General features: G+C 64.6%; 91 protein-coding genes, 2 tRNA genes and 2 pseudogenes (2 of these 95 only partly in view). 53 read left to right on the plus strand and 42 right to left on the minus strand.

Annotated features, from left to right (window positions below; genetic code table 11):
* Positions 1 to 70: the end of a VOC family protein gene (locus ACQ4WQ_RS19720; protein WP_436499358.1), read on the plus strand. It extends 281 nt beyond the left edge of the window; the window shows 70 of its 351 coding nt (coding positions 282-351); the start codon falls outside the window, past its left edge; its stop codon occupies positions 68 to 70.
* A 131-nt stretch (positions 71 to 201) separates the two neighbouring features.
* Positions 202 to 846: a uridine kinase gene (gene udk, locus ACQ4WQ_RS19725; protein ID WP_326459034.1), complete on the plus strand. Its 645-nt coding sequence runs from the start codon at positions 202 to 204 to the stop codon at positions 844 to 846.
* Between the two features lie 12 nt (positions 847 to 858).
* On the opposite strand, the gene ACQ4WQ_RS19730 is transcribed toward udk, so the two are convergent.
* The 11 genes from ACQ4WQ_RS19730 to ACQ4WQ_RS19780 all read right to left on the minus strand — a co-directional run bounded on the left by ACQ4WQ_RS19730 (position 859) and on the right by ACQ4WQ_RS19780 (position 18,691).
* Positions 859 to 2,028, minus strand: coding sequence for an HlyD family type I secretion periplasmic adaptor subunit (locus tag ACQ4WQ_RS19730; protein ID WP_436499360.1), 1,170 nt, complete (start codon positions 2,026 to 2,028; stop codon positions 859 to 861).
* Positions 2,025 to 4,169, minus strand: a complete 2,145-nt coding sequence (locus tag ACQ4WQ_RS19735; protein ID WP_436499362.1) for an ATP-binding cassette domain-containing protein — start codon at positions 4,167 to 4,169, stop codon at positions 2,025 to 2,027. Before ACQ4WQ_RS19735 ends, ACQ4WQ_RS19730 begins: the two co-directional genes overlap by 4 nt.
* A gap of 28 nt (positions 4,170 to 4,197) precedes the next feature.
* Positions 4,198 to 5,421: a TolC family protein gene (locus tag ACQ4WQ_RS19740; protein WP_436499364.1), complete on the minus strand. Its 1,224-nt coding sequence runs from the start codon at positions 5,419 to 5,421 to the stop codon at positions 4,198 to 4,200.
* Positions 5,422 to 5,600: 179 nt separating this feature from the next.
* Positions 5,601 to 12,728, minus strand: coding sequence for a hypothetical protein (locus ACQ4WQ_RS19745; protein WP_436499366.1), 7,128 nt, complete (start codon positions 12,726 to 12,728; stop codon positions 5,601 to 5,603).
* A gap of 762 nt (positions 12,729 to 13,490) precedes the next feature.
* Complete coding sequence (locus ACQ4WQ_RS19750; protein ID WP_436499368.1) at positions 13,491 to 14,492, minus strand: hypothetical protein; 1,002 nt, start codon at positions 14,490 to 14,492, stop codon at positions 13,491 to 13,493.
* The gene (locus tag ACQ4WQ_RS19755) at positions 14,489 to 15,361 is read right to left on the minus strand and encodes an ABC transporter ATP-binding protein (RefSeq protein ID WP_436499370.1); all 873 of its coding nucleotides are present in this window, start codon (positions 15,359 to 15,361) and stop codon (positions 14,489 to 14,491) included. The genes ACQ4WQ_RS19750 and ACQ4WQ_RS19755 overlap by 4 nt, the downstream gene beginning before the upstream one ends.
* A complete protein-coding gene (locus ACQ4WQ_RS19760; RefSeq protein ID WP_139091276.1) occupies positions 15,358 to 15,738 on the minus strand; it encodes a GntR family transcriptional regulator in 381 nt (126 codons plus the stop codon). The genes ACQ4WQ_RS19755 and ACQ4WQ_RS19760 overlap by 4 nt, the downstream gene beginning before the upstream one ends.
* A 130-nt stretch (positions 15,739 to 15,868) precedes the next feature.
* Positions 15,869 to 16,585 carry a DUF72 domain-containing protein gene (locus ACQ4WQ_RS19765; protein ID WP_436499372.1) on the minus strand — a complete coding sequence of 239 codons (717 nt, stop codon included), beginning with the start codon at positions 16,583 to 16,585 and terminating at the stop codon, positions 15,869 to 15,871.
* Between the two features lie 69 nt (positions 16,586 to 16,654).
* Complete coding sequence (locus ACQ4WQ_RS19770) at positions 16,655 to 17,410, minus strand: UDP-2,3-diacylglucosamine diphosphatase (RefSeq protein ID WP_326459042.1); 756 nt, start codon at positions 17,408 to 17,410, stop codon at positions 16,655 to 16,657.
* Positions 17,411 to 17,496: 86 nt separating this feature from the next.
* Positions 17,497 to 17,988, minus strand: coding sequence for a peptidylprolyl isomerase (locus ACQ4WQ_RS19775; RefSeq protein ID WP_092610294.1), 492 nt, complete (start codon positions 17,986 to 17,988; stop codon positions 17,497 to 17,499).
* Between the two features lie 73 nt (positions 17,989 to 18,061).
* Positions 18,062 to 18,691, minus strand: a complete 630-nt coding sequence (locus ACQ4WQ_RS19780; RefSeq protein WP_436499375.1) for a peptidylprolyl isomerase — start codon at positions 18,689 to 18,691, stop codon at positions 18,062 to 18,064.
* A 278-nt stretch (positions 18,692 to 18,969) separates the two neighbouring features.
* On the opposite strand from ACQ4WQ_RS19780, the gene cysS reads away from it, so the two are divergent.
* The 12 genes and pseudogenes from cysS to ACQ4WQ_RS19840 all read left to right on the plus strand — a co-directional run bounded on the left by cysS (position 18,970) and on the right by ACQ4WQ_RS19840 (position 33,151).
* Positions 18,970 to 20,367 carry a cysteine--tRNA ligase gene (gene cysS / locus ACQ4WQ_RS19785; protein WP_326459044.1) on the plus strand — a complete coding sequence of 466 codons (1,398 nt, stop codon included), beginning with the start codon at positions 18,970 to 18,972 and terminating at the stop codon, positions 20,365 to 20,367.
* On the plus strand, positions 20,367 to 21,080 hold the full coding sequence (locus tag ACQ4WQ_RS19790) for a DNA-3-methyladenine glycosylase family protein (protein ID WP_436499744.1): 714 nt from the start codon (positions 20,367 to 20,369) through the stop codon (positions 21,078 to 21,080). Before cysS ends, ACQ4WQ_RS19790 begins: the two co-directional genes overlap by 1 nt.
* Positions 21,081 to 21,134: 54 nt before the next feature.
* The gene (locus tag ACQ4WQ_RS19795) at positions 21,135 to 22,109 is read left to right on the plus strand and encodes an acetyl-CoA carboxylase carboxyltransferase subunit alpha (RefSeq protein WP_034756951.1); all 975 of its coding nucleotides are present in this window, start codon (positions 21,135 to 21,137) and stop codon (positions 22,107 to 22,109) included.
* Positions 22,110 to 22,253: 144 nt separating this feature from the next.
* A complete protein-coding gene (gene tilS / locus ACQ4WQ_RS19800; protein WP_436499377.1) occupies positions 22,254 to 23,672 on the plus strand; it encodes a tRNA lysidine(34) synthetase TilS in 1,419 nt (472 codons plus the stop codon).
* Between the two features lie 196 nt (positions 23,673 to 23,868).
* Positions 23,869 to 25,116 (plus strand): aspartate kinase, encoded by a 1,248-nt coding sequence (locus tag ACQ4WQ_RS19805; protein WP_070221317.1) that lies wholly within the window; start codon positions 23,869 to 23,871, stop codon positions 25,114 to 25,116.
* Between the two features lie 110 nt (positions 25,117 to 25,226).
* A tRNA-Ser gene (locus ACQ4WQ_RS19810) sits at positions 25,227 to 25,319 on the plus strand.
* A 352-nt stretch (positions 25,320 to 25,671) separates the two neighbouring features.
* Positions 25,672 to 27,717 carry a multicopper oxidase family protein gene (locus ACQ4WQ_RS19815; protein ID WP_436499380.1) on the plus strand — a complete coding sequence of 682 codons (2,046 nt, stop codon included), beginning with the start codon at positions 25,672 to 25,674 and terminating at the stop codon, positions 27,715 to 27,717.
* 76 nt (positions 27,718 to 27,793) lie between these two features.
* Entirely contained in the window at positions 27,794 to 29,494 is a 1,701-nt protein-coding gene (locus ACQ4WQ_RS19820) for a tyrosinase family protein (protein WP_436499382.1), read from the plus strand.
* On the plus strand, positions 29,491 to 29,850 hold the full coding sequence (locus ACQ4WQ_RS19825; protein ID WP_436499384.1) for a hypothetical protein: 360 nt from the start codon (positions 29,491 to 29,493) through the stop codon (positions 29,848 to 29,850). The genes ACQ4WQ_RS19820 and ACQ4WQ_RS19825 overlap by 4 nt, the downstream gene beginning before the upstream one ends.
* Before the next feature lie 47 nt (positions 29,851 to 29,897).
* Positions 29,898 to 32,045, plus strand: a complete 2,148-nt coding sequence (locus tag ACQ4WQ_RS19830) for a LodA/GoxA family CTQ-dependent oxidase (protein ID WP_436499386.1) — start codon at positions 29,898 to 29,900, stop codon at positions 32,043 to 32,045.
* Positions 32,045 to 32,986 (plus strand): annotated as a pseudogene (locus tag ACQ4WQ_RS19835) (NAD(P)/FAD-dependent oxidoreductase); the annotation flags it as partial. The gene ACQ4WQ_RS19830 and the pseudogene ACQ4WQ_RS19835, both read left to right, overlap by 1 nt.
* Positions 32,987 to 33,055: 69 nt before the next feature.
* Positions 33,056 to 33,151, plus strand: a tRNA-OTHER gene (locus tag ACQ4WQ_RS19840).
* A gap of 44 nt (positions 33,152 to 33,195) precedes the next feature.
* Here ACQ4WQ_RS19840 and ACQ4WQ_RS19845 read toward each other — a convergent pair.
* The 4 genes and pseudogenes from ACQ4WQ_RS19845 to tssK form a co-directional block, all read right to left on the minus strand.
* Positions 33,196 to 33,651: a hypothetical protein gene (locus ACQ4WQ_RS19845; RefSeq protein ID WP_436499388.1), complete on the minus strand. Its 456-nt coding sequence runs from the start codon at positions 33,649 to 33,651 to the stop codon at positions 33,196 to 33,198.
* 1,228 nt (positions 33,652 to 34,879) lie between these two features.
* A pseudogene (locus tag ACQ4WQ_RS19850) lies at positions 34,880 to 37,520 on the minus strand (type VI secretion system Vgr family protein); the annotation flags it as partial.
* Positions 37,520 to 38,302: a type IVB secretion system protein IcmH/DotU gene (gene icmH, locus ACQ4WQ_RS19855; RefSeq protein WP_326459055.1), complete on the minus strand. Its 783-nt coding sequence runs from the start codon at positions 38,300 to 38,302 to the stop codon at positions 37,520 to 37,522. The gene icmH and the pseudogene ACQ4WQ_RS19850, both read right to left, overlap by 1 nt.
* A gap of 9 nt (positions 38,303 to 38,311) precedes the next feature.
* On the minus strand, positions 38,312 to 39,658 hold the full coding sequence (gene tssK / locus ACQ4WQ_RS19860; protein WP_326459056.1) for a type VI secretion system baseplate subunit TssK: 1,347 nt from the start codon (positions 39,656 to 39,658) through the stop codon (positions 38,312 to 38,314).
* A 288-nt stretch (positions 39,659 to 39,946) separates the two neighbouring features.
* Between tssK and ACQ4WQ_RS19865 the strand changes: the two genes are divergently transcribed.
* The 8 genes from ACQ4WQ_RS19865 to tssH all read left to right on the plus strand — a co-directional run bounded on the left by ACQ4WQ_RS19865 (position 39,947) and on the right by tssH (position 49,335).
* Positions 39,947 to 40,522, plus strand: coding sequence for a hypothetical protein (locus tag ACQ4WQ_RS19865; RefSeq protein WP_326459057.1), 576 nt, complete (start codon positions 39,947 to 39,949; stop codon positions 40,520 to 40,522).
* A 73-nt stretch (positions 40,523 to 40,595) separates the two neighbouring features.
* On the plus strand, positions 40,596 to 41,105 hold the full coding sequence (gene tssB, locus ACQ4WQ_RS19870) for a type VI secretion system contractile sheath small subunit (RefSeq protein ID WP_436499391.1): 510 nt from the start codon (positions 40,596 to 40,598) through the stop codon (positions 41,103 to 41,105).
* 1 nt (position 41,106) lies between these two features.
* Complete coding sequence (tssC, locus tag ACQ4WQ_RS19875) at positions 41,107 to 42,591, plus strand: type VI secretion system contractile sheath large subunit (RefSeq protein ID WP_436499393.1); 1,485 nt, start codon at positions 41,107 to 41,109, stop codon at positions 42,589 to 42,591.
* 33 nt (positions 42,592 to 42,624) lie between these two features.
* Positions 42,625 to 43,116, plus strand: a complete 492-nt coding sequence (locus tag ACQ4WQ_RS19880; protein ID WP_035817450.1) for an Hcp family type VI secretion system effector — start codon at positions 42,625 to 42,627, stop codon at positions 43,114 to 43,116.
* A 115-nt stretch (positions 43,117 to 43,231) separates the two neighbouring features.
* The gene (gene tssE, locus ACQ4WQ_RS19885) at positions 43,232 to 43,723 is read left to right on the plus strand and encodes a type VI secretion system baseplate subunit TssE (protein ID WP_436499395.1); all 492 of its coding nucleotides are present in this window, start codon (positions 43,232 to 43,234) and stop codon (positions 43,721 to 43,723) included.
* A gap of 2 nt (positions 43,724 to 43,725) precedes the next feature.
* Positions 43,726 to 45,570, plus strand: coding sequence for a type VI secretion system baseplate subunit TssF (gene tssF, locus ACQ4WQ_RS19890; RefSeq protein ID WP_436499397.1), 1,845 nt, complete (start codon positions 43,726 to 43,728; stop codon positions 45,568 to 45,570).
* Positions 45,534 to 46,619, plus strand: a complete 1,086-nt coding sequence (tssG, locus tag ACQ4WQ_RS19895) for a type VI secretion system baseplate subunit TssG (protein ID WP_436499399.1) — start codon at positions 45,534 to 45,536, stop codon at positions 46,617 to 46,619. The genes tssF and tssG overlap by 37 nt, the downstream gene beginning before the upstream one ends.
* A 55-nt stretch (positions 46,620 to 46,674) precedes the next feature.
* Positions 46,675 to 49,335: a type VI secretion system ATPase TssH gene (tssH, locus tag ACQ4WQ_RS19900; protein ID WP_436499401.1), complete on the plus strand. Its 2,661-nt coding sequence runs from the start codon at positions 46,675 to 46,677 to the stop codon at positions 49,333 to 49,335.
* A gap of 27 nt (positions 49,336 to 49,362) precedes the next feature.
* Here the strand turns inward: tssH and tssA are convergent, their stop codons facing one another.
* Genes tssA through ACQ4WQ_RS19935 form a run of 7 tightly spaced genes read right to left on the minus strand, consistent with a single transcriptional unit; the run spans position 49,363 to position 58,686 of the window.
* Complete coding sequence (gene tssA / locus ACQ4WQ_RS19905; RefSeq protein WP_436499403.1) at positions 49,363 to 50,400, minus strand: type VI secretion system protein TssA; 1,038 nt, start codon at positions 50,398 to 50,400, stop codon at positions 49,363 to 49,365.
* 48 nt (positions 50,401 to 50,448) lie between these two features.
* On the minus strand, positions 50,449 to 51,261 hold the full coding sequence (locus ACQ4WQ_RS19910) for an OmpA family protein (protein WP_326459065.1): 813 nt from the start codon (positions 51,259 to 51,261) through the stop codon (positions 50,449 to 50,451).
* Between the two features lie 2 nt (positions 51,262 to 51,263).
* On the minus strand, positions 51,264 to 52,247 hold the full coding sequence (gene tagF, locus ACQ4WQ_RS19915; RefSeq protein WP_436499406.1) for a type VI secretion system-associated protein TagF: 984 nt from the start codon (positions 52,245 to 52,247) through the stop codon (positions 51,264 to 51,266).
* Complete coding sequence (tssM, locus tag ACQ4WQ_RS19920) at positions 52,244 to 56,041, minus strand: type VI secretion system membrane subunit TssM (RefSeq protein WP_436499746.1); 3,798 nt, start codon at positions 56,039 to 56,041, stop codon at positions 52,244 to 52,246. The genes tagF and tssM overlap by 4 nt, the downstream gene beginning before the upstream one ends.
* Positions 56,042 to 56,094: 53 nt before the next feature.
* Positions 56,095 to 57,531 (minus strand): hypothetical protein, encoded by a 1,437-nt coding sequence (locus tag ACQ4WQ_RS19925; protein WP_436499408.1) that lies wholly within the window; start codon positions 57,529 to 57,531, stop codon positions 56,095 to 56,097.
* Positions 57,532 to 57,562: 31 nt separating this feature from the next.
* Complete coding sequence (locus ACQ4WQ_RS19930) at positions 57,563 to 57,832, minus strand: PAAR domain-containing protein (RefSeq protein WP_436499410.1); 270 nt, start codon at positions 57,830 to 57,832, stop codon at positions 57,563 to 57,565.
* Positions 57,833 to 57,843: 11 nt separating this feature from the next.
* The gene (locus ACQ4WQ_RS19935) at positions 57,844 to 58,686 is read right to left on the minus strand and encodes a M15 family metallopeptidase (RefSeq protein WP_326459069.1); all 843 of its coding nucleotides are present in this window, start codon (positions 58,684 to 58,686) and stop codon (positions 57,844 to 57,846) included.
* A gap of 269 nt (positions 58,687 to 58,955) precedes the next feature.
* Here ACQ4WQ_RS19935 and ACQ4WQ_RS19940 point away from each other — a divergent pair, with 269 nt between their 5' ends.
* From ACQ4WQ_RS19940 to ACQ4WQ_RS19960, 5 genes are all read left to right on the plus strand, one after another.
* Entirely contained in the window at positions 58,956 to 59,696 is a 741-nt protein-coding gene (locus tag ACQ4WQ_RS19940; RefSeq protein WP_436499412.1) for a hypothetical protein, read from the plus strand.
* Positions 59,693 to 62,587, plus strand: coding sequence for a type VI secretion system Vgr family protein (locus tag ACQ4WQ_RS19945; RefSeq protein WP_436499414.1), 2,895 nt, complete (start codon positions 59,693 to 59,695; stop codon positions 62,585 to 62,587). The genes ACQ4WQ_RS19940 and ACQ4WQ_RS19945 overlap by 4 nt, the downstream gene beginning before the upstream one ends.
* Before the next feature lie 2 nt (positions 62,588 to 62,589).
* On the plus strand, positions 62,590 to 63,405 hold the full coding sequence (locus ACQ4WQ_RS19950; protein WP_436499416.1) for a DUF4123 domain-containing protein: 816 nt from the start codon (positions 62,590 to 62,592) through the stop codon (positions 63,403 to 63,405).
* Positions 63,406 to 63,452: 47 nt separating this feature from the next.
* Entirely contained in the window at positions 63,453 to 64,160 is a 708-nt protein-coding gene (locus ACQ4WQ_RS19955) for a DUF3304 domain-containing protein (protein ID WP_436499418.1), read from the plus strand.
* A gap of 851 nt (positions 64,161 to 65,011) precedes the next feature.
* On the plus strand, positions 65,012 to 66,301 hold the full coding sequence (locus ACQ4WQ_RS19960) for a T6SS phospholipase effector Tle1-like catalytic domain-containing protein (protein ID WP_436499748.1): 1,290 nt from the start codon (positions 65,012 to 65,014) through the stop codon (positions 66,299 to 66,301).
* A gap of 54 nt (positions 66,302 to 66,355) precedes the next feature.
* On the opposite strand, the gene ACQ4WQ_RS19965 is transcribed toward ACQ4WQ_RS19960, so the two are convergent.
* The 9 genes from ACQ4WQ_RS19965 to ACQ4WQ_RS20005 form a co-directional block, all read right to left on the minus strand.
* Positions 66,356 to 66,712: a hypothetical protein gene (locus tag ACQ4WQ_RS19965; RefSeq protein ID WP_436499420.1), complete on the minus strand. Its 357-nt coding sequence runs from the start codon at positions 66,710 to 66,712 to the stop codon at positions 66,356 to 66,358.
* A gap of 2 nt (positions 66,713 to 66,714) precedes the next feature.
* Entirely contained in the window at positions 66,715 to 67,632 is a 918-nt protein-coding gene (locus tag ACQ4WQ_RS19970) for a PoNe immunity protein domain-containing protein (protein WP_436499422.1), read from the minus strand.
* Between the two features lies 1 nt (position 67,633).
* A complete protein-coding gene (locus tag ACQ4WQ_RS19975) occupies positions 67,634 to 68,371 on the minus strand; it encodes a PoNe immunity protein domain-containing protein (RefSeq protein ID WP_436499424.1) in 738 nt (245 codons plus the stop codon).
* A 249-nt stretch (positions 68,372 to 68,620) separates the two neighbouring features.
* On the minus strand, positions 68,621 to 69,646 hold the full coding sequence (locus ACQ4WQ_RS19980; RefSeq protein ID WP_436499426.1) for a PoNe immunity protein domain-containing protein: 1,026 nt from the start codon (positions 69,644 to 69,646) through the stop codon (positions 68,621 to 68,623).
* Between the two features lie 128 nt (positions 69,647 to 69,774).
* Complete coding sequence (locus ACQ4WQ_RS19985) at positions 69,775 to 69,933, minus strand: hypothetical protein (RefSeq protein WP_436499428.1); 159 nt, start codon at positions 69,931 to 69,933, stop codon at positions 69,775 to 69,777.
* Positions 69,934 to 69,996: 63 nt separating this feature from the next.
* Positions 69,997 to 71,022, minus strand: coding sequence for a PoNe immunity protein domain-containing protein (locus tag ACQ4WQ_RS19990; RefSeq protein WP_436499429.1), 1,026 nt, complete (start codon positions 71,020 to 71,022; stop codon positions 69,997 to 69,999).
* A gap of 108 nt (positions 71,023 to 71,130) precedes the next feature.
* Positions 71,131 to 72,156: a PoNe immunity protein domain-containing protein gene (locus ACQ4WQ_RS19995; RefSeq protein ID WP_436499431.1), complete on the minus strand. Its 1,026-nt coding sequence runs from the start codon at positions 72,154 to 72,156 to the stop codon at positions 71,131 to 71,133.
* Positions 72,157 to 73,908 carry a hypothetical protein gene (locus ACQ4WQ_RS20000; protein WP_436499433.1) on the minus strand — a complete coding sequence of 584 codons (1,752 nt, stop codon included), beginning with the start codon at positions 73,906 to 73,908 and terminating at the stop codon, positions 72,157 to 72,159.
* Complete coding sequence (locus ACQ4WQ_RS20005; RefSeq protein WP_436499435.1) at positions 73,905 to 77,069, minus strand: type VI secretion system Vgr family protein; 3,165 nt, start codon at positions 77,067 to 77,069, stop codon at positions 73,905 to 73,907. Before ACQ4WQ_RS20005 ends, ACQ4WQ_RS20000 begins: the two co-directional genes overlap by 4 nt.
* Before the next feature lie 291 nt (positions 77,070 to 77,360).
* On the opposite strand from ACQ4WQ_RS20005, the gene ACQ4WQ_RS20010 reads away from it, so the two are divergent.
* The 7 genes from ACQ4WQ_RS20010 (at position 77,361) to ACQ4WQ_RS20040 (ending at position 82,512) form a co-directional block, all read left to right on the plus strand.
* On the plus strand, positions 77,361 to 77,963 hold the full coding sequence (locus tag ACQ4WQ_RS20010; protein WP_436499437.1) for a hypothetical protein: 603 nt from the start codon (positions 77,361 to 77,363) through the stop codon (positions 77,961 to 77,963).
* A 132-nt stretch (positions 77,964 to 78,095) separates the two neighbouring features.
* A complete protein-coding gene (locus tag ACQ4WQ_RS20015) occupies positions 78,096 to 78,794 on the plus strand; it encodes a DUF2325 domain-containing protein (protein WP_436499750.1) in 699 nt (232 codons plus the stop codon).
* 70 nt (positions 78,795 to 78,864) lie between these two features.
* On the plus strand, positions 78,865 to 79,695 hold the full coding sequence (locus tag ACQ4WQ_RS20020; RefSeq protein ID WP_436499439.1) for a TlpA family protein disulfide reductase: 831 nt from the start codon (positions 78,865 to 78,867) through the stop codon (positions 79,693 to 79,695).
* A 36-nt stretch (positions 79,696 to 79,731) separates the two neighbouring features.
* Positions 79,732 to 80,007, plus strand: a complete 276-nt coding sequence (locus ACQ4WQ_RS20025) for a metal/formaldehyde-sensitive transcriptional repressor (protein WP_086138316.1) — start codon at positions 79,732 to 79,734, stop codon at positions 80,005 to 80,007.
* Between the two features lie 10 nt (positions 80,008 to 80,017).
* The gene (dmeF, locus tag ACQ4WQ_RS20030; protein WP_436499441.1) at positions 80,018 to 80,989 is read left to right on the plus strand and encodes a CDF family Co(II)/Ni(II) efflux transporter DmeF; all 972 of its coding nucleotides are present in this window, start codon (positions 80,018 to 80,020) and stop codon (positions 80,987 to 80,989) included.
* A 91-nt stretch (positions 80,990 to 81,080) separates the two neighbouring features.
* Positions 81,081 to 81,422 carry a zinc ribbon domain-containing protein YjdM gene (locus tag ACQ4WQ_RS20035; RefSeq protein ID WP_070218308.1) on the plus strand — a complete coding sequence of 114 codons (342 nt, stop codon included), beginning with the start codon at positions 81,081 to 81,083 and terminating at the stop codon, positions 81,420 to 81,422.
* A gap of 64 nt (positions 81,423 to 81,486) precedes the next feature.
* Entirely contained in the window at positions 81,487 to 82,512 is a 1,026-nt protein-coding gene (locus ACQ4WQ_RS20040) for an RNA methyltransferase (protein ID WP_436499444.1), read from the plus strand.
* Positions 82,513 to 82,566: 54 nt separating this feature from the next.
* Here ACQ4WQ_RS20040 and ACQ4WQ_RS20045 read toward each other — a convergent pair whose 3' ends face one another.
* Positions 82,567 to 82,980: a hypothetical protein gene (locus ACQ4WQ_RS20045; RefSeq protein WP_436499446.1), complete on the minus strand. Its 414-nt coding sequence runs from the start codon at positions 82,978 to 82,980 to the stop codon at positions 82,567 to 82,569.
* 73 nt (positions 82,981 to 83,053) lie between these two features.
* A complete protein-coding gene (locus ACQ4WQ_RS20050) occupies positions 83,054 to 83,281 on the minus strand; it encodes a hypothetical protein (RefSeq protein WP_086138321.1) in 228 nt (75 codons plus the stop codon).
* Between the two features lie 126 nt (positions 83,282 to 83,407).
* On the opposite strand from ACQ4WQ_RS20050, the gene ACQ4WQ_RS20055 reads away from it, so the two are divergent.
* Positions 83,408 to 84,085: a phosphoribosylanthranilate isomerase gene (locus ACQ4WQ_RS20055; RefSeq protein ID WP_436499448.1), complete on the plus strand. Its 678-nt coding sequence runs from the start codon at positions 83,408 to 83,410 to the stop codon at positions 84,083 to 84,085.
* On the opposite strand, the gene ACQ4WQ_RS20060 is transcribed toward ACQ4WQ_RS20055, so the two are convergent.
* From ACQ4WQ_RS20060 to ACQ4WQ_RS20090, 7 genes are all read right to left on the minus strand, one after another.
* Positions 84,082 to 84,990: a LysR family transcriptional regulator gene (locus ACQ4WQ_RS20060; RefSeq protein WP_436499450.1), complete on the minus strand. Its 909-nt coding sequence runs from the start codon at positions 84,988 to 84,990 to the stop codon at positions 84,082 to 84,084. The genes ACQ4WQ_RS20055 and ACQ4WQ_RS20060 overlap by 4 nt on opposite strands.
* Before the next feature lie 199 nt (positions 84,991 to 85,189).
* Positions 85,190 to 85,705 carry a 4'-phosphopantetheinyl transferase family protein gene (locus ACQ4WQ_RS20065; protein ID WP_436499452.1) on the minus strand — a complete coding sequence of 172 codons (516 nt, stop codon included), beginning with the start codon at positions 85,703 to 85,705 and terminating at the stop codon, positions 85,190 to 85,192.
* A gap of 21 nt (positions 85,706 to 85,726) precedes the next feature.
* Positions 85,727 to 89,782, minus strand: a complete 4,056-nt coding sequence (locus tag ACQ4WQ_RS20070) for a Pls/PosA family non-ribosomal peptide synthetase (RefSeq protein ID WP_436499454.1) — start codon at positions 89,780 to 89,782, stop codon at positions 85,727 to 85,729.
* A 148-nt stretch (positions 89,783 to 89,930) separates the two neighbouring features.
* A complete protein-coding gene (locus ACQ4WQ_RS20075) occupies positions 89,931 to 90,635 on the minus strand; it encodes an anaerobic ribonucleoside-triphosphate reductase activating protein (RefSeq protein ID WP_436499456.1) in 705 nt (234 codons plus the stop codon).
* A complete protein-coding gene (nrdD, locus tag ACQ4WQ_RS20080) occupies positions 90,628 to 90,825 on the minus strand; it encodes an anaerobic ribonucleoside-triphosphate reductase (RefSeq protein ID WP_436499458.1) in 198 nt (65 codons plus the stop codon). The genes ACQ4WQ_RS20075 and nrdD overlap by 8 nt, the downstream gene beginning before the upstream one ends.
* Positions 90,822 to 92,570 (minus strand): ribonucleoside triphosphate reductase, encoded by a 1,749-nt coding sequence (locus ACQ4WQ_RS20085; RefSeq protein ID WP_436499460.1) that lies wholly within the window; start codon positions 92,568 to 92,570, stop codon positions 90,822 to 90,824. Before ACQ4WQ_RS20085 ends, nrdD begins: the two co-directional genes overlap by 4 nt.
* A 118-nt stretch (positions 92,571 to 92,688) precedes the next feature.
* Complete coding sequence (locus tag ACQ4WQ_RS20090; protein ID WP_436499462.1) at positions 92,689 to 93,105, minus strand: hypothetical protein; 417 nt, start codon at positions 93,103 to 93,105, stop codon at positions 92,689 to 92,691.
* Positions 93,106 to 93,266: 161 nt separating this feature from the next.
* On the opposite strand from ACQ4WQ_RS20090, the gene ubiU reads away from it, so the two are divergent.
* The 3 genes from ubiU to ubiT are packed head-to-tail and all read left to right on the plus strand — an operon-like array spanning position 93,267 to position 95,758.
* On the plus strand, positions 93,267 to 94,304 hold the full coding sequence (gene ubiU, locus ACQ4WQ_RS20095) for a ubiquinone anaerobic biosynthesis protein UbiU (RefSeq protein ID WP_414654798.1): 1,038 nt from the start codon (positions 93,267 to 93,269) through the stop codon (positions 94,302 to 94,304).
* Positions 94,305 to 94,313: 9 nt separating this feature from the next.
* Positions 94,314 to 95,210 (plus strand): ubiquinone anaerobic biosynthesis protein UbiV, encoded by an 897-nt coding sequence (ubiV, locus tag ACQ4WQ_RS20100; protein WP_436499464.1) that lies wholly within the window; start codon positions 94,314 to 94,316, stop codon positions 95,208 to 95,210.
* A 20-nt stretch (positions 95,211 to 95,230) separates the two neighbouring features.
* Complete coding sequence (gene ubiT / locus ACQ4WQ_RS20105) at positions 95,231 to 95,758, plus strand: ubiquinone anaerobic biosynthesis accessory factor UbiT (RefSeq protein WP_326459098.1); 528 nt, start codon at positions 95,231 to 95,233, stop codon at positions 95,756 to 95,758.
* A 25-nt stretch (positions 95,759 to 95,783) separates the two neighbouring features.
* Here ubiT and ACQ4WQ_RS20110 read toward each other — a convergent pair whose 3' ends face one another.
* Positions 95,784 to 96,047 carry a heavy-metal-associated domain-containing protein gene (locus tag ACQ4WQ_RS20110; protein ID WP_077402408.1) on the minus strand — a complete coding sequence of 88 codons (264 nt, stop codon included), beginning with the start codon at positions 96,045 to 96,047 and terminating at the stop codon, positions 95,784 to 95,786.
* Positions 96,048 to 96,296: 249 nt separating this feature from the next.
* Here ACQ4WQ_RS20110 and ACQ4WQ_RS20115 point away from each other — a divergent pair, with 249 nt between their 5' ends.
* From ACQ4WQ_RS20115 to ACQ4WQ_RS20185, 15 genes are all read left to right on the plus strand, one after another.
* Entirely contained in the window at positions 96,297 to 97,157 is an 861-nt protein-coding gene (locus tag ACQ4WQ_RS20115; RefSeq protein WP_436499467.1) for a substrate-binding periplasmic protein, read from the plus strand.
* 271 nt (positions 97,158 to 97,428) lie between these two features.
* Positions 97,429 to 99,111 carry an aspartate-alanine antiporter gene (aspT, locus tag ACQ4WQ_RS20120; RefSeq protein ID WP_436499469.1) on the plus strand — a complete coding sequence of 561 codons (1,683 nt, stop codon included), beginning with the start codon at positions 97,429 to 97,431 and terminating at the stop codon, positions 99,109 to 99,111.
* Between the two features lie 56 nt (positions 99,112 to 99,167).
* A complete protein-coding gene (gene aspT / locus ACQ4WQ_RS20125) occupies positions 99,168 to 100,856 on the plus strand; it encodes an aspartate-alanine antiporter (RefSeq protein ID WP_326459101.1) in 1,689 nt (562 codons plus the stop codon).
* 69 nt (positions 100,857 to 100,925) lie between these two features.
* Positions 100,926 to 102,536: a bifunctional aspartate transaminase/aspartate 4-decarboxylase gene (locus tag ACQ4WQ_RS20130; protein ID WP_326459102.1), complete on the plus strand. Its 1,611-nt coding sequence runs from the start codon at positions 100,926 to 100,928 to the stop codon at positions 102,534 to 102,536.
* A 177-nt stretch (positions 102,537 to 102,713) separates the two neighbouring features.
* Positions 102,714 to 104,123, plus strand: a complete 1,410-nt coding sequence (locus ACQ4WQ_RS20135; protein ID WP_436499471.1) for a TolC family protein — start codon at positions 102,714 to 102,716, stop codon at positions 104,121 to 104,123.
* 2 nt (positions 104,124 to 104,125) lie between these two features.
* Positions 104,126 to 105,100 (plus strand): HlyD family secretion protein, encoded by a 975-nt coding sequence (locus ACQ4WQ_RS20140; protein WP_326459104.1) that lies wholly within the window; start codon positions 104,126 to 104,128, stop codon positions 105,098 to 105,100.
* A gap of 6 nt (positions 105,101 to 105,106) precedes the next feature.
* Positions 105,107 to 106,288, plus strand: a complete 1,182-nt coding sequence (locus ACQ4WQ_RS20145; protein ID WP_436499473.1) for an ABC transporter permease — start codon at positions 105,107 to 105,109, stop codon at positions 106,286 to 106,288.
* Positions 106,285 to 107,436, plus strand: a complete 1,152-nt coding sequence (locus ACQ4WQ_RS20150) for an ABC transporter permease (protein WP_436499475.1) — start codon at positions 106,285 to 106,287, stop codon at positions 107,434 to 107,436. Before ACQ4WQ_RS20145 ends, ACQ4WQ_RS20150 begins: the two co-directional genes overlap by 4 nt.
* Positions 107,437 to 107,484: 48 nt before the next feature.
* Entirely contained in the window at positions 107,485 to 109,065 is a 1,581-nt protein-coding gene (locus ACQ4WQ_RS20155) for an AAA family ATPase (protein ID WP_070218287.1), read from the plus strand.
* 2 nt (positions 109,066 to 109,067) lie between these two features.
* The gene (locus ACQ4WQ_RS20160) at positions 109,068 to 109,535 is read left to right on the plus strand and encodes a hypothetical protein (protein WP_436499477.1); all 468 of its coding nucleotides are present in this window, start codon (positions 109,068 to 109,070) and stop codon (positions 109,533 to 109,535) included.
* Positions 109,536 to 109,544: 9 nt separating this feature from the next.
* Positions 109,545 to 110,516, plus strand: a complete 972-nt coding sequence (locus tag ACQ4WQ_RS20165; RefSeq protein ID WP_436499479.1) for a hypothetical protein — start codon at positions 109,545 to 109,547, stop codon at positions 110,514 to 110,516.
* Entirely contained in the window at positions 110,513 to 112,291 is a 1,779-nt protein-coding gene (locus tag ACQ4WQ_RS20170; protein WP_436499481.1) for a VWA domain-containing protein, read from the plus strand. Before ACQ4WQ_RS20165 ends, ACQ4WQ_RS20170 begins: the two co-directional genes overlap by 4 nt.
* A gap of 1 nt (position 112,292) precedes the next feature.
* Complete coding sequence (locus ACQ4WQ_RS20175; RefSeq protein ID WP_326459111.1) at positions 112,293 to 112,886, plus strand: hypothetical protein; 594 nt, start codon at positions 112,293 to 112,295, stop codon at positions 112,884 to 112,886.
* On the plus strand, positions 112,883 to 114,262 hold the full coding sequence (locus tag ACQ4WQ_RS20180) for a phenylacetate--CoA ligase family protein (RefSeq protein ID WP_436499483.1): 1,380 nt from the start codon (positions 112,883 to 112,885) through the stop codon (positions 114,260 to 114,262). Before ACQ4WQ_RS20175 ends, ACQ4WQ_RS20180 begins: the two co-directional genes overlap by 4 nt.
* Positions 114,259 to 115,302, plus strand: a complete 1,044-nt coding sequence (locus ACQ4WQ_RS20185; RefSeq protein WP_436499485.1) for an AAA family ATPase — start codon at positions 114,259 to 114,261, stop codon at positions 115,300 to 115,302. Before ACQ4WQ_RS20180 ends, ACQ4WQ_RS20185 begins: the two co-directional genes overlap by 4 nt.
* Here the strand turns inward: ACQ4WQ_RS20185 and ACQ4WQ_RS20190 are convergent.
* Positions 115,259 to 115,343 carry the 3' portion of a TetR/AcrR family transcriptional regulator gene (locus tag ACQ4WQ_RS20190; RefSeq protein WP_436499487.1) on the minus strand. Its footprint extends 494 nt past the window's final position, so the window shows 85 of its 579 coding nt (coding positions 495-579); the start codon falls outside the window, past its right edge; the stop codon is at positions 115,259 to 115,261. The genes ACQ4WQ_RS20185 and ACQ4WQ_RS20190 overlap by 44 nt on opposite strands.

Genomic DNA, 115,343 nt, shown 5'->3' on the forward strand with positions numbered 1-115,343 from the left:
CTGGGGCGTCAGGCGGTTTTTCGTGCGTGACCCCTTCGGCAAGCTCATCAATATTCTGTCGCACACGTAGGCGGGGTATCAACGGCAGCCGGCCGCAGGCATGCGCCCAGTGGCAAGTATCAGGCTGGCATCACGGAGCGGCGGGTTGCCGTGGATCAAGCGGTCCCTGTCGATCCGGCCCCGTTTCCGGTATCATTCGGCATGAATAATATTTCCTTCCAACCGTTTATCATTGGTGTCGCTGGCGGAAGCGGCAGTGGCAAGTCAACCGTATCACAGCAGGTGCTGGCGTCGTTCGGCGCCGACATGGTCTCGGTCGTGATGCAGGACGATTACTACTGCGACCAAACCCACCTCTCCCCCGAAGTCCGGCGTCAGCAGAATTACGACCATCCGCAGGCGTTCGAGTGGCCCTTGCTGGTGCAGCACATCCAGGCCTTGCGCAATGGCGAGGCGATCGAGATGCCGGAGTACGACTTCACGCTGCACAACCGCTCCAGCCGGACCATTCCCGTCAAGCCGGCGCCGGTGATCGTCATCGAAGGCTTGTTTGCCTTGTATGACGAAGACTTGCGCGACATGATGTCGCTGAAGATTTTTGTCGACACGGCCTCCGACGTGCGCTTCATCCGCCGCATGCAACGCGATATCACGGAACGCGGCCGTTCCGTGGAAAGCGTCATCGAGCAGTATCTGGAAACGGTACGCCCGATGCACAAGCAATTCATCGAGCCCACCAAGCGCAATGCCGATGTGATTTTGCCGCACGGCGCCAACGGTCCCGCGGTCGACATGATCACGGCCAAGGTGGCCAGCGTCATCGGCCGCCTGAAGCCTGCCCGCTAAAAGCAGGCTGCTTCAGCGCTCCCCCATCGATTCCGAGAACGTCTTGGTGATCGGTTTCGTCAGGTAGCGCAGCACCGTCTTGCGGCCCGTGTTGATTTCCACGGTGGCCGTCATGCCGGGCTGGATCAGGATCGGCTCGCCATTCTTGCCCATCAGGTTGCGCCCGCTGGTCTTGATCTGCACGCGGTAGTACGGCTGTTCGTTGCCCTTGTTATCCTCGCTCAGGGTGTCCGCGCTGATGTAGCTGACGGTGCCGCGCAGGCGGCCGTAGATGCCGTAGTCGTAGGCGTCGAGTTTCACGGCCGTGGGCAGGCCCGGCTTGATGAAGGCGATGTCGGCCGGTTTGACTTTCGCCTCGATGATCAGGTCATCGTCCGTCGGCACGATCTGCAGGATTTCCTCGCCCGGCTTGGCCACGCCGCCCAGGGTGGTGAGCCGCACGTTGCGCACGATGCCGTCCGTGGGCGCGTAAATGTCGGTCGAGCCCAGCTGCTCCTTGCGCTGCGTCACTGTCTGCAGCACGCCGGCCAGGTCTTCCTGGGCTTTCACCAGGTCCGTCTGGCTGTCTTGCAGGTATTTGTTGCGACGGTTGGTGATCTGCGCCTGGATATCGACCACCTGCCGCCGCAGTTTCAGCACTTCGGCGCGGCTCACGTCCCCCGTTTCCAGCAGCGGCAGATTCATTTCCAGCTCTTCCTTGATCAGCTTCATGGCGCTGTCCAGCGAACCCACTTCGGCCTGCACGGCGCCCTGGCGCTTGCTGAACAGGGCCAGCTGGTTGGCGCGAAATTCCGGAAACGCCTGCAGTTCGGGCGGGAACTTCGGCGCGCCGCCAAACACCTCGGCCTGCAGGCGCGCCACGGCCGCCTTCAGGCCGGCCGCCTTGGCCGTGCTTTCCAGGTAGCTCGTCTCGGCGCGCGTGCGGTCGAAACGGGCCAGCAATTCTCCCTTTTTCACGACGCTGCCTTCGTGCACGCGCAGTTCGGCCAGCACGCCGCCGTCGGCCACCTGGATGATCTGGTTGCGCGAGCTGGCGATCACCTGGCCGTTGGCGCGCGTGACCTGGTCCAGCTCCGCCCATGACGCCCAGGCGATGACACCCGCCAGCGCCGCCGTGCAGCTCCAGATCAGCACCCGGCCGCGCTTCGCTTCCTCTTTCGTTTCGATTTTGGCCAGTTTCATGCGACCGCTCCTTGCGGCGCGGGCGCGGCCACCGGCGCGGTTGCGGGGCTGGGCACGGCCTGCGGCTTGCCAGACAGCTTGGCCAGGACAACGTCGCGCGGGCCGTCGAGCAACGCCCGTCCCGCCTGCAGCACCACCAGGCGGTCCAGCAGGGGCAGCAGGGCGTTCTTGTGCGTGGTGGCGACCATGGTCACGCCTTCGGCGGCCAGTTCGCCCAATAGGCCCACGATGCGCGCTTCCGTTTTCGCATCCATGGCGCCCGTCGGTTCGTCGAGCAGCCAGATGCGGGGCTTGGCCAGCAGCAGGCGCGTGACGGCGATCAATTGCCGCTGGCCGCCCGAAACGCCCCGTCCGCCCTCGGTAATGGCCAGCGCCAGGCCCCGCGGCTGGCCCAGTATCAGCTCGATCAGGCCCGTGCGCCTGGCCGCCGCCAGGATCGCTTCCTCGCCCGGGTCGGCCAGTCCCAATAACAGGTTGTCGCGCAGGGTACCGCTGAACAGCCGCGTTTCCTGCGGCAGGTAGCCGACCATTTCGCGCACCACGGCCGGCGCCAGCAGGGCCATGTCGACGTCGCCCAGGTACACCTTGCCTTCGGCCGGCTGGTACAGGCCCGAGGCCAGTTTCAGCAGGGTGCTCTTGCCCGAGCCGATGGCGCCCACCAGGCCGACGCGTTCGCCGGGATGGATGGCCATGCTTTCCACTTCCAGCGCCACCTTTTGCGCGCCGCCATACGTAAAGCGGATGCGTTCGAAGCGCAAGCCCGTATCGAGGCTGCGCGGCGTGAGCGCGAACTGCGCGTTGTCCGCTTCGTTGGGCAGGCTGATGACCTGTTCCAGGCCGTCGATCGAGGCGCGCGCATGCGCCCACTGCACCATCACGGCGGGCAGCTGCACGATGGGCATCAGGGCGCGGTTGCTGATGATGGTGCACGCCATCAGCGCGCCCATGGTCATCTGGTTCTCGGCCACGAACCACGCGCCCATGGAGATCAGCGCCACGTTGGTCAGCTGCTGGAAGGCGGCCGTGATGTTTTGCGACAGGGCCGCATAGTCGCGGATATTCTGTTCCGCGTGGCTGCTCTCGGCCACCAGTTCGGCCCAGCGCGACTGCATCATCCATTCGGCGCTGCTGCCCTTGAGGGTTTCCACGCCGTCGACGGCTTCCACCAGCAGGCCCGCCTTGCGGTTGCTGGCGTTGAGGTTCTTGCGCGTGTGATTCTCGATGGCGCGCTGGAACATCAGGCCGCACACGAGGGCCAGCGGCAGGGCCACCAGCGGTACCACCACCAGCCAGCCGCCGATGATGGTGATCATGGCGAGGAAAATCAGTGCGAAGGGCACGTCCGTGAGCACGAACAGCGAAGTCGACGTGAGCACGCCGCGCACCATTTCAAAGCCTTTTACCTGCGCCGCCAGGGTGCCGACGGAAGCGGGGCGCGCCTCCATGCGGATGCCCAGCATGCGTTGGAAAAACCACTCGGACAATTCATGGTCGACGTCATTGCACGAGTGGTCGACGATGCGGCTGCGCACCTGCTTGAGGATGAATTCCAGGCCGATCGACAGGGCCACGCCCACCACCAGCACCCACAGGGTGCTGAAGCTCTGGTTCGGGATCACGCGGTCGTACACCTGCATGGAAAACAGCGAGGTGGCCATGGTCAGCAGGGTCACCAGCGCGGTGGCCAGCACGGCGTCGACAAACACGCTTTTCTTCAGCCACAGGGCGTTGCGCACCAGCCCCAGAGCGCCGGGGCGGGCGCCGCTTTTTTCGCTGCGGCGCGGCAGGCCCACGCAAGCCAGGCCGGCCAGCGATTCCAGCTGCAAGGCGCGGCCTTCGATGCCTTCGCCGCGCCAGGCGCCGTCGGCGCCGCGCGACTGCAGCAAGCCCCAGCCCGTGCTGGCGCTGTAGACGGCAAACGGCAGCTCGCCCGGCGTCGGCTCGTGCAGCGGGCGCGCCGCGCCCTCCAGCCCGGCCGCCTGCCAGATGGCGGTCAGGACCATGGCGGGCGCGCCGGTGTCATCGACGTCGTCGAGCTGGCGCTGCAGGTCGGCCAGGCGCGCGGCAGCCAGGTGCTGGCCCGTCAGGCGGGCGGCCCGGTCGATGAGTGTCAGCAAGCCGTGTTTGATGGAGGTATCCACGCTGTCTCCTGTGTGCATCATGTCGGTGTCAATTCGTGCGTGCCATGCCCGCCGGCGCCGTGCGGCCGGCCAGGGTGCCCGTTTGCGCGGCCAGGCGCAGGCTGGCGGCAATCGCCTGCGCGCGCGTGTCTTCCAGCGAAAACTGCGCCTGGGTTGCTTCGCGCACGGCGTTGAGCACATCGTTCCAGCTCTTGCGGCCGATCACGTACTGGCGCGCATACGATTCGAACACCTGCGTCGAGGTGGTGCTGGCCTCGCCCGCATTGCCCAGGCGCTGGCGGCTCGCCTCGGCCTCGTTCCAGTCCAGCGTGAAGCGCTCGCGCACGTCGCGCTCGGCCGCATCGTGCGCCGCGCGCGCGCCTTCGCGCCGGGCCACGGCGGCATCCACGCCGGCCTTGGCCGACAAGCCGGCGCCCGGCTGCGCCTGCAGCACCAGCATGGCGCGCGTGCGGTTGTCGGCGTTGATGCCGCCCGTGGGCTTTTCCATGCGCAGCACGACTTTCGGCATGTAGGCCGAGCGCTGCAGGGTGATCTCGGAATCGGCGGCCTGCGCCTCGAAATCGAGGCGGTGCAGGGTGGGGGAGTAGTCGATGGCCTGGCGCATGACCCGCTCCAGGCTGGCGTCGGGCAAGGGCTCGCCCACGCCGATGCCCGCGCCGGTGACCAGGCGCACGGGTTTGCCGGCCAGTTGCGACAGCTGCGCCAGCGCGTTTTCCTGCGCCTGGCGCGCATTCGACACGTCGTTGGCCGCCTGGTAGGCGCGCGATTCGGCCAGGCGCTGGTCCGTTTGCGAACTGACCGATTGCGCCACGCGGCGCTTGATCATGTCCAGCAGGCGCTGGTGCTCGGCCAGGCCCTCTTCGGCCGAGCGCATGCGGGCCGTCTGGCGCAGCGCCTCGGTGTAGGCGGCGATCACGCGCAGCGAGAGGGTCAGGCGTTCTTCCTCGATGGCCGCGCCGGCCGCGTCGACCCGGCTGCCGGCCGCATCGATGCCGGCGTCGATGCGCCCGCCGCTCCACAGCGGCTGCTCGATGCGCACCACGCCGCCCGTTTCACGCGACCCCGTGGGCACTTCGGCCGACAGGCTGGGGAAGCGCTGCCACTGCGCGCCATCGAGTTCGGCGCGCGCGGCCGCCTGCGCCGAGCGCTTACCCTGGACGGCGGGATGGCTTTGCAGCGCCTGCTGCAAGACCTGGTCGAAACTCCAGGCCGTGGCGCCCTGGGCGCCGGCGAAAGAGGATACCGATGCCATGGCCATCGCCGCCAGCAAGGCCGCACCATGAGGCAGTAAGAACAATGCTGGGAAACCGCGTAATCTCATCCCGTATTTTTCCGGCCCAAGGCCTGACGCATTTCAAGGTATGGGCGGGAGCGCGCTGCTGCACGTTCCCGCCGCCGTGCCAGGCGCGGCGCCTGGCGTGGTGCACGGCGTCAGACCACGAAGTTGGCCGCCGTCAGCTGCGTGATGTTCACGCCGCTGAGCAGCACCAGCGCCGTGTCGATGGCGTTGGCGTTGCTCAGGTCACTCGAGTGATACACCGTCACGGCGCCGCTGTTTTGCGCATCGGCGATGACGATGTAGCCCTGTCCCGACAGGACGCTGTCGTCGGCCGCGATGGCGCTGGCCGCCGCGCCGATCGACACGGACGTGCCGTCGAAGATGAACAGGTTGTTGTTGCTGAAGTCCGTGCCCACGTTGACGCCCACTGCCACCGACGCCGTCAGGTGGGCGATGGCCGACATGTCGATCACGTCGCCGCCGGCGGCCGGCAGGCCCGTGCTGAAGTCGGCCACCGTCAGCGGATTGTGCAGGGCGTTCTGGCTCAGCACGAACAGCTGGCTCGCGTCCGTCAGGTCGGCCTGGGCCTGGGCAGCCGCTGCCGCCGCGGCATCGGCGTTCGCCGTCACCGTCAGCGAGCTGGCGTCCGTCAGGTCCGCCTGCGCCTGCGCCTGCAGGGCGGCGGCCGCTGCCGCATCGGCTGCCAGGTGCAGGGCGTTGGCGTCCGTCAGGTCGGCTGTATGGGCCGCCGCCAGCGCCGCCGCCGCTGCCGCATCGGCAGCCTGCGTGAGCGCCACGGCATCGGTCTGGTCGGCCAGCGCCTGCACGGCGGCGGCGTGGGCGGCGTCCGCCGTCGCTACGACGGCCAGGGCATTGGCGTCGGTTTGCGCGGCGATGGCGTTCGCTTGCGCCAGGGCGACGTCGGCTGCCTGTGCGTCGGCCTGGGCCTGCGCCGCCGCCGCGTCATCGGCATATGCCGCGTTCGCGTTGGCATGCGCCTGCGCCGCTGCCGCCGCCGCGCTGGCGGCGGCGGCATCGTCGGCTTGCGCCGCTTGCAGGGCCAGCAGGGAAGCGGCCGCCTGTGCCTGTGCCACTGTCGCGGCCGCATCGGCCGCGTGGGCGGCCAGCGCGGCTGCCGCCGCATTGTTGGCGTTGAGGGTGGCGGCTGCCGCTGCCGCATCGTCGGCCTGTGCCGCCTGGGTGAGCGCCAGCGAGGCGGCGGCTTGCGCTGCCGCTGCCGCGGCTGCATTGTCGTCGTTCTGCGCTGCCGTGGCCGCTGCCAGTGCGCTGGCGGCCGTTGCCGCCGTGCTGGCGGCGAGGGCGTCGGCGGCGATGGCGGCCGTGTGCGCGGCGGTCGCGGCGGCGGCGTTGGCCGCGGCCTGATTGGCGGCCGTGTCGTCGGCCTGCGCCGCCTGGGCGGCGAGCAGTGCCGCTGCCGCTGCCGCCGCGCTGGCGGTGGCGGCGGCATCGGCCGCTGCCGCTGCCGTGGCAGCCGCTTGCGCCAGCGCCGCGTTGGCGGCGGCATCGGCTGCCGCCTGGTCGTCGGCGACGGCTGCGTTGTGCGCCGCCTGGGCGTTGGCGGCGTTCGCCGCTGCCAGCGCCGCCGCCGCGTCATCGGCCTGCGCCGCCTGCGTGGCTGCCAGGGTAATGGCTGCCGCGACGGCCGCTGCCGCTGCCGCTGCATCGGCGTCGTGCGCGTTTTGCGCCGCCAGCTGGGCGGCGGCTGCCGCGGCGGCGGCGGCGGCGACATTCGCATCGGCAGCCAGGGCCGCGTCCAGGGCCAGTTGCGCATTCGCTGCCGCCGTGGCGGCCGCTGCCGCCGTGGCGTCGTCGGCCTGGGCATTGAGGGTGGCGGCCATGGAAATGGCTGCTTGCGCCGCCGCCGCTGCCGCGGCGGCATCGGCGTTTTGCGCCGCGACGGCCGCCGTATGCGCGGCAGTCGCATTGGCTGCCGCGGTGGCAGCCGCCGCATCGTCGGCCTGGGCCGCCGCCAGCGCCGCATGGGCGGCCGCGGCATTGGCATTTGCCTGGGCCGCGGCATCGGCCGCACCCTGGGCGGTGAGGAGCAGGTTCAGTTTCAGCGTCCTGTCATTGTTGGCGTCCAGGGCGTTGGTATCGGCCGTCACGGCGGCGTTCAGGTTGAGGATTGCCGCGTTGAGCGCGGCATGCGCGTTGAGCGCTGCCGTATCGGCCAGTTGCGCCGCCAGGGTGGCGGCCGCCGAGAGGGCGGCCGTGTGCGCGGCATTGGCGGCGGCATCGTCGGCGGCCAGGGCGGCGCTGGCGGCGTTGAGCGCGTTGTTGGCCGCCGTGGCCAGGGCGGCCAGGCCGGCGTCGGCCACCAGCGCGGCGTCGGCAAGAACTTGCGCTGCCGCCGCGGCTGCCGCCGTGCTTGCCGCCGTGGCGTCGTCGGCCAGGGCGGCATTGGTGGCGGCGAGCGAGGCGCTGGCCGTCAATATGGCCGCGTTGAGCGCCGTCGTGGCGGTATTCAGGGCCGCTTGCGCGTTGGTCGCTGCCGTGCTGGCTGCTGCTGCGGCGTTGTCGTCTGCCAGAGCCTGGTTCAGTGCGGCCAGTGCGGCGGCTGCCGCTGCCGCTGTCGTGCCGACGGCGGCATCGGCCGCCTGGGCGGCTTGCGTGGCTGCCAGCGAGATGGACGCCGTGAGGGCGGCTGCCGCGGCGGCGATATCGTCCGCTTGCGCGTGCTGCGTGGCGGCGGCCGAGATGGCGGCCACGGCGGCGGCTGCGGCGGCAGCCGTATCGGCGGCGGTAGCGGCGACTGCGGCGGCCGTGGCATTGGTGGAGTTCAGCACGGCTGCCGCGGCGGCCGCATCGTCGGCCAGGGCCGCATTCAGGGCGGCCAGTGCGTTGGCCGCGATGGTGGCGGTGCTGGCGGCGGCATTGTCGGCCAGTTGCGCCGCCTGCGCGGCCGCTTGTGACGCAGTGGCGACGGTGGCCGCGGCGGCGGCCGCCAGATCGTCGGCGATGGCGGCGGCCGTGGCTGCGCTGGCCGTCACGGCGGTAGCGGCGGTGGCGGCCGCATTCGCGTCCGCCTGCAAGGCCGCATTCAGGGCGGCCAGGGCATTGGCTGCCGTTGCTGCCGTCGCGGCGGCAGCGGTATCTGCCGCCTGCGCCGCCTGGGCCGCCGCCAGCGAGGTGGCAGCCACGCCGGCGGCGGTGGCCGCCAGCGTGTCGTCCAGCTGCGCCGCCGTGGCTGCCGCTTGCGAAGTGAGGGCCAGGGTGGCGGCGGCGGTGGCGGCATTGTCGGCCGCGAGCGCATTGTTCAGCGCGGTCAGGGACGCTGCCGCCGTGGCTGCCGTCGAGGCGGCCGCCGCGTCATCGGCCTGCGCCGATTGCGCCGCGGCGAGCGACAAGGATGCCGTGGTGGCGGCGACGGTGGCGGCCAGCGCCGCCACCAGGTCGAGCGGATGGGCCTGCGAGTAAGCGGCCAGGGAAGCGGCATTCGCCGCGTCGTTGTTGGCGATGGTGGTGAGCGCCGCGGCATCCGTCAGGGCGGCCTTGGTGGCTGCCACGGTGGCGGCCGTGACGTCGAGCGTGTGGGCGGTGCCGAGAAGGACGGCGTCGGTGAGGCCGGCGACGGTGGCGGCGGCCGTGGCGGCCGTGGCATTCACGGTCGCGACCAGGCCCAGGGCGACGGCGTCCGTCAGGTTGGCCGTCGTTTGCGCGGCGGTGGCGGCGGCCGCGTCGACGGTCGCCGTCAGTCCCAGGGCGACGGCGTCGGTCAGCGCGGCGGTGGCCGCAGCCGTGTTGGCGGCGGCCGTGGCGGCCGTCGAGACGGTGCCCAGTGCAACCGCATCGGTCAGGTTGGCAACGGCGGCAGCGGCGCTGGCGGCCGTGTTGGCGGCCGTCGAAACGAGGCCCAGCGCCACGGCGTCGGTGAGGTTGGCCGTCGTTTGCGCCGTGGCAGCTGCTGCCGCATCGACCGTGGCGACCAGGCCCAATGCCGTGGCGTCGGTCAGCGCGGCGGTGGCGGCAGCCGCATTGGCGGCGGCGGTGGCCGTCGCAGAGAGCGTGCCCAGGGCCACGGCATCGGTCAGGTTGGCAACATTCGTTGCCGTATTGGCGGCCGCCGCGGCGGCCGTGGCGATCAGGCCCAGGGCGGAGGCATCGGTCAGGTTGGCCGTCGCTTGCAGGGTGGCGGCCAGGGCGGCGTCGGCGGTCGAGACCAAACCCAGCGCCGTGGCATCCGTCAGCGCCGCCAGGTTGGCGGCGGAGGTGGCGGCCAGCGCATCGGCGTTCGAAATGAGGCTCAGTGCGATGGCATCGGTCTGGCCAGCCGTCGTGATGGCTGCGGCGGCGGCCGCATCGGCGGTCGACGAGACCAGGCCCAGGGCCACGGCATCGGTCTGGTTGGCAACGAATTGTGCCGTCGCCAGCGCATTTTGCGCCAAGGTATTGGCTGCCGTCAAAGTGGTGACCGCCGTCTGTGCGGCAGTTGCGGCGGCGGCATCGGTCGTGGAGATGATGCCCAGCGCACCGGCGTCGGTCAGCGCTGCCGTGGCGGCGGCAGTCGCTGCGGCGGCCTGTGCCGCGGCAGCTGCGCTGACGGCCGAGATGTCGATCCCGCCCAGCAAGGCGGCTGTTTCCGCCGCCGAGACGGCAGCGGCCGCAGTGGCGATGAGCGCATTGGCATCGGTCAGGCCAGCGGTGACTTGCAAGCCGGCGGCCACCAGCGCATCGGCGGCGGAGATGCCGGCAAGGAGGGTGGCATCGGTCAGGCCGGCCGTGATATCGGCATTGTCGGCATCGAGCTGCAAGGCATTGACGGTCGCCGTCAGATCGATCACGCTGGTCTGGCCGGCCGTGACGCTGGCGGCCAGGGCGGCGAGGTTGGCCAGATTGAAGGCATTCAGGGCGACGTTGACATCCAGCAAGCTGGCTTGCGCATTGGCGGCGGCCGCATCCGCGTCCGCCTGGTCGGCAGCTTGCTGCAGGGCGACGACATCGGTCTGGTCGGCTACGGCCTGGGCATTCGCGGCATCGCTGGCGGCGGCCGCGTCGGCAGCGGCCAGGGCGGCCGCATCCGTCTGGTTGGCCGTCGTTTGCGCGGCCAGCGCGGCGGCGGCATCGGCGTCGGAAATCACTTGCAGGGCGGCGGCGTCCGTCAATGCCGCCTGTGCGGCGGCGGCGGCGGACGTGCTGGCGGCCGCATCTGCCGTGATTTGCAGGGCGTCCGCATCGCTCAGGCTGGCGGTGACGACGGCATTCGCCGCGGCGCTGACGGCAAGGGCTGCGGCGGCGTCGAGTGCGGCGGCATCGGTACTGGCGGCCAATGCGGCGGCGGCCGCCGCGGCGGCGTCGGCGTCGGAAATCAGGGCCAGTGCGGCCGCATCCGTCAAGCCGGCCTGGAGTTGTGCGGCATCCGACGCGGCAGTGGCGGCGTCGGCGATCAAGCCCAGGGTGGGCGCGTCCGTCATGTTCGCTTGCGTCTGCGCATTGGCGGCGTTCGTGGCGGCGGCATCGGCGGCCGCTTGCAGGGCGGCGGCGTCGGTGGCGTTGGCGATCGAGGCATCCCAGGCGGCCACGCCGGCAGCGGCGTCCGCTGCCATGCTCAAGGCGACGGCATCGGTCAGACCCGCTTGCGTATTGGCTGCGGCGGCCGCATTCGCGGCGGCGGTGGCGGCGATGCCCAGTGCCGCGGCGTCGCTGGCATTGGCGTTTGCCGCCGCATTCGCTGCCGCGGTGGCGGCGGCGTTCGATGCGGCAGCCAGGGCGGCGGCATCGGTGGCGGCGGCCAGAGTGGCTGCTGCGGCGGCGTTGGCGGCATCGGCATCCGAAATGAGGGCCAGTGCCGCGGCATCGCTCAGGCCGGCCTGGATGCCGGCCGCGATGGCGGCATTGGCGGCGGCGGTGGCCGCCAGGTCCAGCGCGGCGGCGTCCGTGGCATTGGCCAGTGCCGTGGCGGCAGCGGCAGCGGCGGCATCATTGGCCGAGATGACGGCCAGCGCCGCCGCATCGGTCAGCGCCGCCTGGGTGTTGGCTGCGTTGGCGACGACGTCGGTCGCATCGGCGATGGCTTGCAATGCCGGGGCGTTGGTCTGGTCCGCTTGCGTTTGTGCCGCATCGGCGGCGGCGTGCGCGGCGGCGGCGTTGGCGGCGGCCGTGGCGGCAGCCGCATCGTCATTCTGCGCCGACGTGGTGGCGGCTTGCGAGGCGGCCGCCGCAGCAGCGGCCGCGGCCGCGGCGCTGTCGTCATTTGTCGCTGCCGTGGCGGCCGCTTGTGCGCCGGGCACGACAGCGGCTGTGCTGGCCGCCAGCGCATCGTCGCTGGTGGCGCTATTGGCGGCGAGCAAGGCTGCTGCCGCGGCGGCGGCAGCTTGCGCCGCCAGCTGGTCGGCCTGGCTGGCCGCATTCGCGGCGGCCTGCGACGCTGCTGCCGTGGCTGCTGCCGCGGCGGCGGCGGCGTCATCGGCCAGGGCATTGGCGGCTGCGGCCGCGGCGGCGGCGGCGGCCAGCACGGCGGCGTCGGTCACGACGGTGGTGGTGGATTGATTCCCCGTGCCACCCTGTCCGCCGGTCGAGCCGCCCGTGCCCCCGGTACCGCCAGTACCTGTTCCTCCCGTTCCCGTGCCACCGGTGCCGCCGGTACCCGTGCCACCTGTTCCGCCCGTGCCTGTGCCTCCGGTGCCTCCCGTGCCGGTGCCTCCCGTGCCCGTGCCTCCGGTGCCTCCCGTGCCCGTGCCTCCGGTGCCTCCGGTTCCCGTACCGCCCGTGCCGGAACCGCCAGCCGCGGCGCCGCCGCCTCCGCCACCGCCAGCCGCGGCGGCGACCAGGCCAAGGCCGCCGAGCGCGCCCAGCACGCCAAGGCCGCCCAGTCCACCCGCAGCCCCCGCACCCGCGCCTGCGCCCGCCGATGCCCCGGCGACATCGACGACACTGCCGCTGGGGATGCCGGCGGCGCCCGCGCCTGTACCCGCAGCGCCTGCGGCGCCGCCATTGTTATCGCTTTGCGGCGTGCCGAGGTCGGTGCCGCCGGCCTGGCCGGCGGCCGCGCCACTGCCACCGGCGGCCAGGGCGGCAGCCACAGCGGCGGCCGTGCCCAGGGCGGCGGCATTGCCGTTCTCTGCGCTGCCCGTGACTTCCACGACATTTTCAGGCGGCATGGTCGCGCTGGCATCGGCCCCTTTGAGCAGTTCATCGTCGTCATACTGCTTGCGATCGCCGGTTTTCGGGTCGACGGCTTTTTTTGCGGGCGTCGGGATGATCTTGGCGCCAGCGCCTTCGGGATTGACGGGAACTTGGGCTGGGTTTGCGGTCGTGGCCATTTGAAAGTCTCCGGAAAAGGTTATGTATTCGTCGAATTTTCTAAAAATAATAAAAAATCAATAATGTGCTTCGATTCCTTGCTTGCTCCGGCGAGGCTTGGGCCGTGGTCGAACTTGGGTGTTTCCGATGTTGATAGTGGCAAGTAGAACATAATTGGAAAAAAAACGCTGAGTCAAAAGATCGCTACTTCAACAATATTAAAAATATCATTTCCATATTTGTTTTATGTGTCGCCGTTTTGTTGTGGCCTGTTGCGACGGTAACAGGCTTGTCCGGCCGGATGCACTGGCAGGGTGCGGCATTTTTACAAGGAATGCACTGGCTCCCACTCTGAGAATAGTTTCATTTTTGAAACTTTCAATTTCATTTTGATCATTTTCCATAACGCTATTCTGTCCAGCGCCACGCAGGGTAATTCTCACGGATTGTCACGAAATGACTTTTTTCGGCTGAATTTTCTGTCGTGCTGGCGTATTTCTGCGCCTTTTATCCAAAAAGCCATATTGCTATCGAATTGCTAGTTGTTGTTTTTTTGTCTGACGATTATCAAAGGTGATTGGTAATAAAATACGATAGGAATAATTATTTGTAATTTTTATATCGCATTAATGCTATCGAATAAATAGTCGTAATGTGGCGGGCAGGTTTTTTCATAATAACTATCAGTAAAGTAGTTATTATTTCAGGGGGCTTGTGTGGAATAAAATGAAAAACGCCCCGGCGGACGGGGCGTTTTTGATGGGCGCAATGATATTGCGCAGTCAGCCTTCCTCGCGCCAGCGGCGCAGGCGGATGGCGGCGTAAATCAGCGCCGCGCCTGCGGCCGCACCCAGCCAGACGGCCGGCAAGGCCAGGCTGGACCAGGAATTGCTGAACACGTCGACGCGCGTCATGTGCGATCCGCCCTCTGCCAGGGCGTGCATGTGCGGCAGCAGTCCCGGCTCGAACAGATACCAGCTGCCGGGGAGGGTGCCCAGCAGGGCGCGCCCGATGACGTTCATCTGTATCCAGTCGATACCGCTTTCCGTCTGCGTCAGCTTGCCGGCCCAGACGGCCAGGATGAGCAGCAGCAGCGGCACGCCGACAGCCCACAGGAAGACTTTCGACTTGGCCCAGCTCGATACCATCAGCAGCCAGCCGACCGTCGGCAAGGCCCACAGGCAATACACGGGCAGCAAGCCGAACACGCGCAGCGGTCCCAGGTACAGGCCGGGGGTGGCGAGCAGTTCGGCAAACACGTGGATGCCGTTGGCCGCCAGCACGCCGCTCAGGATCAGGACCAGAAGCAGCGAAGTCACGCTGGCGGCAGCGGCCACGATCAGCGGCGCGACCAGCAGGGCGATGGCCGCTTTCGACAGCACCGTCTGCGCATCCGAGATGGGCAGCGATTTCCAGAACAGCACGCTGCGGTCGCGGCGGTCGTCGTGCAGGGCGCTCAGGCAATAAAAGAACACGAGAAAGCCCAGTGCCAGGAACAGCGGCGCGGCCGCATAGATATAGTTGTTGGCGACGGCGTCGATGATTTCCGTGCGGCGCGGACCGAAGGTGCGGGTGTTGAAGACGGTGCTCCAGGACACTTCCTCGCCATTGACGATGAGCGCCGTGCGCATCTTGGTCTTGGCGATGGTGCCTATCGTCATCAGGGCGCCCAGCACGGTCATGACGATGCCGATCAGGGCGGGCGTCCACACCAGCATGCCCTTGTGTTCCCACAATTCACGCCGGATCAGCCATTGCATCTTGTTGGCAGGGGAAATACTCATTGGTACGATCCTTTCATGGTCGCGACAAACAGGTCAGCCAGGCTGGGTGTGCGGACTTCGCCCAGGGCGGTCAGCTGAGTGCGGGCGACGCCGTCGAACAGCATCACCGACTTGCCGAACACGCTGCGTTCGCTGATCGGCTGCAGGGCGCGCGCCGGATTGACGTGCTGCGGGCCCACCATCACCTCGATATAGCGCTCGCCCACTTCTTCCATGCTCGAGGCCAGCACGATCTTGCCGTCGCGAATGAACATCAGGTCGCTGAGGATGTGTTCCACTTCCTCGATCTGGTGCGTGGTGATGACGATGGTCTTGTTTTCATCGAAATAGTCTTCCAGCAAGTTCTGGTAGAACTGCTTGCGGTACAGGATATCGAGGCCCAGGGTCGGCTCGTCGAGCACCAGCAGTTTGGCGTCGATGGCCATCACCAGCGCCAGGTGCAACTGCACCACCATGCCTTTCGACATGGCCTTGACCTTCATCTTCGGCGCCAGCTTGGTGTGCGCCAGGTAGCGCTCGGCCTTGCTGCGGTCGAAACGTGGATGCACGCCAGCAATGAAATCGATGGCGTCGGCCACGCGCAGCCAGCCCGGCAGGATGGCCACGTCGGCGATGAAGCACACGTCGTCCATCAGCGCGTCGCGCTGCACGCGGGGATCGCGCCCCAGCACCGACAGCTCGCCATCGAAGCCCGTCAGGCCGAGGATGGCTTTCAGGGTGGTGGTCTTGCCCGAACCGTTCGGCCCGATCAAGCCGACGATGCGCCCCGGCGCGATATCGAAGCTGATGCCGTCGATGGCGACCTGCTTGCCATACTGCTTGCGCAAGCCGCGTGCGCTGATGACGCTGTCCTTGTTCAATGCATTCATGCGCTCTCTCCGTGTGCGCCACTGTCGCGGCTCGCCTGCAGTAGTTGCTCGAGGTTAAGGCCCAGTTGCGTGATGCGTTCCAGCATCGCCGGCCATTCTTCGCGCATGAAGCGCTCGCGTTCACTGGCCAGCAATTTGTCGCGGGCGCCTTCCAAGACATACATACCGAGTCCTCTGCGTTTTTCTACCAGGGCATCGTCGACCAGTTCCTGGTAGGCGCGCGAAACCGTGATGGGATTCAATTGATAATCGGCCGCCACCTGGCGCACCGAAGGCAGGGCGTCGCCGGACTGCAGCACGCCATCGAGCATCATGCCCACCACCCTGGCCTTGAGCTGGCGGTAGATGGGGCTATTGTCGTTCCATTCCGCGCTCATGGGATGCGCTCCCACAAGGGCGGGGCGGTGCGGCGCGTGAAAAATGCTGTAGGCATCAAAGCTCCGTGGTTTATTGGGTTGGTGTTGTAGTGAACTATAACACTAAGTCTCAAAAAATCAACACGTATTTTCAGGCCAGCCGCGCATGCAGGTCCAGCGCATTGAACAGGGCGGCGCCGGCCGCCGTGTTGTCGAAGATGCACCAGCTGCCCGCCTGCGCCGATGTGCGCAAGTCGGCGGCCAGCGCCGCCAGATAGTCGGCCGGGTAGTCCGAGTAATAAATCTTTGGGCTGCCGTGCAGGCGCAGGTAGGCCACGCTGGTCGTCGGCACGTGCGGCCCCGGCTGTCCCGCAGGCGGATCGGCCCGCACGCGCGTGATGCCTTGCATCGTCAATAGTTCGGTCGCGCCTGCCTCGAACCAGCTGGGGTGGCGCGCTTCGCAGGCGAGCATGCCGTCGAAGCGCTGGCGCAGCGCATGGAAAAATGCGCCGGCCACGTCGGCCTCGAAACGCAGGCTGGGCGGCAGCTGCACCAGCACGCAGCCCAGTTTGTTCCCCAGTTGCATGACTTCTCCCGCAAAACGGTCGAGTTCGGCCGCACCATCGCGCAAGCGCCGTTCGTGTGTGATGCTTCGCGGTAATTTCACGCTGAAGCGGAAATGCTCGGGCACGCTGGCGGCCCAGCGCGCGTAGGTTGACGGCTGGTGCGGGCGGTAGAATGAGCTGTTGATTTCCGCGCAGTCCAGCACCTGGGCATAGCGCTGCAGGTGGCTGCCATCGAGGGGAAAGCGGCTGGCGGCGGCGCTGGAGATGCTCCAGCCGGCCGTGCCGATGTAAACAGTATGCATGGCGCCATTACAGCAAGCCCAGGCGGGCGCGGCTATCGGACAAACGCCCGTGCGGCCGTCGGCGCAAGCCTAGTCGACGATCTCGCCGTTCAGGTCGTGGCGCGTGATGTTGCCGCGCGTATCGATGGCGATCCAGCCGCCACGCGGCTGTTGTGGCGGCGTCACGTCGCATTCCCAGTCGGGCAGGACATAGCGCAAGGTTTCGTCGACTTTATGCACGGCAGGGCGGTGCGTATGGCCGTGGATCATGACGGTGCTCGCGTGTTCGGCAAATACTTGCGCGACGGCATCGGGGGTGACATCCATGATGTCCATGGATTTTTCGCCATTGTGCTCGCGGCTGCTCTGACGCAAACCATCGATGATGGCCTTGCGCTGCGCCAGCGGCATGGACAGGAACTGTTTTTGCCAGGCGGGCTGGCGCACCATGGCGCGAAACTCCATGTAGCTGACGTCTTTCGTGCATTCGGCGTCGCCATGCAGCAAGACGATGCGGCGGCCTGCAATCGTGGCCACGTGCGGTTCGCTGAGCAGGGTGGCGCCGGCGGCGGCGGCAAAGCCGGAGCCGACAAGAAAGTCGCGGTTGCCGGCGATCCAGTAGACGTGCACGCCGGCATCGCTGACAGCGCGGATGGCGGCCGTCATGCGCGCATTGAACGGGTCTTCCAGGTCATCGTCGCCGGCCCAGTATTCGAACAGGTCGCCTAATAGATACAGCGCTTGCGCATATTGCGCATGGTGTTCCAGGAAAGAAAGAAACGCCGCACTGGTGCGCGGGTGCGAGCTCTGCAGATGCAGGTCGGAAATGAAGAGTGCGGCAGGCATTGTCATCGTTCAACGCTCCCAAAAAGTGATGTGACTGGAGAGGCGCCAACGCGGCAATGCCTGTGATTCATGATGCCTTAGCCGAATTAAACTGCTTCGACTTTTTCAATGATGACGTCGGTCACTGGCACGTCGGCGAACATGCCGGCGCGCGAGGTTTTCACGGCGCGGATGGCGTCGACGACTTCCTTGCCGTCGGTAACTTTACCGAACACGGCGTAACCCCAGCCGTCCTGGCCTGGATAGTCGAGGAAGCTGTTGTTCTTGATGTTGATGAAGAACTGGGCCGATGCCGAATGCGGGTCCGACGTGCGGGCCATGGCCAGGGTGTAGGTATCGTTTTTCAGGCCGTTCTTGGCTTCGTTTTCCACGGTGGTGTCGGCAGGCTTCTGTTTCATGCCTGGCTCGAAACCGCCGCCCTGGATCATGAAGCCGTCGATGACGCGGTGGAAAATCGTGTTGTCGTAGTGACCGGCTTTCATGTAGGCCAGGAAGTTGGCAACCGTTTTCGGCGCTTTCTCGGCGTCCAGTTCAGCGGTGATCTTGCCCAGATTGGTGGTGATGATGACGGAGGTCATGATGATCCTTAATAAATTGGATGAATAATTGATTCAGCGGCGCCAGGCTGGCCGGCGCCGCAAAAACGCTATTTTACAGTTTTGCGGGCGCTGTCTTGAGTAAAGTCGCCGATTCGATCACCACGGGGGTGACGGGCACGTTCTGGTGCGGTCCCTTGTCGGCAACGGGCACGGCCTTGATCTTGTCGACCACGTCCATGCCTTTGATGACTTTGCCGAACACCGTGTAGCCGAAACCGTCGCGGCCAGGGTAGTCGAGCGCGCCGTTGTCGCCCACGTTGATAAAGAATTGCGCGGTGGCCGAATGCGGGTCGCCCGTGCGCGCCATGGCGATGCTGTAGGTGACGTTTTGCAAGCCGTTCTGCGCTTCATTCTGGATCGGCGCCTTGGTGGCTTTCTGCTTCATGTTCTTGTCGAAGCCGCCGCCCTGTATCATGAAGCCGTCGATGACGCGGTGAAACACGGTACCCTTGTAATAACCGCTTTTGACATACTGCAAGAAATTGGCCACGCTTTTCGGCGCTTTTTCCTGATCCAGCTCCAGCACGATCTCGCCCATGCTGGTTTTCAGGGCCACGTGGGGCGTGGGGTCGAGGGCGGTTGCCGGTGCGGCCGCCACGACGGCGCTGCCCAGGGTCAGGCCGGCAAACAGGGTGCAAAAGCGGGCCAGGAAAGACAGGCGTTTCGATTTGGTTTCTTGCATGAAGGCGTCCTTGATCGTTATTTTTCTCTAAACTTGCTTTAATTGTAAAGAACTGAAAATTCGGTTGAACATCGTAAAAACCTGATTCATATCGGGCCAGTATGGTTTTTATCAATGTTATACTTGACCGCTAACGCCCCAATTCTAACAAACAAGAACAACAATATAGCGGGTCGACAGTTTTCGGCGCACACGGCAGTTCAGTGGCGCGGCACCCCCGGTGTCCGCGCCTGTCTGTCGTTTTGCCAGGCTGGCGGCCGCTTCACTTGCAAAGTACGATGAGCAATCTAAAGATTTACAACACCCTGGCTCGCGAGAAGCAGGTATTCGTCCCGATGGAAGCGGGCAAGGTACGCATGTACGTCTGCGGCATGACCATCTACGATTATTGCCATATCGGCCATGCGCGCATGATGATGGCCTTCGACGTCATCTACCGCTGGCTGAAAGCGTCCGGTTTCGACGTCACCTATGTGCGCAACATTACGGACATCGACGACAAGATCATCCGCCGCGCCGTGGAAAACGGCGAGACGATTTCCCAGCTGACGACGCGTTTCACCCAGTACATGGATGAAGACACGGCCGCGCTGGGCATCCTGACGCCCGACCACACGCCGCGCGCCACCGAATACGTGCCGCAGATGCTGCGCCTGATCGAGCAGCTCGAAGCGAAGGACCTGGCCTACCAGGGGGCCGACGGCGACGTCAATTACGCCGTGCGCAATTTCCCCCACTACGGCAAGCTGTCGGGCAAGTCGCTCGACGACCTGCGCGCGGGCGAGCGTGTCGACGTCAACACGGGCAAGCGCGATCCGCTCGACTTCGTGCTGTGGAAGTCGTCGAAGGAGTCCGAACCGGAAGAAGTCAAATGGGATTCGAAGTGGGGCAAAGGCCGCCCGGGCTGGCATATCGAGTGCTCGGCCATGTCCTGCGCCTTGCTCGGTGAACAATTCGACATCCACGGCGGCGGCGCGGACTTGCAATTTCCGCACCACGAAAACGAGATCGCCCAGTCCGAAGGCGCGTTCGGCCACACCAGCGTCAATTACTGGATCCACAATGGCTTCGTGCGCCTGGACAATGAAAAGATGTCCAAGTCGCTCGGCAATTTCTTCACCATCCGCGAAGTGCTGCAAAAGTTCGATGCCGAAGTGATCCGCTTCTTCATCCTGCGCGCGCACTACCGCAGCCCCCTGAATTACTCGGACGTGCACCTCGACGATGCGCGCCTGTCGCTGACGCGCCTGTACACGGCGCTGGCCGACGTGGCGGTGGAAGAGGGCGCGATCGACTGGAACGAAGCCCATGCCGTGCGCGTGCGCGAAGCGATGGACGACGATTTCAATACGCCGCTGGCCGTGGCTGCCCTGTTCGACCTGGCGACGGAAGTCAACAAGAGCAAGTCGCCCACCCTGGCGCGTCAATTGAAAGGCCTGGCGGGCGTGTTCGGCTTGCTGGAACGCACGCCGCAGCAATTCCTGCAAGCGACCGTCGGTGCTGCCGCCGGCGGCCAGGACGAGGCGGCCGGCATCGAAGCGGCCATCGCGGCGCGCAGTGCGGCGAAAAAGGCGCGCGACTTTGCCCAGTCCGACAAGATCCGCGCCGAATTGCTGGCGGCGGGCATCATTCTTGAAGACAAGCCTGACGGCTCGACCAACTGGCGCCGCGCATGATGGCGACGTCCAGGGAAAACGGGGAAGCGCCAGTACTAGCTGCGCAGGTGATCCAGGTGCCGCACTACTGGGAAGAGGCGAAGATCGAGCTGATGAAGCGCGACCGCATCATGAAAAAGCTCATCCCGCAATTTGGCGACCTGCACCTGGTCGGCCACAGCGACCCGTTTACCACCCTGGCCCGTTCGCTGGTGGGCCAGCAGATCACGCCCAAGGCGGCCGATGCTGCCTGGAAAAAGCTGCTGCTGGCTTGCCCGAAATGCACGCCTTCGCAAGTATTGAAGGCAGGCGCCGAGCAACTGTCCGCCTGCGGTTTGTCCAAACGCAAGACCGAATACATCCTCGACCTGGCCGACCATTTCAAGGCCAAGCGCGTGCACGCGAGCCAGTGGGACCAGATGGATGACGAAGCCGTCATCGCCGAACTGGTGCAGATCCGCGGCATCGGCCGCTGGACAGCCGAGATGTTTCTGATATTTAATCTGCTCCGGCCGAATGTCTTGCCGCTCGACGACCCTGGTCTGATCCAGGGTATCAGCGTCAATTACTTCTCCGGCGAACCCGTTTCCCGCAGCGATGCGCGCGAAGTTTCCGCCAATTGGGAACCGTGGCGCACCGTGGCGACGTGGTATCTGTGGCGCAGTCTCGACCCTGCAGCCGCCCCTGCCGAACCCGATGCAGCCCCCGGCGCACCAGCCGGTACGGTAAAATAAACATAGATGACGCCGCGCGCCCTGGCGCCGTGGCCGGTAAAACCTGGAGGTACAATGACTAAAACGACTTTCCTCAATTTTGAACAGCCGATCGCGGAACTCGATTCCAAGATCGAAGAGTTGCGCTTCGTGCAAGACGATTCGGCCGTCGACATCTCGGAAGAGATCGACCGCCTGGCCAAGAAGAGCCAGCAGCTGACCAAGGATATCTACGCCAAGCTGACGCCATGGCAAGTGGCGCAGATCGCGCGCCACCCGCAACGCCCCTACACCATGGATTACGTGAATGAAATCTTTACCGATTTCCACGAATTGCATGGCGACCGCAGCTACGCGGACGATCTGTCCGTCGTCGGCGGCCTGGCCCGCTTCAACGGCCAGCCCTGCATGGTCATCGGCCACCAGAAGGGCCGTGACACGAAAGAGCGCGCCATGCGCAATTTCGGCATGCCGAAACCGGAAGGCTACCGCAAGGCCATGCGCCTGATGAAAGTGGCTGAAAAGTTCAACCTGCCCATCTTCACCTTCGTCGACACGCCAGGCGCCTTCCCCGGCATCGACGCGGAAGAGCGCGGCCAGTCGGAAGCCATCGGCCACAACCTGTACGTGATGGCCGAACTGAAAGTGCCGCTGATCGCCACCATCATCGGTGAAGGCGGTTCCGGCGGCGCGCTGGCCATCGCCGTGGGCGATGCCGTGCTGATGCTGCAATACTCGACCTATGCCGTGATTTCGCCGGAAGGCTGCGCCTCGATCCTGTGGAAGAGCGCCGAGCGCGCCTCCGACGCGGCCGAAGCGCTGGGCCTGACCGCCCACCGCCTGAAAGCCATGGGCCTGATCGACAAGATCATCAACGAACCGCTGGGCGGCGCCCACCGCGATCCGAAACAGATGGCGACCTTGCTCAAACGTGCGCTGGCCGACACCCTGCGCCAGTTCCATGGCATGAAAACCAAGGACTTGCTGGCCGCGCGCCATGAAAAACTGCTGAGCTACGGCAAGTTCAAGGAAACCACGCCGAGCGAGTAAGCCGGCGCAGGTCGGCGTAGGTCGGCTTGGCGCAGCGTAAGCCGACAAGACGTAAGCCGACAAGACAGTAAAACACCAGGGACAGTCCGCTAAACGACACCATCCGTTTAGCCGCCTGTCCCTCTTTGCATTCCCGGAGTCCGAATGAAAAAGCAACAAACCGCCACCGTGCCCGACATCTTCGCCCGCGCGCTGGACGCCTGCGCACCTGCACCCGGCAGCACCGTCGGCATCGCCCTGAGCGGCGGCCTCGATTCCGCGGCCCTGCTGCACCTGGCGCATGCCTGGGCGCAAGAGCACGGCGTGGCCCTGCACGCGTTTCACGTGCACCACGGCCTGAGCCCGAATGCGGATGCCTGGCTGGCCCACTGCGAGCAGATGTGCGCCGGCTTGGGTATCGCCTTCGAAGCACGCCGTGTCACCCTGGAAAAGAATGCGAAGACGGGCACGGAAGAGGCGGCCCGCAAGCGCCGTTATGCGGCCCTGGGCGAACTGTGCGCCGCGCACGGCGTGCGTCTGCTGCTGACGGCCCACCACCAGGACGACCAGGCGGAAACGGTGCTGCTGCAATTGCTGCGCGGCTCGGGCACGGCAGGGCTGTCCGGCATGGATGGCGCCAACAGCGCGCCCGAGCTGCTGGGCAATCCGGACCTGGTGATGGCGCGCCCCTTGCTTTCCGGGTCGCGCAAACAACTCGAAGCGTATGTGGCGAAGCATGCGATCGCGCACATCCATGACGAGTCGAACGACGATCCCCGCTTTGCCCGCAATGCCCTGCGGCACCAGGTGATGCCCGTGCTGGCGCAGGCGTTTCCCGGTTTCCAGGAGCGTTTTGCCCGCAGCGCCCAGCACGCGCAATCGGCGCAGCGCCTGCTGACGGAACTGGCGACGCAGGATTTGGCAATGTGCCTCGATGGCGACTGCATCGAACTGGCGAAATTGCGCGTGCTGAGCGCGGACCGCTGCTACAACCTGCTGCGCCACTGGTTCGGCACGCGCGGCTTGCGCATGCCGTCGACGGCATGGCTGGCGGAAATGCTGGCGCAACTGTTGGAGGCACGGCCCGATGCGCAACTGCTGGTCACGCATCCCGAATGCCACGTGCGGCGCCACCGCGACCGGCTGTACCTGACGCCGAAGCTCGATGATCTGGCGGGCATGCGCGAGCGTGACGATGCGGGCATTCCCGGCCTGGAAAAAGCCGGCCAGCAATTTACGTGGCAGGGCGAAGCCAGCCTGGCCTTTCCCGCGTATGGCGGCGTGCTGCATTTCGATGCGGTGGAAGAGGGTGGCCAGGGTATTGATATTGCCTGGTTGCAAGCTCAAACCTTGACCATCGACTTCCGCCAGGGCGGCGAGCGCCTGAAACTGGCCTTGAACCGTCCCACCAAGAGCTTGAAATACCATTACCAGGCGTTCGACGTGCCCGCCTGGGAGCGCGAACGCCTGCCCCTTGTCTGTGCGGCGCAACAATTACTGTACGCGGCCGGTATCGGCCTCGATTGTCATTGTCTGAGTCTGCTGGACCGTCCCCGCGTGGCCTTGCGCTGGGTCTCCTGCTGAGCGTGAGGACCGCCGCCACGGCCGCTCCCGGGGTGGCCGCCCAGCGGCTGCTCAAGCCAGCTGGACTGCATGGATTGGTTATTTCCATATGTGTAATTGGTATGAGCTAATGCGCTTTTTAGCTTGTTATTTTGCATTGCGGCATGTAGAGTAAAGCCCTCCTTTTTTATTCTTCTTGAGCGGAAACTTCACTCTTATGGCTTTAATCGTCCACAAATATGGCGGTACGTCGATGGGCTCGACTGACCGTATCAAGAATGTCGCCAAGCGCGTTGCCAAGTGGCACGACGCTGGGCATCAAATCGTGGTGGTGCCATCCGCCATGTCGGGCGAAACCAACCGCCTGATTGGACTGGCCAAGGAAATCATGGATCAACCCGATCCCCGTGAACTTGACATGATCGCCTCGACAGGCGAACAGGTGTCCGTCGGCCTATTGTCGATGGCACTGCTGGCGATCGGCAAACAAGCCGTATCCTATGCTGGCTGGCAAGTCGCGATCAAGACCGATTCCGCCTTTACCAAGGCACGCATCCAGTCGATCGATGACGAAAAAGTCAAACGCGACCTCGATGCGGGCAAGATTGTCATCATTACCGGTTTCCAGGGCGTCGACGAACACGACAACATCGCGACCCTGGGCCGCGGCGGTTCGGACACCTCGGCAGTGGCGATCGCCGCCGCCATGAAGGCGTCCGAATGCCTGATCTTCACGGACGTCGACGGCGTCTACACGACCGACCCGCGCGTGGTCTCCGAGGCGCGCCGCCTGAAGACCATCACCTTTGAAGAAATGCTGGAACTGGCTTCGCTGGGTTCCAAAGTGCTGCAAACGCGTTCGGTGGAATTCGCCGGCAACTACCGCGTTCCCACGCGCGTGCTGTCGTCGCTGACCGACCCGATGTTGCCGCTGGAAATAGAAGCCAATTCAGGCACCCTGATTTCGTTTGAGGAAGATACAAACATGGAACAAGCAGTCATCTCCGGCATCGCCTTCAACCGCGATGAAGCCAAAATCACCGTGCTCGGCGTGCCCGACCGTCCAGGCGTGGCGTACCACATCCTGGGGCCGGTGGCGGACGCGAATATCGAAGTCGACATGATCATACAGAATCAGTCGGTCGACGGTAAAACGGACTTCACCTTCACCGTCTCGCGCGGCGAATACACGCGCGCGCTGGCCGTGCTGGAAGCGAACCGCGAAGCACTGGGCGCGGCCAGCATCACGGGCGACGCGAAAGTGTCGAAGCTGTCCGTCGTCGGCGTGGGCATGCGCAGCCACGTGGGCGTCGCATCGCAAATGTTCCGCACCTTGTCGGAAGAGGGCATCAACATCATGATGATCTCCACTTCCGAGATCAAGATCTCCGTGCTGATCGATGAAAAGTACATGGAACTGGCCGTGCGCGCGCTGCATAAAGCGTTCGAGCTGGAAAAAGCTTAAATATCCAAAAATATTGCCCCACGCCCTTGACCAAAGGGGGGGCAATCGATATTATGACGTTCGTCGCTGCAGCGCAGTTAGCTACAGAGACATAGTTGAGTAATCAGCTAGGAGACGTGGCCGAGTGGCCGAAGGCACATCCCTGCTAAGGATGCATACGGCTTATACCTGTATCGTGGGTTCGAATCCCACCGTCTCCGCCAGAATCAAATAAAAAAGCCTCCCCTGCGGGAGGCTTTTTTATTTGTCTGGACGGAACGGTGGGATTCGAAGGGCTGGGCCGTGCCGGCCCAGCCCTCTCCGAATCGCCCATCTGCCGCGCCCCGCGCGGCCCCGTTGGCCGCTGCGCGGCCAACGTGGTCCCCTCATCTCAGGCACTAGCGGCAAGCGCTCCCATCGCATCAGCCCACAGTCAGTACCCCCTCAGCAATAAAAACAACAAGTGACTTAATGTGAGTATTGACTCTTTGTCATTATGGATAATAGCAATGTTACTAATAAAAAATACGCATGCCCAGCCATGCTTCCATTGCCGAGTCCAATCGAGGAGTTGTCATGTCCTATCGTCTTCCCCGCAGGCGCACGCTGCTGTGCCTGGCCGCCATGCCGTTTGCCTGGAGTACCGCCTTCGCCGCGGAAAGCACCGTCAATCTCAATCTTGAGCTAAACCTGAAGTCCGTGCCGAACCTGGAGCTGCGCCTGCTGCAGGAGCCGCCAAAGCTGAAGACGCGCGCCAGGCCCGCCAATCGCGCGGCGAGCAAGCGCGACGAGTTTGAAAAGTCGTATGACATGTACATCCGCTATGCCAACGGCACCATCTATAACCCGACCACGGCCAAGCATGACAAGGTGCGCCTGCGCTCCTACCAGCAGACGAACGGCCTGGCGCTCGATGGGCGCGACGAGAATGCGGCCACCTTCATGGCGCCCACCGTGGTGATGGCGCCGGGGCAAACCGTGCGCTTCAAGCTGTACAACCAGTTGCCGGCGCTGCCGGCCGAACAGTGCGCCACGGCCGATACCAATGCGCCGCGTCCGCGCGGCTGCTTCAACGACACGAATCTGCATTCGCACGGCTTGTGGGTGTCGCCTTCGGGCAATAGCGACAATGTGCTGATATCGATCAAGCCGGGCGTGGATTTCGAGTATGAATACAATATTCCCATCGACCATCCGGCCGGCACGTTCTGGTATCACCCGCACCAGCATGGCGCGACGGCGATGCAGGTCGCCAGCGGCATGGCCGGCGCGCTGGTGGTCGAAGGCGACCGGTATCCGACGGCGACGGCGAATGGCGACCTCGATGTGATACTGAAACAATTTCAGCCCGACGATGGCAGCGGCAGCGCCGGCGAGGTGATGCTGCTGCAGCAAATTCCGTATGACTGCCCCAGCAACAGCCTGACGCCGACGAAGCCGTGCCCCACGGATGGGGTAGGCGTGCTGGAGGATTTCGATCAGGTCGAAGATCCGGATGCCTGGCTGATGTCGGGCCGGTACACCTCCGTCAACGGCAAGGTGCAGCCGGTGCTGAAGATGAGGACGCAGCGCCTGTACCGCTGGCGCATGATCGACACGGGTTTCCAGGCAAGCGTGGTGCTGCGCATCCGCCGTGCCAACGATCCGCAAAAGCTGTTCCGGGCGCTCGGCGTGGCGAACCAGGACAAGGATGTAATGGATTTGTGCAATGGCGAGGACGTCACGCAATTCGAGGTGGCCAGCGACGGCTTGACGCACGACAAAATCATCCCCAAGACCCTGAACTACCTGCAGCCGGGCTACCGCAGCGACATCCTGTTTTCGCTGCCGAAAGCCGGCGCGTATTGCGTGTATGCGGAAACTAACGTCAATAACATGACGACGATGCATGACGTCAACAACACGCGCCTGATCGCCGTGATCGCCGCCAAGACCAACGCCAAGGCGTCCGCCCGCGCCAGGGCGGGCGAATCGCCGCGCGATTTCCTGCTGGCCGAGTTGCGCAACGCCGTCAAGAGCCTGCCCGGCGTCCAGCTGCCCGATAGCGTGAAGAACACCATTCTCGGCGACCTGGAAAATGGCCTCAAGCTCGGCAAGTTTGTGCCGCACGCCAGCTTCAGCGAAGCGGCAAAGGAAGCGATGCGCGGCAAGAAGAAGGAGTATGCGACCTTCAATATCGCCAAGGTGGATGGCAAGTTCCGTTTCATGGTGGAAGGCAAGCCGGAAGACTCGCCGACACCCGAGATGAAGTACGTCTATGATCCGCACCGCATCGACCACACGCTGGTATTGGGCACCGAGCAGATTTGGGAGCTCGCGTCGAAGAAGGGCAATCATCCCTTCCATATCCACGTCAATCCCTTCCAGATCATCGGCATCACGCGCACCGACGGCGGCACGGTCGACGCGCAATACAAGGACTTGATCGGCACGTGGAAAGACACCTTGCTGGTAATAAAGGACCACAAGATCGAGATCGCCACGCGCTATCAGCGCTACATCGGCGAATACGTGCTGCATTGCCACATCCTCGAGCATGAAGACCAGGGCATGATGCAAAACGTCAAGGTGGTGCTGCCGGACGGCAAGGGCGGCGGCGACATGGGCGGACACGGCCACTGACCGTTCCTGGCGGCAGTGCGCCTGGCGCGTTGCCGCCTCTCCCAACCTGCCTCTGGAGCATCTGCCCATGTTACGCATGAAAACATTGACCCTTTCCCTGCTGGCCGGCTGCGCGCTGGCCGGCGGCCATGCCGGCGCCGGCACGGGCGAGCTGGCTGTCGCCCGCTGCAATCTTGAATTGCCGGCCCAGGCAGAGCAGGGCGGCGCGCGCGTCGTGCGCTACCGCAAGAATATCGATGAACTGACCCCGGCCGAGCTTGACGCCTTCAAGCATGCGGTGAGCGAGATGAAACGCAAGAGCCAGGAAAACGTGTACGACCGGCGCGGCTTCCTGTGGCAAGCCTGGGTGCATAACTGCCCCTCCGTCGACGTCTTCAACGACCGCCAGGCGGCCTTGCCCGGCGACAGGCTGAAACAGCTGCTGGGCGATCCGACGCGCAACAGCTGCGACATTGCCTATTTTCTCGACAAGGTGGCGACCGAGGACAACGCGCACGAGGAATTCCCGGGCGAGTGCGAGCACCAGAAGAACACCTTCCTGCAATGGCACCGGGCGCAGCTGTACTTTTATGAGCAGGCGCTGCAGGCAGCCGACCCGCACGGCGAACGGGGGCCCAGCACGCGCGACGTCGCGCTGCCGTACTGGAATTTCACCCGCAAACCCAGCGGCGTGCGCTATCCGAAAGCGTTCGAGGACGTCGATTCGCCGCTGTACGATGCCACGCGCAACAAGGAAGGGCTGGACAGCTCGCTGGCCACGGCCTCGCCCAATTTGCTGGCCTACCAGATCTATTACATGGATTGGGCCGATTTCGGCGGCGACGAATACGGCAGCCTGGGCGGCGGCAACCTGGAGACGAAGATCCATAATCACATGCACGCCACCTACATGGGCGGCAATATGGGCGACAACGTCACGGCCGGCCTCGATCCGCTGTTCTACGCCTTCCATAATTTCCTCGATTACAGTTTCGAGAAGTGGCTCGACGAGCATGGCGACGCCGGCATACGCGGCAGCGGGCGCACGGCGTTCATGCGCAGCGAACAGGACGCGAGCCTGCCCCGGCCCGTCGGCTGGAGCGCCGGCAGCGGCGACGACCCGCGCGGCGACTCGGGCGACTACACGGCCAACATGGGCCAGGCGGAGCTGTACTTCGACACCGTCCGGCAGGGCTATGCCTTCCAGCCGCGGTATGGCGGGGAGTTTGCCCGCAAGAAGGATATCCAGGCCTTGATCGACCGGCACCAGCAGGCGGGCTTCGTGTTTGGCGACAACCAGAAAAGCCTGTTCGCCGCCCTGCTCAGCGACGATGCGGCCGATGGCGCGGTCGCCAGGCCCGATCTCACCGTCACGGCTGCCTACAGCATCCCGGCGCGGCCGGTGGCCAGGGACAAGCGGGCCAATATGCTGCTGGACCGCGCGCATGCCGACGAGGACTACAGTTTTCAGGCCGATATCTACCTGTATCCCGCCAACGTGAGCGCGCGCATCGGCGACAAATCGTTCCGCGACCGCTACCTGGTCACCAGCACCAGCCACTGGGCCTTGTCCGGCGCCCACCGGCATGACAAGTATGTGATCGCAACGGACATCACCGGCATCGTCGACAGCCTGGTCCCCAAAAAACACGGGCAGGCCTGGCGCATCACGGCCGCCATCACCACCAATGACAAGGGCCGCGGCCTGATCCGGCAAGGCGATTTTTCCTCGCCCGTGATCCAGGTCGTCGACCGCCGCAAACCTGCCGAACCCACGTATGAGGAGAGCAAGCCATGAGCGAACGGACCAGCTTCAAGCGCGATGTGCAGGGCCTGTTTTCCCGCTATGTGGCCGACATGAACAAGGTCAAGCTGTCGAACCCCGCATCGACGGGCGTGCAGCGCCTGTATCTGAACGACTATGCGAGCGTGAAGGCGTTTGCCTGGCAAATCCAGGTGGCCATCCACGGTTACGACTATGACAGCCGCAACGAGAAATGGCTGGTGGACGCCCACCACCGCCTGCGCAAGCCGGGGGGAGGGGAAGGCCAGTATGTCATGTCCGCGCCGCACCCGATGCCGCCCGACGGCAGGATGCCGCAGGAGGGCATCGACATCTTCGACCAGTGGGTCAGGGACGGCATGCAGCCGTGACTCTTAGCCCAACCGGCACAGACACCCTTGATGATCAGGAGTTCAGCATGGCATACACAGGTTTGAGAATTCACCCGGCCATCGGCATCGCCCGCGTCGGCAACAGCGAAGCATATTATCTGGGCCCGGAAAGCCTGGCCGGCATGCCGCTCGATGGCCAGGATGGCACGGGAGGCTTGCCGATACGGCCCGGTACGGAAGACACGACCATCGCGAGCACCGAGTTGCGCGACGCCAGCGGAAAGCTCAAGCGGCAGGCGGCCCGCTTCCGGATTTACCAGTATGCATTCGACGCAGCGGACGGCGTGGAAAGCTACCCGCTGGGCAGGCGGGGCGCGCCGGCCGAAGTGGCCATCGGCAGCATGGTCGATGGCAAGATCGTCAAGGACATCGTCTGGACCGTGCATCTGGCCAACAAGAAAGCCAATAGCTGGGAGGGCGGGGAAGGCGTGGCGCCCTTCGAGCATGGCCGCCAGCCGGACATGCGCAACAAGGACTTCGTCGGCGATGAGCTGCGGCGCCGCACACTGCTGGTCATCGACGCGGGGCCGCGCACGGTGCAGGCATCACGCCAGGCGCTGGTGCAGTTCGATGCGGCCACCGAACCTTCCTGCGCGGACGCCGGCAGCGGTGCCGTGCACCCCTTGCCCGCGTATCCCGTGTCGTTTCCCCGCGGCGGGCCACCTGGCGCGGATGGCCAGGCACCGGGTGCCATCATCGCCTCGCTGGGCGCCATCACGACGGAAAGGAATGGCCGCCTGCTGGTGCTGGGCGGCTATGGCAAGGCATGCGGCTTCGATGCGCAAGGCAATTATTCGGCCGCCGCCGTCCTGCACGACAATGTCAACAACGATAACTGGTTCGATGACGTGGCCGATGGTCCCGTCACGGCCATGCTGCTCTTCGCCGATGGCACGGCGCGCAGCGTCGAGGGCAGCGCCTGGGTGGTATCGAGCGACCCGTCGTACGCGCCGCAAACGGCGAACGTCGTAACGCTGTGGGATGACCTGTATTGCACCTGGCTGGAAAAGCTGGCGCTGCAGCCCGCCGTCTATGCGGATGGCGCCTACCAGACGGGCTACCGGAGCAATTTCAGCACCGATGTCCGGCCCATCCTGCGCGCGGCCTCGCTGCAGCGATGGACGACCAGCCTGCCGGCCAGGGCGATCAAGGAGCACGACTTGCTGGGCAAGATGACGGCGGAAGGCTTGACTTACCCGATCATGAATTTCATCCGCCATCCCGACCAGACGGGCGCGCCGTCGCTGCGGCCGCAAATGCCGCTGTCGCTGGGCGATGCGGGCAGCAGCCTGCTGACCCTGACCCGGGCCCAGTATTTTTTCATGGATCAGTGGGCGCATGGCCGGTATGTGGCCGACAGCGGCAATTTCCTGCTGGGCGCCGGTGAAGCGCTCGACCGTACCGTCCTGTTCAATTGCCTGGGCGGCCGCTACAGCCCCGGCATCGAGATGGGTTTTATCGTGCGCGACCCGGGCCTGTACCGGCAGGCGTGGCGGCGCCATGATGCCGGCGGGCCGTTCCGCATCAATGCACAGCCTCTCGATTACCGGGCCGCCGTCAGGGACCAGCCCTTCCTGGGCGCCGGCTATATGCCGCTGCGCGGCGGCGAGGTGCAGCCCGGCGACGTGTCGAAGTTCATGGCCCTGCCGTGGCATACCGATTACAACTCGTGCGCCACGCATCTGCCCGATCCGAATCCCGGCGGCAAGGTACTCAATAACCAGCAGTCGATCGATGCGGCCACGGCGATCAAGGGCAATGGCTACAACACCTTGCTGTATTCCTCCTGGCCGGCGCAGCGGCCCGTGGCCGTGTACACGTACGACGACGTCGTCGCCAACGGCGGCGAATTGACGACGCCGCGCTACTCCGTGCGGGGCAAGGGCACGCGGGCCGATGAGGTGCCGTCGAGCACTCCGGAAGATGCGGAAATCGACCGGCCCGCCATGCATGTGGGCCGCTACCAGGACCGCGCGCAGTTTCTGCTGAACTGGCATCGCATCGGCGTGGTCGTGCAAAGCACGGCGATTGCGCGCAAGGCTGGCGAGAAGGCCATCTGCAAGGATTACTACCTGGAAGTGGAAAGCCTGTTCGACAGCGACGAAAGCAATCTGGTCGAGTATTGGCGCAATACGGCCATCGACAAGGTGTACCGGCCGAAGCCGAAGCCCTGATGGCGGCGGTAACGGATAGTTCCGGCGCGGCAGGGCCATCGCGGCAGCGCTACCGGGTCGTCATCGTCGGCGGCGGCCCTGCCGGCTGCGCCTGCGCGCTGGCGCTGGCCCAGCATGGCGTGCAGGACGTGCTCGTGATCGAGGCGGGCGACTACGCGCCGTTTCGCATCGGCGAGAGCATTCCGCCTGAAGCCAACCGTCTGTTCCAGGCGCTGGGCATCGCGCAGGATTTCTTCGCCGAGGCGCACGCGCCTTGCCATGGCAGCTGTTCCTGGTGGGGCAGCGACAAGCGCGGCTACAACGACGCGCTGCTGCATCCGCTGGGCCACGGCTGGCACCTGGAGCGTTCCCGTTTCAATGGCTTCCTGGCGCGGCAGGCGCGCTTGCGCGGGGCGGAAGTGCTGCTGCGCGCCAGCCTGGCCGCGTCGGTCCCGGCGCAAGGCGGCGGCTTTGACCTGGAACTGAGGCTGGGCGATCCGGCGCACCCGCGCCCGGCCGCCATCCATGCCGACCTGGTGGTCGATGCCAGCGGCACGCGCGCCGTCTTTGCGCGCCAGCGGGGCAGCCGCAAGGTGGAAACGCTGCCGCTGGTCTGCCTGGCCATGCGCTTCGCCGCGCCCGATGCTGTCCGATCCGGCCTGACGCACCTGGAAGCCGTCGAACATGGCTGGTGGTATGGCGCCCATCTGCCCGACGCCACCTTGCTGCTGGCGTTCTACAGCGATGCGGCCACGGTCAAGGCGCGGCGCCTGCAGCATGCCGGGCACTGGCTGGCATGGCTGGCGGCCGCGCCCAACACGGCCGCGCTGGCCTGCGGCACGCTGCCGCTGGCGGGCGGTGTGCAGAGTTTCCCCGCGCCGTCCTACTGCCTCGACCAGCTGCATGGCGACGGCTGGCTGGCCATCGGCGACGCCGCCTCGGCCTGCGACCCCGTCACCTCGCAAGGCATCGTCAAGGCGCTGGCAGACGGCATGGCCGCCGCCGGTGCCATCGCCGGCCACGCCACCCTGGGGGCGGTGGCGCAATCGGTGGCGCAGCGCCATGCGCAGTACCTGCAGCTGCGCCAGCAGTATTACGGCTGGGAGCAGCGCTGGCCCGCCGCGCCATTCTGGCGCCGGCTGCATGCCGGTGCACAGGTACGCTAGCGGTCTTATCGCCGCTGCGCTTCGCGTTCCAGCGTATCCTTGCCGATGATCTTCAGACTGGCGCCGCCCTTGAAGGGCAGCGCTTCCTCGCTGCCCGCCACCTGGATGCCGGCCGAGACGCCGATTTCGGCCGTCACGTCGACGAACTCCTTGCGAAACAGCAGCAGCTCCGTATGCTTGATGATGGTGTGCAGCGCCACCGACTGGCCCGGCCCGATGGGGGTGAAGTCACGCTTGAGCGCGTGCTTCGCCAGGCCCGTCTTCAATACCTGGCTTTGTTCGCTCACGTTGTCGATCAGGCGCAGGTTGGGGCCGCGCTGCTGAATGTACTCGAGCGGATACCCGACCGCCGCCGTGCCGGTATTCTTGATGACCACCTCGATGCGCATGTCGCTGCCCGTGAAAATGCAGGCGGGATTGTCGAGGCAGTGGGCGCTGATGGAAAGAACGTCGTTCGGCATGGCGTTTCCTGTGAGTTGAATGGACAGCGCAAGCAGCGCGCTTAGGAGCCGTTCAGGATGATATCGCATTTGATTTTCCGTCCTATTTTCGTGCGCAGCAATTCCTGCACTTCGATGGCGATCTGCCAGGCATGACGGTCGCGGATGATGACGGAACCGGCCGAATTCATGATGTTGGCAGCGGCCGGTTCCGGTTCCTCGTCATCCGACAGCGACGGCACGGGCGCGTCCCAGGTGCCGTCCGGTTTTTTGTACTTGACGGTCTCGTCGTCGCCCGCCACGTACGAGTATTCGTCCGGCAAGCCATAGCAGTGACCGAATTCATGCGCGTGCGTCTGTCCATCGGTCGAGGCGGAGACGTCGATCACGGTACCCGTCACGCCCTCGCGCTCGTAGCGCTTGTGGATCTGCATCAGGTAATGCTCGTTGCTCTCCACATACACGACGCGGTAGATGATGGGCAGCGTGCGCGTGCCGCATTCCGGGTCGCTGATCTCCATCCGGAATTTATTGTTCCAGTGGCTTTCCAGGCCCGTGGTGGCGATGCCCTTGACGTACTTGATGACGGCGGCGCGCTGCTTGGCCCGCGTTGCGGCCTGCGGTGTGCCCCGCTCGCGGTCTTCCAGCGCCTGGTCGGGCGGATCGAGCACGGTGATCACCTTGACGCGCAGTTCGGCGATGATGCCGGTGTTCGACTTGACGGGCACGTAGATCTTGTAGCGCACGGTGTCGAAATAGTTGTGCGGCGCGCCGTTGGCGCCAAAGGTGTTGTTATAGCGCGGCACGCTGGAGACGGAGATCTCCTTTTCATAGTCGGCGATCCAGCAGGCAGGCCGCTTGATCAGCACTTCCTTGCGCTGTTTATTGTCGACGGGGCTGGTGCTGGACGTCCCCGTTTCCCGGAATGTCGGCTCGGGTTTGGGCGGCGCCTTGGCCGTCGTGCCGGGCGCCGGCCCTTTGGCGCGCGTGTCCGGGCCGGGCGCAGGCGCAGGGGATGGGGCAGGGCTGTCCGGCGCCTCGGGCAACTGGCCCGGCGATTTGAGCAGCTCGATCACCAGCGCCTCGACGGCGGCGGCCGCCACGATGTGGGTCAGGCCCCTGGCGTCCGTCATGCCCGTTTCGATGGTGCCGTCGGCGCGCTTGACGCGATACGGCTGGCGCGCCATGAGTTCGCCCGTGTCGCGGTCTTTCAGCACGAAGCCCTCGTCGAACAGTTTCAAGCGGCTGTCGGGCAACGGCGGCAGGCCGGCGGCGGCACTGGCGCCGCCGTTGAAGACGTGCTGCCCGCCCTTGACCGTGAAATGCCCGGGGCAGCGGAAGGTGATGTCGCCGCCTTCGAGCGTGATCGACGATTGTCCCGCCTGCAGGACGATTTTCTGGTTGGCCTTGATGTCGATGCTGTCGCTCACGGAGATCACCGTGACGGCTTGATCGGCGAGGATTTCCAGCTGGTCGGTATGCGCTTCGAGCGAGACGGGGCCGTTGCCGGCGACGGCCTTGATGCCGCCTTCCTGGCTGAACAGCGTGGCCGCGTTGGCCGCCACCGAGGCGACCGTCTGGCCGGCCGTCATGTGCAGGTCGGCCTGCGCCGTCCAGTGCAGCTGCTGGGCCGCGAACAGCACGGTCGACGCGGGCGTGGCCCAGTTGATGCTGGTGGGCGACTCCATCAGCACGAGCGGCTGGGCGTAGCGTTCCACGGGCTGCGCCGTATCGGGTTCGCGCGTGCCGCTGCCCGCCTTGCTCGCTTCCTGGCCGCCCACACTGGCCTGGTACTTGCCGTCCTGCTGCGGGTCGATTTGCGCCGCCATGTCCAGCTGCGCCTGGTTCGCATCCTTGCTGACGAGCGCTTTTTGCTGGCTTGCCGACGTTGCCACCGTCTTGCTCAGTTCACAGGCGCCGCGCAGCAGGGCCAGCGCTTCCTTGGTGTCGAGCTGGCTCGACGCCACGCCGGCACCCAGGCGCGCGCGCGCCGTGGTCGAGATCAGCATGCCTTCGCCTGCGCGCAGCATGGCCCAGGCATCGGTGCGCAATTCAAAGCCGCTGCCGCGGTAGCGGCCCCGCTGCGCCGAGCTGGCGCCTTGCTGCACCAGGTAGCCCAGATTGAGCTCGGTGGCGGCGCTGCTCGAAGCGAGCCGGGTGCGCAGCTGGCCACGGGTGTCGTCGAGCACCCACTGGTTGTAGCCGGCGCCGTCGAAATTGTGGCTGTGCATGCCTGACAGGACGCCCGCGTGGTTGACGCCCGCATCCTCGCCGGCCGCATACGGCGGCGCGTCGCTGCCCGTGTAGAGCTGGGCGACGACCAGCGGGCGGTCCATGTCGCCTTCGATGAAGTCGACCAGCACTTCCGTGCCGAGGCGCGGCGTGAATTGCGAACCCCAGTTCGGGCCGGCCAGCGCTTCGGCCACGCGCACCCAGGCGCCGGACGCCTCGTTGCCGGGCGCATTGCCCTGCTGGTCGGTGTTGTGCGCCAGGCCGCCCGGATTGGCGGCGCTGCCGCGCTGCCAGGCAAACTGGATGCGCACCTGGTGGTCGCGGCCCGTGGTGGCCACGCTGTCGGCCAGGCCCACCACCAGCGCCGTCTGCGGCCCCAGCGCCACGGCTGGCGTGCGCGCGGCGGTGGCGCGCGGCACGATGGCCACGCTGGCGCGCACGCAGCCGAAGCGGTTGCGGTAGGTGCCCGGCTCGATCTGGCCGGCGATCCGGTCGGCCACGCCGCCCAGGCCGGCCATCCTGGCCAGCTTCGACAGCATGCCGTCCAGGCTGGCGCCGGCCGGTCCCGCATTGTTGCGCGCCTGGTGCTCGGCCCACAGCACGGTGAAGTCGTTGGCGCCATCGGCATGCTGCTCGTGCTGCAGCAGGCGCATGGCGTGGCCGGCGGCCAGGCGGCGCACGGCGCCGGCGCCGTCGAACTGCTTGTTGTCCAGTTCCAGCGCTTGCAGCATGCGCTCGCTGTGCGGCCCGGCTGCCGCGCGGTCGGCATGCCGGCGCTCGCCGGCGCCGTCATACACGGCCAGCTGCGGCAACTGGCCGGCCGCCAGGCTGGAGACCTGCTCGGCGGCGGGCGCCGTCACCTGCTCCGGATGCCAGCTGCTGATGCTGACGGCATTCGACTGCACCTGGCGGCGCGCGCCGAAGCGGTCGATGGCGTCGTCCGTATCGGTGGCGCGCACGCCGTGAAAGCGCATCTCGGCGCCACCCGGGGTCTGCGGCGCGGCGGCCTTGCTGTCGAAGATCACCAGTTTGTGTCTGGCCTGTGCCTGGCCATCGCCGCCTTCCTGCGCGCCGCCGGGCTGGTCGTGCTCGAAGCGCCAGCTCAGGCCTTCGGCGGCCAGCAGGCGCGCGAAGAAATCGAAGTCGCTTTCGCGGTACTGGGTGCAGATGGCGCGCGTGGCCAGCACCTGGCTGACGTCGAATTCGAAGCGCAGCTGCGGGTAGTCGGCCAGCAGCTCGGTGACGATGTCGCGCGCATGCTTGTCCTGAAAAATATAACTGTCGCGGCGCAGCCGCAGCAGGGCCAGTGCCGGCTCGAGGCGCAGCCGGTAGCGCGCCACGCCGCCGTCCGCGCCCAGCCAGGCGCAATCGGTGCAGATGCCGTGCCAGGCGCGCTGGCTGCCGTCGGGCTGCAGCAGGCCAAGCGTCATTTCCTCGCCGATGAAGGACGCCAGGTCCAGGTTGGCCGCGGTACTCAGGGCATCGACCTCGAAGCGGAACAGTTCATTGACGGCTTCGCGGCCCTCGAACTGTTCCGCCATCAGCGATTCCGGCTGTCCGGACTGCTGGGCCGTGGCCAGGGTGATGAGTCGTGCATGCTGGCTCAGACCTGTGCCGAACTGGCCCGTTGCCGCGGGCGCTGGTTGTGCGCCGTCCATCACGGCAGGGTAATGCTCAGGTTAGCCACGCGCGGCGCCAGCTTGACGATGTCGTTGTAGGCATTGATCTGCGCTTGCGTCTGTTTGGCCAGCATGGTGCGCAGCCCCAGGTAGCCCAGCGCGCAGATCAGGGCGAACACGGAACACAGCACCCATGGCGGCACGTTGTTGCGCAGCTTGTGGATGATCTGGTCGGGCCGCTCGGCATGCGGGGCGAAGCCGGTTTTCTTGCCCTTCATCTGGGCGATTTCGTCGCCCAGGCGCGCCGTCAGATAGTTGAGTTTTTCCGGACCTTCCATGATGTAGCGGCCCTGGAAACCCAGCAGCAGGCACATATGGAATACCTCGAGCGCCTGCAGGTGGGCGCTGCCGCGCGCGCGCAGCGCTTCGAGACGGATGAAGAAGTTTTCGCCGGCCAGCTGGTCGCCGAACAGCACCAGCTGCAACGGCCGCCGCGCCCATGCGTCGCGGATGTCGTAGGGCGAGCGCAGGATGATTTCATCGACGGCCGCGCAGAACGCATATTTTGCGGCGTCGATATCGTCCGCCGACGCCCCCTGTTTTTTCGCGCCGCGGCTGAATTCATCGAGGAAGTGCGTCATCTTGCTGATGAAATCGGCATTGTCTTGCGGCCCGCTGCCGTTCTTCAGCATGAACAGGGCGTAAAACCCGTCGTACAGCAAGTCCATCAAGGTGTGTTCGGTGCCGGGACCGGCAGCCATGCCGGAGGCATAGCCGGCCTGGCTGCCGGACATCAGGGAAGGGGGAGCGCTGGCGTGCATCGTTGGACCTCAGGAAGTGACGGCGACAAGTTCGAGTTTCAGTTCGCGCATGCCGGAAGGGACATAGACCAGCAGCGACTGTGCCTGCAGCATGCGTTCGTACATCTGGCCCTTGGCGTCGATGGTGAAGTAAAACATGTCGGGACGCACGGGCACGGCGGCCGGCACTTGCGGCGCATGCTGCAGGCGCACCCCGGGCAGGGCGGACAGGACGAATTTTTCCACGTCGTCCGGCGCGCCCACCTTGAAGCGCAGCGGCACCACGTCGACCAGTTCCACGCCGGCCATGTCGGCGGACACGCCCAGGTAGAACGTCGTCTTGGCATCGATCTTTTCCGAGTCCAGCTTGCCGTGATGGTAGGACGGCTTGGTTTCCGTCAGCGCGATGGCGAAGTATTTCGACGAGATCACGGTGTCGAGCAATTCGCGGATCATGGCGTGCAGCTGGGCGAACGACGGTCCGGGATCGGCATGCCGGTACGGCGGCAGGTCGGCCAGCGCATGGCTTCTTGAAAAGGTCATCAAGCCGCCCGCCAGGGCCAGCAGCTGTTCGTACAGCCGCTCCGGATGCAGCGCCGGATGATGGAAGTAATGACTGAGCGAGGCGTAGGCCGCGCTGGCCGTATGCAGCAGCCAGAACGAGGACATGTCGCCGGAACGGAATTCGATCACGCTCTTGCTCGGCTCGCGGTGATGGCCGTACAGCGCGTTGACCTTGGCCTGCAGCGCGTCGATCAGGCGGCGCAGCTGCAGGAACAGCAGGGGCGCGCTGCGGATGGACAGGCTGGGGGGCACGAAGGAGGGGTCCTGCTCGAAGCCGCCCGTCGACAGGCGCCGCAGGCGCAGCAGGGGGAAGCTGACGTAGGAATCGCGCGGCTCGGAATCGGCGACCAGGCGCAGGGTTTTTTTCAGGTAGGTCAGTTCGGCCTGCGCGGCCTGGGTGTACAGGTCCGGCGTGCTGAGATTGGCCTGGGCGTAGCGCGCCGCGTTGTTGGGCTGGCCGCTGGCGGCGAAGTTGCCGCCGAAGGGCTTGAACGCCGGCAAGGCGGCGTGGAAGGTCACCGATTGCAGCGACGACGGCAAGTTGCCCAGGTCGAGCGCGTCGGGCAGTTCATCGCTTCCGGCCGCATTGTAGATTTCGCCGTCCTGGAAGACCAGCGACAGTTCCAGCAGGCGCAAGCTGTTGTTGGCCAGCGCATCGCGGTCGATCTGCAACTGGTTCACCCCCCACGCATACGGGTGCAGCGCCTTGACGCTCTCGTGCAGGCGCTGTTCGTGGTACTGGTCTTGCTGCTGGAAATGCTGGGGCCGCAGGAACAGCCCTTCGCCCCATAACAATTTGTTTGCCATGCTCATGGATTGCCCTCTATGCCAGACACAGTGAGGCGCGCGGCAGCGACTGAGATCATGCTTCGCATCGCGCAACCTGGTGCTTTTTTCGCAACTGCAAGAACCTTAACATTATCTTGAGGAATGGTGCGTACTGTACGTTTTTAGCGTTCGTAGTGTGAGTTTTCGCGTATTTTCTATTGAACGCAGTGAATTTTCAAATCATGTTACGCTCCGAAAAATAAACAATTAGCAACTATAAAAAGCAACTTTTCAATCGTCAAAACAGTCCTCTTTTTTGAAGGAAAGCTCAACATGACACGTTCGGTTTCGCTACGCACTCTTGCCGTTATCGCCTGTGCTGTCGCCCTCGGCGCCTGCAGTACGGCACCGGTGGCCAAAGCGCCGCCCGTCGTGGCGCCGCCGACGCTGGAAGAGCTGATGGCCAAGGCCACGCAGGCGGTGGATACGGGCAACAAGGCGGCGGCGCTGGCGCTGTGGCAGGAAGCGGCCGCCGCTGCGCCCGCCGACAAGCAGCCCTGGGTGCGCATGGCGCAAAGCCGCTACGATGCCGGCCAGTATGGCGAAGCCATTCTCAATGCCCAGGAAGTGCTGGTGCGCGATCCTGCCGACAAGCTGGCCAACAGCGTGATCGCCATCAGCGGACTGCGCCTGTCGACGCGGGCGCTGGCCGACCTGAGCCGTCAGAACAACCTGTCCGGTCCGCTGCGCGCGGAATCGCAGGACCTGGCCAAGCTGCTGCGCGAGAGCCTGGGCGAAACCGTGCTGGTGCCGCCGCCGGACAAGCCGCCCGTGCGCACGTCCCGCAAGCAGCCAAGCAAGCGCACTGCCGATGAAGGCAGCGCCAATCCATTCAATGCCCTGAAGTAGCCAGCCAGGCACAGGTACGCCGCAGTTCAACAGGCGCATCGCCGATGCTGCCAACATTTTGGAAGGGGATGTCATGTCGAAGAAAGATAGTGTGCAGAAGCGTTTGCAAAAGGTACGCCCGCCACGCGTGCAGATGACCTATGACGTCGAGATCGGCGACGCCATCGAAAACAAGGAGCTGCCGTTCGTGGTGGGCGTGGTGGGCGATTTCGGCGGCAATTCCGAACTCGAGCAGAAGCGCCTGAAGGACCGCAAGTTCGTCGATATCGACCGCGATAATTTCGATGAGGTGATGAAGGGCATCGAGCCGCGCGCCACTTTCCGCGTGCCTAATGCGCTGGGCGCCGATGGCGGCCAGTTCGGCGTCGAGCTGAAATTTCGCGCGATCGCCGATTTCCGCCCGGAAGCGGTGGTCGAGCAGGTCGAGCCGCTGCGCAAGCTGCTCGAGGCGCGCACCAAGCTGGCCGACCTGCGCAACAAGCTGGCCGGCAACGACAAGCTGGAAGACATCCTGAATGACGTGCTCAACAGCACGGAAAAACTGGCCCAGCTGGAACAACATTCCCACGTCAGGAAAGATTGATATGTCCGCACAACTGACCCCCGCATTGAGCGCTGCCGGCACCGCCGAAATCGACTTGCTCGACCAGATCGTCGAGCAGAGCAAGGTGGCCAAGTCCAGCGTCGAACACGCCCGTGCCAAGGACCTCATTTCCGAACTGGTCAGCCAGGTCATGGATGGCACGGTGGTGGTATCGAATAACCTGGCCGCCACCATCGATGCCCGCGTGGCCGAACTGGACCAGCTCATTTCCGCGCAGCTCAGCGCCATCATGCACGCGCCCGAATTCCAGAAGCTGGAAAGCAGCTGGACGGGCCTGCATTACCTGGTGAAGAACACGGCCACCGGCACGAATCTGAAGATCAAGATGATGAACGCGACCAAGCGCGAACTGGTCAAGGATTTCCAGAGCGCGCTGGAGTTCGACCAGTCGACCATGTTCAAGAAGGTCTACGAAGAGGAATTCGGCACCTTTGGCGGGGCGCCGTTCGGCACCTTGCTGGGCGACTTCGAATTCAGCCGCCAGCCGGAAGACATGTATTTCATCGAGCAGATGTCGCATGTGGCCGCCGCCGCGCACGCGCCGTTCATCTCGTCCGCGTCGCCGGAACTGTTTGGCCTGGAAAGCTATAGCGACCTGGGCAAGCCGCGCGACCTGGCCAAGGTATTCGACACGGTCGAGTATGCGAAGTGGAAATCCTTGCGCGAATCGGAAGACGCGCGCTACGTGGGCCTGACCTTGCCCCGCTTCCTGGGCCGGCTGCCGTTCAATCCGCTCGATGGCGCCACCGTCGACGGCTTCAATTTCGTCGAGGACGTCGACGGCACCGATCACCAGAAATACCTGTGGTGCAATGCCGCCTACGCGTTCGGCACCAAGCTGACGGCCGCCTTCGAGGATTACGGCTGGTGCGCGGCGATCCGCGGCGTGGAGGGGGGCGGTCTGGTGGAAGACTTGCCGACGCATACCTTCAAGACGGACGAGGGCGAGGTGGCGCTGAAATGCCCGACCGAGATCGCCATCACGGACCGCCGCGAAAAGGAATTGAGCGACCTGGGCTTCATCTCCCTCGTGCACTGCAAGAACACGGACTATGCCGCGTTTTTCGGCGCCCAGTCGGCGCAGAAGGCGAAAAAATACAATACCGACGCCGCCAATGCGAACGCGGTGCTGTCGGCGCAGCTGCAATACATCTTCGCCGTGTCGCGCATCGCCCACTACATGAAGGCCATGATGCGCGACAAGATCGGCAGCTTTGCCGCCGCCTCCAACGTGGAAGATTTCCTCAACCGCTGGCTGACGCAGTACGTCTTGCTCGACGATAACGCCAGCCAGGAACAGAAAGCCCAGTTTCCGCTGCGCGAAGCCTCGGTGCAGGTGGCGGAAGTGCCGGGCCGGCCCGGCGTGTACCGCGCCGTGTCCTTTTTGCGTCCGCATTTCCAGCTGGACGAATTGTCCGTTTCACTCCGTTTGGTCGCGGAGCTTCCGCAGTCGACCAAATCGTAATGTATTTTTCTTTACACCCTTGAAAGGAATGACATGGCAATCGACGTATACTTGCAAATTGATGGCATCAAAGGCGAATCCACGGATAACAGCCACAAAGATTGGATCGAATGCAAGTCGGTCCAGTGGCAAGTGCTGCAACCCAAATCGGCGACCGCCTCGACGGGCGGCGGCCATACTGCCGAACGTACCGAGCACAAGGACATCGTCATCGCCAAGATGGCCGATCTCGCCAGTCCCTTGCTGCTGCAGACTTGCTCCTCGGGCAAGACCATCCCGAAAGCCAAGCTCGAGTTCCTGCGCGCCGACGGCCAGGGCGAGCGCATCAAGTACTTCGAAATCGAACTGGAGAATGTGATGATCAGCAGCGTGGCGCCATCGGTGGCCGCGGGCGACATTCTCGGTGAAGACCTGGCGCTCAAGTATTCCAAGGTCAAGTGGAAGTACACCCAGCAAAAAGTCGGTGGCGGTTCGGGCGGTAACACCTCCGGCGGCTGGGACCTGTCGGCCAACAAGACGGCCTGACCAAATCCGACCGTACTTGACCGTCCCTGACCGCGTATGCCAGCGGCGCGCTGCCGCCGCTGGCTTTCCTGGCCGCCGGCAGCGGTGTCCACGCCACCCATGAAACGGGAAGCCCATGAAAGGTTTTACGCCGGGCCTGTTCGACCGCCTGATGGATACGCCCGTGCACGGCGCCTCCAGCGGCACCGTCTCGCGCCTCTCGCTCGAGGACTTGAAAGACACCGTGGCGCGCGATCTCGAGGCGCTGCTCAACACGCGCGCCGTGCTGCCCGAGGCGCTGCTCAAACCCTTTCCCGAGTGCGGCAAGTCGATCATCACGTACGGCTTGAACGATTTCGCCGGGCTTAGCCTGTCGAGCACGGACGACCGCGCCTATATCTGCCAGTGCCTGGAAAAGGCCATCGCCCGCCACGAGCCGCGCTTGCGCCAGGTGCGCGCATCGCTGGAAATCGAGGAAGGCTCGATCAACCGCCTCAATTTCGCCATCAGCGCGCTGCTGGTGGTGCATGCGGCGCACGAACCGGTCAGCTTCGACGCCATCCTGCAGCCGTCCAGCCTGCACTACACGATCAGCAAGGCGCGCCGCGCCGCGCCCACGGGAGCCTGACCTTGGAAGAATTGCTGCCCTATTACGAGCGCGAACTGGGTTTCCTGCGCCGCTATTCGCGCGAGTTTTCCGAGCGCTACCCGAAGATCGCCGGGCGCCTGCTGATGGGCGGCGAGGTGTGCGAAGACCCGCACATCGAGCGCATGATCCAGTCCTTCGCGCTGCTCAATTCGCGCATCTCGAAGCGCATCGACGACGATTATCCCGAATTCACCGAAGCGCTGTTCGAGGTGCTGTATCCGCATTATCTGCGGCCGTTTCCCTCGTGCTCGATCGCGCGCATGGATTACGGCGCCGCGGCGGCGCAGCTGACGGCGCCCGCGGAAATCGCCCGCGGCACGGAGCTGACGACGCGCCCCGTGAAAGGCGTGGCCTGCACCTTCCGCACGGCCTACCCCGTGACGGTGGCGCCGCTGGCGCTCACGCAGGCGGCGTTTTCCGCCATCATCGAGGCGCCGGAACAGGTGCTGCTGCCGGCGAATGCCACCTCGGGCGTGCGCATCACCATCGAGTCGAGCGCCGCGCAGCTGGCGCTGGGCCAGCTGGGACTGGCGTCGCTGCGCGTGTTCATCGACGGCCAGCCTTCGTTTTGCGCGGCGCTGCGCGACGCCCTGTTCATGCGCACCGTGAAGGCCTACGCCGAGGCGGACGGCAGCGGCAGCTGGGTCGCGCTCGACGGCATTCCGCTGCGCAGCGCCGGCTTTGCCGAGGACGATGCGCTGATCCCGTTTTCCGCCCGCTCGCATCCGGCCTACCGGCTGCTGACCGAGTATTTCTGCTTTCCCGAGAAATTCAACTTCTTCGACATCGACCTCGGCGCGCTGTGCGCCGCGCTGCCGTCCGGCTGCCGCCGCATTACTTTGCACCTGGCGCTGAGCGGCCTGCGCACCGATTCGAATACGGCGCGCCTGCTGGGAACGATGAGCACGCACAACCTGCTGCTGGGCTGCACGCCGGTGGTCAACCTGTTCCGCCAGCGCGGCGAACCGATCCGCCTCACGCACACGGCCGCCAGCTATCCCGTGCTGGCCGATGCGCGCCGCGCCTATGCGTTCGAGGTGCAGTCCATCGATTCGGTCAAGCTGGTGCGGCAGACGCCGCAGGGCGAATCCGTGGTGGAATTCCGCCCATTCTATTCGTTGCGCCATGGCGAAACCCCGGCCAGGGATGGCCATTACTGGGTCATGCGGCGCGACGAGATCATCGCCGGCAAGAGTCCCGGCTACGAGACGCAGATCTCGATCGTCGACATCGATTTCGATCCGGCCGCGGTGGAAACGGATACGCTCAGCCTGGAACTGAGCTGCACCAACCGCGACTTGCCGGCGCAGCTGACCTACGGCTTGCACGGCGGCGACCTGTTCCTCGAAGGCGGCTCCAGCGTGCGCAGCATCAGCCTGCTGCGCAAACCCAGCGAGTCGCACCGTTTCGAACGGGGACGGGGCGCCCACTGGCGCTTGATTTCGCATCTGGCGCTGAACCACCTGTCGCTGGCCGGCAGCGGTCTGGAAGCGTTCCAGGAAATGTTGACCCTGTACGACTTGCCGCGTTCGGCGACGTCGCAGCGGCAGATACGCGGCATTACCGCCATCGCCCACCAGGCCGTCAATGCCTGGCTGCCAGGCAATCCCTTCGCCTGTCTGGTGCGCGGCGTCGAAGTGCGGCTGACGATAGACGAAGAAGCCTTCGTCGGCAGCGGCATCCACGCCTTTGCGCATGTGATCGAGTGCTTTCTGGGCTTGTATGTGCATGCGAACAGCTTCACGCAGCTGGTGATATTGGCAAAAAAATCAGGAGAGGAGCTGTGGCGATGCAAACCACGCAGCGGCGATTCGAGCCTAGTGTAATCGAGCGCCTGTTTGCCCAGCCTTGCCGCTTCCAGTATTTTCAGGCGGTACGCATGCTGGAGCTGTGGCTCAGGCGCAATGGCTTGCCGCACGATGATGCGGTGGCCAGTTTCCTGCGCTTCCAGAATTCCATCTCGCTCGACTTCGCCCCCAGCCAGCTCGAGGCGCTGGCGTCCGAACCGCGCGAACTGGCCACGGACGCCGACGCGCTGGGCGCGGCGCTGCGCAGCGGGCAGCTGAAATACGTGCGCGTCACGCCGGCCTTCATGGGCTTTCTCGGCGTCGCCGGCGCGCTGCCGCTGCACTATACGGAACGCATCGCCACGCACCAGCTGTATGAAAAGGACGAGGGGCCGCGCGCCTTCCTCGACACGTTTTCGAACCGCGCCCTGGCCCTGTTCTATGAAGCGTGGCGCAAGTACCGGCTGGAACTCAAATACCAGCTCGACGGCAAGGACCAGTTCCTGCCGCTGCTGCTGTCGCTGGCGGGACTGGGCAACGCCTCGCTGCGCCAGCGCCTGGCGGGGGACGGCACGGGCGTGCTCGACGAATCGGTGGGCTACTTTGCCGCCGCCATGCGCCACCGGCCGCCGTCGGCCGTGCTGATCGGCCAGGTGCTGTCCGAGTATTTCGGGCAGCGCATCGCCGTCAGCCAGTTTGTCGGCTGCTGGTACGACGTGCCGCGCGAGCAGCAAAGCACGCTGGGCGGCAGCAACGCCTTGCTGGGCGCCACCGCCATGGTCGGCGCGCGCGTCTGGCAGCGCGACCTGCGCCTGCGCCTGACCATCGGCCCGCTGGCCCGCTGCCATTTCGACGCCTTCCTGCCTGGCGGCGCGGCCGCTCTCGCGCTCGAGAAGATGCTCGCCATGTTCACCGGCCTGTGCCTGGAATACGAGGTGCAGCTGGTGCTGCGCGCCGCCGACGTGCAGGGCATTGCGCTGGCGGAGCCGCGCAGCGGCGGGCGGCTGGGCTGGGACAGTTTCCTGATCACCGGCGGCGAGGCGCGCGACCGCGCCGATGTCCGCTATGAACTGCATGCGCTGGCTTGAGCGGGCGCCACCGCATCGATTTCGCCCACTCTCACCCGACAAGGACCGCCGCCCCATGAGCATCAACCTGAAAACATTGATCAGCAAGTTGAACGACACCTGCCGCACGGCCGCCACGCGCGCGGCCAGCCTTTGCGTCGGCCTGGGGCAGTATGAAGTCGACCTGGAACACGTCTTCCTCGCGTTGCTGGAGCAGCCGCGCAGCGATTTCGTGCTGATTGCCCGCAGGAGCGGCGTCAGCGTGAGCATGCTGGAAGCGGATTTGCGCGCCGAAGTGGCGCGCCTGCAGACGGGCAATGCGCGCACGCCCGTGTTTTCCGTGCGCCTGCCCAAGCTGTTCGAGCATGCCTGGCTGATCGCCTCGCTCGATTTGCGGGCCGGGCGGCAGGTGAGCATCCGCAGCGGCCATTTGCTGCAGGCGCTGCTGACCGAGCCGGAACTGGCGCAGCTGGCCTACCGGGGCTCGGCGCTGTTCCACGAATTCAAGCTCGACGAGATCAAGCACGGGCTCGACAAGCTGACCGAGGGCTCGCAGGAAGCCGGCGAGGCGGCCGCGGGGCAGGAGGAGGCGGGCGATGCCGGCGGCGATCCCGTGGGGGAGCTGGCCGGCGGGGCGGCGGCGTCGAAAACGCCGGCGCTGGACCAGTTCACGGTCAACCTGACGGCACGCGCGCGGGCCGGCAAGGTCGATCCCGTGATCGGGCGCGACATGGAAATCCGCCAGGCGATCGACATCCTGATGCGGCGGCGCCAGAATAACCCGATCCTGACGGGCGAGGCCGGTGTCGGCAAGACGGCCGTGGTCGAGGGCCTGGCGCTGCGCATCGTGCAGGGCGACGTGCCCGAGATCCTGCAGGGCGTGGAGATCCACACCTTGGACATGGGCCTGCTGCAGGCCGGCGCCAGCGTCAAGGGCGAGTTCGAGAACCGCTTGAAAAACGTCATCGCCGAAGTGGGCAAGAGCGCGCACGCCATCATCCTCTTCATCGACGAGGCGCACACGATGATCGGCGCCGGCGGCAGCGCCGGCCAGAACGATGCGGCCAACCTGCTGAAACCGGCGCTGGCGCGCGGCGAGCTGCGCACGATCGCCGCCACCACCTGGGGCGAATACAAAAAATATTTTGAAAAGGATGCCGCGCTGGCGCGCCGCTTCCAGGTCGTCAAGATCGAGGAGCCGAGCGAAGAGCTGGCGTGCGCCATGTTGCGCGGCATGGCGCCCCTGATGGAGCGGCATTTCAAGGTGCGCATCTTCGACGAGGCGATCACCGAGGCCGTGCGCCTGTCACACCGCTACATCGCGGGCCGCCAGCTGCCGGACAAGGCCATCAGCGTGCTCGATACGGCCTGCGCCAGGGTGGCGCTGGGGCAGAGCGCCACGCCGGCCCTGCTCGACAGCGTGGCGCGCCGGCGCGAGCGCATCGATGCGGAAGCCTCGGCCCTGGCGCGCGAGGAGAGCGGCGGCGCGCGCCATGGCGCGCGGCTGCAGCGGCTCGATGCCGAACGCGGCGCCGCCACGCAGGAGCACGCGCAACTGGCCGCGCGCTGGGACAGCGAAAAGGCGCTGTCGGAACAGATCCAGGCGATCCGCCGGCAGCTCGAGGCCGGCACGCCGGCCGACGCGGGCCAGGGGCGCGAGCTGCTGGCGCTGCAGGCCGAACTCGCATCGCTGCAGGGCGAGACGCCGCTCGTGCCGGTGCAGGTCGATGGCCACGTGGTGGCGGAAATCGTCGCCGGCTGGACCGGCATCCCGCTGGGCAAGATGGTCAAGGATGAACTCAAGACGGTGCTGCGGCTGAAGGATTTGCTGCAGGAGCGCGTGCTGGGCCAGCCCCACGCGATCGAGGCGGTGGCGCAGCGCGTGCGCACGGCGCGCGCCAACCTGGACGACCCGGACAAGCCGAAGGGCGTGTTCCTGTTCGTCGGCCCGTCCGGCATCGGCAAGACGGAAACGGCGCTGGCGCTGGCCGACGTGCTGTATGGCGGCGAACGCAAGCTCATTTCCATCAACATGAGCGAATACCAGGAAGCCCACAGCGTGTCGGGGCTGAAGGGTTCGCCGCCCGGCTATGTCGGCTACGGTGAAGGCGGCGTGCTGACCGAGGCGGTGCGCCGCAATCCGTACAGCGTGCTGCTGCTCGACGAGGTGGAAAAGGCGCATCCCGATGTCATGGAACTGTTCTTCCAGGTCTTCGACAAGGGCGTGATGGACGATGCCGAGGGACGCGAGATCGATTTTAAAAATACCATCATCATCCTGACCTCGAACGTGGCGTCGGCCACCATGATGCAGGCGTGCCTGAACTTGCCGGCGGAGCAACTGCCGACGCCGGAGCAGCTGGAGCTGGCCATCCGCCCGCAACTGCTGAAGGTCTTCAAGCCCGCATTCCTGGGGCGCCTGAAGGTGATTCCCTATTATCCGATCAGTGACGACGTGCTGGCCCGTATCATCGGCCTGAAGCTGGGCCGGATCGCCGCCCGCATCGCCGCCAATCACCAGGCCGAGTTCCTCTACGACGAGGCGCTGGTCGAGGCGGTGCTGGCGCGCTGCACCGAAGTCGATTCGGGCGCGCGCAATGTCGACAATATCCTCAATGGCAGCCTGCTGCCGGAAATCGCCGAAGCCGTGCTGGCACGCATGGCGGAAGGGCAAGGCATCAGCCGTATCAAGGCCAGCGCCGGCAAGCAGGGGCAGTTCCGGTATACGATCAAATAGGCGTCACGCCGGCAAGCGTCAACCAGCTCAATGGCCGCTGCCGGGCGCGATGCCCAGCAGCTCCTCGATGTGGGCCAGCGAGGCGCCGTCCTTGACCACGCCGCGCAGCCATTCGTGCAGGTTCTGCTCGCCGGCGTCGGCGGCCTTGTCGGCGAAGTACGAGACAGGGCTGTGCGGCTCCGTCTGGCGGAAGTACTGCGCCACCTGGCGCAGCTGCGCCAGCGCCTGGGCGCGGCTCTGCAGCTCGCCGGGCGGCGCCGGCAGCGGCGCCGGCACGGCGGCCCCCGCCGCCTGGCCGGCAGCCGGCATCGGCGCGGCGGCTGCGCTGGAGGCAGGGGCGGCCGCGGGCGCGGCAGGCAGGGCCAGCTGCATCGCTTGCAGCGCCTCGCGCGCCATGGAAAAGCCCGGGCTGTCCTTGCCCAGGCGGATATCGGCGACCTGTTCCAGCTCGGCCAGCGCGTCCAGGCAGAACTGGGCGTCGGCGGCAAATGCGGCGCGGAACTGTGCCGACGTGCCGCGCCGCGCCGCCTCCATATCCACCAGTTTCGTGCCGTTGACGCCATCCTGGTTGCCGGCGGCCCGCTTGCGCGCCGTCTCGAAGTCCACCGTCGACCAGCCGCCCGACTGCTTGTCCGTCAGCGCCATGGCGCGCACGAGCGACGGCGTGCGCGCCAGGATCCAGCCCAGGTTGCCGATGCGCTGCTCGTGGTCGTCGCCATCGGGCTGCGGGTACAAGCCCAGGTCCCAGTACTGGCGCAGCAGGCCCGCCAGCAGGCGATAGCCTTCGCCCAGTCCGCGCAAATGGTCTTGTCTGGCGCTCGCTTCGGCCAGCCAGGCGCCGAGCCGCAAGTCCTTGCTCTTCTCGCCCAGCAGGGCGGCGCAGCGCTGCAGTACGAAGGCCCAGTCGGCCTCCTTCAGGTCGGTGACCCATTCGCCCTGGTCGAGCGTGGGGTCGTCGAACTTGCGCGCCTGGCCGATGGCGTCGAAGTCGGTGGAGAAGGACAGGTCGACGCCGCATGGCTGCTCGGCGCTGATGGGAAGTAATAGCTGGTCGGCTGAAATCATGTGTGTTCTCGGCTGTGGGACGGAAAGCTTGCTGGCGGCGTGGCGGCCTTACTGGACCATGCGAAATTCGATGCGGCGGTTGCGCGCGCGGCCATCGGCGCTGTCATTGCTGGCGATGGGACGGTCCGGGCCCTGTCCGGAAGCGCTGAGCAGGTCGCCGTCGATGCCCTTGCCAGCCAGGTAGGTCTTGACCGCCTCGGCGCGCGCCTGGCTCAGGTTCTGGTTGCTGGCACGCAGTCCCAGGTTGTCGGTGTGGCCGATGATGTCGACCTTGCGGCCCGCCAGCTTGTGCAGCGCCGTGCTCATTTCGTCGAGGATGGCGCGGCCCGACGGCGTCAGCGTGGTCTTGCCGCTCTCGAATTCGATGGTGCGGTTGGCCAGCGCGCCGTCGAGGATGCCCTGCTCGGAGGCGGACACGCGCAAGCCGTTGTTGACCGTGTACGTGGGATTGAGGCTGGTGGCGAAGTCGCTGGCGATCTTTTGCCGCTGCGCCTCGTTGGCCACCTCGCCGCGCACGCTGACCACGCTGCCTTCGATCTTCAGCTGGCCACGGCGGATCTGCTTGAGGTCCGCCGTCAGCAGCTTTTGCACATAGGCGTTCCAGTTTGCCGGCTGCGCCACCTGGCCGACGGCGATCTGGTCGACGACCTTGTCGGCGCCATACAGTTCGCGCAGGCGCACCAGCACCGCGGCCTTGGCCGCTTCGTCCGGCACCGTGCCGCTGGCCAGTACCTGGCCAGGTTGCGGCGTGGCGGCGGCCGGCACCGAGACAGCGGCCGGCGGCGCGGCGGCGCTTTGCGCGCCGGCGCCGGACGGCGCGCATGCGAGGCTGAGAAGGATGGCAAGGCGGATGTGGCGCATGGTCAGGTCCCGATGAAGGCGGCACGAAACGTGTCGTGCGCCGATTTGAGTGACAGGTTGGCCTGCGCGAGGCAGGCCGAGGCTTTCTTGATGGCGTAGTCGCTGTCGGCATGTTCCTCGACCCAGGCTAGGTCGTCGAAGGCGATGTGGTGTTCCAGCGCCGCCTGCGGTTCCATGATGGCGTGCAGGGTTTGCGCCGAGGCGCCGCAAAAGCCCAGCACCAGCGCATGGCGGCCGCGGATGCGGGTGATGAACAGCGCCAGTTCGAAGTCGGCGCGCGCCAGGAACGGGGCGATCAGGTGCATCCAGAAGGCCGCCACCAGGTTGCGGTACAGGGGGTCGGCCGGCAGCGGCAGTTCCAGGCTTTTTTCCAGCCGGCTGGAACTGCTGGCCATGACGGGCTGCAGCAGCATGCCCAGGGCCAGCAGCACCTGGCGCACGGAGCCGCCAAAACCCGTGGGCGCCAGCAGGGCGTCGAGCGCGCCCACCGTCTGCAAGCAGAGGAAATCGTCGAAGGCGGCGTCGTAGGCGCTGCCGCGCAAGTCCAGTTCGATGCTGGCGCCCGCGGCGGCGGCCGGCAGCGCGGCGCCGGCCGCCGCGCCGCGCATCTCCACGCTCAGGGCGTCGAGGCGGTTCCACAGGCGCGACAGCACCAGCGGACTGGTCGGCACGAAGCCGGCCGGCTGCGCCACTTCCATGGCGCCCATCATCAGGAAGGGAAAGCGGCGCGACGAGGCATCGTTGCTGGCGGCGATATGCCCGGCGATGGCGCGGCCGCGGCGCGGGCCGATGAAGGCGAAATGCAGCGGCGGCAGCGCATCGTAGGTGAGCTTCCAGCGCGCATCGGCCGTCATCAGTTCCATGGCGTTGGCCAGCCACTCATCGAGCATCTTCAGCAGGGCCGGGTTGTCGCCATGCTTGATGAAGTCGCCGCGGCTGGGGATCTTGCCGAAATAGCCGATCTGGGTAACGGTCGGGCGGCTCATGGCGTGTTCCCGGCGATGGCGGTGGCCGTTTCCGGCGCGCCGATGGCGACCGATTCCGGCAGTTTCAAGCCGCGGAAACCCTGGTTGCCGGCGGAGGCCGGCGCCGGCGCGGCAGCGGCCACGATCTTCAGGTTGGCCACCACGGTGACGCCGCTGTTTTCCCAGCTCAGTTCGAATATGCCGCCTTCCTTGCGCGTGCGCCTGGCCGAGTCGATCATCTTCTTCAGGCCGAAATGCCCGGGTTCGTTCAGCAGCACCACGGCGCGTCCTTCCGGCGTGATGGCGCTGATGCGCGAGCCGGGCACGCCCTGCGGGTTGGGCCAGACCATGTGCACCCAGGGCTGCGGCTGGCCGCGCCAGCGCAGCGCCTGGCCATCGATCTCGATCGTATATTCGGTGGCGCCGGGCGCGCTCAGCGCCTGCAGGTCGAAGCGCGTCTGCGCTTCGGCGGCGCCGGCCGCCGTGGCCACGCCGTTGGCGCTGAGCGGCGCGACCCAGCCGGGCAGGCTGGCCACCACCGGCGGCGCCAGGGTGATGCCCATCGCGGCCCAGGTCCTGGCGCTGATGGCGTCGCCGCGCCGCACGACGAGCGGGCCGATGGTGGTGTTGAAGAACTTGGCGATGGCGCCTTCCGGTCCGAATACCTGGCCGATGTCCGCATTGCTCGCCTCGATGCGCGAGTCGGGCGCGAACGGATATTTCGGCGCCAGGGTTTTCTGGAACGGTTCGAGCACCTGGGCCAGCCATACCTTGTTGATCTCCGTCTCGGTGGGCTTGACGATGACGGCGAAGGTCTGCATCAGCGGGCGTACCAGCAGCGGACGGATGGCCTGCTTTTGCTGGTCGCTCATGCCGGTCAGCATCTGCTCATCGACGTACTTGAGCGCGTCGGCCAGCTCCGAGCCGCTGCCGTCGAGCGTCTGCTGCATCAGCTGCTTGGCGCCGGGGCCCGTGTCGCCCTGGTTCTTGATCTGGTTGAGGCGCACGCGCAGCTTCGACAGGGCCGCCAGGTAGCCGCGCACGGGCGAGGCTTCCTTGTCGCGCGCCACCACCAGGCGCGCCACGCCGGAAAATTCGCGGCCGACGGGCCCCATCGGCATGGTGCCGCCGGCCTGGCCAGTCGCCGTGGCGGCGGGCTTCTGGCGCAGCACCGTTTCGCGGAACCAGTCCATCGCCCCGCGCTGGGCGCGCTGCAAGCCCTGGCCCAGCAGCGAAGGGTTGTCCCACGAGGTTTCCTGGTACACGGTCTCGATCAGTTTGTTGAGGGGCGAGGCTTGCGGATCGCCGAGGCGGTTCATGGCCTGCGCCGCGTTGTCGAAACCGTTCAATTCGCGGATGCTGACGCCCTGGATGAATTTCTGCCATTCCCTGGCGTAATCGGTCTTGTACAGTTCCAGCAGCGCCTTCTGGATCTGTTCCGGGCTGCCTTCCAGGGTCAGGTCATCCTTCGACGCCGTCTTCAGTACCCAGTCGGCGCTTTGCAGTTCGCGGTTGGCCGCTTCCTGGAACGCCTGCTGGATGTATTTTTCCCAGGCGTCGCGCGTGAAGGTGCCGGGGATGGCGTAGCTGCCCAGCACCAGTTCCTTGTCCTGCTCGCCAACGATGCGCGCCACCGTCATCGACGGGAAGCGCGTGGCGGCGCGCGCCTTCACGTCCGCATACACGCGGTCGCGCGCCGGCATGCCGCGCACCACGCGGCGCAGGCTGTCGCGCGACTGGTCGGCCAGGGCCCGCTTGTTCTCGATCTGCGGCCAGGACGGGTCGTCGATCTGCGTCAGGTAGAACGAGATCAGGCGCTCGGCGCTGCGGATCATCTGTTCGCGCGGCATGTTGCCCCGGTTGGCGTCGAGCCAGCCGCGCCAGTAGCGGGTCAGCTGGTCGTTCAGGTGGCCGGCCTCGGCGCGCGATTTGTCGCCCAGCATCAAGTAGGTCTTCAGGGCATTGTAGGCATCCTCCACGTTCGTCGGCGCGGCATCCTTGAAGGGCTGGCTGCTTGTGCCGACTGCCGTAGCGATTGTGGTGGCGGCCGTCGTGCCGGCCGGCACGGCGCCGGCGGCTGGCGTCACTGCTGTCGCCCGCGCGGCCGGCACCGCCGTCAGCGGCTGCAGGCGGTCGGCGCCGGCGTTCACTTCCGCGAGGAACGATTCCAGCGACTGCGCCACCGGCGCGAGCATGACTTCCTTGAGGCCGGAGAAATACTCTTCGCGCAGTTTGCGCTCGAGCAAGTCACCCTGGTACAGGCCCAGGCTGAGCGCCAGCGGCCGCTTGCTGCGGTACGCTTCCAGCTGCTCGATGCGGTCCTGCAGGATTTCCAGGGCCTGGAAGCGCGACTGCAGGTCCAGGCGCTTGTCCTGCACCTTGATGGCCTGCTCCAGGTCGGCCTGCACGTTCGCTGCCAGCTGGCGGTTGGCCAGGTAGGACCAGCTCCAGCCGCCCAGCGCCAGGCCGGCCAGCGCGATGGCGGTAAAAAACGTGGCATAGCGCAAGCGCGTCTTGCGCGGACTGGCGTATTGCGCCACCAGTTCCCTGTCGGCGAAGATCACCTTGCGAAACAGGTTCAGCAGGAAGTAGCCGTGCTGGTCCTGGACTTGCACGGTCTTGTGTTCCTGTGGCTGTGGCTTGAGGTCGAAGCGCTGCGCCACCCGTTCCGACGAGGCGGAGACGGAAGCGCCTTCCTGCAGGGCGCTGGTGAAATAGAAACCGCGGAAGACGGGCTTGAACTGGAAGGGATTTTCCTCGAACAGGGTGGCGATGAAGGCGCGCAGCGGCCCCTTCACGGAACTGAATTCCAGCGGGAAGGTGAAGACGCCGGGCGGCATGCGCTCGCGTCCCAGCAGCGACATGCTGGCCAGGCTGAGGTCCTTCAGACCATCGTACAGCTCGTCGAAACGCTGGTCGAACTGCTCCAGCACGTCCTGCTTCGAACTGTTGACGCTGTAGGGCAGGGTGGCGCCCCAGACCTTGTCGCGTTCGGCGCGCTCGGCATCCTGGAAAAATTCGCTGAAGCCCGTGATCAGGTCGGCCTTGGTGAAGACCACGTACACGGGCGCATGGACTTCCAGCCTTTCCGTCAGTTCCTGCACGCGCTGGCGCAGGTTCTTGGCCAGTTCGATGGCGAATTCCGGCTTGCTGCCGGTCAGCTCGGCAATGCTGACGGCGATGATGATGCCGTTGATCGGCGCGCGCTTGCGGTGTTTTTTCAGCAGGCCGAGGAAGCCGAACCACTCGGCGCGGTCTTCATCGTTGATGGCGTAGCGCCCGGCCGTGTCGAGCAGGATGCCGTCGGTGGTGAAAAACCAGTCGCAGTTGCGGGTGCCGCCCATGCCTTGCACGATCTTGCTGTCGACAAAAGGAAACTGCAGGCCAGAATTGGCGATCGCCGTGCTCTTGCCGGCGGCGGGATTGCCGATGATCATATACCAGGGCAGTTCATACAGCGCGGCATCGCCCGACAGCTGGCCCAGCCGCGATGTCTTGATGGTAGTGATCGCTTCCAGCATGCGCTTGCGGATGGCTTCGGTTTCCTCGCGCTGTACCGGGCCAGCCTTGGGCGCGGCGCCGGCCGCCTGCTGTTCCAGCATGCTGTTGAAGCTGGCGCCCTCGCGCCGGCGCCGGCGGCGGCGCAGCCACCACAGCACGGCGCCCAGCAGCGCCGCCGCGGCCAGCAAGGACAGCAGCCGGACGGCCGGCCAGTCGAAGATGACGGCGCACGCGCACAGCAGCAGGATGGCGGCCGCGATGCCGAGGATGAGCAGGCTGGTGCGTGAGGTCAGGAAGTGCCGGAATCGTTGCATCATAGTTTTATAGTGTGCAAACCGTTAATGTGCGTGGAGGGGACGTCGTCGTATCAGGTGGCGCTGTGACTGTTTTCCGCGGGTGGCCCGATGACGAGCGCGCCGCGCTGGAGCGGATCGAGATTGCTGAGGCATAAAACGTGCGTGCCGTCGTCGGCCGCCGCCTGCCGCGCCATGGCCAATGCGGCCAGCGTGGTGACGGCGCCGCACTGGCCGCATGCGGCGCCGACGCCCAGCACCTGCTCGCCCAGGTCCAGCTGGGGCAGCAGGGCGCCGGCGCACTGCATCAGTTCGAGCATGCGGTTGGCGCGCTGGTCGGTATCGGCGCTGACCAGGGCGATGCCGGCCGCCGCATCGCCGCCCGCTGCCGCCAGCGCCTGCCTGCACAGGTCCGCCAGCATGCTCTTGTCCGTTTTTCCCTGCTGGCTGGCGCCTTGCGGCAGTTCGCCCGTGGCGGCGCGGTGCAGCAGCACTGGCGCCGGCTCGTCCAGTGGCGCCGCTGCGCCGGGACTGGCCAGCAGCAGGCCGGCCGCGCCTTCGCCGGGAATCTGTCCGTTCGCCTGGCCGGCGCTGAACAGCTGTCCCTGGCTCGACAAGGCATGCGCGCGCAGTTCGCCCAGGCCGGAATCGCAGGCCAGCACGATGGCCAGGCAGGGCGGCTGCGTCGGCGCGTGTACGGCAAGCTGGTTCAACAGGGCAAACGGCGCCGGCTGCCGGGTGCCGGGCTCGTCAGCCGGCAGCAATGTCTGCGCTGGCCAGCCCTGCTCGCGCGCCAGGTGGCGCAGCCAGGCGTCGCCGGCCTGGCGCTGGGCGGCGCTCCACGAGGCCGGCATCAGCGGGTGCAGCCGCAGCATGGGCGCCACGCTGGCCGGCGACGCCGCTGTGCCTGCGGACAGCGCATGCTGCAGCGCTTCGTCCAGCAGGTCGGCCAGCACGTCGGCGCCCAGGGCCAGCGCGCGCAGGTCTTCCGGATTGAAGGGGAAGGGATCGCTGGCCAGGCCGGCCTGCGGATGCTCGCGCAGCCAGGCGGCCAGCAATTGCTGCTGTGCCTCTTCGTCGATGCCCTCCACCCTGCCGCACAGCAGGGGATAGCCGTCTTCATCGAGGAGTTCCTCGTCGAGCGCGGGGCGGGCTTGCCGGGAGCGCATGGCAGCCAGCAATTCTGCCGGCGTCGCGCCGCCCGGCATGCGCAGGCTGGCGGCCACGATCTGCAGCGGCGCCGGTAAAGCGGGCGGGGCTGCCGCCTCGGCCTGGAGTGGGGCGGCAAGACCGGGCGCCGCAGCCAGCGCGGGCCCGGCCAGCAGCCTGAGCAGCAGTTTTTTACCCAGCCACAGCATCAGCAGCAGTGCCAGCGGGAGCGCCAGCATGGCGCCGGCCAGTTCGCCCGGCGCCGGCATGCGCGTGCTGTCGCGCCAATACGCGATGGAACCCGTCCAGCATAGCGCAAAGACGGATACGGTCAGCAGGCAGCGTCGCAGCCAGGGGCGCATCAGCGGGCTCCTCCGCATACGGGCAGGACCATCATGCCTGGTCGGTGGTGGCTTGCTGGCTGGCGATCAGCAGCGCGCCGCAGCTGGTCTTGTCGCCGTGGCGGGCCACCGGCTTGCCATCGACGATGAGGCTGGGGTCGCCGCTGACGATGGGGCATACGCCATGGCCGGGCAGCGGACAGGCCACCTTGTCGCCCACCCGCGCCATGCCGATGCCGCCGCTGTCGCTCACCGTCGATGCTTCCAGCACGGTGCCGCCATGCGATGTCTTGTCGCCTAATCTGATTACCGGACCCGCCATACGCGCTCCTCTCAGTGTTTTTTCATTACGCCGGGTAGGCGCAGCTCGGTATGCCCGAAATCCATCATTTTCCAGCGTCCGCCCCAGGTCATGCCGACCGATTCGGCCACTTCGCCATACAGCTGGTAGCCGCGCATGGCCCACGGGTCCTTCTCGGAAATGACCAGCTTGCCATTGCGCAGGAAGGCGCAGTCGGCCGCCAGACCGTACTGGTGCCAGCTTTGAAAGGCGGCCGCGTTGCTCACGTTGGGTCCCATGTCCGCCAACATGGTTTGCCGCTCGGGACTGCGGTAGCCTTCCAGCAGCGCCATCTCGTAGCCATGCTTTTCTTTCATGATCTTGAAGACCAGCAGCAGGCGCTGCGCGTATTCCACATTCAGCAAGGTCCAGTTGCGGCTGGCCGATACCAGCAGCGGGCGCTCCTGGCGCACTTCTTCCGTCGCAAACACCAGCGGCGGCAGGTCGACGGGCGGCACCAGCTGCTCGCCCTGCAGCAGGCTGGCCACCTGCGTATTCATTTCCCGCGTCGATACATCGTAGGCGCCCAGCATGGACTTGCTGTCGGCCATCAGGGCCAGCAGGGTCGGCAGGCTGATCGCGGCCACGCCCGCGAGACACAGCAAGTAATGACGGCGCAGCAGGTCGGCGGTGCGGGCCAGCAGCGTGGCGCTGCGCTGTCCCAGGCTGGCCATGCCCGTCTGCCGGCGCCTGGCCACGCGCTGCAGGCAGGCGGCGAGGCGCTGTTCCGCGCCATCGACGGCGTGCAGCACGAAATCGCGTCCGGCCGGGAACAGCACCAGCCAGCTGATCAGGCATGCCAGGATGAAATACAGCGCTACCGCGAGTAGGAACACGCGAACCTCAATCAAAAAATGTTTGGCTGCGGGGAACTGTGCTGTCCATCGGGCGAAACCAGGGAAACGATGGATATTGCCTGGAAGTATATCTTACAAAACTGATAATTAAGGGCGGTGTATTTCAATTGTGCGGGGGGTGCGCACTGTTGATTTTATGGCACGCGTCATGATTTTGTTGAATAGCGTAAAGTCTTGCAAATATTACAGGAGCGCACATTTTGCGAACTCATGACGATAGCCCCCGGCTCCCGGCCCGGCCCAGCCTGTTGACGCAGGCGCAGCAGGCGGAGGCCGACCGTAACCGTATCCTGACCACGCTCGAGGGGGGCGATACCGGCTCGTCCGTCAGAGCCAGGCGCGGCAGCCTGGCCCTGCGCGGGGGCATGGGCGCGGCGGCCGCGCTGCTGCTGTTTTTGGCCGCTGGCGTCTGGCTGGGCCAGCGCGGGGAGCGGACTGGCGACAACGGTGCACCGGCGGCGCCGGTTTCCCTGCCCGCCGCCGCGCCCGTCGCGGTGGCAGCGCCGCCGGCTGTCGCCAGCATCCATGACGAGGCGTCGCCTGGCGCAGCCGTACCGCAGCAGAGCCTGAGCGACATGCTCGATGCCGGCGCGGACGCCACTGCCGCTGCTGCCGGGAACGCGAGTGCCGCGCACCCCGGCGATGTGCTGAGCAAGGCGCTGGAAACACCGTCGCCACCGGCCGCTGCAGCGAAACAGGTGGCCAGGGCGGCTCGCCCTGAAGCCAAAAAAGCGCCGGCGAAAAACCCTGCGGCAACGCCTGCCCGCCGCGCGGAAGACAGCGATATCGCCCTGCTGTCAGCCCTGCTGGCCCACGCGCAGGCCGCGCCGGCACCGAAGAAAACCGTTTCAAGCCTGGCGGCCCAGTTGCGGCAATGCGCGGCGCTCAAGCGCGACGCCGCCGTGGCGTGCCGCGCGCGCGCCTGCCAGGAGCATGACGACGACGCGCAGTGCAAGGCCGGGCAAGCTATCGCGAAAGGCGGCAAATGAGTGCCGCCAGCGCCGATCAGGTCAACGCTTCCCTGGCTGGTTTCAGCAGCGTGACGCGCTTGTATGAGCTGTCGCTCGACGGCGGCGAGGGCGGGACGGCACAGTGGCTGGTGGAAGCGTTTGCCGCCGACGAGCAGTTGCAGGCCGTGGGCGTGCGCGACGTCATCGTGCTGTCGACAGATGCCAACGTGGCGCTGGCGCCGCTGCTGGGCAAGCCGGCCGCGCTGCACGCCAGCCTGGCCGACGGCAGCCGTGCCGTCTTCAGCGGCTATATCAGCGAAGCGGCGATGCTGGGCAGCGACGGCGGGCTGGCCCGTTTCCGGCTGCGCCTGACGCCGTGGCTATGGTTGCTGAGCCAGGTACGCAACAGCCGCGTCTGGCAAGACAAGAGCGTGATCGAGATCGTCGACAGCGTGTTCCAGGCCTACGCGCCGCAAGCCGACTGGCGCTGGAGCGGCGACACGGGGCCGTTCATGGCCAAAGCGCAGCCGCGCAGCTATTGCTGCCAGTACCGCGAGTCGGATCTGGACTTCGTCACGCGCCTGCTGAGCGAAGAAGGCCTGGCCTGGCGTTTCGAAGAACACGAGGGCGGCCATTGCCTGGTACTGTTCGCCGACAGCAGCGCCGTGAGCGCGGTGCCGGAGGACGCCAGCAGCGCGCAAGGCGGCGGCATCCGTTTTCATGGGGCGCGGGCCATGGAACAGGCCGACTCCGTCCAGGCGCTCAGCCGGGCACGCGCCTTGCGCACGGCGGTGGCGACCGTGCTCAGCTACGATTACAAGGCCAAGAAAGCCGTCAGCGCCAGCGTGCCGACGCGGCTGGCGCCGGGAGGCAAGAACGCGCCCGTGCTGGAAAGCTATGACACGCCAGGCCAGTATTTCTATGCCGATGCGGCCCAGGCCGAACGCTATGCCTTGCTGCAGATGCAGGCGATCGAAGCGCGCGGCGAACGCTGGCAGGCGCGTTCAACCGTGCGCACCTTGCGTGCCGGCACGCGCTTTATCTTGACGCAGGGACCGTTGCAGCAGGACGGCGCCGAGGCGCCGGCGCTGGTCGTGCTGCGCGTGTGCAGCGTGGGCGTGAATAATTTGCCGGCACCCGCCAGACAGGGCCTGGCTGAACTGTTCGGCCCGATCCCGGAACTGTTGCAGGAAACCTTGCAAACAGCGTTCGCCGGCCTGGCCTCGCCGTCGATGGGCGTGTCGCCTCTCGACCAGATGATCGCGCAGGCTGTCGAGAGCGGCTATGCGAACCATGTTGACGCCATCGCGGCCGACACCCCATGGCGGCCGTTGCAGGACGGCGGCGACCTGCGCCACCATCCGAAGCCGACCGCCTGCGGCAGCCAGAGCGCCATCGTCGTCGGTGCCGACGGCAGCGCCAGCGCCGGCGGCGGCAGCGAACTCCATTGCGACAGGCTGGGCCGGGTGCGCATCCGTTTCCACTGGCAGCGGGAGGGCAGCGCCACGTGCTGGGTGCGCGTGGCGCAGCGCGCGGCCGGCGGCGGCATGGGCAGCCAGTTCCTGCCGCGCATCGGCCAGGAAGTGCTGGTGCAATTCCTCGAAAACGATATCGACCGGCCCCTCATCGTCGGCGCCCTGTACAACGGGCAGGGCGAGGGCGGCGTCGCGCCCACGCCGGGCGGTGTCACGGACAAGCCCGCGGACGCCAGCGTGTTCGCGCCGGCGCGCGACCATGCGCCCTCGGCGCAGGGCAATGTGGCCGGCGGCAACAGCCCGCTCTGGCATGGCGCGGCTGGTGGCAGCGCCGGCCACCGCAACGGCGCCGCGCAATGGGGCATCCGCAGCAAGGAATTCGGCGCCGCAGGCTACAACCAGCTGCTGTTCGACGATACGGACCAGCAGGGGCGTATCGAGCTCAAGAGCAGCCATGCGGCAAGCGCACTCAATCTTGGCCACCTGATCCATGCGGCCGACAATTACCGGGGCAGCCTGCGCGGCATGGGCGCGGAACTGCGCACCGACGATTACGGCGCCGTGCGGGCCGGAGCCGGGTTATTGATTTCCAGCTACCTCGTCAACCATGACGCGCAGGCGCGCGATCCGGCCGGCGACAATGCGCCGGGCATGGTCTTGCTCAAGCAGGCGGCCAAGCTGGGCGAAACCTTCAGCGCCGCCGCCGTCACGCACAAGACGGTCGCGTATGCCAGCCACCTGGGCGCGGCCAAGGCGAATGCCAGCGTGCTCGACGAGAAGGCGGCGCCCCTGCAAGCCTTCCTCACCAGCGCCTCCGGCATGCTGAGCCGGGACAGTACGGCGGCCGCCCGGCGCGACGCGGCGGGCAAGCCGACCAGTCCCGGCGACGACAAGCTGCCGCACAGCAGCGACGCCATCATCGCCATCGCCGCCCGCGCCGGCCTGGGCGTGCTGGCGGGCCAGGATCTCCAGCTGGCGAATGGCGAAACAGCCTCCCTGATGAGTGGCCAGGACACGCAGTTCGTCGGCGGCGGCCAGCTGCGCGTGCACAGCGGCCAGGCCATCGGCGCGCTGGCCGGCGTCGTCAAGGCGGGCGAGAACAATACCGGCCTGCAGCTGATCGCCGCGAAACAGGCGATCGAGTTCGAGGCGCAGGCCGACGTGCTCAACGTGCAGGCGCGCGAGGAAGTCAACATCGTCAGCGCCGCCGCGCACATCGACTGGGCGGCGGCGAAAAGCATCCGCCTGTCGACGGCGGGCGGGGCGAACATCACGATCGAGGGCGGCAATATCACCGTGCAATGTCCCGGCAAGATCACGGTGCATGCCGGCAAGAAGAGTTTTATTGGTCCGGAAAGCATGGCGTATGCGATGCCCGGTTTGCCCAGCAGTATCTGCGTGGAGTGCCTGAAGAAGTCATTGATGGCCGGCTCCGCCTTTACCATGGCAGGATAACGATGCTGATCGCCCCTTATGCCGACGGCTGGCAGGCACATCTTGACACTTTGGCGCGCGAGGCCATGCAGGGGCAGGCGCGGCTGTATCTCTTGCTCGACGGCGTATTCCTGCCGGGACTGCACCGCAAGCTGGCAGCGTGGTCCCCTTCGCTGCTGTTCGAGGCACTGCCCGGGTGCACCGACGCCACGCGCGACGTGTCGCCGCTGCTGCTGGACTATGCTGCCGTTTTTTCCGCCGCCCCTGAGGCGCCGTGGCTGGCGCGTTGCAGCGGCTGGCCCATGCTGAGCGCCATCGCCACGCGGGAAAGCCAGTCGGAACTGGCCGCGCGCCTGGCTGCCTGGTGCATCATCGAGGCCGATGGACAGCGCTTCAATTTCCGCTTTCCCGATACGCGCCGGCTGCCCGCCATCCATGCCGCGCTGACACGGGAGCAGCAGGCGCAACTGGCGGGACCTGCCGTCAGCTGGTCGTACATCGCCCGCGACGGCCATTGGCGGCAATTGCCCGTGCCGCAGCAGGACAGCGCGCATGCCGAGCGGCCCGTGGCGCTGGGCGCACAGCAGTTTGCCAGCCTGGTCAGTGACAGTGAAACCGATGAAATCCTCACCATGCTGCACGAGCGCGGCCATGACCACAGCCAGGACCGCCATGGCGCCTATCTGCTGGTGACGCAAGCGTTGGCCGCCATCGCGGGCGAGCCGCTCGATACCTATGACAAGGCCGACTGGTGCGAGCGCTGGCTGCGGCGTGGCCCATTGCCCGATGCCGTGCCGCGGCAACAAACCAGCCTGCAAGCAGCGGGGCAAGCATGGTGAGCGTTCGAACATCCGCCAGCAGGGGCTTGCGCGCGCTGGCACTGGGTATGCTGTTGCTGCCCATGCTGAGCGCCTGTGCGGGCAAAGACGTGCCCGTCAGCATACACGGCGTCAATTACAGCGGCGAGGTCTTCAGTTACGTCATCATTGATCCAAAGAACGAGGCGAACAGGGGCGGAGGCGAGCTGATCGACCCGTATGCCGCCGGCGGCACCCTGTGCTGCTATGACCTGCCCCGGCGCTGGCGTCCCGGCATCCAGGTGCGGGTCGACGCCACCCACTGGCTGCCCAGGAAGGCCGATGGCAGCTTGCCGGAAGTACAGCAGACGCAGTTGCTCGAAGTACCCGCGTATGCCGATGGCAAGCCGGGCGAACTGTGGGTGCTGCGCGGTGTCGATGGCAAGCTGAGCATCGTTACCAGCGATTACCAGCCCGACCACGCCAGCTGGCCGGGGAAAATCAAAGGTTGGCCCGTGCCGTCGCTGGAATATCGGCGAGAGAAATGGGATGTCTACATTCGGCATGAAGAGGGCGGCGTGAAATTGTGGGAAAAGCTGCTTGAGCAGATGCGGCTGGCACCGTCCGAGCATGCCAGGGAAGTGTGGGCATCCGAGCGCAAATCGGACCCGAAGGCGTTCAGCGACTATACGGGACCCGACGATGCGCGCTTTCACGCGTATTTGCGCGCGGACTATGCCCGTTTGCTGGCTGGCAGCCGAAGCAAATTGGAACAGTTAAAAAAGGAACGTCCATGAGTTTCAGACTGATCGAGCCCGTCCCGGCGGAGTTTTCCAAGGCTGCCGATTTCGATACCTTTTTTTCAGACATTGATGCGAGAAAAATACGCAAGACAGCGGAAGAGATCGAGAAGTCTGCAGCCAGCCCTCCCTGCGCAACCTGCAAGACCAACCTGTTTTTTGGATTTTTCTTTGACGGCACAAAAAATAACTATATTCAGGCCGACGCCGGGAAGAATCACTCGAATGTCGCCCGGTTATATGACTGTTTTCCCGGCCTGAGCACGCCGACAGTGCTGCCCGCTGTTACCGATTGGGCACACGAAAAGGCGGCGTATTCGCATTTCTTCAAGGTGTATATTCCTGGCGTGGCGTCGCCGTTCGAGCAGATCGGCGATAGCGGCGCCGGCTTGCAGCTGACGCGGGGCGCCGCTGCCGGTTATGGCGGCGAAGGCCGTATTCTGTGGGCGCTGCTGCAGGCAATTAATAATATACACCGCTATTTTTTGAAAAAGCCCCTGCTATCGCCCGACGAAACAAGGTCGATCCTGAATAGAATCGTGCTCGACCGGGCACGGCGGCGCCTGATGCAGCCGCGCCGCCGCTTTGAAGCGGAAATGCCGAATGACGAGCAAAATGAAAAGACGCGTCTTGAATTTGAAAAAATCCTCAAGCGCCTGCATGCGGCAATCGCCGTGCACATGCCCGATAAATACGGCAATGCCCGGCAAAAAGACCCGGCAACGGTAAAGAAAATCTTCATTTCCATTTTTGGTTTTTCGCGCGGCGCCACGCAGGCACGGGCTTTTCTCAACTGGCTCATGTCGATGTGCACGCTCGATGCCCGCATGTGCAAGAAAGAGGGCGTGATGACACTCGGCGGTTTCGAGGTGGCATTCAACTTCCTCGGCTTGTTCGACACGGTGGCATCCGTCGGACTGGGCAATACCCTGGGTAACAGCCTGATGGGCAAGATGTTCGATGGTCATGGCGGCTGGGCCGATACCGATGACAGCCTGCGTATTCCCCAGGGCATACCGTGCTTGCATCTTGTCGCCGCGCATGAATTGCGGCGCAGCTTTCCGCTCGACTCGATCTCCGTCAAACAGGTGCTGCCGCCCAATTGCGATGAAGTGGTCGTCCCTGGCGTGCACTCCGATCTCGGCTGCGGCTATATGCCCGGCGAACAGGGCCGTGGACTGGACAGGATGGGGGGCGACATGCTGTCGCGCATACCGCTGATCTATATGTACCGGGCGGCCAGGCTGGCAGGCGTGCCCCTGAAGCTGGAATTTGCCAATGACGTTGCCAAGGAGCGCTTCAAAGTCGCGCCGGAAACGATCACGGCATTGAACGCCTATCTGGCCACGTGCAAGGTCAAGACGGGCACCTTGACGGCCATCATGCGTGAACAGGGCAAGAATCATATTTTGTGGCATAGATCACGGCGGGCCACCAGCAAAACCCCGCTGGAATCGACGGCCAGCTTTGGCCGCGCTTCCAATTTTGACAAGAATGATTTGCACAGCGCCAACCTGGAATTTGAGCAGGAAATCCAGGTGTTCGAAAAATGGATGGCAGAGAAAGGCAAGGGTTTCAAGCCGCAGGCACAGGAACCTGGCTTTGACAATGACCACGACAATGAATGGGAAGAGATCGCGACGTGGTGGACCAGCGCGCCGCCGCTTGGTGCGGAGACGCTCAATTTCTTTGATAATTATGTGCACGATTCGCGTGCGTGGTTCAAGCTGATTCCCGGAAATCCAGACAATGAAGGGGACCTGATCGAAAAGTTGAAAGCCATGAATGCGAAGCGAAAAAGGGTGGAACAGTTCAATATTCGCGAAGCAAAAGACCACGAAGAGCGGCAAAAGATGATGGCGCGCGCCTATGGCATGAAGTCGACTACCGGTCTGCAACAATTTACGCCGGTAAAAGATGGCCTCGACGATGCGCAGCGCAAGGCGGCGGAGGAGTTCGAACGCACGGGCAAGATCCCGCGCATGAAGACGGAAGGGCGCGAACCGTTCGATTCAAGCTGGTCCAGCTATGGCCTGTCCGGCAAGGCAGGGTATTTGCGCTACCGCAAGGTGTACAGCGGCTACGACAGCGTGCTGATATCGAGCAATCGCCAACCGACGGAAGAGGCCATTGCCTGATATGGCACGGTGCCCGGTGCTGCATGGAGTTGATGCCGATGGCAAAGATATGGCTCAGGTAGCCGGTATCCGAGCGGCCATCGCGCGAGTAAATGTCACCGGGCGTGCGGTATAGGTAGCCGATGTCTGCGAGTCCAGTATCGTGGGATATAGCGCGCGCAGATCGGTTGTCGTATGGCCGGCGCTGTAAGCCAGGCTGAGCAGGTCGATGCCATCCCATGCCCGCTGGCGCGTGGCCGTCATGAAGTTTTCTGGCGGGATATTTTGCAGTACTTCGGCAGGCTGTTGCAAGCCTGCCTCCACCATGTCGAAGCAATCATCCTGGCTGTCTTTGCTTTCAAGGTAAATCGCGTACGACAGCAGCGGTTCCCTGCGCCTGGCCAAAAAAGTGTGTTCGTTCAGAGTCTGCATCCTTACTCCCGAAAATCCGTGTCATGGCAGGGCTGTTTGCCTTCGACATATCCGACATCGCCAGTCTCATTCATACCTATGCTGGTATAGCGGTTTTCCACGCGCAGTGCACGTCCATACGCAACGAGATCTGTCTGATAGGCGAAATGATCGATATCGCTGTCATCGAGGTCAAACACAAAGGCCATTGCACCGGCTTCAAATGCCCAGTAACCGTAATAGGGAGCGTAGCCTTCGTCGCTAATGCGCAGATGGCCGTTGTACCAGCGTGGATGATCCTTCATGGCAGGGTACCACTGCTTCAAATATTTTTTGATGAGCGTTTGTGCCGCATCCTCATCGCTTTCATATACCGTCTGCAGCAACGTGTCGTAGGGCTGGCCCAGTACGCAGGTATCGAGGGTCGTCTCATCGTCCACATACGCGCCAATCAGCTGTTCAAACAGGCCGTCCTGTCCTCGGTGACTGCGAAGTATGCGGATGATGCGCATGACCGAGCGCTGATCGCGCAATAATATGGCGATACTTAGTAATTGCAGCGTATCTTCATAATCGGACAGGTCGCCGAAATTCGGCGCTGCCCTGTATCGGTACGGGCCATATTCGGGATATTGCGACAAGATTTCCTCTTGCCGATACTGATCGGCTTCGTTCCATTCCGAAAACCTGTCCACGATATCTGACAGCCGTGGCGCAAGTTTCTCGATTGGCACGCCAGCGGTGTAATCGAGCATCCAGATCCAGAAATTTTCAAGATATAAGAAATGGTGCGCCAAACTGATGTCGTCAGCGAATTCAGCTGATTCCTTGTTTTTCAGCTGAACTTGTAGCAGGGCGCGTGAATTCCCCAGGGTTTTCTCATATAGTTCCTGACAAAGGAATTGTTGGCGGCGACGATCATCAAATGGTGGATTTTTCATTCTATTCGCCGCGTTCTCGTTCGGCCGATGGTTTTATCTCCAGGCTGGTGTGGCGGCCTGCTTTCCATAGCTGTCGCGCATAATCGACCAGGTCTTTGGGGTAGACCAGATGCTCGATCTGGCTGTCATCCAGGTCGAGTATAAAGGCGGTCGCCCCTGCTTCGAATGCCCAGTAGCCGTAATAGGCGGCATAGCCTTCCTCGTTGATGTTGAGATGCTCGTCGTGCCAGCGCGGATGATTTCTCATAGCGGGGTACCACTGTTTCAGGTATTTTTGTAGCAGGACTAAGCTAGGTTTCTCATCTTCCTCATAGAATACTTGCAACAGGGTGTCGTAGGGTTTGCTGATAATGCAGGTGTCGAGGTCTTGACTGTCCTCAACATATGCGCCAATTAATTGCTCGAACAGCCCATCGTGGCCACGGTGGCTGCGCAGTACGTGGATGATGCGTCGCACCGAACGCTGATCGCGTAACAGGATGGCGATGCTGAGTAGTTGAAGCGTGTCTTCATAATCGGAAAGGATGGAAAACTGTGGCGCTCCCTCGTATTCGTATGGCCCGTATTCAGGAAAGTCAAGCGCCGCTTCCTGCTGATAGAGTTGATCGACTTGATTCCATTCTTCAAATTTATCCACGATACCCGCGATGCGGGGCGCCAGTGTCTCGATCGGTTCACCAGCCGTATAATCGAGCATCCAGATCCAGAACAGTTCAAAAAATAGAAATTGATGAATCACAGTTTTACTTTGTATTGAGTTGGCTATTTTTTTATTGGAAAGTTAACCTTCAATTAATGAGGGTTGATTTATTCGCGTTTTTTTTATATGCTTCCTCATAAAGAAATTTTTGCCGACACCGTTCGTGAAAGACGCTATTTTCATGGCGAATACCATTTTTTGTTTAGTGCAGATTTCTGCAAAATGTAGTCGGACATTGCGTTCAATGTAAATGCCTAACATACCTGGCTGTGTGAGATGACATATTGGCTATTGTTCTTCACTCCAATACCAGATGGTTTCACCGTATGCCGCATCGTCAAAAACAGGCATGACTTGGCCTTGCGCGAAGTGGCTACGGCTGTGTAATTTTGCTGGGGTTTCCCAGAAGCCAGTTTGCGGGCAGGGCTGGCCGCTCTCGACGCGCCCCTTGCGCATTAGCGGTTCTGTGTCCAGGCTGGTGTAGCGGCCATCTGTCCGCAGCTGGCGTGCATAATCGACCAAGTCCTTGGGATAGACCAGATGGTCGATCTGGCTGTCGTCCAAGTCAAGTAGAAAAACCGTCGCACCCGCTTCAAATGCCCAGTAACCGTAGTAGGGAGCGTAGCCTTCGTCCCGGATTCTCAGATGCCCGTCGTACCAGCGGGGATGATCTTTCATGGCTGGATACCACTGTTTCAGGTATTTCTGGAGCAGTTTGAGTGTGTCTTTTTCATTATTTTCGTAGAAAACCTGGAGTAAAGTATCATAGGGCTTTTCAAGAATGCACGAATCAAGATCTTGCTTATCCTCGACATATGCGCCAATTAATTGCTCAAATAATCCATCCTGGCCACGGTGACTGCGTAGCACGTGGATGATGCGTAATATCGAATGTTGATCGCGCAGTAATATCGCAATGCCGAGTAGCTGTAGTGTGTTTTCATAATTTGCAAGCGTGGAAAAGTCTGGTGCTCCGTTGTATTCGTACGGCCCATAATCCGGAAACTCAAGCGCAGCTTCCTGTTGACAGAATTGATCGACCTCATTCCATTCTTCAAACTTATCCACGATGCCGGCGATACGTGGTGCCAGTGCATCGATCGGTTCACCCGCTGTGTAGTCCAGCATCCATATCCAGAACGCTTCCAAATACAAAAACTGATGCAACACAGAGTTTTCCAACGTTGATTCTACTATATTTTTATTTGCAAGCCGGACTTCAATTAATGCAAGTAGATTTTCTCGAGTTTTAGTGTAAAGCTCGTGATAAAGGAATTGATGGCGATTACGCCGGTGAAATGATGAAACTTTCATACCAACAAACCTTTTTTCTTGGATAAATAGTATTCATTTCAAAGAGGGTATGCGCGAGCTGGAACCGCAATGCAGGATTGCCTTTTCCAGTCGAGCATCAGGTCGATGGTAGCGACGCTGCTGTTTTTTCATGCGTTCAGGAAGTGCCACATCGTCAATCTATCGGCGGAATCCAGATTGCGCATGATCTCGCCCTGTTCAAATCGCCGGGTTTGCGGCGGAATGTCCAGCGCTTGCCACTGACCGGCCTGCAGGCAGGCCTCGCCGGCGTAGGCGCGCAATTCCACAGGCTCGTGCACTGACGCAGCTCGGCGCTGGGCCAATCGCTGGCTGTGCGAGATGGAATTTGGCTATTGTTCTTCACTCCAATACCAGATGGTTTCACCGTATGCCGTATCGTCAAAAACAGGCATGACTTGGCCTTGCTTAAAATGGCTACGGCTGTGTAGCTTTGCTGGGGTTTCCCAGAAGCCGGTTTGGGGGCAGGGTTGGCCGCCGTCGACACGACCGACTTTATTTATTAAGTCAGTATCCATGCTTGTGTAACGGTGTTCGGCGCGTAACTTGCGGCCATAATTGACCAAGTCTTTAGGGTAGACCAGATGATCGATAGCGCTGTCGTCCAGGTCGAGAATAAAGACTGCGGCTCCGGCTTCAAATGCCCAATAGCCATAATAGCCGGCATAGCCCTCTTCGCTGATCCTGAGATGCTCGTCATGCCAGCGAGGATGATCCTTCATTGCCGGATACCATTGTTGCAGATATTTCTTGAGCAAGGAGAGTGTGGCCGTTTCATCTTCTTCATAAAACACACCTAGCAAGGTGTCATAAGGGGAGCCAAGTACACAGGTATCGCGCTCGACGACGTTGTCGACATAAGCACTGATCAATTGCTCGAACAAGCCATCTTGACCGCGATGGCTACGAAGTATGTGAATGATACGTTGGACCGAACGCTGATCGCGCGCCAAAATGGCAATGCTCAGCAGTTGCAGCGTGTCTTCGTAGTCGGAAAGTGTCGAGAAATCGGGCGCGCCCGAATATTTATACGGATCATATTCAGGCAGCTTCAGAGCACACTCCTGTTGATACTTTTGATCCACTTCGTTCCACTCTTCAAATTTGTCCACGATATCGGCGATTCGAGGCGCCAGTTGATCGAGGTCTATGCCTGCCGTGTAGTCAAGCATCCATATCCAGAGTAATTCCAGATACAGGAAATGATGAACGGAGGAACTTTCGCCTATCGAATATGCATCCTTGCTGTTTTCTTCTCCTCCCCGTATCAAGGAAATTTGATTTGTTCGTGTTTTTTTATAAAGTTCTTCATAAAGAAAATTTTGCCGACGCCGTTCGTGAAAGACGCTATTTTTCATGGCGAAATACCATTTTTCTTGTTTAGTGCAGATTTCTGCAAGATGTTGTCGGACATTGCGTTCAACGTAAATGCCTGACATACTTGGCTGTGTGAGATGACATATTGGCTATTGTTCTGCACTCCAATACCAGATGGTTTCACCGTATGCCGCATCGTCAAAAATAGGCATGATTTGGCCTTGCGCGAAGTGACTGCGGCTGTGTAGCTTTGCTGGGCTTTCCCAGAAGCCGGTTTGGGGGCAGGGCTGGCCGCCTTCGACACGGTGGACACCTGTCACATCTTCCACATCGATACTCGTATATCGATTTTCTTTACGTAACTTGCGCGCATAGTCAACGAGGTCTCTTGGATAGACCAAATGGTCTATGTCGCTGTCATCGAAGTCAAAAACAAAAACCATTGCAGCTGCTTCAAATGCCCAATAACCATAATATGGCGCGTAGCCTTCATCGCTGATTCTGAGGTGGCCGTTGTACCAGCGAGGATGGTCCTTCATTGCCGGGTACCATTGTTTCAAATACTTCTTGAGTAAATTTCGTGCCGAATTTTCATCATTTTCATAAACTGTCTGCAGCAAGATATCGTACGGCTTGCCAAGTACGCAAGTATCGATCATGATCGTATCCTCCACATAGGCGCTAATCAGCTCCTCGAACAAACCATCCTGTCCACGGTGGCTGCTTAGTATGCGTATGATGCGACTGACCGAACGCTGGTCGCGCAATAATATGGCGATACTTAGTAATTGCAGAGTATCTTCATAATCGGCAAGGTCGCCGAAATTTGGTGCTGCCCGATATTTATACGGGCCATATTCAGGATATTCCGATAATATTTCCTTCTGATGGATTTGATCGACTTCATTCCACTCCGCAAACTTGTCCACGATGCCAGCCAGGCGTGGTGCGAGGTCCTCTATGGGCATGCCCGCAGTGTAATCCAGTAGCCAAATCCAAAAATTCTCAAGATACAGAAAATTGTAAGCCAGGCTGAGATCTGCCGCGGATTCAGCCGATTCCTTATTTCTCTGTTGGACTTGTATCAGGGCAAGCGAATTTTCCAGTGTTTTTTCATACAGTTCCTGGTAAATGAATTGCTGACGGCGGCGATCATGGAATGGAATGTTATGCATTTATTTCCCAGGCTTTCGTTTTGGGGACTTCGGTTTTTCTTGCTTGTCTTTAGGTTTTTCCTGTCCCGCAGGTTTTTCGGAAGATAACTTTGTCGCTACTTCACGCAAATCTGCTACTCGATCAATTTCCAGATGGTCAAATTCATCAGTTATTCCATGCGTTTTTTTGTGTTTGTCATGTATTTTTATATTGTAATGATCGTTTGATTTCATCAATTCCCATATGGCTTCCATGTGTTCGAAAATTCCCGGTGCAGCCGTTAATTTAAGTTTTCCTGTGGGATGCGCTGCCGTAACAAATGGATTGGTCAGGGCTGCAGTTCCAAGCATCAGATATACCCAGCGGTTTTTGAAATTGCTGGACGTGACCATTGCAGGATTATTCGTGCTTTTGGTAATCCATTTTTTCCCCATCTGTGTTCCCTTTTTAGGTTCCCCAAGCAACGCCCATAAAGTTAACTGCCGGTCATTTAACGATGCCGGTGCACGCGGGATTTTCCCATTTGCCATATTCTTTTTCAGCCGTCCGTGCAGGCTGTACACGCTCTCGGTGAATTTGGCTTCGATGAAGTGATAGGTAGTCGTGTCGGTCTGCCAGATCGTATCGACGCCTGACAGTGTCACCTTGGCCAGGTCTTCCGGTACCAGTTCGGTGGGGCGCTTGTGTTTGCTGTCTGGTCCGACGATGCGTGGATACTTGCTGCGCCATTTACCTTGGATGTTGCCATGTGGCCAGTCACCTGTTTTCTTGAGCACATGATCCATATGGTAGTAGTCGGCCATATGCTCACCGACCAGTCCCCGTGGCCCAAATTTGATTTCAGACAGCAGTTCGCGAATCGGCCGCGACGTATTCTTCACCGGTGCGGTGCCGCCGTCGCTGCTCTGGCGGTGCGAGTCGTCCACGGGTTTGTGTTCCTTGCCCTTGCCCGGCGAGTCGCGTTCTTTGGTTTTTGCTTTGGCATCCACGCCCTTGGTTTTTTTATCGGTGCTGATCGTGGGCGATTTGAACTGGGCATTGGCGCTGTGCGGATGTGTGTTGCCGGGCTTGTGATTGTGCCTGGCCGCCGTATTGGCGCCGGTGCCGGCGGCGACGGCGATTTTTTTTGCCGCCCATAACGCGTCTTCGCCCAGCATGTCCTCGATCAAGTCCTGCAGTGCCTTGGCGCCTTGCGCAATGCCGGCCTTGAGGGGGCCGCGCACCGCTTCGACTTGCGGCTTCATGTCGCGTGCCAAATGCTGCAAGTCCGACGGCAGCCACCAATGGCTGGTCGACAGGTAGCCGAGCAATTCCACGCAGTTATCGAGCGCGCTCATGGCCGTGCTGATCGCCAGCTGGGTGTTTTGCGCCCACTGGAAGGTTTTCAGGAATTTGATCGCGGCGCCCTTGCTCTTGCCCAGCATGGCTTCGATCATGACATTGCCGCCCGCGACCGCCGCGCCGGCTTCCTTGCGGTACTTGCGCAAAGGCTTGATGATGGTCTTGAACAGGCTGCCGACTTCCGGAATGCAGCCGAACGCCGCCAGCGCCATGTCGACCCAGTCATCGCGGGTCGCCCGCGACACGCCTTTCCTGCCGACCCGGTAGATCATGCCCGAGACATCGCGCACGTCCATCACCTGGTCCACCACGGGGATCAGGGAAATGGCGCCGCCGACGATCATGGCGGCCTTGCCCTGGTCATCCTCGAAGTCGCCCAGGATCAGGTCCTTGAAAAACTCGACAATCTCGTCGACAAAATTCTGGCTCATGGTTGGGGATCCGGTTTACTGCTTTTCCTGGCCGCTTCCAGCAATGCGGAAGCCTGTTTCAGCTGCTGCCTCGCTTGCTGCAGACGGGGTTCCGCTACCAATGGGGGCGCCACCCAGTCGCGTTGGTCTTCGCCATATTCAATGTGATACGCGCCGGGAGGAATGTTTTCGAGGCGGGCATGGCCCTTGTCGTTGAGCAATCCACTGAGGGAAGTGCCATTGGCGAACGTGATTTTGTAGGGCGAGTTCATGACAGGCTCGAGATCGCCATAATGCAGGTTCAGCTCGACTGCCCGGCCCAGGTCGGCCGCATTCGGCATCGCCGGCAAGGTGGGCTGGCTGCTTGCCGGCCCCGTCAATTCCTTCATGCTGGCGTTGAAATCGATTTTCCCGGGGCCGTGCAGCATGATGTTGCCGCCTTCGAGGCGGATGTACGCGCCCTGGGCCGTCATCAGGATGTGCTGCTTGGCCGCCGCCGTGACGCTCTTGGCGGTGCTGCTGACGGTGAGGGCCTTGTCGGCCGTCAGCCGTGTCGCATCGGACTGGCTTTGACTGCTGACCTTGCCGCTGGCCGCATGCAGGCGGATGCCGGTTTCCTGGTTCGGCTTGTCCTTGCTGCTGGCCTTGCCATAGGTGAACAGGCTGATGCCCTTGCCCAGCGCGTACAGGCTGTTGCCCTGCGCGGCAAAGTTGAGATCCGCGCCCGCCGCCAGACTGCCATTGCCGCCGGCGACCAGCACGGCGCTGGCCGGCGTGGTGGCGGCGATGCCGGACGGGCTGGACAATTGCAGCAGCGGGTCGCCATACGCGCTGGCCTGGCCTTCGCCGCCCGCCGCCTGCTGGCCCTGGCCCGCAGCGGCGGCCCCCTCGGCCGTCGCGCCCAGGACCTCGATGCTGTGCTGCATCTGGGCGAGGGCGGGGAGTTGAGCGGCTTGGGGCGGCGTCTCCGCCTGGTCCGGTGTGGCCGGGGGCGTCGGGGCGGCTGTCCCGGCGGTATCCGGGCTGGCCATTTCGAGCGCGAAATGTTTTTGCGCCTGCTCAGCCAGCGAGGTCTGCAGTTGCAAGCTGTGCGTGAGCTGTTCCAGCGCTTCCTTCGCATCCATATGGCTGGCGCTGGCGTCGCGGCCATGGGCCGACAGCAGCATGCCCGCTCCCGCGCGCAGGGCGGCGCTGTGTTCCGTTTTCAGCTCGGCGCCAAAGCCGGCCGGCGCCAGCCGCTGGTTGTCGCTCTGATGGCGCAAATGGCCCAGGTTCAGTTCGGCCGTACCCTGGTGGGGGCCGGCATGGCGCTGCAAGGCGACGCGGCCCTGGCCCGGGCTGTCGTCGAACACCAGCTGGCTGTAGGCGCCGCCGCCGCCCTGGCTGGTCTGCATGGCTTGCGTCTTGATACCCGACAAGGCCGCCGGGTGGGCATGGGCGCCGGCCTGGCCGGGAAACCAGGCCGGCGCATTGCCCGTCGCTGCGCCCGTGCCCTGGCTGACCTGGTTGTTTTGCGCGTCGGCCTGGCCGCGGCCGTTGTACAGCGTGCCGATGACGACGGGGCGGTCGATATTGCCTTCCAGGAAATCGACGAGCACTTCCTGGCCCACGCGGGGCAGGGCATTGCTGCCCCAGTTGGCGCCGGCGACTGGGGCCAGCGGCGTGGCGACCCTGACCCAGGTGCCGGCGCTATCGTCGCCGGGCGCGCCCGTGTGGCCGTCGGCGGCCGGATGCGCCAGGCGGCTATGGCTTTGCGCTCCCCGCTGCCAGTGGAATTGCACCTTGATGCGGTGGTCGCGGTCCGTATGCAGCTGGGCGCCGGCCGGGCCGACGACGATGGCCGTCTGCTGGCCCATGATGACGGGGCGCGGATGCAGCAGCTGGCCGTGGTTGTTGGCATAGCTGCTGCGGTAGGGAATTTTGCTGCGGATGGCGTCGATGCGGTTGCGGTAGGGTGGGCGTTCGCTGATGGTGTCACCGACGGCATGCAGGCTGCCGGCCGCCTCTTCGCCGATCAGCGCGTCGAGCAAGCCCCGGCCGAAGCGCTGCAGCAGTCCGCCGCCCAGCTCCGCATCGAGGTTGTTATGCATCAGGTGCACCGTGCGGGTGACGAGGAAGGTCGCCGCGTCGCCATCGCCCGCCGCATCCGTTTGTGCCTGGCCGCTCAGGGTGAAGGTGGTGCCGGGTGCCAGGGTACGCACGGTGCCGGCGCCGGTAAACACTTCCCTGGCCGCCGTCAGCGCCTGCAACTGGCGCTCGGCAAGCCGTTGTCCGTGCTCGCGCGACGGGTAGGCATAGGCGCCGGGAGCGTCGCGGCTGACCAGTTCCATCGTCCCGTCTTTGGCGCCAGCGGCGCTGATGGGGCGCTGGCCCAGCGCGCGGTAGTCCCAGCTGGACAGTTCGATGCCGTTGGTTTGCTGGCGCAGCTGCATGCGCCAGCGGTCCATCGTGTCTTGCGGCATGACGGCGCCTGGCTGGCTGTAGGCGATGCTGGACTGGGCATTGGGCTTGAAGCTGCCGTTGTGGTCGGCGATGACGAGGGTGTGGCTGCCCAGGCTGGCGCTGCCCGCGTCGCCCGTGTGTTCGGCATAATAAAACAGGCCTTCCTCGCTCATCAGCCTCTCGGCAAAGGCCCAGTCGCTTTCCTGGTACTGGCTGCAGATGCTGCGTTTCGGATAGGCCGCGCGGTCGAGCAGGTCGAAGCGCCAGGCCGGCGCCAGCATGCCCTGGCCCTGGTAGCGGGCAAAGACGACTTCGAGGATGTCCGGTACCGCCAGGTCCTGCAAGACGCGGCTGTCGCGGCCGTGCGCCAGGAAGGCCGTCCATGGCTGCATGGTCAGGTTGTAGCGGGCAAAGCCACCGTTTGCGCCCGCCAGTTCGACGGCGGTGATGTGGCCGTGGAACGGGCGCCAATCCTCTGTGCCGGCGGCCGTGCGCAATTCCAGCAGGATGGGCTGGCCGATCAGCGACTTGAGGGGAATGGCCGCGTCGAGCGACAGGGCGGCGATGTGGAAGACATAGCCCAGTCCCAGGCCTTCCTCGCCGCGCACGCATTCGGCCAGCAGCTTGTCCGGGCCCAGGGGCGTGCTCAGCTTCAGCAGGCGCGTGGCCTGGCTGAAGCCGTTGGCGACGGGGGACGCAGCAGGTGACGGCGATGTGCTTGCTTGGACCAATTCGGACATTGATTGGAACTCCGTGTGGCGAAATGAGCGTACTTGCAATTAATTCAATGACTTGCTTATAAGATTACACCTTAGAAATAGTGATTTAACAAGCGCGATTCAATTGAATCGTGTGGCGGGGGCCGTCGTCCGATGGCCGTGCGGGCCGTTTTCTCCCCATCAGGTAGAGTGCAGTTCTTGCCAATTCCACCATTGGCAAAAAATGTGCAAAATATTGCCTATAGGTAAAGCGATGGCGTGCCGTGCCTGTTTTCCGGCTGCCATCGCCATCCCACACAAACAGGAGCAAGAATGAATACGATGCAATGCGCGGCCGCCGCCGCGCTGTGTGCCAGCCTGTCGCCCGCCATGGCGGCGTCTCCCGCGACACCGCCATTCCTTGATGTGCTGGCCTATCAATATGCCACCTGCGTCAAGCCCGCCTATCACCAGGCCGACCTGTTGTTGCAGGATGGTGCGGGGCGTTACCAGATCGACGTCAAGGGAGAAACCTACACGGTCGAATTGCAGGAACGCATGGGTTTTTCGCTGCAGGCGGGGAGAGGCGGGCCCGTGGCGGCCGTCGTCAAGCTGGACCGGCCGCCAAAGGGGCAGTTCGAAGAGCAGGCGCGCTGGCGCGAGCGCTGGCTGCGCGATGTGGCCGAGCGCAGCGGCGTGAAGCTGGAAGAGCGGGCGCTTGCCGGCGGGGCGCGCCTGCTGGCCGTGAACAAGGGCGAAATCAAGGGGAACTATGTGGGCCAGTCCCTGCTGGTCGATCCGGCACGGCAGTTGTTCATCGATATGGCGTGGCCGAACACGCTGGACATCTATCGCGGCGCGGACGGCTTGCGGCATGTGCGGCAAGTGCAGGACGACGTCTGGAAACGCCTGCTGTCCTGCCCGCCCGCCGCGTGACGCCGGCGGCCAGCGCATACCCCTGCTGCGTGCATGTGCATACACAAATAGTAATGATTCTCATTTATAATTCGTGCCTATGGGGTGGCGATGGGCCGGCGCAATGGCGCCATGCATGTGAAGGAGGGTATGATGGGTAGTTTGGATGGCAACGAGGATTTGATCGCGCATGAGCATCGCGTGCTGATGGGCGAATATGGCCGCGCGCAGGCGCGCTGCAGTGCGCAGCTGGCCGCGCAGGCGGCCCGCATCGTGCAGCTGGAGTCGGAATTGATGCGCGCGCGGGCGCAGGTCGTGATCCGCGATACGCAGCTGGCGCTGGCGCGCGACGCACTGGCCGAACTGGCGGCCAGCGTGCCCGGCTTGCCGACGCGTGCCCGGCTGGCCCGCAAGGTCGAGTGGCTCGGCGAGCGCGTGCAGGACCTGATGCGCGAGCTGCTGCGCCTGCAATGGCTGCCTGCGCATTCCGTCGTGCCCGCGCCAGCCTTGCAGGCCGACGTGCGAGAAAAAGCCGTGCTATATGTGGGCAACTATTCAAGCCTGGCGCCGGGCCAGGACGCGGGCGGCGCCAACGTGGCGCAGCTGGCCATCGAGCAGGCGGGCGGTCGCTTCCTGCATCACGCGGGCGGCGACGATGGCGCCGACGACGCGGCGGCGCTGGAAGCGGGTCTGGTGGCGGCCGACCTGGTAATTTGCCAGACGGGCTGCGTCAGCCACGATGCCTACTGGCGCGTGCATGACCACTGCCGGCGCACGGGCAAGCAGTGCGTGCTGGTGGACCAGCCGCAAGCCATGCATTTCGTGCGCAAGGAGGCGCTGGCCGCTTTTTGATGACGGATTAACGCCTGCTTAATCCGCATGGGGCAGAATGGACGTCCATTCGATGTCATAGCGAGCGCCCATGCTGTCCCTGCAAATCGGCCCCCTGGCCCTGCCCACGGGCCTGGTCCTGTTGTTCGTTTCCCTGTGCGTCGCCTACGGCGCGGCGTGGTGGCTGCGGAAGTACCGCCGGCTGCCGGACGCCGGCCCCCTCGTTTCCGACATGCTGATCGCCGGCCTGCTGGCGGCGCGGCTGGCGTTCGTGCTGCGCTGGCACGAACAGTATCTGGCCGCGCCCGGGTCCATCCTCAATATCCGCGACGGTGGGTTTTTGGCGCCGGCCGGCATCGCCGCCGCGCTGGCCATCGCCGCGTGGCGCTGCCGGCGTCCCGCCATGGCGCTCATGCGCCGTCCGCTGGCTGTCAGCGTGGCCTGCGGTGCGCTGGCCTGGGGCGTGTCGAGCGCAGGGATCTCGCTCGCCTGGGACAAGCCGGCGGCCTTGCCGGCCGTGGCGCTGCAGACGTTGGACGGCACGTCCACCAGCCTGGCGGCGCTGGCCGGCGGCAAGCCCATGGTGGTCAACCTGTGGGCCAGCTGGTGCCCGCCATGCCGGCGCGAGATGCCCGTGTTGGCCGCCGCGCAGCAGGCGCGCGCCGATATCGTCTTCGTGTATGCGAACCAGCGCGAGGATGCGGCCGCCGCCACCGCTTTCCTGGACAGGAGCGGCGCGACCCTGCGCAACGTGGTGCTCGACAGCGAGGCGGCGCTGGGCAAGGCGGCCGGTTCCACGGCCCTGCCCACCACCCTGTTCTATGACGCGCAGGGGCGGCTGGTCGATACGCACCTGGGCGAATTGTCCGATGCCTCGTTGGCCAGCAAGCTGCAAAAAATCGCGCCACCCGGATCTCTCTGATAGTATACCCCCCTATAGTATTTATCGGAGTGAATCATGGGCCACACGGCACACAACAAGACCAGGCTGCTCAATCGCGTCAAGCGCATCAAGGGACAGGTGGAAGGCCTGGAGCGGGGACTGGAAGAGGGCCGCGACTGCGGCGAAGTGCTGCAGCTGATCGCCGCCGTGCGCGGCGCCGTCAATGGCCTGATGGCCGAAGTCATCGAAGAGCATTTGCGCGAGCACGTGGCCAGTCCCGATATCTCCGGCGAGGAGCGGGCCAGGGGCGCCGACGACATCGCGGGCATCCTGCGTACCTACCTCAAATAAGGAGATCGGCATGCAAACGCAATCCCTCAGCGAAGACCTCTCCGCCTGGCAGCACGAACACGTCTTCGGTGCCGCCAGCGACAAGGCCGAGCGCCGCGCGCGCATCGTCATGTGGATCACGCTGGCCACCATGGTGCTGGAAATCGTCGCCGGCTGGTGGTACAACTCCATGGCTCTGCTGGCCGATGGATGGCATATGAGTTCGCACGCGCTGGCCATCGGCCTGGCCGCATTTGCGTATGCGGCCGCGCGTCGCTATGCGCGCGACCCCCGCTTTGCCTTCGGCACGTGGAAGATCGAGGTACTGGCCGGCTACACGAGCGCCATCCTGCTGCTGGGCGTGGCCGTGCTGATGGTGGCCGCTTCCGTCGAGCGCCTGTTCTCGCCCCAGCCCATCCACTATCCGCAGGCGATGGCGGTGGCGGCCTTCGGCCTGGCGGTCAACCTCGTGTGCGCGCTGATCCTCGGCGGGCACCACGACCACGACCACCATCATGGCCACGACCATCATGACCATCACGGGCACCACGACCACCATGGCCATGGCGAAGACCTGAACATGAAGGCCGCGTACATCCACGTGCTGGCCGACGCCGCCACGTCCTTGCTGGCCATCCTTGCGCTGGCCGGCGCGTGGGCTTACGGCTGGCAGTGGCTCGATCCTGTGATGGGCATCGCGGGCGCCGTGCTGGTGGCGCTGTGGGCGAAAAAGCTGATGCAGGAAACGGGCAAGGTCTTGCTGGACCGCGAGATGGACCACCCCGTGGTGGCGGAAATCCGCGAAGCGGTGGAAGTGGAAAGCGCCGGCGACACGCCGCGCATCGTCGACCTGCACGTGTGGCGCGTCGGCAAGCAGCTGTATTCCTGCGCCTTGTCCGTCGTCAGCCGCGATGCTGCCTTGACGGCGGCCCGGCTGCGCGCGCGCATCGGCATTCACGAGGAAATCGTCCACAGCACCATCGAGATTATTCGCCGTCCTTGACAATGATGGGGAAAAAAGCCCGTTGATGCGGGGCGTAGGCCGTATAATGTCGGCTTTTACAGCACGCGCTGTTCACCAGACAGAGAAGAAAATGAGCACATTACCACCATGCCCGCAATGCCAATCCGAATTCACGTACGAAGACGGCAGCCAGTTGATCTGCCCTGAATGCGCGCATGAATGGTCGGCCACGGCTGGCGAAGCCGTGGAAGAGGGTGCCCGTGTGTACCGCGATTCGGCCGGCAATATCCTGCAGGACGGCGACACGGTCAGCGTCATCAAGGACTTGAAATTGAAGGGCGGCGGCGGTGTCGTCAAGATGGGCACCAAGGTCAAGAACATCCGCCTGGTCGATAGCGACCACGATATCGACTGCAAGATCGACGGCTTCGGTTCCATGAGCCTGAAGACGGAGTTCGTCAAGAAGGTGTAACGCTTTTACCTGTAACACGGCGCGCTGGCTTCATTCCTGCGCGCCGTTTTTTTATTCAGAATCCATGCAAATCGATCATCTGCGCCAGCGCCTGCGCGCCCTGGGCGCCAAGCCTCTGCACGAACAGCGCGTGCTGCGCGACTGGATACAGGGCCAGCCGCACGACCAGGGCCGGCGCCGCGCCGAAGACTTTTTGCCGTTGCCCGTGCGCGAGGCCTTGCCTGCGCTGGACGCCGAATTGCAGGGCATGCTGAAACTGCTGAGCACCCATCCGGGCGCGGACGGTTCGGCGCGCCTGCTGGTGGGGCTGCACGACGGCCAGACGGTGGAAAGCGTGCTGCTGCCGCGCGACGGCCTGTGCGTCTCCAGCCAGGTGGGCTGCGCCGTCGGCTGCCAGTTCTGCATGACGGGCCGCGACGGCTTGATCCGGCAAGTCACCAGCGGCGAAATCATCGCCCAGGTGGTGCTGGCGCGTACCCTGCGTCCCGTGAAAAAAGTCGTCTTCATGGGCATGGGCGAGCCGGCGCATAACCTGAATAATGTGATGGAAGCGATCGAGCTGCTGGGCACCGAAGGCAATATCGGCCACAAGAACCTGGTGTTTTCCACCGTGGGCGACCCGCGCGCGTTCGAGCGCCTGCCGCAGGGGCGGGTCAAGCCGGCGCTGGCCCTGTCGCTGCATACGACGAAGCCGGCGCTGCGCGAACAGCTGCTGCCGCGCGCTCCCCGGCTCACGCCGCGCGAGCTGGTGGCCTTCGGCGAATCGTATGCGCGCCTCACCGGCTACCCGGTGCAATATCAATGGACCTTGATGGAGGGCGTCAACGATGGCGCGGACGAGATGGATGGCATCGTCGACCTCCTGAAGGGGAAATACGCGGTGCTCAACATGATCCCGTATAACACCATCGATGACTTGCCGTTCAAGCGTCCCAGCTGGGACAAGGCGCGGGCCATCGCCGCAGCGCTGCACGCGCGCGGCGTGCTGACCAAATTGCGCGATTCGGCCGGGCAGGACGTGGAGGGCGGCTGCGGGCAGTTGCGGGCGCGCGAAGCGAAGGGCAAGGCCATCCCTATCCGCGCCGCGTAATCCGACACATTGTTAGCCCGGTGCACATGTCGGATTACGCTCCGCTAATCCGACCTACTCGCCCCGCATCCCACCGAGCAAATCGTTTTCATTCAGGATCGCAAACGCGATCTCGGGATGCGCGGCCAGACAGCGGCGTACGGCGGCAGGAATGGCGGCGCGCGTCTTGCGGCACAGGCCGGGCCGTTCCAGCAGGCGGATCTGGAAGCCGCGCACGGTGCGCACTTCGCCGCTGCCGGGCGCAATCTGCAATTCCACGCCCAGGTTTTTCTTCAACAGCAGCTGCAGTTTCTGCAGTTGCGCATATGTGGCGATACCCTCGATGTGCGCCAGCAGGCGCTTTTCTTCCGTCAGGTTCAGGCGCAGGATGGCGAGGTCCGCCTGCGGATCGTCGAGCAGCCGCTCGCGCTCGCAGTCGCATAGCTGCGGCGGACACTCCTTGCGGACTTCAAAATCGACGATGCGCATGCTGGTGTTCCAGTGACGTTCCAATGGCGATCCGGGATCAATCAAGTATCGTCCGCCGACTGGCGCATGTCAATCAGCGGGGGCTGACGATCAGGCGCCAGAGAATGGGGCCCTGTTCGCTGCTGTGCTGATGGTGGTTTTGCGGCGGCATGACGTGGCCTTCCGTCGACACAATCTCGTGCGCGCAGCCGTCGCAGCGGTAGATGCCCGAATACGGCACGGCTTCGCCGGGCGAGGTCAGTTCATCGAAGCGCGGGTGCATGGAGCGCGCCACGTAGCTGGGGTTCTTGTAGTCGGCCATGGATTCCTCGGGATGTGGGCAGGCCCCCATTCTGGCACACAATCGTGCGCGGCCTTGACGGCGTGCCTTGGCGTGCGCGCTGCCCTGTGTTGTAATGTTGATCATCCCGACTCAGCAGGCAAGGCCATGAGAACCCGCATCAAGATCTGCTGCATCGCTTCCATCGATGAAGCGCAACTGGCCATTGCCGCCGGTGCCGACGCGCTGGGCCTGGTGGCTGCCATGCCGTCCGGTCCGGGCCCGATTCCCGACGCGCGCATCGCGCAGATCGCCGCATGGACGCCGCCTCCCGTGGCCACCTTCCTGCTGACGTCCGAGACGACGGCGGCAGCCATCGCCGAACACGTGCGCGCCACGCAGCCGTCCACCGTGCAGATCGTCGACCATATCGACCCGGGCGAAGTGGCGCAGCTGGCGCGCCTGATGCCGCACGTGCGGCGCGTGCAGGTGATCCACGTGGAAGGGCCCGAGGCTTTGGCGCTGATCCCCGCCTACGCGCCCCATGTCCACGCCTTTTTGCTCGATTCGGGCCGCCCCGGCGCGGCTGTGCCGGAACTGGGCGGCACGGGCCGCACGCACGACTGGTCCGTCAGCGCGCGCTTCGTGCGCGCCAGCCCCCGTCCCGTTTTCCTGGCCGGCGGCCTCGATGCGAACAACGTGATGGAGGCGCTGCGCCAGGTGCGCCCCTACGGCATCGACCTGTGCTCGCGCGTGCGCACGGACGGCCAGCTCGATGTCATGAAGCTGGCCTTGCTGATGGCGGCCGTGCGCGACGTGGATGCGGCGCTGTATGCGGAAGGCTAAGCCGTAGTTGCCGACGCGTTCATCTCGCGCACGAACGCTTCCGTAAACGCGGCCACCATGCCGCTGGCCGCGCGCGGCGAGATCAGGCCCACGACGGAATGCGATTCCTCGTCCGGCAGGGCGATAAAACGCACGCCGGGCGGCGCCACCAGGCGCATGCTGTCGGGGACGATGGCGATGCCCATATCGGCTTCGATCAGGTTCAGCTGCGACGTCTTGCGCGACAGGGCGCGCGCCGCCTTCGGAAAAAACCCCTGCGCCAGGCACAGGCCCGCCACCAGGTAGCTCAGGCCGCCGCGGTCCTTGTGCGGGATCGAGACGAACGCTTCATCGCGCAGGGCGGCAATCGTCGTGCGTTCCAGCGCGGCCAGCGGCGACATCGCCGACACGGCCACCACCAGCTTTTCCGCAAACAGTTCGCGCACGACGATGTTGGCGTGCTTGCGCAGGGTGGGCAGGCGCACGAGGCCCAGGTCGGCGCGGCCTTCCTCGATGTCGGCTGCCTGGTTTTCCGACGAACCCTTGGAAATGTCGAGCGAGACGCCGGGGAACTGCGCCAGCAGCCGGTTCAGCACGGCACCGATGTCGGGCGTGAGGGTGACGGAGCTCGAATGCAGCAGGCGGATGATACCTTGCGCGCCTTGTCCCACGTGACGTGTCTGGCGCACGGTTTCCTCGATGTCGTCGAGGATGCGCCTGGCCCGCTCATAAAAGACCTGTCCTGCGGGCGTGAGCTCGATATGGCGCGCGTCGCGCGTGAGCAGCAGGGCTTGCACTTCGCCCTCGAGCTCCTTGATTTGCCGGCTCAGGGCCGACTGCGCGATGTACAGCTTTTCCGCCGCGCGCGAGTAGCTGCCCGCATCGACGACTTCGACAAAGTAGCGGAACTGTCTGATGGAAATCAATCGTATGCCTTTTCGAGATCGGAGACTGCCTGATTTGATATTGGCCCTGGCCCCGGCGTTCGCGCTACAGTGCATTGGTCCGCTGTCATTGCGAAGGAAAGACCATGCTGGAATTGATCGGGGTGCTGGGAGTACTTATCAGTATTATCGTAAAACTGATTTTCGTCCAGATCGGCGGAGCTGGACATGGCACGGAAGATTAATACGCGAGGCTTGCCACGTAGGGGGCTGGCAATGGCAAAGCCTGCAGGCAGCAGGCTGGCGCGGTCCCGTCCCACTCCGCCAGCGGCAGTCCCGCGCACTTGAGCGCCGCCTCGCGCACCGTCCATGCCTGCGCCAGGCGCAGCGGGCGTTGCGCAGCGGGGCAGGCGGCCAGCTCCTGCGCCACCTGCGGCCCCAGGTAATCGCGTGCCAGATGGAACCAGTCGGCAATGTCCTGCACCCGCATCACGTCGATGCCGACGGGGCCATACAGGCCGATGGCGGCCAGCGACAGTCCCTCGTCATGGCTGAACGACAGACCCACTGATCGTCCGGCCAGCAGCAAGCGGGGAGGAGTACCCGGCGTCGACTCCACGGAAATCGCCTCGATGTCCAGGTTTTGCCACTGCGCCGCCGCTTCGCGCACGGCCTGGCGCAGGTGCGCGCGCGCTTCCGTGCGGGATGGCGGCGGCACGATGCCGATTGCCAGCACGCCGTCTCTTGACAAGAGCACCGTAAAATCCATCAGCTGCAATCAGCTACGCAAAGGCGCTGCCGGGCAGCCGGCCCAGTTGCTGCCGGCGGGGATGTGTTCGCCCTTCATCACCAGGGTCAGCGGTCCCAGGCGCGCATTGTCGCCCACCTTGGCGCTGTACAGCACGGAGCTGCGCGGGCCCATGTAGACGCGCTGGCCGATTTCCACGTGGTCGATCTTCATCACGCGGTCTTCGAACAGATGCGTTTGCGGGCAGGTGAGGGCATTGAGTTCGCTGTAGTCGCCGATGTGCACGCAGTCGAATTCCGTGATGTCCGTCGTGTCCATGTAGACGCCGCGGCCGATCTTGCAGCCGAACAGGCGGAAGGCCAGCGGCAGCCACGGCGTGCCGCGCAGGTAGCGCATGAAATTGGGCACGGCGATGCCTTCGTACAGATTCGTCACGCCTTCCGAGATCCACACGAACGGCGTCCACATGGGCGCCGCATGCTTGCGGTAGCGTCCCAGCAGCAGCCACTTGAACAGCACCACCACGAGGAAATTGCCGATGCCGTAGGCGATGCCGGCGATCGCCAGGTCGCCCACCACTTCGCCCCAGCGCCCTGCGCCCGCGATCGGCATCACGTCGAGCACCAGGGTATAGCCGACGGCGATCACCACGGCGTGCGGCGCGACGATGCGGAACGCTTCGATCAGGCTGCGGCCCAGGCGGCGCAGCAGCGATGGCTTGAACGTGAGGTGCTCGGCAAAGCCGCTGACCTGCTCGCGCGCGGGCAGGTGCATGGGGGGGGAGCCCAGCCAGGTATCGCCGCTGTGCATCTGCTCATTGCGCGGCGCGTGCGTGTGCACGCCGATCAGCACATGTTCGGGCAGCACGGTGCCGTCCGGGATATAGCTGCCGTTGCCGACAAAGCTGCGGTGCGAGACGACGGTGGGGCGCATGGTCATCCAGCCGCCGTCGATCTGCTCGTCGCCCAGCATGACGGCGTCGGCGATGAAGGTGTCGTCGCCCAGGGTCAGCATGTCGGGCACGACGCCCAGCGCCGTGGAAATCTCGGCGCCCTTGCCGACCTTGGCGCCCAGCAGGCGGTACCAGTACGGCGCGTACACGGTGGCGTAGATGCCGTGCAGGACGTTCAGGCTCGATTCCTGGATATGGCTGACCAGCCACTTGGCGCAATAGATATTGCTGTGCACGGGCGAGCTGCCCGGTTTCAGGCGCGGCAGCGCGCCCCAGCGGATGGCGGCCGACAGCAGGGCCGTGAGCACGATCAGCACGGCGCTGGCGGGGAAGGCCAGCAGGAAGTAGCGGGCCAGCTGGGTCGTCACGTCGCGCCCCTGCAGCCACGGCATCATTTCGCGCTCGTCGAACCAGTCGATCAGCACGAAGCTGGGGAAGACGGGCATGAAGAACAGCACGGCGATCAAGACCATGCCGAAGCAGAAGAACAGGGTTTCGCCCGTCAGGCGCAGGCGCGAGACGGCGGGGCGCGGCGGCTGGCTGGCCCGGTCATAGGGGCCGATGTCGCGCGCGGGAGAACCCGTCCAGACGCGACCGGCGGGCACCGAAGCGCCGTCGGCCAGCGCGGACTGTCCCTCGAGGTGGCCAAACGCGCCTACTTTGGTATTGCCTTCCAAAATCGCGTAAGAGCTGATGCAGGCATCGTCACCGATGCTGATCTGGCCCAGCAGCAAACGGCCCCGTTCCACGCGGGCGTTTTCAAAGTTGACGGCATTGCCGACGCTGACGTTGTCGCCGATGGACAGCAGGTCGGGCGCGCGCAGGGTCATCGAGCCGATGACCACTTCCTTGCCCACCTTGGCGCCCAGCGCGCGCAGCCACCAGCTGTTCAGCGAGGAGCCGCTGAGCAGATACGCGGGCGCCGATTCGACCAGGCGGTCGGCCAGCCACCAGCGGTAGTATGTCAGCCCCCAGAGCGGATAGCTGCCCGGTTTCAGACGCCCGGCGATCAGCCACTTGCCGGCAATCGCAATGGCAAATTCGGCCAGGGTCGCGAGCAGGAACACGCCGATCGAGGCGGCGATGGCGCGCGGCACGGTGTCGCCCGTATCGCCCGTGAAGAAGTGATAGGTGAAGAACGGCGCCATCCACTGCGCCATGCGCAGGGTGACGAGGCCCGGCACGGCCGCCGCCTGCGCCGCGCCGCAGACCCAGCGCTTCACGGCCGACGGCGGCGTCCAATCCGCTTCCGGCGTGGCCAGCGCGGGCGCCTCGTTCAGCACGGCGGCGATCTTGCCGATCTGCCGGTTCTGGTAAATGTCGCGCACCGTCATGTGGGCGTAGGCCGGATCGGCGCGCAGGGCGGACGCCAGGCGAGCGGCCAGGAAGGAGTGGCCGCCAAGGTCGCTGAAAAAGTCGAGCTGGCGCAAGATCGCCTGGCCGGGGAACAGCTTGGCCAGCGCCGCGAACAGGGCCGCTTCGGCCGGCGTTTCCGGCACGTCCGATACACCCGCCTCGCCGGCCGGCGGCGCGGACAATGGCATGGCTTTCAAGGCCTTCCTGTCGATTTTTCCCGAGGTCAGGCGCGGCATCAGCGGCAGCAATTCAAAGCGGCCCGGCACCATGTAGGGCGGCAGGTGCAGGTTCAGGGCCGCGCGCAGGGTTTTCGCCGCCAGGGCATGCTCGGGCGCATCGTCGCTGCCGACGATGTAGGCCACCAGCTGGTCGATGCCGTCATCCTTGCGCAGCAGGACGGCCACCGTGCCCACGCCGGGCTGCTGCGCCAGCACGGCTTCGATTTCGCCCAGCTCCACGCGGAAGCCGCGTATCTTGACCTGGTCGTCGGCGCGGCCCAGGCACTGCACCTGGCCGTCCGGGTCGATGCGCGCCAGGTCGCCCGTGCGGTACAGGCGCGCGTCACCGTCGCCGGTCGCCCACGGGTTGGGCAGGAATTTTTCCACCGTCAGGTCGGGCCGGCCCAGGTAGCCCTCGGCCAGGCCGGGGCCGATGATGCACAATTCTCCCGTTTCGCCGCGCGCCAGCAATGTCAAGGGACGGTTTTCTCCCGGCTCGGCCACCTGCAGCACCAGCAAGCCGTAGTTGGGCAGCGGCGTGCCGATGGTGACGGGCTCGCCGGGCCGCAGCCGCGCCAGGCTGCACGAGACGGTCGCTTCCGTGGGGCCGTAGGTGTTGAACATGGCGCGGCCCGGGCGCGACCAGCGCTCGACCAGGGATTCGGGGCACATCTCGCCGCCCAGGTTGATCAGGCGCAGGCTCGGTACTTCCTCGGCGAACAGGGCCAGCAGGGTCGGCACGGCATGGAGCACGGTGACCTTGTTCTCGGCCAGCGCGCGCGGCAAGGCTTCCGGGTCGCCCGAGATTTCCTTGGGACCCAGCCACAGGGTGGCGCCCACTAGGTAGGCGATCCAGATTTCCTCGAACGACATGTCGAAGGCGACGGAAAAGCCCTGGTAGACGGTGTCGGCCTGCGTCACTTCCAGCACGGCGTTTTCGCTGCGCAGGAAGTGGCAGATGCTGCGCTGATTGATCAATATGCCCTTGGGCTTGCCCGTCGAGCCGGACGTGTAGATCACATAGGCCGGGTGTTCGGGCAAGACGGCGCCGCGCGCGGGCAGGTATTCGCCGGGCGCCGCGGGCGCCAGCAGGCTTTCCGCCGTCCACACGGGGCGCTCGACGCCGGCATCCAACAGGCGCGGCGCGAACTGCGCGCAGCTGACGACACCGGCTCCATTCGCGTCGTCGAGGCACACTTGCAGGCGCTCGACGGGCGTGTCTTCATCGACGGGCAGCCAGGCGGCGCCCGCCTTGGCAATCGCCGCCTGCATCAGCAGCAGAGGGGCGCCGCGCGGCAGCCACAGGCCCACGATGTCGCCGGGCTTGACGCCGGCCGCCACCAGGCGCGACGCCGCCAGGCCCGCCTGCGCATCGAGTTGCGCATACGTGATGCGGCGCGCGCCGTCGATCAGGGCGATTTGCTGCGGACAGCGGCGCGCCGTCGCTTCCAGCAGGTCGGCCAGCACTTCCTCGCGCAGCAAATCCGGTCGCGGCGGGCCGTACAGGATGTCGGCGTGGGTGGAAGGGGTGTCTGGGCTGACTGCGGTGAAATCGTTCATGGATGACGCTTATCTGTAATGCTGTGTGAGGAATCGAACGGGCTGCGCGTGGTGCGCGGCACAGTTGATACATTACAGCACGCAAGACATTTCAGCGTTGCAGAACGGGGAATTTTGCGGGGCTTTGCGAAATTATGTGCTTGCAGGATCAATTGCCATGGTTACGGAATGTAAAACGGGGAAACATGGCGCCGATTTGCGCCACAGTGTCCGCCGCCGGATAGCCGTGCAGGGGGCGGCCGGCCAGCGCCGCATCCAGGCAGCCTTCGGCGCGGAACTGCTGCAGCACGTAGTTGTCGACGCCCTGGGCGGCCAGGGTGGCGGCCAGGGCCAGCAGCTGTGCATCGGGCAGCAGGTCCGGATGGGCGGTGGTGCGGCATTCGTAGGCGACGCCGCTGGCGAGGATGGCGTCCAGGCAGGCGCGCGCCGGGTCGCCGCTGCCGGCCACGCGGGTCACATGACGATAGTCGGCAAACGGCGCCTTGATGTCGAAGCCCACCCAGTCGACCAGGGGCAGCACTTCCTGCAGGCGCTGCGGGTAGATGCAGGCCGTGTGCAGGCCGATGCCGAAACCCAGGGCCCTGACGTCCAGCATGGCGCGCGCCAGCGCCGGGTCCATGCACGCCTCGCCGCCGCTGAAGACGACGGCGTCGACGAGGCCCACGCGGCGCCGCAGCCAGGTCAGGACGTCCTGCCACGGCATGGCGCCTTCCGGCGTGCGCGCCTGCAAGTGCGGATTGTGGCAATAGCCGCAACGCCAGGGGCAGCCCTGCACGAACACCACGGCCGCCAGCTTGCCCGGATAGTCGGTGGCGGAAAAGGGCGTCAGGCCGCCCACTTTCAACTCAGCCATGGCAGGCGGGCTGGCCAAGCCGGGCGCCCGCTTGCGTAAAATACTGGCGCTCGTGGAATTCGCCCTGCTTGCCGATGTTGAACGAGGCGACGGGGCGGTGATAGCCCATCACGCGCGTCCAGATTTCGCAGCGCTGGCGTTCGGTGTCGAGCAGGGTGATGGCGGGATTGAAGTCGGGACGTGCATTCATGGCGTTTCCTCAAGTGATGGAACAATGTGGGCCTGCTTGCGGGCGATCAGTTCCGCGTCGCAGGTGGGGCAGAATTCATGCTTGCCGGCCAGGTAGCCGTGGCGCGGACAGATGGAAAACGTGGGCGTGACGGTGATGTAGGGCAGAGAAAAGCGGCTCAGGGCGCGTTTTACCAGTTCGCGGCAGGCGTTCGCGTCCGACAGCGCTTCCGTCATGTACAGGTGCAGCACCGTGCCGCCCGTGTACTTGCGCTGCAGCGCATCCTGCAATTCCAGCGCTTCGAACGGGTCGTCCGTGTGGCCGACGGGCAGTTGCGACGAGTTCGTGTAATACGGGTTGTCGACGGTGCCGGCCTGCAGGATGGCGGGATAGCGTTTGCGGTCTTCGCGGGCGAAGCGGTACGTCGTGCCTTCGGCCGGCGTCGCTTCCAGGTTGTACATATGGCCCGTCTCTTCCTGGAATTGCACCATGCGGGCACGCACGTGGTCGAGCAAGCGGATCGCCAGCGCATGGCCCTCGGCGGACGTGATGTCATGGGCGTCGCCGCTGAAATTGCGGATCATCTCGTTGATGCCGTTCACGCCCAGCGTGGAAAAGTGGTTGCGCAAGGTGCCCAGGTAGCGCTTCGTGTACGGGAACAGGCCTTGCTGCATCAGTTCCTCGATGGTGCGGCGCTTGATTTCCAGGCTGGTCTTGCCCAGTTCCAGCAGGCGGTCCAGGTCGGCCATCAAGGCTGGCTCGTCGCCGCGCCACAGGTGGCCCAGGCGCGCGCAGTTGATCGTCACCACGCCCAGGGAGCCCGTCTGCTCGGCGGAACCGAACAGGCCATTGCCCCTTTTCAGCAGTTCGCGCAAGTCCAGCTGCAAGCGGCAGCACATGGAGCGTATCATGTTTGGCTTGAGTTCCGAATTGATGAAATTCTGAAAGTAGGGCAGGCCGTAGCGGGCCGTCATCTCGAACAGGCGTTCGGCATTCTCGCTATGCCAGTCGAAATCCTCGGTGATGTTATAGGTGGGGATGGGGAAGGTGAAGACGCGGCCCTTGGCGTCGCCCGCCATCATGATCTCGATGTAGGCGCGGTTGATCATGTCCATTTCCGCCTGCAGCTCGCCATAGCTGAAGTCCATTTCCCGGCCGGCGATGACGGGAATTTGCTCGCGCAGGTCGTCCGGGCAGACCCAGTCGAAGGTGAGGTTGGTGAACGGCGTCTGCGTGCCCCAGCGCGACGGCACGTTGAGGTTGAAGATCAGCTCCTGCATGTACTGGCGTACGTCTTCGTAGCGCAGGCTGTCCTTGCGGATGTAGGGCGCCATGTAGGTGTCGAAGGAGCTGAACGCCTGCGCGCCGGCCCACTCGTTTTGCAGGGTGCCGAGGAAGTTGACGATCTGGCCGATGGCGCTCGACATGTGCTTGGGCGGGCCCGATTCGATCTTGCCCGGCACGCCATTCAAGCCTTCATGCAGCAGGGTGCGCAGCGACCAGCCGGCGCAATAGCCGGCCAGCATGTCGAGATCGTGGATGTGCAGCGCCGCCTCGCGGTGCGCCGCGCCCACTTCCGGCGGATACACCTGGTCCAGCCAGTAGTTTGCGATGACCTTGCCCGACACATTGAGTATCAGGCCGCCTAGCGAGTAACCCTGGTTGGCGTTGGCGTTCACGCGCCAGTCGCGCCGCTCCAGGTACTCATTGATGGACGCGGCGACGTCGACCTGGCCGCGTGTGGGGGAAACTGCATTTGTCGTCATGAAACCTCCAATAAACACAACATGCGGTGTTTTTATGGAGATTAATCACTAAATATAGTGGCGTCAAAGGGCGCGTGCAGTGGCGTGACGAATCCTTGATGCAGGTGAAAAAAACACCTCAGCCGCGTTTGTTCCAGCGCGTTTCGCGCAGGATCAGCCAGCTCGCGCAAAAGAACGCGGCGCCGCAGGCGGCGATGCTGATGACAGACGCGGGCAGCACGTGCGTCCAGATTTCCAGCGGCGTGTAGGTGCTCCAGCTGGCCACGCGCGCGTCGAAGGTGACGTAGTTCGCCAGCAGCCAGTAGACGGCCAGCAGGCCCGTGCAGATGGCGGCCTGACGCAGCAGCGGCATCTTGCGGCGCGCGAACACGGCCAGCAGGAACAGCAGCAGCACGCCTGGATACGCGCCCAGCACTTCCGGCGACAGCACGGAGATGGTCCCTGTCTCATAGCCATCGGCCGGACCGGCCCACTGCACCTGCAGCGCGGTGAGAAACAGGGTAAGCAGGAAAATCAGCAGCGGTTTGCGGGTCATGGCGGGCAATCGGATAGGGAAAAAGTGGGGCATTTTACAGCCAGGTCAAGCAAGTGGAACGCGCGCCAGTCATGCATGCATTCCTTCACCTGCGTCAAGGACTGGGCGGCATGGGCGGGGCTATAGTCTGCACCCTGAGCCGATACAGGACTGAGAACACCATGATGCTTGAATCAACCACCGCCACCCGCGTGGCCGGACCGCTGGAACTGGTCTGCCCCGCCGGCAGCCTGCCCGCCTTGAAAGCGGCCGTCGACAATGGCGCCGACACCGTGTACCTGGGTTTTCGCGACGCCACCAATGCGCGCAATTTCGCTGGCCTCAATTTCGACGAAAAGGCCATCGCCGAGGGCGTGCGCTACGCCCACCAATATGGACGCAAGGTGCTGCTGGCGCTGAACACCTATCCGCAGCCGCACAACTGGGCCGTGTGGCGCAGCGCCATCGACCGCGCCGCGCAGGCCGGCATCGACGCCATGATCGTGGCCGATCCGGGCCTGATGGCGTATGCGGCGCAGCATCACCCGCAGCTGCGCCTGCACCTGTCCGTGCAAGGCTCGGCCACCAACTACGAAGCGATCAATTTTTACCATGAACACTTCGGCATCGCCCGCGCCGTGCTGCCGCGCGTGCTGTCGATGGCGCAGGTCGAACAATTGATCGCCAAGACGGAAGTCGAGATCGAAGTCTTCGGCTTCGGCAGCCTGTGCGTGATGGTCGAAGGGCGCTGCGCGCTGTCGTCGTATGCGACGGGCGAGGCGCCGAACACGCACGGCGTGTGCTCGCCGGCGAAATCCGTGCGCTGGCTGGAAACGCCGAACGGCCTCGAATCGCGCCTGAACGGCGTGCTGATCGACCGCTACGCACCCGGTGAAAACGCCAGCTATCCGACCCTGTGCAAGGGGCGTTTCGAAGTCAACGACGAAGAGTATTACGCCATCGAGGAGCCGGCCAGCCTGAATACGCTGGCGCTGCTGCCGCAACTGATCGCCATGGGCGTGCGCGCCGTGAAGATCGAAGGGCGCCAGCGCAGCCCCGCCTATGTGGCGCAGGTGACGCGCGTGTGGCGCGAAGCGATCGACGCCTGCCGCGAAGGCAATGCGCGCTACGCCGTCAAGCCGGGCTGGATGGCGGCCATGGACAAGCTGGCCGAAGGCCAGCAGCACACCTTGGGTGCCTACCACAGATCTTGGAAATAAAGGATGAACATGCTGAAGCTTTCACTGGGCCCCTTGCTGTACTACTGGCCGCGCGCCACCGTCTTCGACTTTTACCAGCAGATCGCCGGCACCGCCGTCGATATCGTGTATCTGGGCGAAACCGTCTGCTCGCGCCGGCATGAGCTGCGCCTGGCCGACTGGCTCGATATCGCCGACATGCTGGCCGCCGCCGGCAAGGAAGTGGTGCTGTCGACGCAGGCGCTGATCGAGGCGGGCGCCGAACTGGCCACCCTGCGCCGCATCACGGGCAATGGGCGCTACGGCGTCGAGGCCAACGACATGGGCGCCGTGCACTGCATGGAAAAGGGCGCGTCCTTCGTCGCCGGCCCCCATTTGAACCTGTTCAATGGTCCCAGCCTGCAGCTGCTGGCGCGCCTTGGTGCGCGGCGCTGGGTGATGCCGCTGGAAATGGGGCAGACGGCGCTGGCCGAGATGCAGCGCCAGAAACCGGAAGGGCTGGAGACGGAAGTGTTTGCCTACGGCCGCATGCCGCTGGCGTTTTCCGCGCGCTGCTTCACGGCGCGCAACCGCAACCTGCCGAAGGACGACTGCGGCTACAGCTGCCTGGAAGAGCCGGACGGCCTGCTGCTGCGCACGCGCGACGCAGTACCCTTCCTCGTGCTGAATGGCACGCAGACGCAGTCGGCGCTCGTCTACAACCTGGTGCGCGAACTCGATGCCATGCGCGACATGGGCGTGGATGTGGCGCGCATCAGCCCGCAGGCGATGAACACTGAAAAAGTCATCGCCATCTTCGACCGCGCCCGCCGCGGGCAGGTCAGCGGCATCGGCGCCCAGGCCCAGCTGGCGGCCTGCCAGCCGGCCGGCGCCTGCGACGGCTATTGGCACGGCCAGCCCGGCATGGAACAGCACGCCGCCCATTGAACGCATCGAAAGGAAGCACCATGCAAGATCAACTGGAAAGATTGCCCGTCCCGGCCAAGCCTGCCATGAGCAAGCCTGCCGTGTCGTACCGGCTGCCCGAACCGCTGGCCGAATTGCTGTCCAAGCTGCCGCCGTATCCGGCCTCCTGGCTGTTCGTGCAAGGCTTGAACCGCCTGCTGGCGCCGCAACTGCCCGACGACGTGCGGCGCAGCCTGGAAGGGCGCAGCCTGCGCTTGCGCCTGCTGGACGCGGGTATCGCCTTCGATTTCGAGTGGCAGGGCACGGTGTTCGTGGCCGAGCGCTATGCCGACGTGCCGGACCTGTGCATCGCCGCCAGCGTGCATGATCTGATGCTGCTGGCGCGGCGCCAGGAAGATCCGGACACCCTGTTCTTCAGCCGCCGTTTGAGCCTGGAAGGCGATACGGAACTGGGTTTGCTGTTCAAGAATACGCTCGACGCCATCGAATTGCCGCCGTTCGACCTGCAGGCGCTGGGACCGCGCCGCGTGCTGGCGCATCTGCGCGACCGGGGCGCGCGGGAAGGCTGAGCGGGAAGCTGGCGGCGGCAGGCGTTCAGTGGCGGCAGTGGCCGCAGGCGCCGCTGCACGAGGCCAGCTGTTCTTCATCCGTCGCTTCGCCCATGAAGCCGGCGTCGTTGACGGCGGCCAGCAAACGCTCTTGCGTGGCCAGCCGTTCGTCGAATTGCACCGTGGCGCCGTGGCGCGCCAGCGAGACGCAGACGGTGGCCACGCCCGTGACCGCCTCAAGTGCGCCCGTCAATCTGTCGGCGCAGCCTTCGTGATCCATTCCAATAATATTCAAGCGCGCTGTCTGCATGTGGTCCTCTTGTTTTTCAGATAAAAAAACAGCGTAGGCGAGGGGCGCGCATGCCGTCCAGAGCCGCACGCAAGATTTATTTTCTATTTGCGGTTTTATTGATCTGGATTAATTCCTACCCCTCCAGTCCGGCCTGAAACTGCTGTTGTTTTATACACAGTTTCCATAATCCAGTCGACAATCGTGCTCTGCTGCGTGATACTGTCATTCTGATAAGAATGCTGATGAACGCACTGGAAAGGAGGGGCCATGCAGCGCCGCCCCCTGCTCAAGCTTGCCGCCCTGTGGCCGTTGGGCGCCGCCGCCGGCACGCCGTTGCCGCTCGTGTATCCGCGCCACCAGGCGCTTGATGATCCGCAGCAAGGTTATGTGACGGCCTTGCTGCAAATGGCGCTGGCCCGGTCGGGCCAGGCGTATTCCTTGCGCCGCTCCGAACTGCGCATGGTGCAGACGCGCGCCATGCAGGAAATCGCCATGGCATCGGGCAGCGTCGACGTCGTCTGGGCCATGACGAGCCGCGCGCGCGAAACGCAATTGTTGCCGGTGCGCATCCCCATCGACCGTGGCCTGATCGGCTGGCGCGTGGCCCTGATCCACGCCCGCCAGCCGCTGCTGCTGCGGGGCGTGCGCAGCATCGCCGCCCTGGCGCGGCTGTCGGCCGGCCAGATGCGCGACTGGCCCGACTCCGCCATCCTGCAGGCGAATGGCCTGCGCCTCGATACCTCGAGCACCTACGAAGGCCTGTTCCAGCAACTGGCGGCGGGACGCATCGATTACTTTCCCCGCTCCGTGATCGAAGCCCAAAGCGAGCTGGCCAGCCATGCGCAATTGCCGCTGGCGCTAGACACCCACCTGGTCATCCGCTACCCGGCCGCGCTGTATTTTTTTGTCGGCAAGCACCGGCCGGAACTGGCGCGCCACATCGAAACGGGGCTGGAAACCATGCTGGCCGATGGCAGTTTCGCGCAGCTGTTCCAGCGCCATTTCGGGCGCCTGGCCGAGGCTTTGCAACTGTCCCGTCGGTACGTGCTGGAGCTGGCCAATCCGGACTTGCCGGAGGAGACGCCGCTGGCGCGCAAGGCACTTTGGTATCGTCCAAAACATTACTAATAGTTTTATTGATCAGTGTCAAACAACCGCTCCAATCGTGCGCAGGATGTTTGAGGAAACGCAAGGCGAGTTCAACAGAACACCTGTTGACACTTATAAAATTTTCGCCGAACATAATTCCATCTTGCAACACTTTGCAACACTTTCCCAGCGAAGGCCGCCATGGCGGCTGTCGTGCCGGACCCGTGCGCCCGTTCAACAGCAAGCTGCCGCCAGCCGCTGAACGTCCTGTTCCCTTGTAACCATCCGTTATCTTTTCGAAGGTTTGCCCATGCTCGACTCGATCACGTCGGTATTGCGCCAGGTGCCGGAATTGGCCCTGTTCCTGGCGCTGGCGCTTGGCTACGCGGTAGGGCAGATACGCTTCGGACCCATCCAGCTGGGCGGCGTGTGCGGCACCCTGATCGCCGCGCTGCTGATCGGCCAGCTGGGCATTACCTTGGACGCCAGCGTCAAGAACGTTTTCTTCATGCTGTTCATCTTTGCCCTCGGCTATGCGGGCGGTCCCCAGTTCTTCGCCAACCTGAATGCCAAGGGCTTGCGCCTGGGTCTGCTGTGCCTGATCGAAGTGGTGGTGGTGCTGGCGCTGGTGCTGCTGGCCACGCGGTTCCTGGGCCTGGACCAGGGGACGGCCGCCGGCATGATGGCGGGCGCGGCGACGGAATCGGCCGTCGTCGGCACGGCCACGGACGCGATCTCGAAGCTGGCGCTGCCGGCCGCCCGCATCGCCGAACTGCAAGCCAACGTGGTCACCGCGTATTCCATCACGTACATCTTCGGCCTGATCGCCATCGTCATCGTCACCAGCCAGATTTTTCCGCTGTTGTTGCGCGTCAACCTGCGCGAGGAAGCCGATAAATTGTGGGAAAAGATGGGCGGCGCGCAAACCGATGGCGACGGGGTGCAGGCCACGCCGGAAATGGTGGGCCGCGCCTACCGCATCAGCCGGGGTGCGGGACGCCGCCTCGATGCATTGCAGCATATTTTTGCGGGCCGCGCCAGCATCACGCGCGTGCGCCGGCATGGCAAGGTCTTGCCGCTGGAGCCGGCACTGCGCCTGCGCAATAACGACGAAGTGCTGGTGATCGGCCACCGTCCTGCGCTGGTGGCGGCCGAAGCCATCCTGGGCGAGGAATTTGCCGATACGACGGGCTTGAACATGGCCGTCTCCGCCGTCGAAGTGGTGCTGCAGCAAGCCGCGCTCGTGGGCCAGCCCTTGCGCCAGCTGGCCTTGCCCACCGGCGTGCACGTGGCGGCCGTCGTCCGTGGCGAGCACAGCATGCCACCCTTGCCCGACCTGGCCCTGCAGCGCGACGACGTGCTGCGCCTGTACGGCACGACGGATGGGCGCGAACTGAACACGGCGCTGGCCGCCATCGGCAAGCGCGTGCCCACGGGCGACCGCAGCAATATCGTCTACGCCAGCATCGGCATCGTGCTCGGCGTGTATATCGGCGGCTTTAGCGCCAGGCTGGGCGGCATTCCGTTTTCGCTGGGCACGGGCGGCGGGGCCTTGCTGACGGGGCTCGTGTTCGGCTGGTACCAGGCGCGAAAACCGGGCATGCCGGGCATCCACCCCAGCGCGCTCGACATGATGAAGGATATCGGCCTGGCCACCTTCATCGCTTGCGTGGGCCTGGCGTCGGGACCGCAAGCGATCGAGCTGGTGCGCCAGTACGGCCTGTCGCTGCCGCTGATGGGCGTCCTGATCGCCGTCATCCCCGCCTCGCTGTCGTTGCTGGTGGGTCACTTTTTCCTCAAGCTGGAAGCGCCCGTGCTGCTGGGCGCCATCGCCGGTCAGCAGTGCAGCACGCCAGCCTTGTCGGCCGTGCAGAACGCGGCCGGCAATTCCACGCCCTTGCTGGGCTACACGATCACGTATGCGATCTCGAACGTGGTGCTGCCCTTGCTGGGGCCGCTCATCGTGGCCCTGGCCGGCTCGGTCCACGCATGAGCAGCTTGCAAGAGCACAGGCAGTAAAGAATTCCTTCAACACGAAAGGCGGTCCGCATGGAATGGTTGCATGAGTTATTCAAGAAGTCGCCCGAAATTGCCTTGTTTCTCTCCCTGGCAGTGGGCTACTACATCGGCAAGATCAAGTTCGGCTCGTTCCAGCTGGGCGGGGTCGCCGGTTCACTGCTGGTGGCGGTCCTCGTCAGCCAGGTAGGCGTGGCCATCGATCCCGGCGTCAAGTCGGTATTGTTCGCCCTGTTCATTTACGCGGTCGGCTATGAAAGCGGACCGCAATTCTTCAATTCGCTGGGGCGCCAGTCCGTGCGCGAAATCATCCTGGCCGTCGTGCTGGCCGTGACGGCGCTGCTGACGGTGGTCATCATGGCCAAGGTGTTCGGCCTGGACAAGGGCCTGGCGGCCGGCGTGGCGGCGGGCGGCTTGACGCAGTCGGCCATCATCGGCACGGCCGGCGATGCGATCACCAAGCTGGGCCTGGCGGCCGACGAGGTGGCGCGCCTGCAGGGCAACGTGGCCGTCGGCTATGCCGTCACCTATGTGTTCGGCTCGTTTGGCGCCATCATCGTCTGCGTCAACATCTTGCCTAAACTCATGGGGCGCACCATCCGCGAAGATGCGATCAAGGCGGAAACGGCGCTGCAGGCGGGTGTGCAGGTGCTGGGACCTGGGCAGACGCCGGCCGCGCCCGACCTGATCGGCCGCATCTACGACGTGGGTCCCGGTGCTGGACGTTCCGTGGCGGACATCGAAAGCGCCAATCCGAACACGGCCATCACCATCGAGCGCGTGAAACGCAATGGCCAGATCATCGACGTCAGCCCGGACCTGGTGCTGGCGGCCGACGATATCGTGCTGCTGGTGGGCCGCCGCGAAGCGATGCTCAGCGTGTCTTCCCAGCTGGGCAAGGAATTGCTGGCCGTCGAAGGCATGGAACTGGTGATGCAGCGCCGCGACATGGTGCTGACCAACAAGGCTTACCACAACAAGACGGTGGGCGAAATCCGCAGCGCGACGGCGCCGGGCGTGCGTCACGGCATCTTTGTCGTGCAGCTGAGCCGCATGGGCAAGATCCTGCCCATGCAGCCGGAAACCGTGGTGCAGACGGGCGATGTGGTGACCATCTATGGCGCCGAGCAGGACGTCAAGCGCGTGGCGGCCGAAGTGGGCTACATGATCGTGCCGAGCGCCAAGACGGACTTCGTCTACATGGGCGCCGGCCTCGTCGTCGGCCTGCTCGTGGGCTTGCTGGTGGCGCGCATCGGTTCGATTCCGCTGACACTGGGCAGCGGCGGCGGCGTGCTGCTGTCGGGCCTCGTGTTCGGCTGGTTCCGCGCCAAGCGCCAGACCTTCGGCTACATGCCCAGCGGCGCCGTGCAAATCCTCAAGGATCTGGGCCTGGCCGGCTTCGTTGCCGTCGTCGGCCTGACGTCCGGCCTGCAAGCCGTGCAAACCGTGCGCGAACACGGCCTGACCCTGTTCGGCGTGGGCGTGGTGGTGACCATCCTGCCGATGATTTTGACCATGCTGATCGGCCGTTACGTCTTGCGCTATGACAACGTGGCCGTGTTTGCGGGCGCCTTGTCCGGCTCGCGCAGCGCCAATCCCGCGTTCGGCGAAGTGCTGAATGCGGCGCAAAACTCGATTCCCACCGTACCGTTCGCCATCACGTATGCCTTGGCCAACGTTTTCCTGACCCTGCTGGGGCCGCTGATTGTGGCCTTCGTCTGAGTCTGCATGTATGAGCAAGAACCTTTGCAAGAACCCTCAAAATTATCAGTCTGATAAGGAGTAGCAAAAATGGATTTCAGTAACCCAAGCAAACTCGCCCTGTTGAGCCCATTCGAATTGAAGGATGCGCTGATCCAGACGGCCAAGCAAAGCAACCGCCTGATGCTCAATGCGGGCCGCGGCAACCCGAATTTCCTGGCCACCACGCCGCGCCACGGTTTCTTCCAGTTCGGCCAGTTCGCCATGACGGAAGCGGAGCGCTCGTATGTGTACATGGACGACGTGGGCGGCTTTCCCACGCGCGAGGGCATCGAGGCGCGCTTTGAAATCTTCGTGCGCCAGCACGCTGAGACACCGGGCGTGCATTTCATCGAGGCGGCCGTGTCGTATGTGCGCGACCAGCTGGGCCTGAGCGCGGGCGACTTCATCTATGAGATGTGCGAAGCCATCCTCGGCTGCAACTATCCCGTGCCGGACCGCATGCTGCGCCTGTCCGAGAAAATCGTCGGCCAGTATATCCACCGCGAAATGGTGGGCGACCATCCGTTTGTCGGCAACTTCGACATGTACGCGGTCGAAGGCGGCACGGCGGCCATGACCTATCTGTTCGCCAGCCTGAAATCGAACCACATCATCCAGGAAGGCGACACGATCGCCCTGGGCATGCCGATCTTCACGCCGTACATCGAAATTCCGCAGCTGAACGATTACAAGCTGAACACCGTGCACATCGATGCGCCGCAATCGAACAACTGGCAATTCACCAAGAAGGAGCTGGACAAGCTGCTGGACCCGAAAGTGAAGGCTTTCTTCCTCGTCAACCCCAGCAATCCGCCATCCGTCAAGATCGACGACGAGACCCTGGAATACATCGCCAAGATCATCAAGAAGCGCCCGGACCTGATCATTTTGACCGATGACGTGTACGGCACGTTCGCCGACAATTTCGTCTCGCTGTTCGCCATCTGCCCGTTCAACACCATCCTCGTGTATTCGTTCTCGAAATACTTCGGCGCGACGGGCTGGCGCATGGGCGTGGTGGCCACGCATGAAAACAATGTGCTCGACGACAAGATTGCCAAGTTGCCGGAAACCATCAAGAAGCAGCTCGATGCGCGCTATCACTCCATCACGACGGAACCGCGCCAGCTGAAATTCATCGACCGCCTGGTGGCCGACAGCCGCACGGTGGCGCTGAATCACACGGCTGGCCTGTCCACGCCCGTGCAGGCGCAGATGACCTTGTTCTCGCTGTTCTCGCTGATGGATGAAGAGCAAAAGTACAAGCAGTCGATGAAGCGCATCGTGCTGCGCCGCAAGGAAGCGCTGTACCGCGAACTGGGCTTGCCGATGGTGCACGACGCCAATTCCGTGCGCTACTACCATCTGCTGGACATGGAATCCTTGGCCGCGCAGATGCATGGCGTGGAGTTTTCGCAGTGGCTGCTGAAAAAACTGAAACCGAACGAAGCGCTGTTCCGCCTGGCCGAGGAAACGGGCGTCATCCTGCTGCCGGGCCGCGGCTTCGGCACCACGCATCCGTCCGGCCGCGTCTCGCTGGCCAACCTGAACGAATACGACTACGCCAATATCGGCCGCGCCATCCGCAGCATGGCGTCCGAGTTCTTTGCCGTGTTTGAAAAGGAAAAGGAAAAGGGCGGCAAGAAGGCGAAGAAGTAAGCCGGCAGCTGCTTCCCTGAGTAAAACGGGCGCCCCGCATGAGGCGCCCGTTCTTGTCTGTCAGCGTGCGTAACCAATAGTGCAGGCTGGAATGGACATCCGTGGATATAATTGCTATTGTGAAAGTATAAACATGGCAACCCCGTGCTTTCCCCTCATTCATTGACTGGACGCTACATGGGCAGATTGCAAGGACATTTATCATTATTGCTGGCGAGCGCGCTGGGCGCGGCCATGCCGGCCCTGGCGGAACCTCTGACATTCAGCGAAGCGCTGCAGCAGGCAGCCGCCGCTTCGGGCGCCGTGCAGGGCGCCGCGCTCGACGTGCGCGCGAAAACCCTCAAGGCGGAGGCGCTGTCGAATATCGACGGCCCTTCCGTGGACCTGACGGCGTTTCGCGGCCGTCTGTCGACGGACTTGAACATCGATACGAGCGGCTTGTCCGGCGTGGTGGGCGGCATCGAGTCCGTGCTGCCATCGATTCCCGGCTTGCCCAAGCCACAGATTCCCAATTCACTGAGCCGCGAGGTGGTGACGGACCTGACCTCGTTCGGCTTGCTGGGCATGTGGCCCATCTACACGGGCGGGCGGCTGGATGCCGTCAAGGGCCTCGCTTCGAGCCTGACCCTGGCCGCGCAGGCGGAGCGCGCGGAAGCGGAAGAACAGCTGGCGACCCTGGTGGCGCAGCGCTATTTCCAGTTGCTGCTGGCCAAGCGGGTGGTGGCCGTGCGGGCCGAAGTGACGGCCGGCGTGACGGAGCATCAGCGCGACGCGGCCAGGCTGGAAAAGGGCGGCCTGATTTCGCGCGCGGAACGCCTGCGTGCCGACGTGGCCCTGGACAGCGCCCGCAGCGACGAGGCGCAGGCGCGCAGCGACGAGGAAATCGCCCAGGTGGCGCTCGACCGTTTGCTCGCTGTCAACACGCAAGTGCGGCCCAGCACGCCCCTGTTCGTCAACAGCTTGCCGGTGGGGACCTTGCAATCGTTCATCAGCACGGGCATGCGTGAAAATGCGAACTGGAAAAAGATCGACAGCAAGCGCGTGCAGGCCGAACAAGCCTTGAAGCTGCACGGCAAGGAATACGCGCCCACCGTGTTTGCCATCGGTAATTACAATCTGAATCGCGGCAACGAAAAGCTCGTGCGCTCGAACTGGGCCATCGGCCTCGTCGTGGCCGTGCCGCTCGTGCACCGCATCAACACAGGCAAGATGATCGCTGCCGCCAAGCTCGACCAGGAGCGCGTGGAAGTGGTGGCGCGCCAGGCCGAGCGCGACATTCCCACCCTGATCGAAAAGAACTGGCGCGCGCTGGAAAACGCCCGCATCCAGTACCTGTCCACGGCGTCGTCGGTGGAGCTGGCGCGCGAAAATATCCGTTTGCAAACGGTCGCCTTCCAGCAAGGACAAGTGACGTCGCTGGAAGTGGTCGACGCGCGCCTGAACCTGGCCAAGGTCGAGACCCAGCGCGCGCAGACGGCCTATAACTATGTGATGGGGCTGGCGCAATTGCTGGAAGCGACAGGCGAGACGCAGCGCCTGGGCAGCCTGGCCGCCGCGGCCGATATCCAATTACCTGTGGACAAATAATAATGAGCACTTCCAAAAAACCATTGGCCATAGTCGCCGCCATCATCGTCCTGGGCTTCGTGGGCTGGGGCTTGTACCAGGCGTTCCAGCCGCAGCGCCTGCCTTTGCAGGGACAGATGGATGCGCAGGAAGTGAATGTCTCGTCGAAAGTGCCGGGCAGGGTGGGCGAGCTGTACGTCAAGCTGGGCCAGACGGTGCCGAAAGGCGAGCTGCTGTTCCAGCTGACGAGTCCGGAAGTGGATGCGAAGGTCGCGCAAGCGACGGCCGCCACGCAGGCAGCCGATGCCGTGGCGCAAAAGGCGCAAGCGGGTGCGCGTCCCGAAGAAATTGCCGCCGCCAAAGCCAACTGGGAACGGGCGCAAACGGGCGCCACCATCGCCAAGACCACGTACACCCGCGTCAATAATATGTACGAGCAAGGCGTGATCGCGCAGCAGAAACGCGACGAGGCGCAAGCGCAATGGCGCGCCGCCGACCAGCTGGCGCAGGCGGCCCGTGCGCAATATGACATGGCGCAAAAGGGCGCCCGTCCGGAAGACAAGACGGCCGCCGCCGCCCAGGCGCGCCAGGTGGGCGCCGTGCTGACGGAAGCGCAGATTGCCCTGGCGGAAACGAAGATCGCCGCGCCGGTGGCGGGCCAGGTCAGCAAGATCCAGATACAGCCCGGCGAACTGGCGCCGCAAGGCTTTCCCGTAATTACCTTGGTGAACCTCGATGACGCCTGGGCCGTGCTGCAGGTGCGCGAAGATGAAATGGCCGCGTTTGCCATGGGCAGCACGCATACGGCCAATGTGCCGGCCTTGAAGCAGCAAGTGAGCTTCAAGGTCAGTTCCGTGGCCGTGCTGCCCGATTTCGCCACGTGGCGTGCGGCCCGCCCGGGCGGCACGGACTTGCGCACATTTGAAATCCGGCTGCGCCCCGCCATCAAGGTCGAGGGCTTGCGTCCGGGCATGTCGGTCGTGTTTCCACCGCTCTGATACGCGATGAACGAAGCGGATAAGGGGCCGGTTTCTGCGCTGGCGCGCGAGTGGGCGCGGCTGCGCGGCGACTTCTGGGACTTCGGCATGCTCAGCTGGATTCCGGTGGTGCTGTGCGGCATGCTGTGGCTGGTGTTTTCCGCCGGCATCGCGCGCGACTTGCCCATCGTCGTCATCGATAACGACAACTCGACCTTGTCGCGCCAGCTCACGCGCTGGCTCGACGCTTCGCCTGGCATCGCGGTGGCGGCGAAAGTGGCGTCCAGCGACGAAGCTCTGCATCGCTTGCGCGAGCGCACGGCATTCGGCTACCTGCTGATCCCGAACGATTTCGAACAGAAACTGCTGGGCGGCCGGCAAGCCACCGTACAATGGCTGTACAACGCGCAGTTTTCCTCGCACGCGGGCGCCTTGCTGCGCGATGTGCGCACGGTCAGCACGACCTTGTCGGCCGGCATCGAGATGACGGCACGCGTGAAGAAGGGCATGTCGGGCGTGCAGGCGGCGGCCCAGTTCGAACCGATACGCACGACCCTGAACAGTTTGTACAATGAAAACATCAGCTATGAAGCGTTTCTGACCTTGGCCCTGATGCCGGCCATGCTGCAGATTTTCATCGTCGTTGCCGTCGTCACGTCCATCGGACGCGAGTTGCGCGACGGCACGGTGCCGCACTGGCTGGCCTCGGCCAACGGCAGCTGGCTGCGTGCCGTCGGCGCCAAGCTGCTGTTTCCCGTGATCGCCTACTGCGCGCTGGCGCTGCTGTATCTGCTGTTCTTCAGCCTGGCGCGTGGCTGGGCCGTGGCGGGCAGCTTGCCGGCCTTGCTGCTGAGCATGCTGTTGCTGGTGCTCGCGTATTGCGGCATGGCCACCCTGCTGATCGCCGCCACCCTGTCCTTGCGCCTGGCCCTGTCGGGCGCGGCATTTATTACGGCACCGGCCTTCGCATTTGCGGGCCAGGCCTTTCCCCTGATGGCCATGCCTGCGCCCGCCCGCGCCTGGGCGGAAGCCTTGCCGCTCACGCATTATCTGCAATTGCAAACGAAATACTGGCTGGCCGGCGCGCCGTGGCGCTATGGCGTGCAGGAAATGCTGATCTTGGCCGGCTTTGCCATCGGCTGCAGCGCCGTGGGCGTATTCCTGCTGGCGCGCCGCGCGCATGCGCCGGCGGCATGGGGGCGCGCATGATGTGGCAATCCTTCCTCGCCACCTGGCGCGCCATGCTGACGGACAAGGGCGCGCTGACCTTGCTGTTCATCGGCGGCATCATTTACTCGTTTTTCTATCCGTTGCCGTATTCGACGGAAATCGTCCAGCGCGTGCCCGTGGCCGTCGTCGACCAGGACCGCAGCGCCATGTCGCGCCAGCTGACGCGCTTTGCCATGGCCCATCCCTCATTGCAGGTGATTGCCGTCACGCCGGACTTGCCTGTCGCGCAGGATTTGCTGTGGCGCGACAAGGTCATGGGCGTGCTGATCCTTCCCGATGGCTTGCAGACAGACGTGCTGGCCGGCCGCGCCGCCCATGCGCAGGTGGCGGGCAACGGCCTGTACTTGATGCTCAACAAGGTGGCCCTGAACGGCCTGGCGGAAGTGGTGGGCACGGTGTCGGCGGGGATCGAACTCAAACGCCTGGGGGCTGGCACGCCGTCGACCGTGCAGGCCAACCAGCAGCGCTCGCCCATCGCCTTTGACGCCGTGCCCCTGTTTAACGTCAAGGAAGGCTATGGCGCCTATGTCGTACCGGGCGTGGCGACACTGATCGTGCAGCAGACCTTGCTGATCGGCATGACCATGCTGTTCGGCACCTGGTATCAGCGCAAGACTTTCCCCGTGGCAGGCCGGCGCACGGCGGGCGGCTATGCGGGCATGCTGCTGGCGTTTGCCTGCGTGGCCTTCCTCAACTGCTGCTATTTCTTCGGTTTCGTCTTCTGGTTCCAGGATTACCCCCGTGGCGGCAACTTCGGCGGCATGCTCTTGCTGCTGGTGCTGTTCTCGCTGGCGGAAGCGGCGTTCGGCATGCTGCTGGGCATGCTGTTCCGCACGCGTGAACGGGGCACGCAGCTGATGATCGCGACCTCGATGCCCGTGCTGTTCCTCGCGGGCCTGACCTGGCCCGTATCGTCCATGCCCGTCGTGCTGCAATGGCTGCGCTGGCTGCTGCCATCCACGGCCGGCATCCAGGGCTTTGTCGCGCTCAACCAGATGGGCGCCTCGCTATATGAAATCCGCCATGAAGTGGCGGGCTTGCTGGCCTTGCTGCTGGCCTGCGTGGCGCTGGGCTGGTGGCGCTGGCGCGGGATGGAGGAAACCGTTGTCGATTTGAACAAGGCGTAATAGGGCTGATATGCAATAATTTCATTTCCCTCACGTTGTCTGTACATTATGTCAGCCTTTAATTTGTTCCAGCGCCTGTCCCAAGCCCCCACCAAGCCCAAGGCCGCGCCCGCCGCGCGGCAGTTCGACGTGGCGGATTTGTACCAGGGTCCCATCGCGCTGGGCGCGGAAGGCGAGGCGCAAGCGCGGCCGTTCGATGAAAAGCTGCGCCAGGCGTATTTCTGGATCGTCAACCACGCCATCATCAGCCCCCATTACGACATCGAGTACAACGACGGCCCGTCGCAGACGTATTCCGTGGGCGACAGCCGCCGCACATTGAATTTGCCGTCGGCGCAAAGCTATTCCAGCTTTATTTTGCTGCCGCTGCTGACGTTCGCCACGCGCCGCAAATGCCTGTTCGTCGGCGGGCCGGGGCGTGGCAAGACGGCAAGCGCGCTGCTGATGGGCGTGCTGGCCGGTTCCACCGTCAAGGAAGTCAAACGCGCGATGCAGCATGGCCACCCGCAGATGACGGTGGCCGACTTGCTGGGTAATCCCTTGCCGGCGGACCTGGTCAACGCGCAAAGCATGGACGATATCCGCATCGCTTGGCGCGCCTGGCTGGGCATGCGCGTGAAAATCGTCGATGAATACAACCGCATCCCCACGCGCACGCAAAGCGCGCTGCTCACCGTGATGGGCGACAATTACGCGGAAGTGCTGAACCATATCTACGAATGCCCGGAAGCGGCCTGGTATCTGACGGCCAACGACGACCAGGGCGGCGGCACGTATCAGGTGATCGAGGCGCTGCGCGACCGGGTCGACGTGACGGTGCAGGCGCTCGCCTTCAACCCGCGCTTCCTGAACGAGCTGCTGCTGCGCGTGGAAGAAAACGTGCGTCCCGAAGAGCTGGTGCCGCCCGATATCATCTTCACGGAAGGGGAGGTGGACCAGATCGGCGAAGCGATCCGCCAGGTGGGCATACCCGACGCCGTGCGCCGCCGCCTGGAATTTTTTGCCAGCCAGTTCGAGCTGTTCGAGACGGCCGGCGGCCAGTTCGAATACATGACTAAGGATACGGCCCGCCTGGCGGGCGCCGACCGTGGCGCCGCGCAGGCGGCCGACAATGGGCGCGACCGCTTGAAGGACCTCGGTTGCCAGACCTTGAACGGCATCTCCGTGCGCACCCTGATGGCGCTCATGATCTACGCCAAGGCCATGGCTTATTTCCGCGGCAATGGCGAGGTGGAGCTGGAAGACTTGCGCCAGGTGCTGCCCTTCGTCCTGCATAACAAGCTGCAGCCGGACCCGGACGCGCCGTTTTTCGCGCTGCCGGAAAACGCCGCCTACCGCAGCGACAGGCTGGGCTGGCTGCGCCGCCTGTTCGATTTGTCGAACGATGAATTCAACCGCCTGGACCTGGACCGCGACGATCCGGTGGGCGTGCTGTCGGCCGAATTCGACCTGGGCCTCGACGGCGTCAGCGAGCGCGAGACCCTGGCGCGCTTGAACCGCATTGAAAAGCTGATCGGCGAACGCACGAAGGGGCGCAAGCTGTATGGCCCCCTGTACGACGACCTGCTGAAATTGAAATACCTGCACCAGCGCTATACCAACTATCGCAGCTGGCTGCGTTCGCAATGAGCATGCCGCACTGTCAAGGCTTCCTGGAAGCGCTGGCCATGCTCAATGGCGAAGCGAGCGACCTGTGCGCCAGCTACGAATTATCACGCCTGCCCGACGCGCCGGACCTTGCCACGGCGCTGGGCTTGCGCGTCGAGGATTATGCCTTGCACGTCATCGCACCCGCACGCGACTTGCCGGCCCCCTTGTGGCACATCAAGCTGGCGCCGTGCGGGCGCGCGCAGCTGGAGCAAGTGTGCCAGCGCTGGTTTTTCTCGTCGCGGCACATGCAGGTGGCGCCCCCTGGGCGCTTCCGCGCGCAGCTGGTGGCCGCCTTCCTCGAATCGCTCGACGAGGCGCTGGGCGGTTTTTCCACGTATGCCGTGACGATGACGCCGCCCGCCGGTTTCTGGTACGCGATCCACTGGGACGAGATCGCGTTCGAACTGGGGAATGAGCGCTATCTGCTGCATTTTTCGCACAGCGACTGAGGTGCAACGATGATCTCTCCTGCCTTTGCCTCGCTACTTGCCAGCGGCCGCGCCCAGTTCAATGCGCGCGCGGCGGAAGCACGCAGGCGCTTTCCCTCGCTCGACATGGCCGCCTTCGGCGCCTTCTTGCACGATAGCGTCGATCCGCTGATAATCGCCGTGGCCGCCGCCGCGCCCGAGCGCGTGGGCGGCGCGACCCTGGCCGCCTACGACATGGCCCTGGAACTGGTGGGCCATGGGCTGGCCGGTCCGGCGGCGAAAAATCCCTTCCTCAATACCGTCTGGCGCGAGCTGGCGCCGCAGTTTGCGCCGCTGCTGGCGATGGCGCCCATCGACGTGCTGGGCATGCTCAGCAACGCCGCCATCCATCTGGGCGGCGTGGCGGGAGCGCGTCCCGCGCAATGGCAGCGCGAGCTGGGCGCCCTGGCGGCGCAGGTCGCCACGCTGGCGCAGCTGCGTGCCGTGGGCCAGGTGCTGGCCTGGCGCGCCGGCGTCGCGCATTTTCGCCAGGGCGCGCTGGCCGCCGCCGACACCTTGCCGCCCGCCTTGGCGCTGGCCGCCTTTGGCGAACCCGGTGCACCATGGCCGCAGGTGCGTGCGCAGTTGCTGGACTATCCGTGGCGCGGCAATGCGGAGGGCAGGGAGTTCGGCAGCTTCAGCGGCCTCGGTGGCGCTTTCGGCACGCCGCCGCAGGTGCGCGCTTCTGCGGACGGTTTTGTCGTGCGCAGCGGCGAGCGCCATTACCTGCTGGTGGCCGACGCCTATGGCGTCGTGCTGCACAGCGCCACGGCGCAGGAGTTCGAGCAGGCGCAAACAAGCATGCCGGCGGCCGTGCGGCTCGATGGGGCGACCCTGCAGATCGGCGCGCGCCGCATCGAACTCGATGTGCCGGCCGGCGACATCGCCATCGCCGTCAATGCGCATACGGTCGCCGTCACGTCGCCGTGGACGCATGCGATCCGCCTGCTGCCGCTCGCATGAAGAACGATGCCGACACCGCGCTGATTGAGGCCTGGCGCGCCGCCTGGCCCGAGGCCCTGGCCGTATGGAGCAAATTTACGCGCCTGCGCGACCCCAGCCTGTGCGCCAGCCGCGTCGAGGCCAGCAAGCAGGGCTTGTCCGGCAGCTTCGCCATGATCCGCCTGCTGGACCAGAGCGTGGTGGTGGACTTGCCGCTCGTGACGGAGCTGGGGCTGGACGGCTATGCGCTGGAAATCCTCGCCCATGAAATCGGCCACCATATCCTCGCGCCGGGCAGCGCCGGCGACCAGTTCCGTTTGCTGGCGCGCATGCGCCGCGCCTTGCCCACCCTGGAGCAGCACGCGCCGATGGTGGCCAATCTGTACACGGACCTGTTCATCAACGACCGTCTGCAGCGCCAGGCGAATCTGCGCATGGCCGACATCTACCGCAAGCTGCAGCAGGGGCGCACGGCGCAAGCTGACGCCAAAAGCGGCGGCGTGTGGACGCTGTACATGCGCATCTATGAAAACCTGTGGCAGCTGGAAAAGGGAGAGCTGGGCGGAGCAGGGGCTGAGAACGAGGCGGACGAACGCCTGGACACCGATGCCTGGCTGGCCGCGCGCCTGATCCGCGTGTATGCGAACGACTGGATGCTGGCGGCAGGCCGCTTCGCCACCTTGCTGCTGCCCTATCTGGTCGAGGATACGGATGCCTTGAGCCCGAGCCGTTACCTGCTCGACACGCGCGACGCGGCCCGCGGCTGCCAGACGTATGGCGCGCAGCAGATCGAGGATGACGAGGAGGGCGGCGCCATCCACCCCGTGCACGACAAGCGCATCTCGGGCCTCGATGGCGAGGAGCCGCAAGGCGAGGCGCCGGCCAGGCAGGGCGGCGGGCAGCTGCGCGAACCGTTCGAGCTGGGCGACATTCTGAAGGCCTCGGGCATCGACTTGAGCGACCATGAAATCGCCATCGGCTATTACCGCGAGCGGGCCTTGCCGCACCTGGTGGCGTTTCCCAGCCGCCCCGCGCCCGAGTCGCAGGAGCCGCAGATGGAAGGGCTGGAAGCGTGGGAAATCGGCGATCCGCTCGAGGAAATCGATTGGCTGCAGTCCGTGATGCAGTCGCCGCGCCCCGTGCCCGGCGTGACCACCGTGCGCCGCGTGTATGGCCGCGAACCGGCGCGCGCCATCGATGCCGTGCCCGTCGACCTGGACATGTACGTGGACAGTTCCGGCTCCATGCCGAACCCGCAGGCGCACACCTCGTTCCTGACCCTGGCCGGCGCCGTCATCGCCTTGTCCGCCCTGCGCGCCGGCGCGAAAGTGCAGGTGACCCTGTGGAGCGGCAAGAACGAGGTGATGCAGACGCCCGGCTTCGTGCGCGATGAAGACCTGATCCTGGGCGTGCTGACGGAATTTTTTGGCGGCGGCACCTGCTTCCCCATCCACTGTCTGCGCAAGACCTATGCGGGCAAGCGCGAACGGCCCGCGCACATCCTGATGATTTCCGACGATGGCATCACCACCATGTTCGACAAGGATGAACTGGGCAACAGCGGCTGGGATATTTCCGCCAAGGCGCTGGCCCAGGGCGGCGCGGGCGGCACCATGGCCCTGAACCTGGCGCGCGACTGGGATGGCGCGGCGAGCCACAAGTGGCTGCAGCAGACCTATGACGATTTAAAACGCGCGCGCCGCGAGCAGGGCTGGGATATCCACGCCGTCGAGCGCTACGAGGACTTGCTGGACTTTGCGCGGGCGTTCAGCCGGCGCCACTATATACAACCATGATATGCAGAATCCCGGACCCCACCTCGAAACCCTGACCCACCGCCTGGCCGACACGCCCGCCGAATTCCTCGGCGAGCCCCGCATCGCCGGCGTCGCCAATGCGCAGGCCGTGGCGGTGGCCGCGCTGGTCAATGACATTGTGCTGCTGCATGGCGCGCGTGCGCCGGCCGCGTGCCTGCAGGGTTTTGTCGGCGCGCAGGTCAAGGCCGACCGCAACCGGCTGGCGCTGGCCATGATCCTGTGCTGGCTGCTGGCCGACGAGTGGTTCATCGCACAGCGGTTGCCGCAGCATGATCTGCTGCAGGTGCTGGGCGAGGCGGCGCGCGAACTGGCCGCCAGTACGCCAGCCCACCAGTTCACGCAAGACCCGGAGCGGCGCGAGGAACTGGCGCGCATCGTGCTGGCGCGCCTGGGTTTCAGGCCCCGCGATGAAAGCGTGGCGCAGGCCACGGACAGATTATCCGCCATCAGCGGCACGGAGCGCCGGCGCCTGCTCGAAGCGAGCCGGCTGGCCGAGCAGCGCGCGCGGGAAATCCGCGAGGCGCTGGCGAAAAAGGCGGCCGAGGAATCGGCCGACAAGTGGTCGCGCGAATGACGCTCGCTGGCAAACCTGACGTCAACCTGCCGGGCGGCGCCTGGGAATCGGACCGCGACTATTGTCCCACCCTGACGCCGGCGGGCGCGCGCATGCTGGACAAACTGCGCGGCCATCCTTGCGCGCCCCGGTACCGCAACCGCAGCGGCAACAAGCTGCAGGCAGCGGAAGTGGCGGCCTTGCACGCCTACGAGCGAGAAGTCATGCAGGCGGCGATCAGCTGGAGCGCCGCCGCGCCGCCGTCCTGGCTGGCGGAGTTCCTCAGGACGACCTATGCCACGGTGCCGCATTACCGCGCCTGCGGCTCGCCCCCCGCGCGCCTTGCGGACGTGGCGCCCATCAGCCGCGCCGAACTGGCGCACGACATCGCCGCCTTCGTGCCCGACGATGCGGACCTGGCGCGCATGATCAATTTCCAGACGACGGGCACCACGGGCCATCCGCTGCTGATCGCCTCGCATCCGCTGGTGGCGGGGCGCTACCTGGCCTTCCACAAGCGCGCGCTGCGCCGCTTCGGCGTCACCCTGCGCCATGGCGCGGGCCAGGTGGGCGTGATGCTGCTGGGGCACCAGCGCCGCTGCTTCACCTATGTCTCCGTCACGCCGACGATGAACGAATCGGGCCTGGCGAAGATCAACCTGCACGTAGACGACTGGCGCCAGCCTGAAGACCGCGCGCGCTACCTCGATGCGATGGCGCCTGAACTGATCGCGGGCGACCCCATCTCGTTTGCCGAGTTGCTGACCTTGTCCATGACGCACAAGCCTGCCGCGCTGCTGTCCGTCTCGATGATGCTGTTGCCCGGCATGCGCGCGCGGCTGGAAGCGGCTTTTGCTTGCCCCGTGCTCGACATCTATTCGCTCAATGAAGTGGGACCCGTCGCCGTCTACGACGAGCGAGCGGGCGGCCACGTGCTGCTGCAGCACCGCTTGTACGTGGAAATCCTCGACACGGACGGCCGTCCCGTGCCCGATGGCGTGCGGGGCGAGATCACGGTGACGGGCGGTTTTAACTTTTGCCTGCCCCTCGTGCGCTACCGCACGGGCGACTACGCCGCGCTGGCGCATGGCCCCGACGGCCCCGTGCTGGTGGGCCTGGCGGGACGCAGCCCCCTGCGCTACAGGACCATCAATGGCGAGTGGATCAATAATATCGACATCACGCATGCCTTGAAGCCGCTGGCCATCGCCCTGTTCGGCGTGCACCAGCATGGCGACGGCGCCGTCGCGCTGCGCCTGGCGCCGGGCGCCATGCCGCAGGCAGACCGGGCGCGCGCCTTGCTGGCGCCCTTTTTCGGCGCCATCGCGGTCGAGACTTTGCTGGCGGAAGACAAGATCATTCAATACACCTCGGATTTGCAGGAAGCGGCAGCATGAACCTTTATAAACGCGGCCTCGTGGTCGGCAAATTCTGCCCGCTGCACCTGGGCCATGAACTGTTGATACAACGCGCCATGGACGGGTGCGAGGAACTGCTCGTGGTCAGCTATACCAAGCCGGAATTTCCCGGCCTGGAACCGGCGCGCAGGGAAGGGTGGCTGCGCGCGCGGTTTCCGCGGGCGCACATCGTGGTGCTGGACGATGCGCGCCTGGCCGCCCTGTGCGCGGCGCGCGGCGTGCCGGCGCGCGCGCTGCCGCACAACGACGCCGATGGCGACGAGCATCGCCACTTCATGGGCTGGCTGTGCTGGACGGTGCTGGACTTGCCCGTCGATGCCGTGTTCACCAGCGAAGACTACGGCCCCGGCTTTGCGCAGGTGCTGGAACGGCATTACGCGCGCGGGCCGGTGGCGCACGTGAGCGTGGACCAGGCGAGAATCGCGGTGCCCGTGTCGGGCACCCTCGTGAGGCAAGACCCGCATGCGCACGGCGCCTTCCTGTCGCCCATTGTGCGCGCCGATTTCGTCATGCGCGTGTGCGTGCTCGGTGGCGAGTCGAGCGGCAAGACGACCTTGACGCAGGCGCTGGCGCGGCATTTCGAGACGGCCTGGGTGGCCGAATATGGCCGAGAGTTGTGGGAAAGCCAGGATGGCGTGCTGGCCTATGAGGATTTGCTGAAGATCGGCCGGGAACAGCTGCGCCGCGAAGCGCAGGCGCTCCTGGCTGCGCGGCGCTGGCTGTTTTGCGATACCTCGCCCATGACCACGTATTTTTACTGCGTCGAGATGTTCGGCAAGGCCGAGCCGGAACTGGCGCAGCTGGCCGAGCACCGCTATGACCTGGTGCTGCTGTGCGCCCCCGATTTTCCCTTCATCCAGGACGGCACGCGCCGCGACGAGGATTTCCGCGCGCGCCAGCATGCGTGGTATCAGGCCGAGCTGGCGCGCCGCGGGATCGCCTTTGTCGATGTGTCAGGTTCTGTGGACGAGCGGATCAGGCAGGTGGCGCAGGTGTTGGCGGCGCGAATGCTGCGCTGACCGCCGCCAGTATCTCGTCCGACAACGCCGCATCGTCGACG

The organism is Janthinobacterium goodfellowi (assembly GCF_051380695.1).
In the GTDB taxonomy this organism is placed as follows: Bacteria; Pseudomonadota; Gammaproteobacteria; order Burkholderiales; family Burkholderiaceae_D; genus Janthinobacterium.

What these genes read in the sequence shown, in the direction of transcription:
- udk (WP_326459034.1), top strand. Translation starts at nt 202, where the DNA reads ATGAATAATATTTCCTTCCAACCGTTTATCATTGGTGTCGCTGGCGGA.
- ACQ4WQ_RS19730 (WP_436499360.1), bottom strand. Translation starts at nt 2,028, where the DNA reads ATGAAACTGGCCAAAATCGAAACGAAAGAGGAAGCGAAGCGCGGCCGG.
- ACQ4WQ_RS19740 (WP_436499364.1), bottom strand. Translation starts at nt 5,421, where the DNA reads ATGGCATCGGTATCCTCTTTCGCCGGCGCCCAGGGCGCCACGGCCTGG.
- ACQ4WQ_RS19745 (WP_436499366.1), bottom strand. Translation starts at nt 12,728, where the DNA reads ATGGCCACGACCGCAAACCCAGCCCAAGTTCCCGTCAATCCCGAAGGC.
- ACQ4WQ_RS19750 (WP_436499368.1), bottom strand. Translation starts at nt 14,492, where the DNA reads ATGAGTATTTCCCCTGCCAACAAGATGCAATGGCTGATCCGGCGTGAA.
- ACQ4WQ_RS19755 (WP_436499370.1), bottom strand. Translation starts at nt 15,361, where the DNA reads ATGAATGCATTGAACAAGGACAGCGTCATCAGCGCACGCGGCTTGCGC.
- ACQ4WQ_RS19760 (WP_139091276.1), bottom strand. Translation starts at nt 15,738, where the DNA reads ATGAGCGCGGAATGGAACGACAATAGCCCCATCTACCGCCAGCTCAAG.
- ACQ4WQ_RS19765 (WP_436499372.1), bottom strand. Translation starts at nt 16,585, where the DNA reads ATGCATACTGTTTACATCGGCACGGCCGGCTGGAGCATCTCCAGCGCC.
- ACQ4WQ_RS19770 (WP_326459042.1), bottom strand. Translation starts at nt 17,410, where the DNA reads ATGCCTGCCGCACTCTTCATTTCCGACCTGCATCTGCAGAGCTCGCAC.
- ACQ4WQ_RS19775 (WP_092610294.1), bottom strand. Translation starts at nt 17,988, where the DNA reads ATGACCTCCGTCATCATCACCACCAATCTGGGCAAGATCACCGCTGAA.
- ACQ4WQ_RS19780 (WP_436499375.1), bottom strand. Translation starts at nt 18,691, where the DNA reads ATGCAAGAAACCAAATCGAAACGCCTGTCTTTCCTGGCCCGCTTTTGC.
- cysS (WP_326459044.1), top strand. Translation starts at nt 18,970, where the DNA reads ATGAGCAATCTAAAGATTTACAACACCCTGGCTCGCGAGAAGCAGGTA.
- ACQ4WQ_RS19790 (WP_436499744.1), top strand. Translation starts at nt 20,367, where the DNA reads ATGGCGACGTCCAGGGAAAACGGGGAAGCGCCAGTACTAGCTGCGCAG.
- ACQ4WQ_RS19795 (WP_034756951.1), top strand. Translation starts at nt 21,135, where the DNA reads ATGACTAAAACGACTTTCCTCAATTTTGAACAGCCGATCGCGGAACTC.
- tilS (WP_436499377.1), top strand. Translation starts at nt 22,254, where the DNA reads ATGAAAAAGCAACAAACCGCCACCGTGCCCGACATCTTCGCCCGCGCG.
- ACQ4WQ_RS19805 (WP_070221317.1), top strand. Translation starts at nt 23,869, where the DNA reads ATGGCTTTAATCGTCCACAAATATGGCGGTACGTCGATGGGCTCGACT.
- ACQ4WQ_RS19815 (WP_436499380.1), top strand. Translation starts at nt 25,672, where the DNA reads ATGTCCTATCGTCTTCCCCGCAGGCGCACGCTGCTGTGCCTGGCCGCC.
- ACQ4WQ_RS19820 (WP_436499382.1), top strand. Translation starts at nt 27,794, where the DNA reads ATGAAAACATTGACCCTTTCCCTGCTGGCCGGCTGCGCGCTGGCCGGC.
- ACQ4WQ_RS19825 (WP_436499384.1), top strand. Translation starts at nt 29,491, where the DNA reads ATGAGCGAACGGACCAGCTTCAAGCGCGATGTGCAGGGCCTGTTTTCC.
- ACQ4WQ_RS19830 (WP_436499386.1), top strand. Translation starts at nt 29,898, where the DNA reads ATGGCATACACAGGTTTGAGAATTCACCCGGCCATCGGCATCGCCCGC.
- ACQ4WQ_RS19845 (WP_436499388.1), bottom strand. Translation starts at nt 33,651, where the DNA reads ATGCCGAACGACGTTCTTTCCATCAGCGCCCACTGCCTCGACAATCCC.
- icmH (WP_326459055.1), bottom strand. Translation starts at nt 38,302, where the DNA reads ATGCACGCCAGCGCTCCCCCTTCCCTGATGTCCGGCAGCCAGGCCGGC.
- tssK (WP_326459056.1), bottom strand. Translation starts at nt 39,658, where the DNA reads ATGAGCATGGCAAACAAATTGTTATGGGGCGAAGGGCTGTTCCTGCGG.
- ACQ4WQ_RS19865 (WP_326459057.1), top strand. Translation starts at nt 39,947, where the DNA reads ATGACACGTTCGGTTTCGCTACGCACTCTTGCCGTTATCGCCTGTGCT.
- tssB (WP_436499391.1), top strand. Translation starts at nt 40,596, where the DNA reads ATGTCGAAGAAAGATAGTGTGCAGAAGCGTTTGCAAAAGGTACGCCCG.
- tssC (WP_436499393.1), top strand. Translation starts at nt 41,107, where the DNA reads ATGTCCGCACAACTGACCCCCGCATTGAGCGCTGCCGGCACCGCCGAA.
- ACQ4WQ_RS19880 (WP_035817450.1), top strand. Translation starts at nt 42,625, where the DNA reads ATGGCAATCGACGTATACTTGCAAATTGATGGCATCAAAGGCGAATCC.
- tssE (WP_436499395.1), top strand. Translation starts at nt 43,232, where the DNA reads ATGAAAGGTTTTACGCCGGGCCTGTTCGACCGCCTGATGGATACGCCC.
- tssG (WP_436499399.1), top strand. Translation starts at nt 45,534, where the DNA reads ATGCAAACCACGCAGCGGCGATTCGAGCCTAGTGTAATCGAGCGCCTG.
- tssH (WP_436499401.1), top strand. Translation starts at nt 46,675, where the DNA reads ATGAGCATCAACCTGAAAACATTGATCAGCAAGTTGAACGACACCTGC.
- tssA (WP_436499403.1), bottom strand. Translation starts at nt 50,400, where the DNA reads ATGATTTCAGCCGACCAGCTATTACTTCCCATCAGCGCCGAGCAGCCA.
- ACQ4WQ_RS19910 (WP_326459065.1), bottom strand. Translation starts at nt 51,261, where the DNA reads ATGCGCCACATCCGCCTTGCCATCCTTCTCAGCCTCGCATGCGCGCCG.
- tagF (WP_436499406.1), bottom strand. Translation starts at nt 52,247, where the DNA reads ATGAGCCGCCCGACCGTTACCCAGATCGGCTATTTCGGCAAGATCCCC.
- tssM (WP_436499746.1), bottom strand. Translation starts at nt 56,041, where the DNA reads ATGCAACGATTCCGGCACTTCCTGACCTCACGCACCAGCCTGCTCATC.
- ACQ4WQ_RS19925 (WP_436499408.1), bottom strand. Translation starts at nt 57,531, where the DNA reads ATGCGCCCCTGGCTGCGACGCTGCCTGCTGACCGTATCCGTCTTTGCG.
- ACQ4WQ_RS19930 (WP_436499410.1), bottom strand. Translation starts at nt 57,832, where the DNA reads ATGGCGGGTCCGGTAATCAGATTAGGCGACAAGACATCGCATGGCGGC.
- ACQ4WQ_RS19945 (WP_436499414.1), top strand. Translation starts at nt 59,693, where the DNA reads ATGAGTGCCGCCAGCGCCGATCAGGTCAACGCTTCCCTGGCTGGTTTC.
- ACQ4WQ_RS19950 (WP_436499416.1), top strand. Translation starts at nt 62,590, where the DNA reads ATGCTGATCGCCCCTTATGCCGACGGCTGGCAGGCACATCTTGACACT.
- ACQ4WQ_RS19955 (WP_436499418.1), top strand. Translation starts at nt 63,453, where the DNA reads ATGCTGTTGCTGCCCATGCTGAGCGCCTGTGCGGGCAAAGACGTGCCC.
- ACQ4WQ_RS19960 (WP_436499748.1), top strand. Translation starts at nt 65,012, where the DNA reads ATGACACTCGGCGGTTTCGAGGTGGCATTCAACTTCCTCGGCTTGTTC.
- ACQ4WQ_RS19965 (WP_436499420.1), bottom strand. Translation starts at nt 66,712, where the DNA reads ATGCAGACTCTGAACGAACACACTTTTTTGGCCAGGCGCAGGGAACCG.
- ACQ4WQ_RS19970 (WP_436499422.1), bottom strand. Translation starts at nt 67,632, where the DNA reads ATGAAAAATCCACCATTTGATGATCGTCGCCGCCAACAATTCCTTTGT.
- ACQ4WQ_RS19980 (WP_436499426.1), bottom strand. Translation starts at nt 69,646, where the DNA reads ATGAAAGTTTCATCATTTCACCGGCGTAATCGCCATCAATTCCTTTAT.
- ACQ4WQ_RS19990 (WP_436499429.1), bottom strand. Translation starts at nt 71,022, where the DNA reads ATGAAAAATAGCGTCTTTCACGAACGGCGTCGGCAAAATTTTCTTTAT.
- ACQ4WQ_RS19995 (WP_436499431.1), bottom strand. Translation starts at nt 72,156, where the DNA reads ATGCATAACATTCCATTCCATGATCGCCGCCGTCAGCAATTCATTTAC.
- ACQ4WQ_RS20000 (WP_436499433.1), bottom strand. Translation starts at nt 73,908, where the DNA reads ATGAGCCAGAATTTTGTCGACGAGATTGTCGAGTTTTTCAAGGACCTG.
- ACQ4WQ_RS20005 (WP_436499435.1), bottom strand. Translation starts at nt 77,069, where the DNA reads ATGTCCGAATTGGTCCAAGCAAGCACATCGCCGTCACCTGCTGCGTCC.
- ACQ4WQ_RS20010 (WP_436499437.1), top strand. Translation starts at nt 77,361, where the DNA reads ATGAATACGATGCAATGCGCGGCCGCCGCCGCGCTGTGTGCCAGCCTG.
- ACQ4WQ_RS20015 (WP_436499750.1), top strand. Translation starts at nt 78,096, where the DNA reads ATGGGTAGTTTGGATGGCAACGAGGATTTGATCGCGCATGAGCATCGC.
- ACQ4WQ_RS20020 (WP_436499439.1), top strand. Translation starts at nt 78,865, where the DNA reads ATGCTGTCCCTGCAAATCGGCCCCCTGGCCCTGCCCACGGGCCTGGTC.
- ACQ4WQ_RS20025 (WP_086138316.1), top strand. Translation starts at nt 79,732, where the DNA reads ATGGGCCACACGGCACACAACAAGACCAGGCTGCTCAATCGCGTCAAG.
- dmeF (WP_436499441.1), top strand. Translation starts at nt 80,018, where the DNA reads ATGCAAACGCAATCCCTCAGCGAAGACCTCTCCGCCTGGCAGCACGAA.
- ACQ4WQ_RS20035 (WP_070218308.1), top strand. Translation starts at nt 81,081, where the DNA reads ATGAGCACATTACCACCATGCCCGCAATGCCAATCCGAATTCACGTAC.
- ACQ4WQ_RS20040 (WP_436499444.1), top strand. Translation starts at nt 81,487, where the DNA reads ATGCAAATCGATCATCTGCGCCAGCGCCTGCGCGCCCTGGGCGCCAAG.
- ACQ4WQ_RS20045 (WP_436499446.1), bottom strand. Translation starts at nt 82,980, where the DNA reads ATGCGCATCGTCGATTTTGAAGTCCGCAAGGAGTGTCCGCCGCAGCTA.
- ACQ4WQ_RS20050 (WP_086138321.1), bottom strand. Translation starts at nt 83,281, where the DNA reads ATGGCCGACTACAAGAACCCCAGCTACGTGGCGCGCTCCATGCACCCG.
- ACQ4WQ_RS20055 (WP_436499448.1), top strand. Translation starts at nt 83,408, where the DNA reads ATGAGAACCCGCATCAAGATCTGCTGCATCGCTTCCATCGATGAAGCG.
- ACQ4WQ_RS20070 (WP_436499454.1), bottom strand. Translation starts at nt 89,782, where the DNA reads ATGAACGATTTCACCGCAGTCAGCCCAGACACCCCTTCCACCCACGCC.
- ACQ4WQ_RS20075 (WP_436499456.1), bottom strand. Translation starts at nt 90,635, where the DNA reads ATGGCTGAGTTGAAAGTGGGCGGCCTGACGCCCTTTTCCGCCACCGAC.
- nrdD (WP_436499458.1), bottom strand. Translation starts at nt 90,825, where the DNA reads ATGAATGCACGTCCCGACTTCAATCCCGCCATCACCCTGCTCGACACC.
- ACQ4WQ_RS20085 (WP_436499460.1), bottom strand. Translation starts at nt 92,570, where the DNA reads ATGACGACAAATGCAGTTTCCCCCACACGCGGCCAGGTCGACGTCGCC.
- ACQ4WQ_RS20090 (WP_436499462.1), bottom strand. Translation starts at nt 93,105, where the DNA reads ATGACCCGCAAACCGCTGCTGATTTTCCTGCTTACCCTGTTTCTCACC.
- ubiU (WP_414654798.1), top strand. Translation starts at nt 93,267, where the DNA reads ATGATGCTTGAATCAACCACCGCCACCCGCGTGGCCGGACCGCTGGAA.
- ubiV (WP_436499464.1), top strand. Translation starts at nt 94,314, where the DNA reads ATGCTGAAGCTTTCACTGGGCCCCTTGCTGTACTACTGGCCGCGCGCC.
- ubiT (WP_326459098.1), top strand. Translation starts at nt 95,231, where the DNA reads ATGCAAGATCAACTGGAAAGATTGCCCGTCCCGGCCAAGCCTGCCATG.
- ACQ4WQ_RS20110 (WP_077402408.1), bottom strand. Translation starts at nt 96,047, where the DNA reads ATGCAGACAGCGCGCTTGAATATTATTGGAATGGATCACGAAGGCTGC.
- ACQ4WQ_RS20115 (WP_436499467.1), top strand. Translation starts at nt 96,297, where the DNA reads ATGCAGCGCCGCCCCCTGCTCAAGCTTGCCGCCCTGTGGCCGTTGGGC.
- aspT (WP_436499469.1), top strand. Translation starts at nt 97,429, where the DNA reads ATGCTCGACTCGATCACGTCGGTATTGCGCCAGGTGCCGGAATTGGCC.
- aspT (WP_326459101.1), top strand. Translation starts at nt 99,168, where the DNA reads ATGGAATGGTTGCATGAGTTATTCAAGAAGTCGCCCGAAATTGCCTTG.
- ACQ4WQ_RS20130 (WP_326459102.1), top strand. Translation starts at nt 100,926, where the DNA reads ATGGATTTCAGTAACCCAAGCAAACTCGCCCTGTTGAGCCCATTCGAA.
- ACQ4WQ_RS20135 (WP_436499471.1), top strand. Translation starts at nt 102,714, where the DNA reads ATGGGCAGATTGCAAGGACATTTATCATTATTGCTGGCGAGCGCGCTG.
- ACQ4WQ_RS20140 (WP_326459104.1), top strand. Translation starts at nt 104,126, where the DNA reads ATGAGCACTTCCAAAAAACCATTGGCCATAGTCGCCGCCATCATCGTC.
- ACQ4WQ_RS20145 (WP_436499473.1), top strand. Translation starts at nt 105,107, where the DNA reads ATGAACGAAGCGGATAAGGGGCCGGTTTCTGCGCTGGCGCGCGAGTGG.
- ACQ4WQ_RS20150 (WP_436499475.1), top strand. Translation starts at nt 106,285, where the DNA reads ATGATGTGGCAATCCTTCCTCGCCACCTGGCGCGCCATGCTGACGGAC.
- ACQ4WQ_RS20155 (WP_070218287.1), top strand. Translation starts at nt 107,485, where the DNA reads ATGTCAGCCTTTAATTTGTTCCAGCGCCTGTCCCAAGCCCCCACCAAG.
- ACQ4WQ_RS20160 (WP_436499477.1), top strand. Translation starts at nt 109,068, where the DNA reads ATGCCGCACTGTCAAGGCTTCCTGGAAGCGCTGGCCATGCTCAATGGC.
- ACQ4WQ_RS20165 (WP_436499479.1), top strand. Translation starts at nt 109,545, where the DNA reads ATGATCTCTCCTGCCTTTGCCTCGCTACTTGCCAGCGGCCGCGCCCAG.
- ACQ4WQ_RS20170 (WP_436499481.1), top strand. Translation starts at nt 110,513, where the DNA reads ATGAAGAACGATGCCGACACCGCGCTGATTGAGGCCTGGCGCGCCGCC.
- ACQ4WQ_RS20175 (WP_326459111.1), top strand. Translation starts at nt 112,293, where the DNA reads ATGCAGAATCCCGGACCCCACCTCGAAACCCTGACCCACCGCCTGGCC.
- ACQ4WQ_RS20180 (WP_436499483.1), top strand. Translation starts at nt 112,883, where the DNA reads ATGACGCTCGCTGGCAAACCTGACGTCAACCTGCCGGGCGGCGCCTGG.
- ACQ4WQ_RS20185 (WP_436499485.1), top strand. Translation starts at nt 114,259, where the DNA reads ATGAACCTTTATAAACGCGGCCTCGTGGTCGGCAAATTCTGCCCGCTG.